Source organism: Pseudalkalibacillus sp. R45, assembly GCF_052246725.1.
In the GTDB taxonomy this organism is placed as follows: Bacteria; Bacillota; Bacilli; order Bacillales; family Fictibacillaceae; genus Pseudalkalibacillus.
Map to the genome: position 1 here is coordinate 1 of NZ_JBQQCL010000013.1, position 95,984 is coordinate 95,984.

Annotated in this window: 100 protein-coding genes, 21 tRNA genes, 3 rRNA genes, 2 pseudogenes and 1 other annotated feature; of the genes and pseudogenes, 102 read left to right on the forward strand and 24 right to left on the reverse strand. The window is 41.7% G+C overall.

Features of this window, described 5'->3' with window-relative positions; translation table 11 throughout:
- From ACTWQL_RS18205 to rocF, 12 genes are all read left to right on the forward strand, one after another.
- Positions 1-116 (forward strand): 23S ribosomal RNA (locus ACTWQL_RS18205); the annotation flags it as partial.
- Positions 117-376: 260 nt separating this feature from the next.
- Positions 377-492 (forward strand): 5S ribosomal RNA (rrf, locus tag ACTWQL_RS18210).
- A 26-nt stretch (positions 493-518) separates the two neighbouring features.
- Positions 519-593, forward strand: a tRNA-Asn gene (locus tag ACTWQL_RS18215).
- Between the two features lie 4 nt (positions 594-597).
- Positions 598-673, forward strand: a tRNA-Thr gene (locus tag ACTWQL_RS18220).
- A 14-nt stretch (positions 674-687) separates the two neighbouring features.
- A tRNA-Glu gene (locus ACTWQL_RS18225) sits at positions 688-762 on the forward strand.
- Between the two features lie 7 nt (positions 763-769).
- Positions 770-845 (forward strand) — tRNA-Val (locus ACTWQL_RS18230).
- A gap of 149 nt (positions 846-994) precedes the next feature.
- A tRNA-Thr gene (locus ACTWQL_RS18235) sits at positions 995-1,070 on the forward strand.
- A 40-nt stretch (positions 1,071-1,110) separates the two neighbouring features.
- Positions 1,111-1,195, forward strand: a tRNA-Tyr gene (locus ACTWQL_RS18240).
- 141 nt (positions 1,196-1,336) lie between these two features.
- A tRNA-Lys gene (locus tag ACTWQL_RS18245) sits at positions 1,337-1,412 on the forward strand.
- A 33-nt stretch (positions 1,413-1,445) separates the two neighbouring features.
- Positions 1,446-1,519: transfer RNA gene (locus tag ACTWQL_RS18250), tRNA-Gly, on the forward strand.
- A gap of 2 nt (positions 1,520-1,521) precedes the next feature.
- Positions 1,522-1,597: transfer RNA gene (locus tag ACTWQL_RS18255), tRNA-Ala, on the forward strand.
- Between the two features lie 368 nt (positions 1,598-1,965).
- The gene (rocF, locus tag ACTWQL_RS18260; protein ID WP_443143858.1) at positions 1,966-2,865 is read left to right on the forward strand and encodes an arginase; all 900 of its coding nucleotides are present in this window, start codon (positions 1,966-1,968) and stop codon (positions 2,863-2,865) included.
- Between the two features lie 92 nt (positions 2,866-2,957).
- On the opposite strand, the gene ACTWQL_RS18265 is transcribed toward rocF, so the two are convergent.
- Entirely contained in the window at positions 2,958-3,134 is a 177-nt protein-coding gene (locus ACTWQL_RS18265; protein WP_261134231.1) for an aspartyl-phosphate phosphatase Spo0E family protein, read from the reverse strand.
- Between the two features lie 181 nt (positions 3,135-3,315).
- Here ACTWQL_RS18265 and sigW point away from each other — a divergent pair, with 181 nt between their 5' ends.
- The 17 genes from sigW to ACTWQL_RS18350 all read left to right on the forward strand — a co-directional run bounded on the left by sigW (position 3,316) and on the right by ACTWQL_RS18350 (position 20,603).
- Entirely contained in the window at positions 3,316-3,885 is a 570-nt protein-coding gene (gene sigW / locus ACTWQL_RS18270) for an RNA polymerase sigma factor SigW (protein WP_443143859.1), read from the forward strand.
- A gap of 14 nt (positions 3,886-3,899) precedes the next feature.
- A complete protein-coding gene (locus ACTWQL_RS18275; RefSeq protein WP_443143860.1) occupies positions 3,900-4,532 on the forward strand; it encodes an anti-sigma factor in 633 nt (210 codons plus the stop codon).
- Between the two features lie 222 nt (positions 4,533-4,754).
- Positions 4,755-5,579, forward strand: a complete 825-nt coding sequence (gene cdaA, locus ACTWQL_RS18280; protein ID WP_443143861.1) for a diadenylate cyclase CdaA — start codon at positions 4,755-4,757, stop codon at positions 5,577-5,579.
- Positions 5,572-6,846 carry a CdaR family protein gene (locus ACTWQL_RS18285; protein WP_443143862.1) on the forward strand — a complete coding sequence of 425 codons (1,275 nt, stop codon included), beginning with the start codon at positions 5,572-5,574 and terminating at the stop codon, positions 6,844-6,846. The genes cdaA and ACTWQL_RS18285 overlap by 8 nt, the downstream gene beginning before the upstream one ends.
- A gap of 32 nt (positions 6,847-6,878) precedes the next feature.
- Positions 6,879-8,231, forward strand: a complete 1,353-nt coding sequence (glmM, locus tag ACTWQL_RS18290; protein WP_443143863.1) for a phosphoglucosamine mutase — start codon at positions 6,879-6,881, stop codon at positions 8,229-8,231.
- A gap of 480 nt (positions 8,232-8,711) precedes the next feature.
- Positions 8,712-10,514: a glutamine--fructose-6-phosphate transaminase (isomerizing) gene (glmS, locus tag ACTWQL_RS18295; protein WP_443143864.1), complete on the forward strand. Its 1,803-nt coding sequence runs from the start codon at positions 8,712-8,714 to the stop codon at positions 10,512-10,514.
- 164 nt (positions 10,515-10,678) lie between these two features.
- Positions 10,679-10,966, forward strand: coding sequence for a hypothetical protein (locus ACTWQL_RS18300; protein ID WP_443143865.1), 288 nt, complete (start codon positions 10,679-10,681; stop codon positions 10,964-10,966).
- 263 nt (positions 10,967-11,229) lie between these two features.
- Positions 11,230-12,621 carry a glycosyltransferase family 2 protein gene (locus ACTWQL_RS18305; protein ID WP_443143866.1) on the forward strand — a complete coding sequence of 464 codons (1,392 nt, stop codon included), beginning with the start codon at positions 11,230-11,232 and terminating at the stop codon, positions 12,619-12,621.
- A 116-nt stretch (positions 12,622-12,737) separates the two neighbouring features.
- Positions 12,738-13,667: an LCP family glycopolymer transferase gene (locus tag ACTWQL_RS18310; RefSeq protein ID WP_443143867.1), complete on the forward strand. Its 930-nt coding sequence runs from the start codon at positions 12,738-12,740 to the stop codon at positions 13,665-13,667.
- A gap of 165 nt (positions 13,668-13,832) precedes the next feature.
- Positions 13,833-14,735: a nuclease-related domain-containing protein gene (locus ACTWQL_RS18315; RefSeq protein WP_443143868.1), complete on the forward strand. Its 903-nt coding sequence runs from the start codon at positions 13,833-13,835 to the stop codon at positions 14,733-14,735.
- 252 nt (positions 14,736-14,987) lie between these two features.
- Positions 14,988-15,887, forward strand: coding sequence for a nuclease-related domain-containing protein (locus ACTWQL_RS18320; RefSeq protein ID WP_443143869.1), 900 nt, complete (start codon positions 14,988-14,990; stop codon positions 15,885-15,887).
- A 460-nt stretch (positions 15,888-16,347) separates the two neighbouring features.
- A complete protein-coding gene (locus tag ACTWQL_RS18325) occupies positions 16,348-16,569 on the forward strand; it encodes a hypothetical protein (RefSeq protein ID WP_443143870.1) in 222 nt (73 codons plus the stop codon).
- Between the two features lie 172 nt (positions 16,570-16,741).
- On the forward strand, positions 16,742-17,404 hold the full coding sequence (locus ACTWQL_RS18330) for a hypothetical protein (RefSeq protein WP_443143871.1): 663 nt from the start codon (positions 16,742-16,744) through the stop codon (positions 17,402-17,404).
- Positions 17,405-17,519: 115 nt separating this feature from the next.
- Complete coding sequence (locus ACTWQL_RS18335) at positions 17,520-18,230, forward strand: cytochrome c biogenesis CcdA family protein (protein ID WP_443143872.1); 711 nt, start codon at positions 17,520-17,522, stop codon at positions 18,228-18,230.
- A 17-nt stretch (positions 18,231-18,247) separates the two neighbouring features.
- Positions 18,248-18,859 (forward strand): peroxiredoxin family protein, encoded by a 612-nt coding sequence (locus ACTWQL_RS18340; RefSeq protein ID WP_443143873.1) that lies wholly within the window; start codon positions 18,248-18,250, stop codon positions 18,857-18,859.
- A 15-nt stretch (positions 18,860-18,874) separates the two neighbouring features.
- Positions 18,875-19,561 carry a response regulator transcription factor gene (locus ACTWQL_RS18345; RefSeq protein ID WP_443143874.1) on the forward strand — a complete coding sequence of 229 codons (687 nt, stop codon included), beginning with the start codon at positions 18,875-18,877 and terminating at the stop codon, positions 19,559-19,561.
- Positions 19,562-19,577: 16 nt separating this feature from the next.
- Positions 19,578-20,603 carry a sensor histidine kinase gene (locus tag ACTWQL_RS18350; RefSeq protein ID WP_443143875.1) on the forward strand — a complete coding sequence of 342 codons (1,026 nt, stop codon included), beginning with the start codon at positions 19,578-19,580 and terminating at the stop codon, positions 20,601-20,603.
- 105 nt (positions 20,604-20,708) lie between these two features.
- On the opposite strand, the gene ACTWQL_RS18355 is transcribed toward ACTWQL_RS18350, so the two are convergent.
- Complete coding sequence (locus tag ACTWQL_RS18355; RefSeq protein ID WP_443143876.1) at positions 20,709-21,047, reverse strand: DUF6944 family repetitive protein; 339 nt, start codon at positions 21,045-21,047, stop codon at positions 20,709-20,711.
- Positions 21,048-21,101: 54 nt separating this feature from the next.
- On the opposite strand from ACTWQL_RS18355, the pseudogene ACTWQL_RS18360 reads away from it, so the two are divergent.
- Positions 21,102-21,887, forward strand: a pseudogene (locus ACTWQL_RS18360) (transposase); the annotation flags it as partial.
- On the opposite strand, the gene ACTWQL_RS18365 reads toward ACTWQL_RS18360, so the two are convergent.
- A complete protein-coding gene (locus tag ACTWQL_RS18365; protein WP_443143877.1) occupies positions 21,859-22,059 on the reverse strand; it encodes a DUF6944 family repetitive protein in 201 nt (66 codons plus the stop codon). The pseudogene ACTWQL_RS18360 and the gene ACTWQL_RS18365 overlap by 29 nt on opposite strands.
- 139 nt (positions 22,060-22,198) lie before the next feature.
- Between ACTWQL_RS18365 and ACTWQL_RS18370 the strand changes: the two genes are divergently transcribed.
- The 4 genes from ACTWQL_RS18370 to ACTWQL_RS18385 all read left to right on the forward strand — a co-directional run bounded on the left by ACTWQL_RS18370 (position 22,199) and on the right by ACTWQL_RS18385 (position 24,141).
- Positions 22,199-22,687 carry a GyrI-like domain-containing protein gene (locus ACTWQL_RS18370; RefSeq protein ID WP_443143878.1) on the forward strand — a complete coding sequence of 163 codons (489 nt, stop codon included), beginning with the start codon at positions 22,199-22,201 and terminating at the stop codon, positions 22,685-22,687.
- Between the two features lie 141 nt (positions 22,688-22,828).
- The gene (locus tag ACTWQL_RS18375) at positions 22,829-23,236 is read left to right on the forward strand and encodes an SRPBCC family protein (RefSeq protein ID WP_221569063.1); all 408 of its coding nucleotides are present in this window, start codon (positions 22,829-22,831) and stop codon (positions 23,234-23,236) included.
- Between the two features lie 6 nt (positions 23,237-23,242).
- Positions 23,243-23,578: an ArsR/SmtB family transcription factor gene (locus ACTWQL_RS18380; protein ID WP_443143879.1), complete on the forward strand. Its 336-nt coding sequence runs from the start codon at positions 23,243-23,245 to the stop codon at positions 23,576-23,578.
- A gap of 23 nt (positions 23,579-23,601) precedes the next feature.
- A complete protein-coding gene (locus ACTWQL_RS18385; protein WP_443143880.1) occupies positions 23,602-24,141 on the forward strand; it encodes a GNAT family N-acetyltransferase in 540 nt (179 codons plus the stop codon).
- Between the two features lie 44 nt (positions 24,142-24,185).
- Here ACTWQL_RS18385 and ACTWQL_RS18390 read toward each other — a convergent pair whose 3' ends face one another.
- Entirely contained in the window at positions 24,186-25,319 is a 1,134-nt protein-coding gene (locus ACTWQL_RS18390; protein ID WP_443143881.1) for a zinc-dependent alcohol dehydrogenase, read from the reverse strand.
- Between the two features lie 212 nt (positions 25,320-25,531).
- Complete coding sequence (locus ACTWQL_RS18395) at positions 25,532-26,500, reverse strand: ABC transporter substrate-binding protein (protein ID WP_443143882.1); 969 nt, start codon at positions 26,498-26,500, stop codon at positions 25,532-25,534.
- 428 nt (positions 26,501-26,928) lie between these two features.
- Here ACTWQL_RS18395 and ACTWQL_RS18400 point away from each other — a divergent pair, with 428 nt between their 5' ends.
- Genes ACTWQL_RS18400 through ACTWQL_RS18410 form a run of 3 tightly spaced genes read left to right on the forward strand, consistent with a single transcriptional unit; the run spans position 26,929 to position 29,201 of the window.
- Positions 26,929-27,093, forward strand: a complete 165-nt coding sequence (locus ACTWQL_RS18400) for a hypothetical protein (RefSeq protein ID WP_443143883.1) — start codon at positions 26,929-26,931, stop codon at positions 27,091-27,093.
- 51 nt (positions 27,094-27,144) lie between these two features.
- Positions 27,145-28,155, forward strand: coding sequence for a FecCD family ABC transporter permease (locus ACTWQL_RS18405; protein WP_443143884.1), 1,011 nt, complete (start codon positions 27,145-27,147; stop codon positions 28,153-28,155).
- Entirely contained in the window at positions 28,152-29,201 is a 1,050-nt protein-coding gene (locus tag ACTWQL_RS18410; protein WP_443143885.1) for a FecCD family ABC transporter permease, read from the forward strand. Before ACTWQL_RS18405 ends, ACTWQL_RS18410 begins: the two co-directional genes overlap by 4 nt.
- Positions 29,202-29,305: 104 nt before the next feature.
- On the opposite strand, the gene ACTWQL_RS18415 is transcribed toward ACTWQL_RS18410, so the two are convergent.
- A complete protein-coding gene (locus ACTWQL_RS18415) occupies positions 29,306-30,061 on the reverse strand; it encodes a SurA N-terminal domain-containing protein (protein WP_443143886.1) in 756 nt (251 codons plus the stop codon).
- Positions 30,062-30,513: 452 nt separating this feature from the next.
- Between ACTWQL_RS18415 and ACTWQL_RS18420 the strand changes: the two genes are divergently transcribed.
- Entirely contained in the window at positions 30,514-31,749 is a 1,236-nt protein-coding gene (locus tag ACTWQL_RS18420) for an argininosuccinate synthase (protein ID WP_443143887.1), read from the forward strand.
- Positions 31,742-33,130 (forward strand): argininosuccinate lyase, encoded by a 1,389-nt coding sequence (gene argH / locus ACTWQL_RS18425; protein ID WP_443143888.1) that lies wholly within the window; start codon positions 31,742-31,744, stop codon positions 33,128-33,130. The genes ACTWQL_RS18420 and argH overlap by 8 nt, the downstream gene beginning before the upstream one ends.
- Before the next feature lie 108 nt (positions 33,131-33,238).
- Here the strand turns inward: argH and ACTWQL_RS18430 are convergent, their stop codons facing one another.
- A complete protein-coding gene (locus ACTWQL_RS18430) occupies positions 33,239-34,777 on the reverse strand; it encodes a hypothetical protein (RefSeq protein ID WP_443143889.1) in 1,539 nt (512 codons plus the stop codon).
- Positions 34,778-34,951: 174 nt separating this feature from the next.
- Between ACTWQL_RS18430 and ACTWQL_RS18435 the strand changes: the two genes are divergently transcribed.
- From ACTWQL_RS18435 to ACTWQL_RS18490, 12 genes are all read left to right on the forward strand, one after another.
- The gene (locus ACTWQL_RS18435; RefSeq protein WP_443143890.1) at positions 34,952-35,623 is read left to right on the forward strand and encodes a VC0807 family protein; all 672 of its coding nucleotides are present in this window, start codon (positions 34,952-34,954) and stop codon (positions 35,621-35,623) included.
- A gap of 12 nt (positions 35,624-35,635) precedes the next feature.
- The gene (locus ACTWQL_RS18440) at positions 35,636-36,280 is read left to right on the forward strand and encodes a Type 1 glutamine amidotransferase-like domain-containing protein (RefSeq protein ID WP_443143891.1); all 645 of its coding nucleotides are present in this window, start codon (positions 35,636-35,638) and stop codon (positions 36,278-36,280) included.
- 403 nt (positions 36,281-36,683) lie between these two features.
- Positions 36,684-37,058 (forward strand): ArsR/SmtB family transcription factor, encoded by a 375-nt coding sequence (locus tag ACTWQL_RS18445; RefSeq protein WP_443143892.1) that lies wholly within the window; start codon positions 36,684-36,686, stop codon positions 37,056-37,058.
- Entirely contained in the window at positions 37,045-39,171 is a 2,127-nt protein-coding gene (locus ACTWQL_RS18450) for a heavy metal translocating P-type ATPase (protein ID WP_443143893.1), read from the forward strand. The genes ACTWQL_RS18445 and ACTWQL_RS18450 overlap by 14 nt, the downstream gene beginning before the upstream one ends.
- Positions 39,172-39,549: 378 nt before the next feature.
- Positions 39,550-39,810, forward strand: a complete 261-nt coding sequence (locus ACTWQL_RS18455) for a metal-sensitive transcriptional regulator (RefSeq protein ID WP_443143894.1) — start codon at positions 39,550-39,552, stop codon at positions 39,808-39,810.
- 133 nt (positions 39,811-39,943) lie between these two features.
- The gene (locus tag ACTWQL_RS18460) at positions 39,944-40,429 is read left to right on the forward strand and encodes a DsrE/DsrF/DrsH-like family protein (RefSeq protein ID WP_443143895.1); all 486 of its coding nucleotides are present in this window, start codon (positions 39,944-39,946) and stop codon (positions 40,427-40,429) included.
- A 65-nt stretch (positions 40,430-40,494) separates the two neighbouring features.
- On the forward strand, positions 40,495-40,815 hold the full coding sequence (locus tag ACTWQL_RS18465) for a rhodanese-like domain-containing protein (protein WP_443143896.1): 321 nt from the start codon (positions 40,495-40,497) through the stop codon (positions 40,813-40,815).
- Positions 40,816-40,836: 21 nt separating this feature from the next.
- Positions 40,837-41,400, forward strand: coding sequence for a sulfurtransferase TusA family protein (locus tag ACTWQL_RS18470; protein WP_443143897.1), 564 nt, complete (start codon positions 40,837-40,839; stop codon positions 41,398-41,400).
- 15 nt (positions 41,401-41,415) lie between these two features.
- Positions 41,416-41,811, forward strand: coding sequence for a DsrE/DsrF/DrsH-like family protein (locus ACTWQL_RS18475; protein ID WP_443143898.1), 396 nt, complete (start codon positions 41,416-41,418; stop codon positions 41,809-41,811).
- Between the two features lie 19 nt (positions 41,812-41,830).
- On the forward strand, positions 41,831-42,964 hold the full coding sequence (locus ACTWQL_RS18480) for an MBL fold metallo-hydrolase (protein ID WP_443143899.1): 1,134 nt from the start codon (positions 41,831-41,833) through the stop codon (positions 42,962-42,964).
- 40 nt (positions 42,965-43,004) lie between these two features.
- On the forward strand, positions 43,005-43,232 hold the full coding sequence (locus tag ACTWQL_RS18485; protein WP_443143900.1) for a sulfurtransferase TusA family protein: 228 nt from the start codon (positions 43,005-43,007) through the stop codon (positions 43,230-43,232).
- Positions 43,233-43,396: 164 nt separating this feature from the next.
- Complete coding sequence (locus ACTWQL_RS18490; protein WP_443143901.1) at positions 43,397-44,176, forward strand: sulfite exporter TauE/SafE family protein; 780 nt, start codon at positions 43,397-43,399, stop codon at positions 44,174-44,176.
- Here the strand turns inward: ACTWQL_RS18490 and ACTWQL_RS18495 are convergent.
- Entirely contained in the window at positions 44,169-44,336 is a 168-nt protein-coding gene (locus ACTWQL_RS18495; protein WP_443143902.1) for a hypothetical protein, read from the reverse strand. The genes ACTWQL_RS18490 and ACTWQL_RS18495 overlap by 8 nt on opposite strands.
- A 93-nt stretch (positions 44,337-44,429) precedes the next feature.
- On the opposite strand from ACTWQL_RS18495, the gene ACTWQL_RS18500 reads away from it, so the two are divergent.
- Positions 44,430-44,999: a class I SAM-dependent methyltransferase gene (locus tag ACTWQL_RS18500; RefSeq protein ID WP_443143903.1), complete on the forward strand. Its 570-nt coding sequence runs from the start codon at positions 44,430-44,432 to the stop codon at positions 44,997-44,999.
- A 110-nt stretch (positions 45,000-45,109) separates the two neighbouring features.
- Positions 45,110-45,496: a DUF302 domain-containing protein gene (locus tag ACTWQL_RS18505; RefSeq protein WP_443143904.1), complete on the forward strand. Its 387-nt coding sequence runs from the start codon at positions 45,110-45,112 to the stop codon at positions 45,494-45,496.
- A gap of 252 nt (positions 45,497-45,748) precedes the next feature.
- Here ACTWQL_RS18505 and ACTWQL_RS18510 read toward each other — a convergent pair whose 3' ends face one another.
- Complete coding sequence (locus ACTWQL_RS18510) at positions 45,749-45,910, reverse strand: putative holin-like toxin (RefSeq protein WP_221569049.1); 162 nt, start codon at positions 45,908-45,910, stop codon at positions 45,749-45,751.
- A gap of 169 nt (positions 45,911-46,079) precedes the next feature.
- Here ACTWQL_RS18510 and nadE point away from each other — a divergent pair, with 169 nt between their 5' ends.
- The gene (gene nadE, locus ACTWQL_RS18515) at positions 46,080-46,904 is read left to right on the forward strand and encodes an ammonia-dependent NAD(+) synthetase (protein ID WP_443143905.1); all 825 of its coding nucleotides are present in this window, start codon (positions 46,080-46,082) and stop codon (positions 46,902-46,904) included.
- 572 nt (positions 46,905-47,476) lie between these two features.
- Here nadE and ACTWQL_RS18520 read toward each other — a convergent pair.
- A complete protein-coding gene (locus tag ACTWQL_RS18520) occupies positions 47,477-47,980 on the reverse strand; it encodes a hypothetical protein (RefSeq protein ID WP_443143906.1) in 504 nt (167 codons plus the stop codon).
- A gap of 221 nt (positions 47,981-48,201) precedes the next feature.
- Between ACTWQL_RS18520 and ACTWQL_RS18525 the strand changes: the two genes are divergently transcribed.
- From ACTWQL_RS18525 to ACTWQL_RS18535, 3 genes are all read left to right on the forward strand, one after another.
- A complete protein-coding gene (locus tag ACTWQL_RS18525) occupies positions 48,202-49,029 on the forward strand; it encodes a cyanophycinase (RefSeq protein WP_443143907.1) in 828 nt (275 codons plus the stop codon).
- Positions 49,026-51,662, forward strand: coding sequence for a cyanophycin synthetase (gene cphA, locus ACTWQL_RS18530; RefSeq protein ID WP_443143908.1), 2,637 nt, complete (start codon positions 49,026-49,028; stop codon positions 51,660-51,662). Before ACTWQL_RS18525 ends, cphA begins: the two co-directional genes overlap by 4 nt.
- Positions 51,663-51,790: 128 nt before the next feature.
- Positions 51,791-52,564, forward strand: a complete 774-nt coding sequence (locus ACTWQL_RS18535) for an SDR family NAD(P)-dependent oxidoreductase (protein ID WP_443143909.1) — start codon at positions 51,791-51,793, stop codon at positions 52,562-52,564.
- Between the two features lie 289 nt (positions 52,565-52,853).
- Here the strand turns inward: ACTWQL_RS18535 and ACTWQL_RS18540 are convergent, their stop codons facing one another.
- The 5 genes from ACTWQL_RS18540 to ACTWQL_RS18560 form a co-directional block, all read right to left on the reverse strand.
- On the reverse strand, positions 52,854-53,195 hold the full coding sequence (locus ACTWQL_RS18540) for a DUF3905 domain-containing protein (RefSeq protein WP_443143910.1): 342 nt from the start codon (positions 53,193-53,195) through the stop codon (positions 52,854-52,856).
- Between the two features lie 68 nt (positions 53,196-53,263).
- Positions 53,264-54,340 carry a Ger(x)C family spore germination protein gene (locus ACTWQL_RS18545; protein ID WP_443143911.1) on the reverse strand — a complete coding sequence of 359 codons (1,077 nt, stop codon included), beginning with the start codon at positions 54,338-54,340 and terminating at the stop codon, positions 53,264-53,266.
- Complete coding sequence (locus ACTWQL_RS18550; protein ID WP_443143912.1) at positions 54,337-55,428, reverse strand: GerAB/ArcD/ProY family transporter; 1,092 nt, start codon at positions 55,426-55,428, stop codon at positions 54,337-54,339. The genes ACTWQL_RS18545 and ACTWQL_RS18550 overlap by 4 nt, the downstream gene beginning before the upstream one ends.
- A 23-nt stretch (positions 55,429-55,451) precedes the next feature.
- On the reverse strand, positions 55,452-56,972 hold the full coding sequence (locus ACTWQL_RS18555) for a spore germination protein (RefSeq protein ID WP_443143913.1): 1,521 nt from the start codon (positions 56,970-56,972) through the stop codon (positions 55,452-55,454).
- Positions 56,973-57,144: 172 nt separating this feature from the next.
- Complete coding sequence (locus tag ACTWQL_RS18560; RefSeq protein WP_443143914.1) at positions 57,145-58,473, reverse strand: methyl-accepting chemotaxis protein; 1,329 nt, start codon at positions 58,471-58,473, stop codon at positions 57,145-57,147.
- A 162-nt stretch (positions 58,474-58,635) separates the two neighbouring features.
- Between ACTWQL_RS18560 and ACTWQL_RS18565 the strand changes: the two are divergent.
- Together ACTWQL_RS18565 and ACTWQL_RS18570 are read left to right on the forward strand one after the other, a co-directional pair.
- A pseudogene (locus tag ACTWQL_RS18565) lies at positions 58,636-59,187 on the forward strand (sigma-70 family RNA polymerase sigma factor); the annotation flags it as partial.
- Positions 59,174-60,424: a hypothetical protein gene (locus ACTWQL_RS18570; RefSeq protein ID WP_443143915.1), complete on the forward strand. Its 1,251-nt coding sequence runs from the start codon at positions 59,174-59,176 to the stop codon at positions 60,422-60,424. The pseudogene ACTWQL_RS18565 and the gene ACTWQL_RS18570, both read left to right, overlap by 14 nt.
- A 276-nt stretch (positions 60,425-60,700) precedes the next feature.
- Here ACTWQL_RS18570 and motB read toward each other — a convergent pair whose 3' ends face one another.
- Positions 60,701-61,486, reverse strand: a complete 786-nt coding sequence (gene motB / locus ACTWQL_RS18575) for a flagellar motor protein MotB (RefSeq protein WP_443143947.1) — start codon at positions 61,484-61,486, stop codon at positions 60,701-60,703.
- Entirely contained in the window at positions 61,452-62,252 is an 801-nt protein-coding gene (gene motA, locus ACTWQL_RS18580) for a flagellar motor stator protein MotA (RefSeq protein ID WP_221569036.1), read from the reverse strand. The genes motB and motA overlap by 35 nt, the downstream gene beginning before the upstream one ends.
- 333 nt (positions 62,253-62,585) lie before the next feature.
- On the opposite strand from motA, the gene ACTWQL_RS18585 reads away from it, so the two are divergent.
- Positions 62,586-63,884, forward strand: a complete 1,299-nt coding sequence (locus ACTWQL_RS18585; RefSeq protein WP_443143948.1) for a Glu/Leu/Phe/Val family dehydrogenase — start codon at positions 62,586-62,588, stop codon at positions 63,882-63,884.
- 187 nt (positions 63,885-64,071) lie between these two features.
- Here the strand turns inward: ACTWQL_RS18585 and ACTWQL_RS18590 are convergent, their stop codons facing one another.
- Positions 64,072-65,913, reverse strand: coding sequence for an LTA synthase family protein (locus ACTWQL_RS18590; protein WP_443143916.1), 1,842 nt, complete (start codon positions 65,911-65,913; stop codon positions 64,072-64,074).
- A 229-nt stretch (positions 65,914-66,142) separates the two neighbouring features.
- Positions 66,143-66,353: a binding site (T-box leader), on the forward strand.
- Positions 66,354-66,414: 61 nt separating this feature from the next.
- On the opposite strand from ACTWQL_RS18590, the gene argS reads away from it, so the two are divergent.
- Positions 66,415-68,106, forward strand: a complete 1,692-nt coding sequence (gene argS / locus ACTWQL_RS18595; protein WP_443143917.1) for an arginine--tRNA ligase — start codon at positions 66,415-66,417, stop codon at positions 68,104-68,106.
- 20 nt (positions 68,107-68,126) lie between these two features.
- Entirely contained in the window at positions 68,127-68,531 is a 405-nt protein-coding gene (locus ACTWQL_RS18600) for a VOC family protein (RefSeq protein ID WP_443143918.1), read from the forward strand.
- Between the two features lie 123 nt (positions 68,532-68,654).
- On the opposite strand, the gene ACTWQL_RS18605 is transcribed toward ACTWQL_RS18600, so the two are convergent.
- Positions 68,655-69,509 (reverse strand): hypothetical protein, encoded by an 855-nt coding sequence (locus ACTWQL_RS18605; protein WP_443143919.1) that lies wholly within the window; start codon positions 69,507-69,509, stop codon positions 68,655-68,657.
- Positions 69,493-70,083, reverse strand: coding sequence for a sigma-70 family RNA polymerase sigma factor (locus ACTWQL_RS18610; RefSeq protein WP_443143920.1), 591 nt, complete (start codon positions 70,081-70,083; stop codon positions 69,493-69,495). Before ACTWQL_RS18610 ends, ACTWQL_RS18605 begins: the two co-directional genes overlap by 17 nt.
- A gap of 171 nt (positions 70,084-70,254) precedes the next feature.
- Between ACTWQL_RS18610 and ACTWQL_RS18615 the strand changes: the two genes are divergently transcribed.
- Positions 70,255-70,767 carry a DNA-3-methyladenine glycosylase I gene (locus ACTWQL_RS18615; RefSeq protein ID WP_443143921.1) on the forward strand — a complete coding sequence of 171 codons (513 nt, stop codon included), beginning with the start codon at positions 70,255-70,257 and terminating at the stop codon, positions 70,765-70,767.
- A 176-nt stretch (positions 70,768-70,943) separates the two neighbouring features.
- Positions 70,944-71,099, forward strand: coding sequence for a hypothetical protein (locus ACTWQL_RS18620; protein WP_443143922.1), 156 nt, complete (start codon positions 70,944-70,946; stop codon positions 71,097-71,099).
- Between the two features lie 100 nt (positions 71,100-71,199).
- On the opposite strand, the gene ACTWQL_RS18625 is transcribed toward ACTWQL_RS18620, so the two are convergent.
- Positions 71,200-71,661: a hypothetical protein gene (locus ACTWQL_RS18625; protein ID WP_443143923.1), complete on the reverse strand. Its 462-nt coding sequence runs from the start codon at positions 71,659-71,661 to the stop codon at positions 71,200-71,202.
- Between the two features lie 13 nt (positions 71,662-71,674).
- Positions 71,675-72,931 (reverse strand): helix-turn-helix domain-containing protein, encoded by a 1,257-nt coding sequence (locus ACTWQL_RS18630; RefSeq protein ID WP_443143924.1) that lies wholly within the window; start codon positions 72,929-72,931, stop codon positions 71,675-71,677.
- A gap of 239 nt (positions 72,932-73,170) precedes the next feature.
- Between ACTWQL_RS18630 and ACTWQL_RS18635 the strand changes: the two genes are divergently transcribed.
- The 9 genes from ACTWQL_RS18635 (at position 73,171) to ACTWQL_RS18675 (ending at position 80,335) form a co-directional block, all read left to right on the forward strand.
- Positions 73,171-73,977 (forward strand): hypothetical protein, encoded by an 807-nt coding sequence (locus tag ACTWQL_RS18635; protein WP_443143925.1) that lies wholly within the window; start codon positions 73,171-73,173, stop codon positions 73,975-73,977.
- A gap of 244 nt (positions 73,978-74,221) precedes the next feature.
- Positions 74,222-74,611 carry an NUDIX hydrolase gene (locus ACTWQL_RS18640; RefSeq protein ID WP_443143926.1) on the forward strand — a complete coding sequence of 130 codons (390 nt, stop codon included), beginning with the start codon at positions 74,222-74,224 and terminating at the stop codon, positions 74,609-74,611.
- 169 nt (positions 74,612-74,780) lie between these two features.
- On the forward strand, positions 74,781-76,007 hold the full coding sequence (locus tag ACTWQL_RS18645; RefSeq protein ID WP_443143927.1) for a D-alanyl-D-alanine carboxypeptidase family protein: 1,227 nt from the start codon (positions 74,781-74,783) through the stop codon (positions 76,005-76,007).
- 165 nt (positions 76,008-76,172) lie between these two features.
- Positions 76,173-76,652, forward strand: coding sequence for a PH domain-containing protein (locus ACTWQL_RS18650; RefSeq protein WP_443143928.1), 480 nt, complete (start codon positions 76,173-76,175; stop codon positions 76,650-76,652).
- Positions 76,645-78,096, forward strand: a complete 1,452-nt coding sequence (locus ACTWQL_RS18655) for a PH domain-containing protein (protein WP_443143929.1) — start codon at positions 76,645-76,647, stop codon at positions 78,094-78,096. The genes ACTWQL_RS18650 and ACTWQL_RS18655 overlap by 8 nt, the downstream gene beginning before the upstream one ends.
- Positions 78,097-78,238: 142 nt before the next feature.
- Positions 78,239-78,544 (forward strand): antibiotic biosynthesis monooxygenase family protein, encoded by a 306-nt coding sequence (locus ACTWQL_RS18660; RefSeq protein WP_443143930.1) that lies wholly within the window; start codon positions 78,239-78,241, stop codon positions 78,542-78,544.
- Positions 78,541-78,891 carry a hypothetical protein gene (locus tag ACTWQL_RS18665; protein ID WP_443143931.1) on the forward strand — a complete coding sequence of 117 codons (351 nt, stop codon included), beginning with the start codon at positions 78,541-78,543 and terminating at the stop codon, positions 78,889-78,891. The genes ACTWQL_RS18660 and ACTWQL_RS18665 overlap by 4 nt, the downstream gene beginning before the upstream one ends.
- Positions 78,892-78,915: 24 nt before the next feature.
- Positions 78,916-79,608: a cobalamin B12-binding domain-containing protein gene (locus ACTWQL_RS18670; RefSeq protein ID WP_443143932.1), complete on the forward strand. Its 693-nt coding sequence runs from the start codon at positions 78,916-78,918 to the stop codon at positions 79,606-79,608.
- Positions 79,562-80,335 (forward strand): hypothetical protein, encoded by a 774-nt coding sequence (locus ACTWQL_RS18675; RefSeq protein ID WP_443143933.1) that lies wholly within the window; start codon positions 79,562-79,564, stop codon positions 80,333-80,335. Before ACTWQL_RS18670 ends, ACTWQL_RS18675 begins: the two co-directional genes overlap by 47 nt.
- Positions 80,336-80,373: 38 nt before the next feature.
- On the opposite strand, the gene ACTWQL_RS18680 is transcribed toward ACTWQL_RS18675, so the two are convergent.
- Complete coding sequence (locus ACTWQL_RS18680; protein WP_443143934.1) at positions 80,374-80,961, reverse strand: rhomboid family intramembrane serine protease; 588 nt, start codon at positions 80,959-80,961, stop codon at positions 80,374-80,376.
- A 314-nt stretch (positions 80,962-81,275) separates the two neighbouring features.
- Here ACTWQL_RS18680 and ACTWQL_RS18685 point away from each other — a divergent pair, with 314 nt between their 5' ends.
- From ACTWQL_RS18685 to ACTWQL_RS18755, 15 genes are all read left to right on the forward strand, one after another.
- Complete coding sequence (locus ACTWQL_RS18685; RefSeq protein ID WP_443143935.1) at positions 81,276-81,545, forward strand: hypothetical protein; 270 nt, start codon at positions 81,276-81,278, stop codon at positions 81,543-81,545.
- Between the two features lie 32 nt (positions 81,546-81,577).
- Positions 81,578-81,940, forward strand: coding sequence for a holo-ACP synthase (acpS, locus tag ACTWQL_RS18690; protein ID WP_443143936.1), 363 nt, complete (start codon positions 81,578-81,580; stop codon positions 81,938-81,940).
- Between the two features lie 282 nt (positions 81,941-82,222).
- Positions 82,223-83,230, forward strand: a complete 1,008-nt coding sequence (locus ACTWQL_RS18695; RefSeq protein ID WP_443143937.1) for a LolA family protein — start codon at positions 82,223-82,225, stop codon at positions 83,228-83,230.
- Between the two features lie 416 nt (positions 83,231-83,646).
- Positions 83,647-84,804: an alanine racemase gene (gene alr, locus ACTWQL_RS18700; protein WP_443143938.1), complete on the forward strand. Its 1,158-nt coding sequence runs from the start codon at positions 83,647-83,649 to the stop codon at positions 84,802-84,804.
- A gap of 132 nt (positions 84,805-84,936) precedes the next feature.
- The gene (locus tag ACTWQL_RS18705) at positions 84,937-85,215 is read left to right on the forward strand and encodes a CopG family ribbon-helix-helix protein (protein ID WP_225066439.1); all 279 of its coding nucleotides are present in this window, start codon (positions 84,937-84,939) and stop codon (positions 85,213-85,215) included.
- A gap of 4 nt (positions 85,216-85,219) precedes the next feature.
- The gene (locus tag ACTWQL_RS18710; RefSeq protein WP_221569017.1) at positions 85,220-85,570 is read left to right on the forward strand and encodes a type II toxin-antitoxin system PemK/MazF family toxin; all 351 of its coding nucleotides are present in this window, start codon (positions 85,220-85,222) and stop codon (positions 85,568-85,570) included.
- A 758-nt stretch (positions 85,571-86,328) separates the two neighbouring features.
- Positions 86,329-87,153, forward strand: a complete 825-nt coding sequence (locus ACTWQL_RS18715) for an STAS domain-containing protein (protein WP_443143939.1) — start codon at positions 86,329-86,331, stop codon at positions 87,151-87,153.
- 12 nt (positions 87,154-87,165) lie between these two features.
- Positions 87,166-87,522: an STAS domain-containing protein gene (locus ACTWQL_RS18720; protein ID WP_236315284.1), complete on the forward strand. Its 357-nt coding sequence runs from the start codon at positions 87,166-87,168 to the stop codon at positions 87,520-87,522.
- A gap of 2 nt (positions 87,523-87,524) precedes the next feature.
- Complete coding sequence (locus ACTWQL_RS18725; protein WP_443143940.1) at positions 87,525-87,926, forward strand: anti-sigma regulatory factor; 402 nt, start codon at positions 87,525-87,527, stop codon at positions 87,924-87,926.
- 13 nt (positions 87,927-87,939) lie between these two features.
- Positions 87,940-88,950 (forward strand): PP2C family protein-serine/threonine phosphatase, encoded by a 1,011-nt coding sequence (locus ACTWQL_RS18730; protein WP_443143949.1) that lies wholly within the window; start codon positions 87,940-87,942, stop codon positions 88,948-88,950.
- A gap of 62 nt (positions 88,951-89,012) precedes the next feature.
- Complete coding sequence (locus ACTWQL_RS18735) at positions 89,013-89,348, forward strand: STAS domain-containing protein (protein ID WP_443143941.1); 336 nt, start codon at positions 89,013-89,015, stop codon at positions 89,346-89,348.
- Positions 89,345-89,818: an anti-sigma B factor RsbW gene (rsbW, locus tag ACTWQL_RS18740; protein WP_443143942.1), complete on the forward strand. Its 474-nt coding sequence runs from the start codon at positions 89,345-89,347 to the stop codon at positions 89,816-89,818. Before ACTWQL_RS18735 ends, rsbW begins: the two co-directional genes overlap by 4 nt.
- The gene (gene sigB / locus ACTWQL_RS18745; protein ID WP_443143943.1) at positions 89,784-90,581 is read left to right on the forward strand and encodes an RNA polymerase sigma factor SigB; all 798 of its coding nucleotides are present in this window, start codon (positions 89,784-89,786) and stop codon (positions 90,579-90,581) included. Before rsbW ends, sigB begins: the two co-directional genes overlap by 35 nt.
- Positions 90,574-91,176 carry a PP2C family serine/threonine-protein phosphatase gene (locus tag ACTWQL_RS18750; protein WP_443143944.1) on the forward strand — a complete coding sequence of 201 codons (603 nt, stop codon included), beginning with the start codon at positions 90,574-90,576 and terminating at the stop codon, positions 91,174-91,176. Before sigB ends, ACTWQL_RS18750 begins: the two co-directional genes overlap by 8 nt.
- A 140-nt stretch (positions 91,177-91,316) precedes the next feature.
- On the forward strand, positions 91,317-93,470 hold the full coding sequence (locus tag ACTWQL_RS18755; RefSeq protein ID WP_443143945.1) for a Tex family protein: 2,154 nt from the start codon (positions 91,317-91,319) through the stop codon (positions 93,468-93,470).
- A gap of 24 nt (positions 93,471-93,494) precedes the next feature.
- Here ACTWQL_RS18755 and cmpA read toward each other — a convergent pair whose 3' ends face one another.
- Positions 93,495-93,608, reverse strand: a complete 114-nt coding sequence (gene cmpA, locus ACTWQL_RS18760; protein WP_221569009.1) for a cortex morphogenetic protein CmpA — start codon at positions 93,606-93,608, stop codon at positions 93,495-93,497.
- A gap of 141 nt (positions 93,609-93,749) precedes the next feature.
- Between cmpA and ACTWQL_RS18765 the strand changes: the two genes are divergently transcribed.
- The 14 genes from ACTWQL_RS18765 to ACTWQL_RS18830 form a co-directional block, all read left to right on the forward strand.
- Complete coding sequence (locus tag ACTWQL_RS18765; RefSeq protein WP_443143946.1) at positions 93,750-94,199, forward strand: SprT family protein; 450 nt, start codon at positions 93,750-93,752, stop codon at positions 94,197-94,199.
- 174 nt (positions 94,200-94,373) lie between these two features.
- A tRNA-Asn gene (locus tag ACTWQL_RS18770) sits at positions 94,374-94,448 on the forward strand.
- Between the two features lie 3 nt (positions 94,449-94,451).
- Positions 94,452-94,542, forward strand: a tRNA-Ser gene (locus tag ACTWQL_RS18775).
- A gap of 28 nt (positions 94,543-94,570) precedes the next feature.
- Positions 94,571-94,645 (forward strand) — tRNA-Glu (locus ACTWQL_RS18780).
- A gap of 62 nt (positions 94,646-94,707) precedes the next feature.
- Positions 94,708-94,783 (forward strand) — tRNA-Asp (locus ACTWQL_RS18785).
- A gap of 32 nt (positions 94,784-94,815) precedes the next feature.
- Positions 94,816-94,890: transfer RNA gene (locus ACTWQL_RS18790), tRNA-Gln, on the forward strand.
- Between the two features lie 4 nt (positions 94,891-94,894).
- Positions 94,895-94,970, forward strand: a tRNA-Lys gene (locus ACTWQL_RS18795).
- 8 nt (positions 94,971-94,978) lie between these two features.
- Positions 94,979-95,064 (forward strand) — tRNA-Leu (locus ACTWQL_RS18800).
- 65 nt (positions 95,065-95,129) lie between these two features.
- Positions 95,130-95,215, forward strand: a tRNA-Leu gene (locus tag ACTWQL_RS18805).
- 29 nt (positions 95,216-95,244) lie between these two features.
- A tRNA-Arg gene (locus tag ACTWQL_RS18810) sits at positions 95,245-95,321 on the forward strand.
- 4 nt (positions 95,322-95,325) lie between these two features.
- Positions 95,326-95,402 (forward strand) — tRNA-Pro (locus ACTWQL_RS18815).
- Between the two features lie 8 nt (positions 95,403-95,410).
- Positions 95,411-95,484: transfer RNA gene (locus tag ACTWQL_RS18820), tRNA-Gly, on the forward strand.
- Between the two features lie 10 nt (positions 95,485-95,494).
- Positions 95,495-95,571 (forward strand) — tRNA-Ile (locus ACTWQL_RS18825).
- Between the two features lie 283 nt (positions 95,572-95,854).
- Positions 95,855-95,984: ribosomal RNA gene (locus tag ACTWQL_RS18830) — 16S ribosomal RNA — on the forward strand; the annotation flags it as partial.

Genomic DNA, 95,984 nt, shown 5'->3' on the forward strand with positions numbered 1-95,984 from the left:
TTCCCATCGCGTCAAGCGAGTAAGATCCCTCAGAGATGATGAGGTTGATAGGTCTGGTGTGGAAGCGTGGCGACACGTGGAGCTGACAGATACTAATCGATCGAGGACTTAACCACAAAAGAAAAGCGAAGACGACTGTCCTGAAACGACAGGCACTGGAGTCATGACGAGGAGGCTGTGCCGCCACAGGAATGACGAAGTGATCCCGAGTTTCAAGGAGTCACAGCTGGACATCATTACATCGAAGATGTTTTCAAGAAACACATTATCTAGTTTTGAGGGAATATTTTTGGAAAAGCCCTTGAAAAAGTTTTTTAATTTTAGTAATATATATCTTGTCCTTACTAAGGATGATTGTGGATCAATTGAAACTTGGTCTGGTGACGATGGCGAAGAGGTCACACCCGTTCCCATGCCGAACACGGAAGTTAAGCTCTTCAGCGCCAATGGTAATTGGGGGCTTCCCCCTGTGAGAGTAGGACGTCGCCGGGCCAAACCTTTTTCATCTCATTGAATATTCCACAGTAGCTCAGTGGTAGAGCTATCGGCTGTTAACCGATCGGTCGCAGGTTCGAGTCCTGCCTGTGGAGCCATTTTGCTTCCATAGCTCAGCAGGTAGAGCACTTCCATGGTAAGGAAGAGGTCAGCGGTTCGAGCCCGCTTGGAAGCTCCATGACAAATTAATATGGCCCCTTGGTCAAGTGGTTAAGACACCGCCCTTTCACGGCGGTAACACGGGTTCGAATCCCGTAGGGGTCACCATCTAATTGGAGGATTAGCTCAGCTGGGAGAGCACCTGCCTTACAAGCAGGGGGTCGGCGGTTCGATCCCGTCATCCTCCACCATTTTCATTTTACTTCGCTGGCCTAGCTCAATTGGTAGAGCAAGGAGCAATACAACAATGAATAAGCTGCGACTTGTCTCGACGCAGCTGGCAACAGAGGATTCCTTGTTAGAGGAAGAGACACAAACTGAAGTAACATCATTTTACTTCGCTGGCCTAGCTCAATTGGTAGAGCAACTGACTTGTAATCAGTAGGTTGGGGGTTCAAGTCCTCTGGCCAGCACCATTTTCAATTTTGAAATCAGACTTCATAGTCTTTTTTTATTGGAGGGGTAGCGAAGTGGCTAAACGCGGCGGACTGTAAATCCGCTCCCTCCGGGTTCGGCGGTTCGAATCCGTCCCCCTCCACCATTTTTAAAAAAGACGAGTAAGCTGCTTGAGCCATTAGCTATGAACGATACAGCTAATGAGTAAACGATGAATTGTCCTGACGCAGCCTTGCGACTTAGGTTATGCAAGAAGAGGAAAGGACACAAGGTGAATATACTGCGCGAGCCATTAGCTCAGTCGGTAGAGCATCTGACTTTTAATCAGAGGGTCGAAGGTTCGAGTCCTTCATGGCTCACCATTTCGATAAATCTGATTGATCAAATTTAATCATGCGGGTGTAGTTTAGTGGTAAAACAAGAGCCTTCCAAGCTCTGGTCGTGAGTTCGATTCTCATCACCCGCTCCATCGGGGCCTTAGCTCAGCTGGGAGAGCGCCTGCCTTGCACGCAGGAGGTCAGCGGTTCGATCCCGCTAGGCTCCACCATATCATACATATTCAACTCTCTGACCGAATGTCAGAGAGTTTTTTTACATTTTGGCGTTGTTAAATAATACTGGTGATTTCTGATTAAGTTTGATTGCAGCGAAATTTGCGACACTACTGTGGGAAAAGCGATCCAGAGGAGACCCCACACTTTTTGAGTGAACTTCGCAAAATCAACATTAAAGTATAACAAAGCTTACATTAAGAAGAATAAGAATGATGCTAAAAATGAAAGCGTTTCATAATTATCCATTATCATGTCCTTAATGCTTGTTAAACCGCATAAGTATGCAGAATTTTGTCCAGTTGAACCAGTGGACATCAAAGTCCTACAATAGATGATAGAGTGATCATAGAGGAGGAAAATCATGAAGAAGAATATTGGTATTTTAGGTGTCCCGATGGATTTGGGTCAAATGCGCCGTGGTGTAGATATGGGACCGAGCGCGATGAGATATGCCGGATTAATTGAAAGGCTCGAAAACATTGGCTACGAAGTTGAAGACCATGGTGATATCCACATCCCTCAAAGAGAAAAAGTAGCAAGTAAGGACACCAATCTGAAAAATTTGGATGGGGTCATTGAAGCGAATACCCTTCTTGCAGAAGGCGTAAATAAAATCATTGAAGCAAACCATTTTCCATTAGTTCTTGGTGGCGACCATAGTATAGCGATCGGTACACTTGCAGGGGTCTCAAAGCATTATGAGAATTTAGGTGTGATCTGGTATGATGCTCATGGCGATTTAAACACCGGAGATACTTCTCCAAGTGGGAATATCCATGGTATGCCTTTAGCTGTAAGCCTTGGAATCGGTGATGAGAAGCTGAAAGAGATTGGCGGTTTCAGTCCAAAGATTAAGCCAGAGAATATTGTCATTATCGGTGCTCGTTCGCTTGATGAAGGAGAGCGGGAATTGATTCGTGAGAAGGGCATCAAAGTTTATACGATGCATGAAATCGATAAAATGGGCATGACAAAGGTTATGGAAGAGGCGATTGAGTATGTCTCAAATGGAACTGATGGTGTACATTTAAGCTTAGACCTTGATGGTCTGGACCCGGCTGAAGCACCTGGTGTAGGAACTCCAGTCCTAGGAGGTATCAGCTATCGTGAGAGCCATTTAGCTATGGAGATGTTAGAAGAGGCGGAAATCCTTACTTCAGCTGAATTTGTGGAGGTAAATCCGATACTGGATGAAAAGAACAAAACTGCAACTGTTGCTGTTGCATTGATCGGTTCATTATTTGGAGAAAAATTAATCTGATTATACTTAATGAAAGCCTTATCGATTCCTAGTCGATAAGGCTTTTTTAAGAGGTGAAAAAACAGCTCTCTACTCGAGAGCTGCTTCCTAAATCAAGAAACCTTTATAATTTCACTCTTAATTGTATCGTATCGATTAAGTAGATGATCGAGATATTGGCTGATTTCAACAACCTCTGCAGAAAACAAAGGTTTTTCTTTTGCCAGGGTCAACATTTTCTTTCTGGAATTTTCGATTTCATTTAATAGAAAGCGCTCTTCAGCCGACATGCAGCCCACCTGCTTTCACCGTAATAGATAGTTGTTACACATAATACCCGATATATGAGAAAATAAACCTATTTTTAACAAAAATATTCCTCACTAGGAAGTTGTCCCATGTTAGAATATAACAAGAAGCATTCTACTCCAAAAGTAGTATTTTTAATTACGGAGTATCGGAGGTTCCTATATGGATATAACGGTGAAGCGTTTGGTCCGATCGGTGAAAAAAGGGGATCAAAATGCGTTTGAAGAACTTGTGGAAATTTATAAGGATAAAGTATATCATATCGTCTACAGGATGTTGGGGAACGTACATGAGTCAGAGGACATCGCCCAGGAAGCGTTTGTACGTGCTTATATACATATTGAAAAATATAATGAAGCCCATAAATTCTCTACTTGGTTGTATCGGATTGCAACCAATTTGACCATCGATCGTATACGTAAGAAGAAGCCAGATTATTACCTAGATGCAGAATTAGCCGGAGGAGAAGGATTGACACTATATTCCCAAATAGCAGTCGCAGAACAATTACCTGAAGAAAAAGTTGAAACCTTTGAGCTCCAAGACCGTATACAGAAGGAGATCATGCATTTGCCTCCGAAATACCGTTCAGCAATCGCGCTGAAATACTTGGAGGAACTATCGCTGAAAGAAATCAGTGATATTTTGCAGATCCCAGTCTCAACGGTGAAAACTCGTATCCATCGTGGTCGGGAAGCTCTTCGGAAACGGTTGAAAGATCTGGATTGTTAGGAGGATAAATAAAAATGAAATGCGATGGTAAGTATTCATCTTATATGCATAAATGGGTTGATGAAACAATTGAACCTCTTGAAAAAATAGAATTGCTCCAACATATTAAAACATGTTCAAGCTGCAAGGGGAAATTTGAAGAAATCAAAAACGTCGATCAATTGCTGCATAGCCATCATGCTATAAAAACGCCAAATGGTTTTACTTCAAAAGTTATGGAGCGATTGCCTAAAGAAAAGTCTTCTTCCAAGATGAGAAGATGGTTCAAACATCACCCGATCCTGACTGCTGCGGTTCTTTTTCTCTTGTTGATGTCAAGCTCAATATATAGTGAATGGGGAAGTCATAGGAGTAACCCGATTTCTGTTTCAGCAAATGGTGCCCAGGTCAAAATAGACCAGGACAGCGGAAAAGTCTTTGTTCCTGAAGGCGAGATTGTAAAAGGCGACCTTATTGTAAAGAACGGCGATGTCGAAATTGCAGGGAAGGTTGAAGGGGATGTCACCGTTATCAACGGAAACCACTATCTTGCTTCTGCTGGACATATCGCTGGGGAAAGTGAAGAAATCCATAAGATAACAGAATGGGTCTGGTACCGTTTGAAAGAAGGGGCAAACACTGTAAAAGGGTGGTTTGGATCGGAATAATTCCCAAATTCGCGAAGTGGTTTTATGAACGCGTCGGACAAGTTGATGTGGACATAAGACCACTTTTCTCTTTTTTTAAGGTATGTACGGATTGTTATTGACGGAAACTTACGAAGAATAGATATAGTCTCAGTTTATGATATAATAGAGAAGTTACATATGGTAACAAACTGAGCATTGTTGGGCACAATGATATTGAGTTGATCAGTTTGGAGGATGCGTATGTTTCCTATAGGGGACTTTGACTTTAATATATTGAACTACTTGAATGATATAATTGATATCCTCTTGGTCACTTATGTGATCTATAAACTTATCATGCTGATAAAAGGCACAAAAGCAATCCAGCTGTTAAAAGGAATCACGGTCATCATAGCGGTTTGGTTTTTTAGTGGTATTTTCAAACTTAACACCTTATATTTCTTGATGAACCAGACGCTTTTATACGGTTTCCTTGCTATCATCATCATCTTCCAGCCGGAGTTGCGCCGTGCGCTTGAACAGTTAGGTCGAGGCAGATTTTTCTCACGCGGCATGATTGCAGAAGAAGAGGAGAAGAGAAATGCGATCGAGGCGATGCTTAAGGCAACGAATTATATGGCTAAGCGTCGTATTGGTGCTTTGATAACGATTGAAAGGGAAACAGGACTCGACGATTACGTTGAAACCGGTATTCCGATTAATGCGAATCTGAGTTCAGAACTCTTGATTAATATTTTCATTCCGAATACACCATTGCATGATGGTGCTGTCATCATCAACGATAATCAAATCCTTGCAGCTGCAAGTTATCTTCCACTATCGGAAAGTCCTTTCATTTCAAAAGAATTGGGGACAAGGCATAGAGCTGCACTGGGCATTTCAGAAGTGACAGATAGTCTGACCCTTGTCGTCTCTGAAGAAACAGGAAATGTTTCCCTCACAAAAAATGGGGAGCTCTACCGTAATTTAGATGAGGACATGTTACGAAAACTGTTAGAGGCTGAAATAATGACAAAATCAACTTCCTCAACAAAGTGGAATTGGAGGGGGAAGAAAGATGGATAGACTACTTAAATCTCCATGGTTTGTCAAGGTTGCGGCTTTTCTGATCGCTTTGATGATGTATACCACAGTCCACATTAATGACCAACAGGCGAATGAAGATGATCAAAGTTTGACAGAAAGCGGGGAACAAATATTCAAAAACGTTTCCCTTGATGTAGAATACGATAATAATAAATATGAGTTATTAGGCAACCCAGAAACCGTAGGGGTCAGGTTCCAGGGCTCAAAGTCTGATATCATGCGATTCGGCTTGCAGCGTACACCGAGAGCTTATATCGATCTCACAGATAAAGGACCAGGGCAATATGACGTACCGATCAAGTTTGAAAATGTACCGAACGGAATTGACGCAATTCCAAGAGAAAGTACAGTGAGTGTGACATTACATGAGAAGAAAACCGAATCATTCCCAGTGACAGTACAGCTTCTTGGTGAAGATGAATTACCTAAAGGCTATATTGCTGGTACACCTCAGGTCGATAAAGAGGAGATCGAAATCACCGGTGCAAAAGAAATGATCGATGAAATCGCCTATGTCCGGGTATTTGTCAACGTAGCAGACGAGAAAGAGACTTTCACAAGAGAGGCGAAAGTACAAGCGTTGAATAAAAACTTCGATCCAGTCGATATCAAAATCGAACCTAATACGATGAATGTGACAGTACCAATTGAAAATCCAAGTAAAGATGTACCGGTCACCATTGAAGAAAGAGGCTCTCTTCCAGATGGTTTTGAGCTAAAATCGATTACGCCATCAAAAGAAGAAGTAGCGATTCATGCACCTGAAAAGGTCCTAGAGAAACTGAATTCGATTTCTCTACCAGTGGACTTAAGCAACATTACCGAAGATGAAACGATTGATATGGAAGTCCCTTTACCAGAAGGCGCATTTTACGCGTCACCTGGTAAATTGAAAGTGAAAATCGATGTTGAAAAAACGGAAGAGGAAACATCAACAGAGCCTGCTGAAAACGAAACCGCAAGTTCCAAGACCTTCAACGATTTACCGATCAAAGTTGTCGGATTGGATGATAACGAGGAAGCAAGTTTCAATTCGCCAAACGAAGGGGTCATGGATGTAACAGTCAATGGGAACGCAGAAGATTTGAACAACTTGTCAGAAGAAAATATAACCGCTTTTGTTGATGCGAAAAATTTATCAGAGGGACAGCATGATGTTAAAATCAATGTCGATGTTCCCGAACGATTTACATTTGAGAGTCAGCTTGCAGAAGCGACCTTAACCATCAGCAAAAGAACGACGTAATGTGGAAAAGGGAAGAAGGAGCGATTTATTGAATGGGTAAATATTTTGGAACAGATGGAGTCAGAGGAGTAGCAAACACCGAATTAACACCAGAATTAGCGTTTAAATTAGGGCGCTTTGGCGGTTATGTTCTGACAAAAGAGACCCAAAAACCGAAAATCATCATTGGTAGGGATACCCGAATTTCCGGTCATATGCTGGAAGGTGCATTGGTTGCAGGGCTGCTCTCGATCGGAGCAGAGGTTATGCGATTAGGCGTCATCTCAACTCCAGGTGTGGCTTATTTGACAAAGGCGTTAGGGGCACAGGCCGGGGTCATGATCTCAGCTTCCCATAATCCTGTTGGGGATAATGGAATCAAATTTTTCGGATCCGATGGTTTTAAGCTATTAGATGAGCAAGAACGGGAAATCGAAGAATTATTGGACCTGGACAAGGACGACTTGCCAAGACCGACTGGAATGGATCTTGGTTTAGTGAGTGATTATTTCGAAGGCGGCCAAAAATACCTTCAGTTCTTAAAACAAACGGTTGATGAAGATTTCTCAGGACTTCGTATCGCATTGGATTGCGCACATGGAGCGGTTTCTTCACTTGCACCTCACCTTTTTGCAGACCTGGATGCGGATATTACGACCATCGGTTCATCACCGAACGGTTTGAATATAAACGACGGAGTAGGCTCTACTCATCCAGAGAAACTGGTTGAGCTTGTAAAAGAAAAAGAAGCTGATGTAGGCCTTGCATTCGATGGAGATGGGGATCGTTTGATTGCAGTAGATGAAAATGGAACGATTGTCGATGGTGATCAAATCATGTTCATCTGTGCCAAACATTTTGCAAGTGAAGGCAGATTGAAAAAAGATACGGTCGTTTCGACAGTGATGAGTAACCTCGGATTCTATAAAGGGCTTGAAGCTGCCAACATTGCATCTGAACAGACGGCTGTTGGTGATCGATATGTCATGGAACGTATGAGGGAAGGGGACTTCAATCTTGGTGGAGAGCAGTCCGGCCACATCATATTCCTTGATCATAGTACAACGGGTGATGGACTTCTATCTGCCCTACAGCTCGTCAACATCCTGAAGTTGACACAGAAACCTTTATCAGAGCTTGCAAGTGAAATGGAAAAGTTCCCGCAATGCCTGAAAAATGTAAAGGTTACAGATAAAACGAAAGTGATGGAAAACCCAGCTGTGAAAGAAGCAATTGCCAAAGTGGAAGCTGAAACGAGCGGAAACGGCCGCGTGCTTGTAAGACCATCAGGAACTGAACCTCTTGTAAGGGTGATGGTGGAAGCTCCGACTGAAGAACTGTGTGAAAAATATGTAGAGGAAATTGCACGTGTTGTCGACCAGGAATTAGGGTATGTTGAACAATAGGGACAGAAAACACACGTGAATACGAATACTATGCAGGGACAGCTCGCATACACGAAACGAGCTGTTTTTGCATAATTATTAAGTGTAGATCAACGCTCTAATAAAGTCGTTGACGTCATGAGATTTCTGGTGTATGATATTTCCATTCGATTATAGAAAGGAGCGTAGAAAAAACACTATAACGAAAAGCGCCTGGACTATTTCTTCGGCTGAGGCCGACACCGCGGCGGTGTATGAAATAGTTGACGAGGAAAGAGGTTTATCGAATCTGATCGGCGGATGCCTCTCGGTCTTACATCAAACCGGAAAATTCATACTGAAACCACTAAGGCGACTTAGTGAACAAAGGTATGGATATGATGTAAAACTAAAATTTTAAAATGTTGGGGGTAAAGAGACCCCTTATTTTCACTTGATTAAAATAAGAACAAGTCTGAATATAAGTGAATGGTGTTTCCCCCAACAGGGAGGTTTATTTCAATGTGTGGAATTGTTGGTTATGTTGGAAATGAAGATACGAAAGAAATTTTATTAAAAGGGCTGGAAAAGCTCGAATATCGTGGTTATGACTCGGCTGGTATCGCAGTAATGAACAAAAAAGGCGTCCATGTTTTCAAAGAAAAAGGACGCATTGCGACATTGCGTGAGAAGGTGGATAAGAAAGTACCTGCGACCATCGGGATCGGACATACACGTTGGGCGACACACGGTGCACCAAGTAAAGTCAACGCGCACCCTCATCAAAGCTCGACAGAACGTTTTACACTTGTCCACAACGGAGTGATCGAAAACTTTGCACAAGTTCGAAAAGAGTTTTTGAAAGACGTTGAATTAAAAAGTGAAACAGATACGGAAATCATCGTTCAGCTTATCGAACTTTTTGTAAAAGATGGCCTTGAAGTCGAAGGGGCTTTCCGTAAAACGTTAGCTCTTTTAAAGGGATCTTATGCAATTGCACTTTTAGATAACGAAAATAATGAAACGATCTATGTAGGTAAGAACAAGAGCCCGTTACTTGTTGGTGTAGGTAATGGTTACAATGTCGTAGCAAGTGATTCCATGGCAATGCTTCAAAAGACTGATCAATTCGTTGAGTTGATGGATGAAGAAATCGTAATCGTCACAAAAGAGGACATCACAATCAAGAATCTAGATGGAGAAGTGATGGAACGTGATCCATTCACTGCAGAGCTTGATGCTACTGACATCGAAAAAGGGACGTATCCGCACTACATGCTCAAAGAAATCGACGAGCAGCCAATTGTAATCCGTAACATCATCAACCAGTACCAGGTTAAAGATGGCAACTTGAAACTCGATGATGATATTCGGAAAGCGATGAAGAAAACAGACCGTATTTACATCATTGCATGTGGTACATCCTATCACGCTGGTCTTGTAGGAAAAGAGCTTATTGAAAAGATGGCTCAAGTACCTGTGGAAGTCCACATTGCCAGTGAGTTCTCATACAATATGCCGTTGCTATCTGAGAAGCCATTGTTCATCTTTATTTCTCAGAGCGGGGAAACAGCGGATAGCCGTGCTGTCCTCGTCAAAGTGAAAAAGCTTGGTCATAAAGCATTGACAATTACCAACGTACAAGGATCTACACTTTCTCGTGAAGCGGATTATACAATGCTTCTTCATGCGGGTCCTGAAATCGCTGTAGCGTCCACAAAAGCTTACACAGCACAGATTGCGGTCCTTTCCATATTGGCTAGCGATACAGCGAATGCGAAGGGTATAGAGTTGAGCTTCGATCTTATCAAGGAGTTAAGTGTCGTTTCTAACGCAATCGAAGCAATGTGTGACCAGAAAGAAGATTTCGAAAAAATCGCCCGTGAATACCTTGCAGTAACACGCAATTGCTTCTTCATCGGCCGCGGAATGGATTATCACGTTGTACTTGAAGGTGCGTTGAAGCTTAAAGAAATCTCTTACATCCAGGCAGAAGGATTTGCGGGAGGAGAGCTGAAACACGGTACGATCGCATTGATCGAAGAAGGTACACCGGTCATCGCGCTTGCTACACAAGAACACGTGAACTTGAGCATCCGTGGAAACGTGAAGGAAGTCGCTGCACGTGGTGCCTACACTTGCACGATCAGTTCAGAATCATTGCATGACGATGAAGATCGGATCGTTATTCCAGATGTCAATGAACTGCTGACACCGTTAGTAAGCGTCGTGCCGCTGCAATTGATCTCCTATTATGCAGCACTGCACCGTGACTGCGACGTCGACAAACCGCGTAACCTGGCTAAATCAGTAACGGTTGAATAATTAAAGCTTAAAATAATAAATTTTTATTTATAAGTGCGTGCTTGAGGATTGAGAAATCTTCGAGCACGTTTTTTGTTCAGAAAAATTGAAACTGAATATGTCTTGATTATATCGACCATCCTATAGACGAAACTATTTTTACGTCTAGTACAAGGTGATGTTGAATGATCTTATGTTTGGTTATCTATTATTGGTTGATGGGTACTCTCCTTCTTTCAGCTCCTTATTATTTGCCGCACTTGTTACATAGATGGAAAGAAAAGATTCAACTGCGTGCGCGAGCTTTGGATGAGGATTGCAATATTGAGAGCATCAAGAAGAACATTGTAGCAAATACGATTTTTTCAATTCCTGATTATGGCATCAAAATTTATTTTCCTATTTATGGTGCCATTAAGATTGTTCTGGGGTTTGTTGTTTTGGCTATAATCATCCATTATGATAAAATTTGAAAACCTCAATGTAAAAATCCCCAATCCAAGTGACGGATTGGGTTTTTTAATATCTAGTACGAACTTCTCTCCAAAGAACTTCTCGAAGATCATTTTTCAGTTTTTAACCTATTATTTAATACGTATTTACCATGGAAGTGTTAATTTGGGATAGGTGTTTCGTATTCTTTCGACAAATTACCCACGAAAATATGCATTCATTTAGGAATTATTATTAGGGTAGAATAGTTTCTATTTGTGTTTTGTCTTAAGGAGTGTCTTATTTGGAAATACTTATTGCATTATTTTTTTTATTAAGTGTCACCTTTCCAGTTTTACATTTATATCATTGTTTACCCTGGTTTCGTGAACCTAACGAAAGGGTCCGACGAGATCCTAAGCTGAAAAAATGGATGATCGATCATGGATATGAAGAGGAGAAGGGAATAAGCATATTGATTCCCTGTTATAACGAAACAAGAATTTTAAAGACTTCAATCGAGAGTATGAAAGAATTATCTTATTCTCTATTTGAAGTCATTTATATTAATGACGGTTCTACAGACGATACAATGACCTATATGAAGGAACTACTCAGGCTTACACCGTGCCCGATGTCTTCAATTAGTAAGCTCTCTCATGAGAGAGTCGAGGGGACCTATCAGTCCGAACTGTACCCTAATATCTATGTTATCGATAAGATGAATGGCGGAAAAGCTGATGCCTTGAATGCAGGAATAGAATATGCCAGTAACGATGTCATCATTACATTAGATGCAGATACGATTCTTGCAGATAATGCATTATCTGCTGTCAATGATGTGATGAAGGATGAGGATGTAGTTGCTGCAGGCGGGATGGTCCATGTTCTGCAGACAAAAACGAATAAACCATTGAACCGCTTGTCTTTACGTTTTGCAAATATGCTGGTACGTGTCCAGGTTTTGGATTTCTTAAAAGCATTCTATATCTCAAAACTTTCCCTTGTCCGTTTTAAAGCGTTGGCTGTCATATCAGGAGCGTTTGGTATTTTTAGAAAACAGGTTTTAGTAGATGTTGGCGGTTATCGAAAAACGATAGGTGAAGACATTGACATCACCCTGCGGATCCATCGATATATGGCGAAGTTTAAAAATAAGAGAATTGGTTTTATAGCAGATGCTGTCGGTTATACCGAATTACCGGAGACATGGAGAGATTTGACGAAGCAACGTTTACGGTGGCAAAAAGCATATATCGACTGCGTTATTCATTTCAGGTCTTTCTTTGGAAAAACGTTATTTACGAAAGCCGTATCTTTCTTTTATATTTTCGAAACGTTCCTGGTTGGAACCCTTGCGTCTTTCGTAATGACAGGCATAATGCTTATGAACATGTTACACGACCCTCAAAACTCTTATTTGAACTACGTGTTTTTTTATTTGTTTTGGCTTTTTGTCTTTGGTTTAGTATACGATCTGGTAGCCATTGCAATTGGAAGACATTACGGGTTTTCATTTGAATGGAAAGAAAGTTTCCGTTTAATATCGGCGCTTACTTTTGATATTTTTGTTTATCGTTTTGTAACGATGTATTTTGTGATGTATGGTAGTATATCTTATTTCTTTAACAGAAAGTGGAACAAAGTTAAGCGGACAGGGCGGAATTATCATACGGACTCTAGGCATGCAACATGAGTTTTTTACACTTAAAGAAAGTACAAACTACTCTCTTCAGTATAAGCGCAACTACTGGCTCAGCCCACGCCCAAGGCTTGGCTTTGCCAAGTTTTCTTTAGCGGGTGAGAGAATTGATGTTTAAGAAAATGATTCTATTTATATTAACGTTCAGTACTGTAGTGATTTTGGGAGCAGGAAGTTTTGCATGGCAATTCCTGACGTCTACTTCGTCAAGTATACATGAAGATATCGATATCGAAAGAAATTCCAAATTCGAAGAACACCATGAACAGATCAACCTCAAGAAAGGTGATCCGGTTTCCATACTCGTTATGGGGATTGATAAAGCAGCTGGTGAAAAGCGCGGGCGATCAGATTCGTTGATACTATTGACCATCAATCCTCAATCCAAATCAACGCACATGGTAAGTATCCCGCGTGATACCTACACCAAGGTAAAAGGTGCTGAAGATAAAATCAACTCCGCTTATCATGTTGGAGGGGCAGCGATGACGATTGCCTCTGTTGAAAATCTCTTAGATGTTCCGGTGGATTATTTTGTGAAGGTCAATATGAAAAGCTTTGTACAAATCGTCGATGCAGTTGGTGGCATCGAAGTTAATAATGACTTAGATTTCAATACTAATAATTCGACTTTCACTTATAAAAAGATGCACTTTCCAAATGGCCAATTAAGTTTGAACGGTGAAGAAGCGTTGATATATGCGCGGATGAGGAAACAAGATCCACGTGGGGATTTTGGCCGGCAAATCCGTCAACGTCAAGTGATTGAAGCAGTGATTGATAAAGGAGCGAATATATCTTCTATAACGAAGTTCGGTGAAATCGTAAAAGTTGTCGAACATAATGTCAAAACGAATATGACATTCAATGATATGTGGAAGGTCCAATCGAATTATAAAGGTGCTCGTGAAAATATAGAGCAGCACAAAATTGTCGGAGCAGACAAAAAAATAAAAGGTACCTATTTTTATGTGCCAGATCAAAAACAGCTTCGAAAAGTTACGAATGATCTGCAGAAGCATTTGGAGCTTGATTTATAACCCAATAAAGGGGGGACCATCCCCTCTTTTTATCTTCACTTCCTCAAGATCCATCTTTTATCAAAATGCTTCCATGTAAATACAAACCAATTTCCTTAAGACGAACCTATCAAACAGGGAGACTACGAAATCTATAAAAGAAATCAATAGGGGAAGGGTTTTGCTATGGATACGCTAATTTTTCTTGGAGTTATTCTAGTACTGATGTGTATGATCTTCGGACTGCTCGTATTTATTAAGAAAAAACATGTAGATTATGATGAAATGATTGAAGAGTTTCAAACAGAAGCAGTCGCAAGTTTGACTAAGGTGGAAAATGATCTTCTGCAAGAGAAAGACAAGGTGGCAGATAAGATCAAGGAAAGTTATGAAAGAAAAATAAAAGAATATAAAAAGTATGTACATACGGTAGAAAAGCTCTCTAGAACGACAAGTGAAGCGAATACTCATAATATATTGACCGAAATAAAGAAAGAATTGGTTGCTGATTATGCAATCAAATCGGCGCAAATGAAAATCTTGTCTAATGTTTTTTTGCCAAATAAGACAGCTAGCGGAGAAATTTACCCTGTAAAAATCGATCATATTGTAATAATGAGGACCGGAGTTTACATCATTGATACAAATGAATTTACTGGGGATGTATTGTATGGAGTAACAAAAGGAAAAGCAAAAGAATTATCACTCATTCTCGATCATCTTTTTCCAACAGAGGAAGTTAAGAGTGAAAAAACGATTGTTCTTAGGAAAGAAAGAGACAATATAAACGGATTGAATGTCACCCCAGTTGATGATCCGAAAAAGCATGTTATGACAGGAGCTGCTGCTCTCAATCATTTGCTTGAAAACCAACTAGGCCAGTTTTCAACCATACCTATCCTTTATTTTGATCATCATGAAAACAATTTTGTTAATTATTCACACTCTAAAACCCCTTTTGTGTTTGACGATAAACCAAAGCTTTATCAATTCTTTTTGAAACAATTAAAAGAAGGAAATAAGGTTCATTCAGAGTTTGAATTGGAAAAGATAAGAAATGTAATAGAAAGCCTTAGTATTGATTATTAAACGAACTCGACAGCAGGGGAATGAAAATCGCCATAAAATATGTCATTTTGACAAAGGACAAAGGTCTCAACCGTTTTCAGGGAGGGGCTTTTTTACATTTGGCTTTGTTAAATGATGATGTTGATTACTTCGAAATTCACTCCCTTGCCGGGGCACATGAATGCTATTTAAACCCATTAATATGATTGATACGAACTAAGCTTTAAAAGTTTTCTCGAAGTTTATAATAAAAAGACAAATGGAGAGGTTTAAATGGAGACTATTTTCTTTATTGCTATCATTCTCGTTTTGGTTTGTGTCGTAATTGGATTATTACTATTTGTGAAGAAGAAACATAAGGATTATGACGAAATGATGGAAGAATATCAAATGAAAGCGACTGCCAGCATTGCAGAAATCGAAAATAATTTTAAGAAAGAGAAGGAATCAGAGGTTGAGAACGTCAAGGAAAGTTATGAGTTAAAGATCAGTGACTATAAAGAGTATATCCATAGTGTCGAAAAATTCTCTCGAAGTTCGAGTGATATCCATACACATAAAATATTGACTGACCTTAAGAAAAAACTTGTTTCGAATGGAAAAATCGATTCATTGCAGATGTTGATGATGGCCAATGTGTTCATTCCATATAAAACAGCTGATGGAGAGCTGCAGTCAACGAAAATCGATCATCTGATTGTGATGAAGACAGGAATTTACCTTATCAATACGAAAAATTGGAAAGGGAAAATCCTATATGGAATTTCGAAAGAAAAAGCTAGGGAGTTCCCGTTTCTCCATGAAAATCTTTATTACTCAGAGGATAAGGAAACTGAAAAAACGATTATCTATTCGAATAGTGAGAGCCACCCTTCCGAGTTGAAGGTTCGTTCGGTCGATGAACCAACTAAACAGGTGATGATCGGTTATAAGACCATTAACGAGTTACTCGAAGAACATTATGGGACTATTCATATGACACCGATCCTCTACATCAACAATAATACTGATCTTATAAACTACTCATCAAATGTTGTTCCTCTTGTCTTTGATCAGATCGAACCGCTCTACGAATTTTTCGTTAAAGAAATAGATGGAAGAGCGGATTTATATTCTGTATCAGAAATAGAAGAAATTAAGAACCTCATTGAAAACGTTCATATCACAACTTAAAAGACGATCTTTTTTACAACAAATTTAGCGAGCCGACGCGATCATTGGCTTTCTAGCTTATTTAGCTGGTTTATGGAGAGTGAGTGTCGCGGATATCAACAATTAAAGAAAAAACAATAAAGTTTTTTATAAAAAGTCGAAAAAGAGGTTTTAATAGAATTAATAAAGGGTATGTACTATAAACCATGTCATTTTAGGGAGGGATAAAAATGCAAGTTGTAAAGTCGTTGGACCATAAGCCCAACAAAACAACCTATACATCCAATCCCAGAAAATCTAACAAAATTTTACTTAAACCAAACCATGGACCAAGAAAACCGGAATATAAACAAACATTTTTAAACCCACGATAGAAGAAGCGGCAACGAGCCTGCTTCTTTTTTTTGCCTTCTTAGGATTTTTGATACCATACAACCCTGTTAGTCATAAAATGGAACAATACGTCACAGGGGGCCGGAAAATGGATCAATATCGACAACTGCAATCCCAACAACCAAAATCAGTTCAAGAAGCGCAACAGCAGTTCTTGAAAAATGCAGCGCTAGCTGAGCATTATGAACGTCATAAGATGGCTTATGCAGGGAATTCCACAGCATACTATAAATACGCAGAGTTACAATATTTCCATAAATCACGGGCACTGTACTACAAAAGCTTCTTCTCCGCAACTTCATTACTATGATCTCGGTGCCAGGCACGACAATTTGGCCCTTCTGCCACAAGCGATCTCATTCGGTGCCTGGCACCGTTTGTAATCTCTTGCGGCTCAAGGGGTCTAAAACGGTGCCAGGCACCATCTTTATCATTTCTTTATAATGAGGTGGTAGGGTGTTTTTTTGAGAGGGGGTTTTCTAGTGGAAGATGTTTGGTTCATCGGTCCTTTGATGATCAAAGAGAAATGGATTTTGTATGTTGTAGCTGCGATTGTAAGCTACCTTGTGCTGAAAGTGTTGACGAAAGTGAAAGGAATAGACCCACGTGTCATAGAATCAGTTTGGAATGCTGCTATGGTGTTTCTAATTGTATGGAAAGGGAGCTATGCCGTTTTTTATCCACTCCAGACGGTGAAGAATCCAATTGCACTTCTTTATTTTACGGGTGGAGAGAAAGGGGTAGTACTCGGTTTCATCGCTGTATTGCTGTATTTATTTTTACGTTCAAAAAAAGAGGCATTGGCTTTTTCGCTCTATATTGATATGACGCTGCTCACTTTATTGACAGCGTTATGTACGTACACGCTTGGGAGACTAGTGCTCGACCAGCCGATTTCCATAGTATGGTGGTTCGAAATCATCTTGTACCTCATTCTGATAGCGTATTGGTTTATAAAATCCAATGCGGACAAGCTTTTATGGCCGGAGACCTTGATGTGGTTCAGTTTAGGGAATATAGCACTTTCATATTACAAACCGCAGATCCCCATTCTGCTTGGGTTATCATTCAGTCAATGGACATACATTGTTGTCAGCATCATAGCGATTATTATTTCTTATAAAGGCTTTTTAAAAGATAAATGATGAAGCGATATATGCATGATTCCTGCGGGTCAAAATAAATAAGTCCAACTTTATAAAATCTTAACACTTCCCGGATATGCTAAGGAAGACAAGGAGCGGAGGTGGCATAATATAGATGGAACAAGTGACAGTCCTCATCGCATTCACTGCAGGTGTAGTATCGTTCTTTTCCCCATGCGTTTTCCCATTGATTCCTGCCTATGTTGCATGTATCACTGGATCAACGATAGAGGATAATAAAATTTCAATCAATAAACGAGTCGTTTTTAGCCGATCGATTATGTTCATCATCGGTTTCAGTATCATTTTTGTACTGTTAGGGGCATCAGCCAGCCTCCTTGGCGAACTTTTCACCGATTTTCGTGATCTTTTCACAAAAATAGGCGGCCTGCTCATCATCGTCTTCGGTATGCAAATGGCGGGGATTTTAAAACTAAAGTTATTCATGAGTGAAAAGCGGATGCGCATGGATCATACAAAAGAAAAAAACAGCTGGCGTTCCCTGCTGATGGGGATGGTTTTCGCAGCAGGCTGGTCTCCTTGTATCGGACTCGCGTTATCGTCCATTCTTATTCTTGCAGGATCTTCCGGAACAATGATGACAGGTATTTTCATGCTGATCGTCTATTCACTCGGGATGGCAATTCCATTTTTACTGATTGCAATCATCATCACATACTCTCTGACGTTTACAAAAAGAATCAACAAATTGCTTCCAAAAATATCGCTGATCAGTGGTTGGATGTTGATGATATTAGGATTCCTGCTTTTCACAGGACAACTTCAAAAAATCAGTGCTTGGCTTACAGTCATATCAAGTACATAAAAGGGGGCATTTGAAAGATGGTAAAAAAGATCCTACCGATCGTGTTTTTGGCAGGGCTTGTCGCTTGGGGAATCTACGATCATTTCCAAACAAATGGCAGCGGTGCGCAGGAAAATGTCAGCAATGAGAATCAAAACACAGTATCATCCGATTCCGAAAACAAGGATGACAAGGATGATGCAAAAAAGGTAACCGGTATTAAACAAGGAAATATCGCTCCAGATTTCACTTTAGAAACAATGGATGGAGGATCTGTAAAGCTTTCAGACTTCAAAGGTAAAAATATCATCGTGAACTTCTGGGCTACATGGTGTCCACCGTGCCGTGCGGAAATGCCTGAGATGCAGGAGTATTATGAAGCTAATAAGGATAACAATTTTGTTATTTTAGCAGTCAATATGACAAAGACCGAAAAAAGCCAAATGGATGTCAAACAATTCGTAGAAGAAGATTTCGAGCTTACCTTTCCTGTTGTTATGGATTTGAAGCATGAAGTGACAAATACCTATGAAGTAACAGGTTATCCGACAAGCTACTTTATTGACAAAGAGGGTGTCATTCAATATAAAGTAGTAGGTGCAATGAACCAAGATGTCATAAAGAGGCAAATTGCTATGATGAATCAATGACAGGGTGGATCGTTTATGAATACAAAAGGGAAAACCATCTTAATAGTCGAAGATGATCCCAATATTCTTCAACTGATCAAACGTTATTTGGAAGTTGCGGGATATGAAGTATGGACTGCAGAAAATGGGGAGGAAGCTAGACGGATTTTTCAAGAGAGTGATCCGTGTTTCGTCCTGTTGGATTTGATGCTCCCTGGTGAGAGTGGGGAGTCCGTTTGCCGCTGGATCCGTGAAGACATGAAGAGTAACGCCCCGTTGATCATGGTCACGGCAAAGGTCAGCGAAACGGATAAGATCAACGGCTTAAGGATGGGAGCGGACGACTATATCACAAAGCCATTCAGTCCTAAAGAATTGGTTGCTAGAGTGGAAACAGTTCTCCGCCGGACTGAAAATCGATGCAGTAAACTCAGTTACCAGGGCATTACGTTAAAGCCTATCAAAATGGAAGTAAAAGTCGATGGAAAAGTGGTCGAGCTTACCCATCATGAATTTCAACTGCTCTATTATCTGATGAGACACCCCGGTCAGATTCTCTCTCGCAGCCAAATCATTGATGAATTGTATCCGAACCATGAAAAAATCGTTGGTGATCGGACGGTCGATGTGCATATCGGGAAACTGCGTGAGAAAATCGGTGTAGATAAGGAAGGTTTAATTGAAACGGTGAGAGGGGCGGGATATCAATTTGTGGCTTATTAATCGGATCAGCGGAAAAATGATTCACAAATGGGTCCTGCTGAATTTCTTCCTGACGTTGTTAGTGATCGTTCTGGTCGGATTTTCAATAAAAGAATTCGCCTGTTATCAATTCAATCAGTATGCAGAATCAGAAGCGCAGGCAAAACAATTCAGACAAACGATTGAAGCCTATCTGTTATACGCTGGGGTAGTAGCGCTGGTGCTGACGGTGGTCATACATCTCTTTTTTGCCAAAAAAATTCTTCAACCCTTGAAGTCATTATTCTTATCAGCCAAAAGAGGAGCGGAAAACAAAGGATCAATTGTCGTCGATTCAACGTCTCAAGATGAAATCAGCGAAATCTCGAATGAAGTGAACCGGATGTTGAAGAGGCTCCATCATTTACAGCAGCAACAAGACCAGATGGTCGGTGACCTCGCTCATGAATTAAGGACCCCTTTAACAACTCTGAAAGGATATTTAGAAGGGCTGGAAGAGGGTGTCTTTACAGAGGATGATTCCATGTATCGTTTGTTGAAGCAAGAATGTGGTCATATGATCAGTGTCGTTGAAAAATTGAATGAGCTTCAAAAGTGGGAAAGTGAACAAACAGAATTGAATCCAGAAAAAATCGAGATCAAAGAATGGATGCTTAATGAAATAAAAAAAATCGAAGTCATAGGGGAAGCTGGGATTGAAATGATGACAGACGTGGATCAAGCTGTTGTTGAAGTCGATGTACAAGCCCTTCGTACAATCATGAATCAGCTACTCGATAATGCCGCGAAATTCGACATCGGAGGGTTTATCCAACTAAAAGGGAAGGCTGACGATAATCAATACATCATCTCAATTTCCCATGATGGACAGCCAATCCCGGAAGATGAAGCTGATCGACTTTTCGAGCCTATGTATCGCCTGGACCAATCACGCCACCGATCAACAGGAGGCCCCGGACTTGGTCTCGCCATAGTGAAGCAAGTCGTACAAAAAATGAACGGCCAAGCCGGACTCCAAACCCATAACAACCACCACACATTCTGGATCACCATCCCACAATAACAACGGTGCCACTTCGGTGCCAGGCACGACAATTTGGCCCTTCTCCCCCAAGGGTTCCCAGCATGTGCCTGGCACCGTTTGTGAAGTCTTGCGGCTCAAGGGGTTTCAATCGGTGCCAGGCACCTGCAAGAGTGTTTCTTTTGTATACGCAATCGCTTCTAACGTTATCCCTGCTAGTTGTGCGTAACTACCGAAGGCTTGAATCTGTAATCCTTCTTCAGTCAAATCATTCAAAAGATACACTGCACCTATTGCCTCGATGATTGAACCGGTTGATTGTAAAGACGCACCCGAAGCAGCCAAGTCTGCATATTCCCGTTCGCTTTCGCTCAATGCGTATGCCTCTATTGATGCCCCGATCCCCTGGGTGGAATCACCTATTACAGCTTTAATAAGCGGGAAAGCCCACTCCTTTAGGGGTGGTATAATGGTGGATATAGGCACACAAAAAGAACCAAAACAACGGGAAGTCGAAGAACAAAAAACGAGGGGGGAAACATGTCACAGACGGTCACGGTCCAAGTGAAACTGTTGCCTAATCAAAATCAATGTGATTTAATGAGTCGCTCGAGCACCACGTATATTGCAACCATTAATGCGCTTGTAGCGGAAATGATACAAGCGAAAGAATCAACCCGTAAAACCTCCAAACATGTAAATGCTCCTCTCCCCAGTGCTGTCAAAAACCAGGCAATCCGGGATGCGAAAAGTGTCTTTCGGAAAGTAAAGAAAACCCGTTATAAAATTATCCCCATCTTAAAGAAACCCTGCATCCTATGGAACAATCAGAACTACACGTTTGATGAGGGATCCGTTTCAGTACCATTGATGGTAGACGGAAAATCCAAGCGTATCCGCATTAACGCTACCTTCACGCAAGACACCCTCACTAAACTTACTTCCTACAAACGCGGAACCCTCCGCATCACGAAAAAAGCACACAAATGGATCGCTCAGTTCTCGATAGAGATCCCGACCCAACAAAACACAGGCACCAGAACTATGGGTGTCGATCTCGGTCTGAAAGTCCCGGCTGTTACGGTCACTGAAGACGAGAAGACCCGGTTTTTTGGCAACGGAAGGCGAAACAAGTATGTTCGTCGGAGATTCAAATCCAACCGACAAAAGCTCGGAAGAAAGAAAAAGCTCACTGCCATCAAAAAGCTAAATAATAAAGAGCAACGCTGGATGAAGGACCAGGCCCATAAGGTGAGTCGGCAAATTGTCGATTTCGCAGTCAAACATAATGTGTCAATTATACGATTAGAAAAGTTGGCAAACATTCTGCTTGTAATGAGTTTCCTGCAGCTTCTATCGCATTTCCAATCATAACAAGACAATTCCCGTTGAAATCCTCTTCATCATTCTCCAAAACAAGGAGAGTCTCTCTTGATGCGGCAATAGCTGTTCCTATTACTTGTATCCATGCTCCAGTCACTTCAAGTAAATCGGGCATACATAGAATTGGCTCCCTGTCGTACAGTTCTTCTATACTATATCCGTTTTACGAAGCAGAGGTTCGAAATTTGAAGGAAATGGTAATGGTGCATCGAATTGTTATTTGAAGAAATGATTCGTTAAAGGAGTTGAAAAAAATGAATGAAGGCATCGAAACAAAAGCTTCAATGCCAAGTATTGTCGAAAAGGCTGAATTAAAGTTGGTCGGTATGTCATGTTCAACGACAATGGCGGAACGTCACGAGAAAATTCCTGTAATGGTAAGTGATTTCTATGAAAACCACATCCATAAGATTAAGAACCGCATCAATGAACCTGTCTCCTACGGAGTTTTTGTCGATCCTCCAAATTGGAATCCAGATACGGAAGAATTCACGTGGATAGCGGCGGTTGAAGTGAGCGACTTCGACACCATTCCCGAGGAAATGATTTCGAAAGTCATTCCAGCAAGGAAATACGCCACTCTTCGATTTGATCCAACAACTGACAACTTTGATCCTTATCCCTATCTGCATCAATGGATCCAGAACGAAGGTTTAAAGAAAATCGACAACTTCGGCTTTGAACTTTTCCTTCCTTTTAAAGGCGTGGATTCAGAGTTCACCCTGCATCTACCCGTGAAATAAGAAAGAAAACGCCTCTCTATAGGCGTTTTTTTGATTCGCTCAAAAAATAGTAGATAGGCAGTTTTGAATGCTTGACACGAAACCAAAAGGTTTCTTATAATCTATGTGACACCAAAAGGTTTCTTTTTAGGAGGTAATGAAATGACAGTAGAGACAATTAAGCAATCATCTGTATTCAATGCACCCATCCAAAAGGTTTGGGAAGCAGTAGCAACTTCCGAGGGAATAGCCGAGTGGTTCATGCCAAACGATTTTAAAGCTGAACTCGGACATGAATTTTCTTTGCATTCCCCGTATGGAATCTCACCTTGTAAAGTGACAGAACTCAATCCGCCGAATCGCCTTAGTTTCTCATGGGGAAAGGATTGGCATGTCACTTTCGAACTCAAAGATTTAGAAGGGAAAACCGAGTTCACTTTGATCCATGCCGGTTGGGACGAAACGAAAGTCACGGAAACTGGTGACACGCATGCTGATGTCAGAGAACGAATGGATCATGGTTGGAGAGAGGCGGTACTTCCGAGACTTAAAGAATATGTTGAGGTGTAAAGTGACATGGCAGCAGCTCCTAAACACGATGTCTTTCAAGCAGTAGCTGATCCGACAAGACGAGAGTTATTGAAGCTTCTTGCACAGAATGATCGGGCTCTCCACGAATTGACTGAGCACTTTGACATGACTCGTACAGCGGTTTCAAAGCATTTGCGGATTCTTTCGGAAGCAAACCTGGTAAGTGGAAGGAAATCGGGGAGGAATAAAATCTATCAATTACACCCCGAACCATTAAAAGAAGTGAAGGATTGGCTTGCTTATTATGAAAAGTTCTGGGAAAACAAACTCAGTATGCTCAAGCATTATGTTGAAAATGATGAATCAGATTCGAATTCTTAATGGAGTGGAAACGGGGGATAGGGATGCTTAAAGGGGATAAGATCTATCTTAAACCAATTCAATCAAATGAAGTCGAGGCACTACACGATTTAAACGTCAGGAACAGCGATTTCTTCCAACAATTTTCGATGAGCCGGAGTGAAGATTATTACACAGTAGATGGGCAAAAGGAGCGAATACGTCAATTCAATGAGAATAGGGAGAAGGACCTTGGCTATCATTTCGGAGTCTACAGGAATGATGAGGATGTTTTAATCGGAACCATTGATTTATTCCAAGTGTTACGGGGTTCTCTTCAAGGTGCTTTTGTTGGCTATTTCCTTGACAAGGAACATAATGGCATGGGATATATGACAGAAGCGGTGAAATTGATTGTCAAGTATGCATTTGACGAATTAAACCTGCATCGGATCGAAGCGGGAGTAATGCCGCACAACATCGGTTCAATCCGTGTACTCGAGAAATCCGGTTTCCATAAAGAAGGCATAGCCAGAAAAAATGTGAAAATCAATGGGAAGTGGGAAGATCATCAAGTATTGGCAATCATCAACCCCAACGATTAAAAGTGCAGCCTTATACATGGCTGCACTTTTTCCACATATCATGTTCACGGCTTCAACACGACTTTGATATTTCCATCCTCTTTTTTATCAAAAATGTCATAGCCTTTGGCCGCGTCTTCTAATGGAATCTTATGCGTGATGATATCCGTTGGATCGAAGGTTTTGTCTTCAATCATTTCATACAATTTCGGCATCAGATGGATGACAGGTGCTTGTCCCATCTTCAATGAAACATTTCTGCTGAAAAAGTCGCCTAGCGGGAAGTTGTTGGCTTCTGTACCGTATACACCTGTCAATTGCACAGTACCGAACTTTCTAACCGACTCAGAGGCTGTGACAATCGGGCTTATTGTTCCAAATTGATTATCCCGATCAGATCCGAATTCCTTGTTTGGTGGTACGGTGCCATCCATACCAACACAATCGATGACCACATCAGCTCCGCCTTCTGTTTTTTCGTGCAATAGAGAACCGATTTCCTCGTGTTCTTTGAAGTTATAGGTTTCGACTTGGTTGGTTTTTCGGGCATGTTCGAGTCGATGATCGACTTGATCGACCGCTATAACCCTTTTTGCGCCTTTCAACCAGGCGAATTTCTGAGTCATCAACCCGATTGGGCCGCTTCCCAGAACGACTACCGTGTCTCCCTTTTTTACCCCACTATGTTCGACACTCCAGTAGGAGGTTGGGATGACATCGGATAGAAATAAGACACTTTCATCATCCAGTTCACTTGATTCAGGAACTTTGAATGAAGTGAAGTCGGCATAGGGAACTCTCAAGTACTCAGCTTGACCGCCAGGAAAATTCCCGAACAGTTCAGTGAAACCGAATAGACCGCCTGGTTCCCCATGGGGATTCGAGTTGTCACATTGACTTTCCATCTGATTATTACAGAAGAAGCAATCTCCGCAACCGATATTGAAAGGGATGACAACTCGGTCTCCTTTTTTCAATCTGGTAACCTCAGATCCTACTTCTTCTACAATTCCCATCGGCTCGTGGCCGACAACATAGTCTTGTTCGGGCTCTATTCCACCTTTATAAAGATGAAGGTCGGATCCGCAAATTCCGCTTGCTGTTATTCTGACAATCATATCCGTATTTTCTTGGATAGTCGGATCTTCTACTTTTTTGACTTGCATCTTCTCTTTTCCTTGAAAAGTTACAGCCTGCATTTTTCCACCATCCTCTATTAAAAAGGTTAGTAATTCTATTTCCGTATAGTAGTAGGGATAAACTAGATATACTTCGAAGCCTTTATAACTCCTACATTTGTACCAGAAAGGGGGGCTAAGGCAAAGGTGAGGGAAATTCTCGAAAGATCAACATTAAATAGATCCAAACAAAAAAACGTGCAACCCCTAGGGCTGCACGTTCTGTTTTTCCATTACTCTTCAATTTTGAAGTATTTTTCAATGTCATCTAATGTGAGGTTCGCTGCTTTTACACCGCCGGCAGTGTTCCAAATTGCGTCGCTCACCCGGTGTGCGTTGCCTTCTTTTACAACATCAAGGTTCTTCCATAGCTTGTCATTTGTCCATTCTTCTTCTGTTTTTGAAGCTTCTTTATCACCGGTTTCATAAGTAAAGTAGAAGAGGATGTCACCTTCCATATCCGGAATACGTTCTTTCGTCACTTCTTCTGCAAAATCAGATTTGTTTTGTGACTCAGGACGTTTGAAACCGATTTGCTCCAGGATAACGCCAGAGAATGAATCCTTGAAATAAATACGTGAATTTCCTGCCAAGAAACGGACTACGGAAACCTCTTGATTGACCTTGTCGCCAAGCTTTGATTTGATATCTTCAATACGTTGGTCGAAATCAGCCAACACTTTTTTACCTTCTTCTTGTTTATTCAGTGCCTTTGCATAAAGCTTGAAATTGATTTTCCAGTCTCCACGTAATTGCTCGGAGAATACTGTTGGTGCAATATCGTTCAATTGATCATAAAACTTTTCCTGACGCATTTTGTTCCCGATGATTAGATCAGGATTCAATGATGCGATCTTTTCAAGGTTGATATCGCTTTCTGTACCGACGACTTCTACACCTTCCATGTCATCAGCAATGTGATCATACCAAGGATCACCAAGCCAGGACTGGACAGCACCTACTGGCTTCACGCCCATAGAAAGTAGTGCTTCTGTCCCTTCGTTTGTAAGGATGACGACTCTTTCAGGTTTTTCTGGGACTTTCGTTTTTCCCATAGCATGTTCTACGGTAATCGTAGACTTCGATTTATCTCCGTCTTTCTTTTCTTCAGATCCTTCTCCAGATCCGCCTCCGCATGCTGCTAGTGCAACAACGAATGTTAACATAAGTGCAAATAAGCTGAAACCTTTCCATTTTTGCATATGTAATATCCTCCCGAATGTTTTATTGATAATGAATCTCATTCACAATTAGTAGTTTATAACTGTTTTTCCTCCTTGTCAATAAGAAATTGATAATGATTATCATTGACAGTTAAGCCCAGCAAGAATAGACTTAAATAGGAAACGTTTAAAAAGAAGGCTGTTTCGCAAACTTTGTTGCTCTTGCACTTAAAGAAAGTATAAAATACTTTCTTCAGTATAAGGGCAACTAAGGCTCGACCTACAAAAGGCTTGGTCTCGCCAAGTTTTCTTTAAAAGTCGTTGATTTCCGCTTCAGGTGCTCGCTTTCCGCGGGGCGTGCGGTTAGCCCACTTGTCGCTTTGCGACCTCAGGAGTCTCCTTATCAATGAAGCATTTGTGCTCCTGCGTCTACAAGAAAGTCCTGTCGAAGCGAGCTTCCTCGTCGCATGCCTTGCGAGGAGATTATTCAGGTAGTAGGCACGCTGATCCCGCAGGACAAGGAAAGCTTCGGCAGCGTTCCATCGCACGAAAAAAATGCGATTTTCATTTTCGAGGAGTCTCGCACCTTACTCTCCAATCAACTTGCACAAGGTGGTTCATTACCAAAATGACCCAAAAGCAACTATCTTTAAGAAAAGAGTTAAAAAGAAAGGTTTATACATATGAGGGAACTTTTAAATACAAATGTGAAAAAGTTGATCGGTCTCCTTGCAGGGATCTTCTTAGTCGTCTTTTTCATCGGGTGCAGTGTCGTTTACGGTTATACTAGCGTTAATTGGGGGATGGTCATCCATTCCTTCACCCAGTTTGATGGCTCCAATGAACATATCATCATACAGGAAAGCCGTGTGCCGCGGGCGCTCATCGGCGCTGCAGTCGGTGCAAGTCTGGCGATAGCAGGGGCGTTGATGCAGGGGATTACAAGGAATCCCTTGGCATCACCGAGTATATTCGGTATCAATGCTGGAGCTGGTTTTTTCATCGTTGTTGCCGTCACATTCTTTTCCATATCATCAATCCATCAATTTGCGTGGATCGCTTTCTTTGGTGCGATGGTCACTTCTTTAATTGTTTATTTACTTGGCTCATTAGGAAGAGACGGACTTACACCTGTAAAATTGACGCTGGCTGGTGCGGCGATGGCAGCGATGTTCGCTTCCATGACACAGGGCATGCTTGCATTGGACGAAAAAGCGTTGGAGGAAGTTCTGTTTTGGCTGACCGGTTCCATTGAGGGACGTAAGCTCGGCATCCTGACGGCAATGCTGCCGTACCTTATCATTGGCTGGCTAGGATCCTTGTTGATTACTGGGCAGATGAATACACTTTCGATGGGGGACGATGTGGCAGCGGGACTTGGTCAAAATACGACCCTTATCAAGATCAGTGCAGCAGTTGTCATCGTATTGCTTGCGGGTTCTGCCGTCGCGATAGCAGGACCAATCGGCTTCATCGGCATCGTTATTCCCCATATTGCAAGAGGGCTTGTTGGCATCAATTACAAATGGATCATTCCTTACAGCGGATTGTTAGGGGCTATATTACTGTTGCTCGCTGATATTGCTGCACGGTATGTCATCATGCCGAAGGAAGTACCTGTCGGAGTTATGACTGCACTTATTGGTACGCCATTCTTCATCTACATCGCAAGAAGGGGGTTGAATAGACTGTGAGTAAATACCACCCCTTACGTACGAAATGGATGTCCTTTTTAATAGATAAAAAAGCAGTCTTATACATCATGTTGTTGACTGTCCTCACACTGGTGCTTTTGGTCATCAGTGTCGGCACAGGGCAGATGCAGATCCATCCAGTTGATGTAGTAAAGACGTTACTCGGGATGGGGGACTCGATGAATGAACTTGTCATCAAGTCTTTCCGGCTGCCGCGGATTTTATTGGCGCTGATTGCTGGAATGGCGTTAGCCGTATCTGGAGCGATTTTACAAGGGATTATCCGGAATCCGCTTGCTTCCCCCGATATCATAGGGATCACAGGGGGAGCTTCATTAGCTGCGGTCACGTTCTTAACAGTGTTCAGCGGGCGAGGCAACGCTTTGACCGTGAGTATCCACTGGATGCCGGTCGCTGCATTTATCGGGGCGACATTACTAGGTTTCCTTGTCTATATTTTTTCATGGAAAAATGGCGTCAATCCTGTACGCCTTGTACTGATTGGCATCGGTCTTGCAGCAGCGATGCAGGCACTTACGAACATGATGATCCTATTCGGACCGTTGTATTTGGCCACTCAGGCTCAAATCTGGATAACCGGTAGTGTGAATGGCGCAAACTGGAATCAGGTGAAGACATTAACACCGTGGATTCTCATCTTCCTGTTATTCGTTTGGATGTATGCACGTAGGTTGAACGTACAAGAGCTTGGGGAAGACCTTGCAAGAGGGTTTGGAAGTGTTGTACAAAAGGACCGCCTAATCCTATTGCTTTTCAGTACAGCGCTTGCTGGCGGTGCGGTGGCTTTCGTCGGGGGCGTCGGATTTGTCGGTTTGATGGCGCCACACATTGCGCGAAGACTTGTAGGATCTTCATTTGGAGCATTGATTCCAGCTTCCGCATTAGTAGGAGCACTGCTCGTGATGGGTGCGGATTTGATTGCACGAACCGCCTTCGCACCATTGGAAGTACCTGCCGGTGTTTTCACGGCGGCATTAGGTGCACCATATTTCATCTACTTGCTCTATCGTTCAAGGCATCAATAGCAAAAGGCTGCGGAAGGCGAGTATATTTCCAAAAACAGCATTAAGCGAAAAGTGCCACAAAAGAAAGAAGCAGCCAGCTGGCTGCTTCTTTACTTATATACTTCTTAGATTTTTACGTTGATGTCAGCATCTTTCTTCAGTTCTTTCACTTTTTGAGCTACCTTTTCTTGCTTCTGTTGCTGTTGCATTTGTTTTTTAAGTTGATCTTTTACATCTTCATACTTTGGAGCTTGTTCTCCCTGAGCCTCTTTCATTTGGTCGTAATATTTTTTTAATTCTTCCTCAGAGACCTCATCAGCCGGAATTTCTTTTTCAACATAAGTCTCATACTGGATTTGTGCTGCAATCTGTTCTTTCAATTGTTCTTCATTCAGTTTATTCGTCTTCAATGCTTCCTTGAATTTCTTCTCATCATCAAATTGACCTTTGATCTGATCGATCTGTTTGTTTACTTCGTCCTCTGATGCATTATAGCCTTTTGCTTCAGCCTCTTGGACGATCACTTCGAAATCCACAAGACCAGTGACAACTTGTTTTTTCAATTGGTCTGCAACTTTCTTAGATGTAGGATCTTGTCCCATTTGTTGATATTGCATTTGCATTTGGCCTAATGCTCGGTTGAAATCTGTTCCTTTGATTTCTTCATCATTGACAGTAGCAACCACTTTATTTTCATCAACCTGCTGCTTTTCCATCTTTTTCTGCATTTCTTCCATTTGTTCTGTTTTTTCTTTATTCTCTTTGTCCTTTTGTTGACCTTCTTTGTTTTCGTTATCACCTTTACTCTCTTCATTACCGCCACATGCTGCTAAAGCGAATGCAAACAGGGCGACTAAAGCTGTATACATGATTTTTTTCAAGGAAAGTTCCCCTTTCACATAAATGTTGTTATTCCTCAATTTAAAGCTGAGGTAACTTTTAAATCCCTCGTTCTACACTCTTCGAACAAGGTTAAGCATTTTGCTTCCATATGGTAGATTTTACAAAAAGAAATATCTTATACCAGATATTCGTCCATTTGGTCCCCTATGTTAGTACAGATTCCGAAAAAAGTAAAATGGAAGCTGTTTTCAATAAAGCTATCACTTATTGATTGCTAACAAAAAGTTGAATGAGAACTGAAAGAATGGGGGCAAATTACTGTCTACAGCCCCTGGAATCTGGTGACGAACAACTTGAAAAATTCTTCCGGATTTCTTTTTCAAAATGTGTTGACATTCGTATAGAAATAAAGTAATTTAGTATCAATTGATTAACTTTGAATAAACATACATTAAAATAAATAAAAATACACAACAAGGAGTGGAGCTTAATGAGCAAAGGGAAAGTGGTTTTAGCTTATTCAGGTGGGTTGGATACTTCTGTATCAATCAAATGGATACAAGAAAAATACGGTTATGATGTAATTGCACTTGGTTTAGACGTAGGAGAAGGGAAAGACTTAGAAACGATCAAAAACAAAGCGTTGAGCGTAGGAGCTGTAAAATCAATCGTAGTCGATGCGAAGGAACTTTTAGCAAAAGAATACTTATTGCCTGCATTGAAATCGAATTGCATGTATGAAGGAAAGTATCCGTTATCTTCTGCCTTATCCCGTCCTCTTATCTCGAAGCTTTTGGTAGAAGTTGCTGAACAGGAAGGTGCAGTAGCAGTTGCGCACGGCTGCACTGGAAAAGGGAATGATCAGGTACGATTTGAAGTATCCATCCAGGCATTGAATCCGGATCTTCAAGTGATTGCCCCTGTTCGTGAATGGGGAATGACACGTGATGAAGAAATTGCATATGCAGCAGAGAAAGGTATTCCGATCCCGGTCAATCTCGACAATCCTTTTTCGATCGATGCTAATATTTGGGGCCGTGCTTGTGAAGCGGGTGTCCTGGAGGATCCATGGGCAGAGGCGCCAGAGAATGCGTATGATTGGACGAATCCGATCGAGATGACCCCTAATGAGCCTGAATATCTCGAAATCGATTTTGAAGAGGGAGTACCTGTCGCTCTTAATGGTGAAAAAACGCCGATCGTCGAGTTGATCGAAACATTGAACGAAATCGGTGGAAAACATGGGTACGGTCGAATCGACCATATTGAAAATCGTCTTGTCGGAATCAAATCCCGAGAAGTGTATGAGAACCCTGCTGCCATGCTGTTGATCAATGCACATAAAGAGCTGGAATTCTTGACGTTGCCTCGTGAGGTCACTCAATTCAAGCCTCAGGTGGAGCAACAGATGGCGAAGCTTGTCTATGAAGGACTATGGTACTCACCATTACGTTCTGCATTGGAAGCATTCATCAATGAAACACAAAACGTTGTAAGCGGCACAATCAAAATCAAGCTGTTTAAAGGTAACGCAACAGTTGTGGCACGTAAATCAAGTCATAGCCTGTATAACGAGCAGTTAGCGACCTATTCAGAAGGAGATCTCTTTGATCACAATGCTGCTGTAGGCTTCATCAAACTATGGGGGCTCTCGACGAAAGTACATGCAGAAGTGAATAAGAAGCCGAATCTTAAAGCGGTCAGCAAGGAGAAATTGTATGGCTAAGCTTTGGGGCGGCCGTTTTACGAAAGAAACCAATGAGCTTGTTGAAGAGTTCACAGCCTCCATTGAATTCGATCAACAGCTTGCATTAGAGGATATAAAGGGAAGCCTTGCGCATGTCCAGATGCTTGCGGAATGTGAGATTATTTCAGTTGAAGAAGCTGACACGATCAAAAACGGTCTGGAAACATTAAAGAAAAAAATCGAGAATGAAGAGCTTGAATATGCGGTTGAACATGAAGACATCCATATGAATATCGAAAAGCACTTGATTGATGAAATCGGTACTGTAGGCGGGAAACTGCATACTGGACGGAGTCGGAATGATCAGGTAGCAACGGATATGCATTTATACTTGAAAACGAAGACGACTGAGATCATCCAGCTTGTCGAACAGGTCCAACACTCAATCTTGGTACAATCTAAAGCGAATGTTGATACGATTTTGCCTGGTTATACGCATTTACAGCGTGCACAGCCGATTTCTTTCGCCCATCATCTGATGGCTTACTTCTGGATGTTCGAGCGAGACAAGGAACGATTGGTCGATAGTCTGAAAAGAGTGAATGTCCTTCCGCTCGGGGCAGGTGCGCTTGCTGGTACGACGTTCTCGATCAATCGGGGAAGAGTGGCTGAAATCCTTGAGTTCGATTCGATTTACCCGAACAGCATGGATGCGGTAAGCGACAGAGACTTCATTTTAGAATTTCTCTCGATCGCTTCGATCATGATGACGCATATATCGCGTCTATCAGAAGAAATGGTGATCTGGTCGAGTCAGGAATTCGGTTTTATTGAATTGGACGATTCTTTCTGTACCGGTTCAAGCATCATGCCGCAAAAAAAGAACCCTGACGTCCCAGAGCTTTTACGCGCGAAAACTGGTCGTACGTATGGGAACCTTATGGGATTGTTAACTGTCTTAAAAGGTTTGCCGTTAGCGTATAATAAGGACATGCAGGAGGATAAGGAAGGGATGTTCGATACGGTCAAAACGTTGGATGGATCGTTGAAGCTTCTGGCGCCGATGATTGAAACGATGACGGTGAACACAGGTGCGATGCGAAAGGCTGTGACGGAAGACTATTCGAATGCCACTGATTTGGCTGACTACCTCGTTACGAAAGGGTTGCCTTTCCGTGAGGCTCATGCGATCATCGGCCAAATCGTTCTCCACGCGATCCAACAAAAGAAATATCTCTTAGACCTTAAGTTCGAGTTTTATCAGGAATTCAGTCCATTATTTGAAGAGGATATCTATGAGATCCTTGCACCCGAAAACGTCGTTGCTGCGAGAAACAGTACAGGCGGGACGGGACAAACAGAAGTCAAAAAGCAGATTGAACTCGCTGAAACAAAACTGAAAAGCGTAGAGAAGGTATAAAAGAAGGGTGACCCACGATAATGGACTAGGGGTCGCCCTTTTTAACTTGTGGCTTTGTTAATAACGACAAAACGTGAAACGATTGCGACAAACACTGATTCCTATCATTTAAATCGTATAGGGTGAGATCAGAAAGATGATCATCAACGTATGGAAGAGGGAGAAGTATCCGAACTCCTGATAAAGATTCCAATGACTTTTCCTTACCAGTCTTGTGAATAACAAACTTAGAAGGACAAGTACGATCGGAATGATAACCGAATGCATTTGAAACGATAAGTAAATTGGTGAAAAAGCTTCAAACATCGGTGTGAAAAATCGCTGTAACAAGAAATATTGAAAAATGGTGAATAAACCGATCGCACTGTATCGGACCCAGCTGCGGCATTGTTCGATCGCATCTTCATTCCAGAATGAAACACAGAATAGAAAAATGATTGCCGGTGCAAGCCACATGACGGCAACTAATAATAGAATCAGTCCATATGGCAGCTTCGCCATCCCTGTATAGAAGCCATTCACCCAATCAGAGGCTTGTAGGCTTTCACCTTTTTCGACAAGTTCAGGGTGATCCGATACTGCCATGATCTTCGCGTTTTTTCCTCTAGTATCCAACCAGAAAAGTTCACCTTCATCCACATAAACGTGATTTTTGGAAACAGATGTTGTGGTGCTGATGTGACTTGCAAGCCACTCCTCATCTTTGGGGACAGCTCGATAAACATTCCAGCTTTCGATTTTCGGTTTGATCATACCCCGGATTGAAAGTATCAATTCAGGTCCATTTTCAGTCATGACCAGGTCCAAATTGTCGAACACCCGTTGTTTGCTTCGGGTAAAAGTATCATAGATTTCGATATTTTTAAACGAAGATTCTGTATTTGGAGTTTTGAAAAGGGTGTACTCACCTCGTCTGATAATTGTTCCACCATGAGCTTGCCCCGTTTGATAGATAACATGAAGACCTTCCTCATTTTCAGCCAAGTCGATATCAGCCAACATTTCCCCGCTGATGGATTCAACTTCAAAAGATTGGACTTGTTTCACGTCATTCCGATTCGTTTTGAAGACAGCGACATGGGTGGTAAAATCATCTATTTTACTTGTTACTGCAAAAAGTCCTTTCTGATCACTTGCAAATACGTTAGAGATCGGATGATCGGTTATTGCCAGCTGCTCTGAAGTATTCGTTGTAGAATCAAGCTTAAAGATCTTATCTTTTTCCCAATAATAGAGGTTCGTATCAGAGGCTTCGAAACCATCTATCTTGTCAGCTATCGTTCGTTTCTCTTTCCCATCAAAGTAAGTCAACGCTTGATCTTCAACGAAATAGGCCGTATTGTTCTTTGCCCATATAGTAGCCGTTAGACCTACCTCAATCGGAAGCGTTTCTTTATTGATCATTTCCAATTTTTCATTGACATGGACGTTCGCAAGCTTGCCATTTTCATTAAAGTGAATATCATAACCGGAATCGACTTTTTTAGCTGTGAGGATCTTCCCGTTTACCCCATCGACAATTTCTGTATTGCGACTGAGGCCATCCGGAGTCAGATCCCGTTCCTTCATCGCATGGTGAAATGTCAACAAACCGATTAATAGGAAAAGAAGCATCATGGGTAAATAGATTGTGCGTTTTTTCTTCACATGCTGAACCACCAGCATCCCCCCTTTTTGGAACATTCCAAAATATGTATGTTTTATGTCACATCGTATCATACGGTTTAGAAGAAAAATAGTTTCATTTTTACTAATAGAAAAGGGATCAGGCTCATGAAGAAGAAAGTACAGACTAGGAAGCATAAAGGAGAAATTCATTTCATGAAAAAGTACATAGCACTCTTGGATATCATTTTTTATGTGATTTTCCCGTTGGTCGTCTGGCATTATGGCAGAGAGATCATAGGTGATTACTACGCGATGCTTGTATCTTCTGTACCAGGGATCCTCTATAGCATCTATCGGTTTTACGAGATAAAGAAATTGAATGTATTCGGCATTTTCATGCTAGGAAATCTTATCATCAGTACGTTGTTGGATGTATTAGCGGGCTCTGCTATCCAACTATTATGGAACAATGTCTTCTACGGATATGCACTAGCGGTCTTATTCGCTGGAACAATCGTTTTTAAAAAGCCGATCGCTCTTTATTTCGGGCTCGACCTTATGGAACTTCAGGGTATGGAAAAGGCGCGGCTGAAGCCTTTGTTTCATAAGAAGAAAATCTATCTAGTCTTTGTCTTGATCACGCTTGCCTTTGCGTTACGGGATGTCATCCAGGCAACATTTAAAATCTGGTTGATCAATGAGTATGGGGTAGAGGCTTTTGATAAAGGAATCATCGCAAGGCAGGTCATCAGCTGGGGCACTTCCATTTTAACGGTGATCGGATTTGTTTATATTTCAAAATTGCTGCAAGAGGAGAAAGTATTCAAAGAAATGATCCGAAATTTAAGAAACGAGCATTTCGATAAAGGAGTGCGCAATGAATAGAGAGGTTTAAATATGAGTCATTTGATCATGTTGAGTAATATCGATGAACATCTAGATAAAGGGTTGGAGAAGAAGATCAGGCAGATTGTCTCAGAGAAAGGTCCTACATTAGGCTATATCCCCTCACAGTACGATGCGCCAAAACATTACTTCAATCGTATGAAACCGCACTTGCAACGGTTTGGTTTTGATCAATATGTTTATTTTGATATCGATAAAGAATATGAACCTGAAAACCTGGATGCGTTATCGTCTTGCGATGCGATTTATTTATCTGGCGGAAATACATATTATTTTTTGAAGAATCTACGTTCGAGGAACATGCTGTCTTTTCTACAGGACTTTGTAAAAACCGGTGGAGTCTTGATCGGGGTAAGTGCAGGTGCGATGATGATGTCGCCGACAATTGAGGTTGCGCAATTTTTGGATCCCAATGATGTCCGACTTGCTGATTTAGAGGCACTCAACTTAGTCCAGTTGCATTTCTTAACTCATTTTATAGACCGGATTCGCATGACAGAAGAGATTGAAGCATTCCTGACCCGTTCATCAATACCTTTGTATTTATGTCAGGATCGAGCGGGCATTGTAATCGAACAAGGAAAACTGGAATGTTACGGGAAAGTTAGAAGAGCTTACTTCAGGGTAAGTCGATGAAAAATACTAGCTTAGTACATCAGCTTGGGACATAGGTGGAGAATAAAATCAATCTAGAGGCGGAGGAAAATCCAATCTGCTGACCGGTTAATAAACAAGGGGAATTCCGTAAACTAAGAGTAACAAAACAATCTCGAAAAGGGAGCGGATTCCATGTTTAACTTCTACGAAATCGAAAAGGTCATCATTGAAACGAAAAGGAAGAACAAAAGAAGATAAGGATTGCGAAAGAGGCTGACCCAAAAGTGACAGACACTTTTGGGTTTTTTTATGTGCAAACTGCTGTGTGGTCATGTGAAAACCCTTTTGATACCAACAACCGTAATGTTTGACGTCATTCCATCATACCTTATATACTAATATTCAAAAGAACGTTTGAATGATATGGTGAGAGGTGAACGAAATGGCGAAGGACGATGTTTGTAAAGTCAATTGTGTGCATGAAGATAAAGTGAATCGGATAAAAGCTGATATAGAAGGAAAAGATACCATGTCAGCGGCGAAAGTTTTCAAAGCCTTATCCGATGATACACGAATCAAAATCGCTTATGCATTGACGATAGAGGAAGAACTATGTGTATGCGACGTATCAAATATCGTGGAATGTACAGTTGCAACGGCTTCCCACCATCTGAGATTGCTTCGGAACATGGGACTTGCAAAGTATCGCAAAGTTGGAAAGCTCGTGTATTACTCATTGGATGATGATCACGTTAGGCAAATTATACAGACAGCATTCTCTCATTTAGAGGAGGGGAAGCATCTTGCAACAAGCTAAAGTGAATGAAACGAAACATCACGTCTATAGGATCTCAGGATTCACCTGAGCAAACTGTGCGAAAAAGTTCGAAACGAATGTAAAACGCCTGGATGGTGTTTTGGATGCAAAAGTGAACTTTACTGCCTCAAAGCTTACAATTAGAGGCGATGCCCATATAAAAGAAATCGAAAAAGCGGGGGCTTTTGAAAACCTGAAAGTCCGCCCTGACCATTTGAAAGAAGAAAAGAAAGAACCGTTTTTGAAACGACATTGGAATGTGTTCATTGCCGGAATTTTTTTAATGGTCGGCTGGACAATCAGTTTGATAAACGGGGAAGGCTCATTATTGGCTAACGGCTTTTATGCAGGATCCATACTTATAGGAGGGTATCGCTTATTCCTTACAGGATTTAAAAACCTGGTGCGTCTCGATTTTGATATGAGGACACTTATGACAATCGCGATCGTCGGAGCTGCTTTGATCGGAGAATGGGGTGAGGGCGCCATGGTTGTGATCCTGTTCGCAATCAGTGAGATCCTCGAAGCTTATTCGATGGAAAAAGCACGTCAGTCAATCCGCGGATTGATGGAAATAGCGCCAAAGGAAGCGACTGTCCTGCGATACAATCAGGAGATGACAATCCCTGTAGAGGACGTGCAGGTTGGAGATACGATGATTGTTTTACCAGGGCAAAAACTAGCCATGGATGGAGTCGTTTCGAAAGGCGGCTCGTTCGTGAACCAATCTGCGATTACTGGCGAATCTGTTCCAGTACACCTGTCTGTCGGCGCTGAAGCGTTTGCTGGAACATTGAATGAAGATGGCTACTTAGAAGTTGAAGTAACAAAACGGGTAGAGGATACGACGCTAGCGAAGATCATCCATCTCGTTGAAGAAGCACAAGAAGAGCGGGCTCCATCCCAATCGTTTGTAGATCGTTTCGCAAAATATTATACCCCCGCCATCATTTTAGTGGCGATAGGTGTAGCGGTAATACCGCCATTATTAGGTGGAAGCTGGGGAGAATGGATCTATCAAGGGCTGGCTGTCTTAGTCGTCGGGTGTCCTTGTGCCCTCGTGATTTCAACGCCTGTTTCCATCGTCACAGCAGTAGGGAATGCTGCACGGAACGGTGTATTAGTAAAAGGTGGAGTCTATTTAGAAGAAGCGGGGAAATTGAAATCAATCGCATTTGATAAAACCGGAACATTGACAAAGGGAATCCCTGAAGTCACCGATATTATCGCGCTGGCCGAATACAAGGAGTCTGAAATTATCCGGATTGCTGCTATTCTTGAAAGCAGATCACAGCATCCTTTAGCATCTGCAATACTGAAGAAAGCTGAAGAGATGGGAATTGAGAAGCCATCAGAGAATATAGAGAACTTCAAATCGATTACCGGTAAGGGTATAAAAGGTACGATCGATCAGGCTGTTTATTATGCTGGAAGTCTTGCGTTATTTACCGATGATATGCATGTACAGCTTGAAAGTGATACGAACATTATCATCGATCGTCTTCGTTCTGAAGGGAAAACCGTGTTGGCAGTCGGCACAGAAGAGCATCTGCTGGCACTCGTTGCAGTAGCGGATACAATAAGGGATGAAAGTGCCGAAGTCGTAAAAGCACTATATGATATGAATATCAAAAATACGATCATGCTGACTGGTGACCATCAGCTGACAGCAAACAGCATCGGGGAGCAAATTAACATTTCTACCATAAAAGCAGAACTGCTTCCTGAAGAAAAATTAAACTACATTAAAGAATATGAACAGCGGTTTGGGAAAGTCGCGATGGTCGGGGATGGTGTAAATGACGCACCTGCCCTTGCGTCCTCTACCGTCGGAATTGCCATGGGCGGTGCTGGTACCGATACAGCCATCGAAACAGCGGATATCGCTCTGATGGGAGATGACTTGCGCAAACTTCCATATACCATCAAGCTTAGCCGAAAAACTCTTGCAATCATCAAGCAGAACATTGCCTTTTCGATCGGAGTGAAACTGTTGGCGCTTTTACTTGTCGTGCCAGGCTGGTTGACCCTGTGGATTGCAATCTTTGCAGATATGGGCGCAACCCTCCTTGTTACCTTGAATGGATTGAGACTGCTAAGAGTTAAAGAATAGGTTCTTTTCAAAAGGCCTTTGGCTATCGAATGTCTTTTCTAGTTTGAAATCGTAACGGACACCAGAGCCGTTATTTATGAAAAAAGGAGCTGATTTTCTGCGATATTTGCGAAATAAGGTCCCTGGTGTCCGTTAAGTTTATAAATTTCCAATATATTGGCCAAATAAGGTCTCTTGTGTCCGTTAACGATTGTTCCTTCAACAAGGTGTCTTGATGTTACGCCAATCTTCAGCACTCATTGGACAACCTCTCGTTTTCTTTATGAAACATGTATTGTACAATAGAGGTGTTAACAAGGTGATTTGCATCTTTAGAAAAAATGTTGTAATATACCTATAGGGGTATTATTGAACATTTAAATAAAGGAGGTTAACCTCGTGGAATATAATGATCAAATGAAGAACCGCGTTAAACGTATTGAAGGACAATTACGCGGTGTTCTTAAAATGATGGAAGAAGAAAAAGATTGTAAAGATATAGTGACACAAATGTCTGCAATTAGAAGTGCGTTGGACCGTACAATCGGTCTTGTCGTTGGAACAAACCTCGAACAGTGTGTGAGAGAGCAACTGGATAAAGGTGAAAACACGGACGATCTTATTAAAGAAGCCGTTAATCTACTTGTAAAAAGCAGATGAAAATGCAGGTGTTGACATTCATTTGAATGCATAGTAGTATACCCTTAGGGGTATAAAACAACACCTTTTTATTTTTAAGAAAATAGATACCTATACGGGTATATGTATAAAACATTTCAAGGAGGAGTAAATGATGACAGAAGTAAAAAAAGACAAGACAACAATCGTATTATTCAGTGGAGATCTTGATAAGGCCATAGCGGCTTATATCATTGCGAATGGTGCAGCGGCGTATGATCATGAGGTGACAATTTTCCATACATTCTGGGGATTGAATGCACTTCGTAAAGATGAACAGGTGCCAGTGAAAAAAGGAATGCTTGAAAAGATGTTCGGTAAGATGATGCCTCGTGGGGCAAAGAAACTTGGCTTATCTAAAATGAACATGGCTGGTATGGGACCGAAAATGATCAAACATGTTATGAAAAAGCATAATGCCATGTCTCTTCCAGATCTTGTGGAAATGGCTCAAGAACAGGGCGTCAACCTTGTTGCATGTACAATGACAATGGATCTATTAGGTCTTCAAAAAGAAGAACTTTTAGATGATATCAATTATGGCGGCGTAGCAGCTTATCTTGGAGAAGCAAACGAAGGTAAAGTGAATTTGTTTATTTAATTTTGTTTAAAATAATACCCTATGAGGTATAAGGGACTACAAATCGCCCAAAAGGAGGTTAGCTCATGTTCGGATTCAACAATGTTAAAACGATCACTCCGGATGAAGTGGATAAGAAACGAAAAGAAAACAACGATATTAGTATCATCGATGTACGAGAAGATGAAGAAGTAGCAAACGGAATAATTCCAGGTGCGAAGCATATTCCTCTTGGTGACATTTCTGAACGTACAAATGAGATTCCTAAAGATAAGGAACACATCATGGTATGCCGTTCTGGGAACCGAAGCGGGAAGGCTGCAAAGTTTCTTGAGGGAGAAGGGTATTCCGTCTTGAATATGAAAGGCGGCATGATGAATTGGAATGGAGAACTATCAAATCACTAAACCTAGAAGGAGGCGCTACACATGATTAAAACAGACAAAGTATTGGATGCTAAAGGACTCGCATGTCCAATGCCGATTGTAAAAACGAAAAAGACGATTGGAGAAATTGAAGCAGGTCAGGTCCTGGAAGTCCAAGCGACAGATAAAGGATCAACTGCAGATATTGCAAGCTGGGCGAAATCGACAGGCCATCAATATCTTGGCACAAAGGAAGAAGGAGATGTCCTGAAGCACTATCTTCGCAAAGCAAGCCCAGAGGAGACAAAAGAAGACACCCAATATCCTCATGTCATCCAGAATGACGAGTTGAAAACACAACTTGAAGAAGGCGGTACTGTTTTAGATGTCCGTGAACCTGCAGAGTATGCATTCAGCCGTATTCCTGGAGCGAAATCCATTCCTTTAGGGGAATTGGAGAATCGTTTGGATGAGTTGAATAAAAACGATGACATCTATGTTGTCTGCAGAACAGGAAATCGTAGTGACCGTGCATCACAATTGTTGTCAGATAAAGGTTTTGCAAAAGTGAAAAACGTTGTTCCTGGAATGTCAGAGTGGGATGGTCCCACTGAAAAAGAAGATTAATCGGAGGGTTTCATAATGGCTAAAAAAGTAGCGATCATTGCAAGTAATGGAGAATTGTTTGATGCGTATAAAGTATTCAATATTGCAACTGCAGCAGCTGCGTCTGACGCAGAAGTCGGCATTTTCTTTACTTTCGATGGCCTTAATCTGATTCATAAAGAAGGGCACCGGCAATTGCCGATTCCTGAAGGGAAGGAACACTATCAGGAAGGTTTCGAAAATGCCAACGTCCCAAAAATCCCAGAACTATTAGAGATGGCGAAGGAACTTGGTGTGAAGCTGATTGCATGTCAAATGACTATGGATGTCATGAATCTTGAAAAAGATCATTTTGTTGATGGAATAGATGTCGGTGGGGCAGCAACATTTTTGAATTATGCAGAAGATGCCGACGTGACACTAACCTTTTAAGAGGAGGGGAATTAAAGAAATGGCTATTAAAGAAATGACTGCAAAAGAAATTACTCGAAAAGTATTGAATAACGAAAAGCTTTTTATACTTGATGTACGAAACGAAAATGATTTTAACGATTGGAAAATCGAAGGTGGAGCTGTAGAGATCATCAATATGCCATACTTCGAATTGTTAGAAGGCGTTGATGGTATTCTGGATCAGCTTCCAAAAGACCAAGAAATATTGGTTGTTTGCGCGAAAGAGGGTTCTTCAAAGTTCGTAGGGGAACAGCTAGTTGAAGCTGGCCTTGAGGATGTTTCTTACTTGCAAGGTGGAATGAAATCCTGGAGCGAGCACCTTGAACCTGTGAAAATCGGTGACTTGAAAGACGGCGGTGCGATCTATCAATTCGTCCGTATCGGCAAGGGCTGTCTATCTTACCTTATCGAGTCCGACGGTGAAGCGATGATCATCGACAGCAACCGTATGACAGAGCCTTATGAAACGTTTGTTAAAGAAAAAGGACTTAAGGTGAAGCATCTTACAGATACCCACCTTCATGCGGATCACATTTCCGGCGGGCGTAAACTTGCTGAAATCTTTGGCGCAGATTACTACCTGCCTCCAAAGGACGCGACAGAAGTAACATTTGACTACAACAAGCTTGAAGAAGGAAATGATCTGACAGTTGGAAACACGACAATAAAAGTCCAACCGATCTACTCACCTGGACACACGATCGGAAGTACGTCATTCATTGTAGATGATCAATATCTACTCACTGGTGATATCTTATTCGTGAAATCAATCGGTCGTCCGGACCTTGCAGGTAAAGCGGAAGACTGGGTGAGTGATTTGAGAGACACTTTGTATAGCAAATATAAAGAGCTTTCAGATGATCTGGTCGTCCTACCTGCTCACTTCTCAAAAGTGGAAGAGGTTGGTGAAGATGGGTCTGTGAAAGCGAACCTAGGAGATCTGTATAAGGAGAACTCTGGGTTGAATGTGGAAGACGAAGGGGAATTCCGTAAACTTGTAACGGAAAATCTACCACCTCAACCAAATGCTTATCAGGAAATCCGTGAAACGAATATGGGGAAGATCAACCCTGAAACAGATGAGCAACGTGAAATGGAAATCGGTCCAAACCGTTGCGCAGTTGAAGGTTAATATTTTCCGAACCACAATAAAAACTCAGGAGGTTTTATAAATGAATTCAGATAAAGTACTAGATGCAAAAGGATTGGCATGTCCAATGCCGATTGTCAAAACAAAAAAGGCGATTGATGAAATCGATTCTGGGCAAGTTCTTGAAATCCACGCAACTGATAAAGGGGCAAAAAGCGACCTATCTGCTTGGGTGAAATCAGGCGGACACGAACTTCTACAAGATACAGAAGAAGACGGAGTGTTCAAGTTCTGGGTCAAGAAAGCCTAAATAGAAATAGAAGGCTCAATAAAGGGGAAGATGGGTAAAATGCTGCCGATGCATTCCCCTTATTGAGCTTTTTTTAATAAGCTTTGTTAACCATTAATGTTGAATTTCGCGGAAATCAACATTAAGAAAAACAGAGTCTGGCTTTTAAAAGGAGGAGAGAAATCATGGATATAGCATTTATCATAACGATATTCTTAATCGGATTTGTCGGCTCATATGTGTCTGGAATGGTAGGAATCGGCGGATCCATCATCAAATATCCGATGCTCTTATATATCCCGCCATTATTGGGATTCGCAGCGTTCACTTCTCATGAAGTTTCAGGAATCAGTGCGGTACAGGTATTCTTTGCCACAATCGGTGGTGTTTGGGCATATCGGAAAGGAGGCTATCTGAATAAGATACTGATCATCTATATGGGTACCGCTGTATTGATCGGAAGCTTCATCGGTGCATACGGATCAAGGCTTCTTACTGAAAGTGGGATTAACATTACTTATGGGATCCTTGCAACGATTGCTGCTGTGATGATGTTTATTCCAAAAAAAGGGCTCGATGATCAGGCGTTAGATAATGTAACGTTTAATAAATGGCTTGCCGCGTTCCTAGCTTTGATTGTCGGAATTGGTGCGGGTATCGTAGGGGCTGCTGGAGCATTCATACTTGTTCCGATTATGCTCGTCGTGTTGAAAATACCGACAAGGATGACGATTGCCACCTCACTTGCAATCACATTCATTTCTTCTATCGGTTCCACAATCGGGAAAATATCAACCGGTCAAGTGCTTCTGGTTCCTGCCATCGTAATGGTTGTGGCCAGTCTGATTGCTTCACCATTAGGTGCAAAGACCGGTCAGAAGGTCAATACCAAAATCCTTCAATGGCTATTGGCTGCCTTGATCGTCGGAACTTCAATCAAAATCTGGCTTGATATATTCAGCTGATTTTACGAGTTTCAATAAAGGTTTCAAGGGCTGGGTGGAAGACTTTCTCGTAATGTCCTTCTGAACAGCTCTTGACAATTACCGTACTCATAAACCCTTCATTGAAACAATCCAGTCTTTTATCACATACAGGGCATTTTTCTTGAAGTAATGTATTCATTCGAGATTCACCCCTATCATTATATTGAAATCCTATGTGTTTACTTGGCATTATATGTGGTTTTGAAAAAATTTGCAACAGGGAGAGGGTCTTATGTCTGACAAGCGTTTTAAACCTGAAAAAGCGGGGAAGTTGTTTAGTCCTGAAAGACAAAAACTCTTGCCAGTGGAAAAAATCCTGGCGTACCTTAATTTGGAGCATACTGATATTGTCGCAGACTTGGGGGCTGGGAATGGGTATTTTACTGTTCCTATGGCCAAAAAGGTGACAACTGTACACGCGGTTGATATCGAACCTCAAATGCTTGATATGCTGAATGATTATGCAGTTGACGAAAATGTCTCCAATATTGAATTCATAACGAGTGATCTTGAAGCGATCGACATGGGAGACAACACTGTCAACAAGATTTTCAGTGCTTTTGTTATGCATGAAATCTCACATTTAAAGAAGGCTTTTGAAGAAATAAATCGAATTATGGTAAAGGGTGGACAGCTTTTTATCCTTGATTGGGAAATGGAAGAAAATCCTGAGATGGGCCCGCCACCGCATGAGCGTATTTCTTCAGAACGATTTCTTTCAGTCTTGCAAGAAAATGGCTTCGAAGCTGAAATACTATATCGAGATGGAAAGACATATGGCGTAAAAGCGACTGTGAATTGAAGAATAGGGAATGGAATCAATCGTTTAACTTTGACGTAAATAGGGAATTTCAATAATACGATGTAGGGTATAATGAACCCATAATCAATTAATAAAAGGAGATGTAGTGGATGTTTCATTATACGGTAACAACAAATCAATCAATTGATGAAGCGTGCGAAACATTGGAAAAGCAATTGAAGGAAGAACAATTCGGGGTACTATGGAACTTTGATCTGAAGAATACCTTGAACAACAAAGGACTGGAGTTCGACAGAGATTTCAGGATTCTAGAAGTGTGTAACCCGAAGGAAGCGCAACGTGTTTTGAATCAAAATGTAATGGTCGGCTATTTCCTGCCGTGTAAAATGGTTGTTTATGAGGATGATGGCGTGACGAAGATCGGAATGCCAAAACCGACATCCCTCGTAACGATGGTCGACGATGCACAAATCACTGAAATGGCAGAGGATATCGAGAAAAGACTAATCGCATGTATGGATAAATCCAGCGTCTAAATTCTGAATGAAGGCATATAATGTTTTTGTGTGATTCTTGATCGCTGGATTACAAGATAGTTACAATTTTCAGAAACTGTTGATTTTTGCGATGACAACCTGAGATAGTGGTGTTATAATAAAAAAAGGTTTTTAGAAAATGAAAACGCAGGTGCTGCGAACACCTGCGTATCATACGATAAGCTTTTCCCTCAAGGGGACCGGCTTAGACTAGAGTAGACCGTGACCTAAAGTGTGCAGCTCAAGGACGGTCTATTTTTTATACGGGAATGACAATACGCTGATAATCAACGTGGCAAACGAGATGGTAACCATCAACGTTTGAAAAACCGTCATTATTACACCACCCCTTTCGAGTGTAGTGCCGACCGTCCTTGAGTACCGAAACTTATCGTATTTATACAATTCTATCATTATTGGTAAAATTTCTCATGATACATATGGACCAGTTATGCGCTGTCCAAGCCTCCTGCTATTATATATGCAAACCATTTTATAGGCTGAAAGTCGCGGTTGCCGTGTACATAAAACAAAATAGGGTATGGTATCTGTAGACTTCAATAATCTTTATGGAGGGAAAAGTGTGAGTTTACAAAATGAAATCATTAAAGAATTACAAATAAAACCGAGCATTTTACCTGAACAAGAAATTGAACGGCGCGTAGACTTATTAAAGGAATATGCGAAAAAGACGGGAATGAAAGGCTATGTCCTCGGAATCAGCGGTGGACAAGACTCTACACTGGCTGGGAAGCTTGCTCAAGTCGCCGTTGAACAATTACGTGAAGAAACCGGAGAGAACTACACGTTCATTGCAATGCGGCTGCCTTATGGAGTGCAAAAAGATGAGGATGACGCGCAAAATGCCCTTGATTTCATTGGTCCGGATCAGACCGTAACCTTCAATATAAAAGAAGCAGTGGATGCTTCGTATCGTGCATTCAGGGAAGGAATAGGTGAAGAACTGAGTGACTTTTTGAAAGGGAATACGAAGGCTCGTGAACGTATGAAGGTCCAGTATGATCTTGCAGCCCATCACAACCTCCTGGTGATTGGAACTGATCATGGTGCAGAAGCAGTGACAGGTTTCTTCACGAAGCATGGAGATGGCGCATGTGATATAGCTCCTTTGTTCGGTCTGAACAAGAGGCAAGGAAAAATGCTGTTGAAACAGATGGGTTCTCCTGAAGCGCTATATACGAAAGTCCCTACTGCGGACCTTGAGGATGACCGCCCCGGACTTCCGGATGAAGAAGCGCTTGGTATCACCTATGAACAAATTGATGCCTATTTAGAGGGTAAGGAAATTGATCCAGAGGCGAGGAATACACTTGAAAACCATTATTTGAAAACTCGTCATAAGCGTGAAGGCGAAGTTACCCTATACGATGACTGGTGGAAAAGTTAAATCGATATTGAGCAGAGAAAACCACGGAGAATTTATATTCTATTCGTGGTTTTTAACATTTGGATTTGTTAAAGACTTCTTCAAATCTACTCTCTCTGCGCAGCCATTAGAAAAGCCGAAGCGGCCCGCTCAGTAACCTAGGTCACTGGAAAACTGACGAGGCGGCTCGAACCAAACCAAGACTTGGTTCTGCGTGGACTTATCACAAGGGTGTCAATCATTGTGACGACCACATCAGGAAGTTTGAAGTGATTCAAGTGACTGGCCGTTGAACCGGACATCCATTCCTGAAATAATTTAGTTGCGACCTCTATCCTCGATGAAACCGAGTTGTACTAGCCCGTTAACGGACACAGGAGACCTTATTTGGCCAATATATTGGAAATTTACAGACTTAACGGACACCAGGGACCTTATTTCGCAAATATCGTAGAAAATCAGCTGCTTTTTTCATAAATAACGGCTGTGGTGTCCGTTAACTGAAAACTTGATGGCTGTGCGTTGTGTTTATCATGCTCTAGTGTCGCGAATTTTGCTTAAAGAAACCGGATTATATTTTTTCGAAAAAATTTTCAGAGTACCATATGGATAAGTACGAAAAACAAAAAAAGATAAGCCGCATAGCGGTGGAATCTACGACGCTTGCCGGATGATTTCCGCTTCCGTAGATAACCTGTGAAAATAAGAACGACCAGACCTCCGATGGCTATCATTCCGGATAATCCTTCCCTTGACCCGATCAACCCGAATTGAACCATAATTAAAACATGCATCAGAAGCGATGTTACTCCCAGGAGTGCAGCTGCTACATGGAATCGTATGTATATCCGTGTGAAGATGACTAACTTTTTGCGGAAATTAGACCTTCCCGACCGGCTGATCCATTGTAAAAAGAGATAAAGTATGAATGAGAGGATAAAATAAATCAAAGCGGTATAAGCCCAATTAATGGCTGTAGAAATTGTCCTGGGCTGCAGCAATAAGTAGAAAAGCCACGGGATCGACAAAAGAGTAAGAATAATTGTGCTTTGATAAACATTCAATCGATACAAAAAACGCATAGCCTTGTTTGCCATAGTAAAGCTTCACCTCATCTGCCAACATTGTACCATTTTATATGCTCTAAAACCTTACGAACTCCCGTTAAAACGCTGTACCTAATGCATGTGTATAAGATTAGGAAAAATTGAATAAACTAGTAAAAATCACTCATTTTGAAAAGTGGGTGATTTTTCGGTTTTGCGCGCCCAAAATTTGGGTATAAGATATCACTTCATGTTAAAGGATGAGATGAAGCGTGACAATCAAAGGCAGCGGGGACTTATTTATTATCGGCGGGAATGAAGATAAGGAAGGCGATTTGGAAGTCCTATCGATCTTCGTTGAAGACACGAAAGCTAGCGGTGGCACAATTGGTGTTCTTACGACTCCAACTGGATATCCAGAAGAAGTAGGTGGAGAATACCGGGATATTTTTATGAAGCTAGGTGCCTCTAAGGTGGATCTATTACATATTGATAACCGTGAAAAAGCTGAAGACGAATCATTTATTAAGCAGGTCAATGGACTGTCAGCTCTTTTCATCACTGGTGGAGACCAGAATCGATTATCAAGCATCATTGGCGGTACCACTTTTTTCAAAGAAGTCCAAAAAGCCTGGCAAAATGGAATGATTATTGCAGGCACGAGTGCGGGAGCAGCGATCATGAGCAGACATATGATCGTATCCGGGAAGACCAAATTGAAACATGATAAGGTCCACGTTGAAATTGGTGTGGGGTTTGGATTCCTCGAAGATGTTGTCATCGACCAGCACTTCTCTCAGAGAGCCCGCTTTGGCCGTCTATTATATGCCATTGCGCAAAACCCTCAGGTAATAGGAGTCGGAATTGATGAAAACACAGCCATTTGGGTGAGGGATGGCGGCAGGTACTTTGAAGTGATTGGCGAACATTCTGTAACTGTAATAGATGGTTGCAAACTTTCATTTGTCGATATTGCAGACGAAGCCGAAAGTGATGAAGTAACAATTACAGGTGTGCAGCTGCATTCAATTGCAAAAGGCTATCAATTTGACTTGGAGAGCCGCAAGTTAATCAAGAAAGAGAAGGGATCTGCCCAATGAAAATCAATAAAGTGAAATTTCTTTCTGGGCCAAACTATTACAGCTATAAACCGACCATTTGGCTTGAGTTGGATATTGAAGAACTAGAAGACATGCCATCCAATAAAATTCCTGGATTCACAGATACGCTATTGGAAGTCATGCCTACCTTGAATACACATACATGCTCCCGAGGCTATGAAGGCGGGTTTGTCGAACGCTTACGTGAAGGTACCTGGATGGGACATATCCTTGAGCATATGGCAATCGAGCTGCAATCGCTTGCTGGTATTGGAGTGAAAAGAGGAAAAACGATCACGAGTGAGCGGGAAGGCATTTATTATGTGACCTACCGTTACGAGGAAAAAGAGTCAGGCTATTATGCTTTCGAAGCGGCAATGGATATCGTCAATCATATTCTTGAAAGACAACCTGTTTCCATCGAGCCCTATGTGAAAAAAGTCGAGCAGCTTTATTATGACCATAAGCTGGGTCCGAGTACAGAGGCGATCTTTAAAGCTGCCTATGAGCGTAAAATTCCGGTCGAACAACTCGCAAATGACAGTATTCTAAGACTCGGTACTGGTCGGAAACAAAAACGGATGGAAGCGACAATGTCCAGCCAAGCTTCCTTTCTGGCAGTTGAGTACGCTTGCGATAAAGTGATGACGAAATCGCTCTTAGATGACGTTTGTATTCCTGTTCCAGAAGGAAGCGTCATCTCATCAGAGTCGGAATTGCTTCAGGAAGCGGCACGCCTCGAATACCCACTCGTCATCAAACCGATCGACGGCCATCAAGGGCAGGGTGTTTTGACGAATATACGTACAGAAGAAGAGTTGATTGCTGCTTATAACTATCATAAAGATACTGATAGAGTGATCCTTGAGCGCTATTATACAGGGGACGATTATCGTTTTACAGTGGTTGATGGTCAACTTATCGCAGCAAGTTTACGCCTTCCCCCATATGTCGTTGGTAATGGAAGCGATTCAATAAGAACCTTGATTGAAAAAGAAAATGAAAATCCATTACGCGGGGTTGGACATGAAAAACCGATGACGAAAATTCCGATCAATGATTCTGTCGAAAATTATCTTCGTCAGGCACAATTGAATCTTGATTCGATTCTCGACAAGGGACGAATTATTAATGTCTTAGGAAATGCCAATCTATCAACAGGTGGTCTGGCGATTGATATAACGGATAAAGTGCATCGCTCTTACAAGGAGATTGCAGAAAGCTCCGCGCGTGCAATCGGATTGGATATTGCAGGGGTCGATATGATTGTCCAGGATATAACAGCTGAGTACCGTCCGGGATGTGCTGCAGTTCTCGAGGTTAACGCAGCACCTGGGATCCGGATGCATCATTACCCGAGTTCAGGGACTCCCAGGGATGTCGGCGGGGCGATTGTCGATTACCTTTTTAAAAGTAGGGAGGAAGCAGTCATCCCTGCCGTTGCTGTAACAGGAACAAATGGGAAGACTACAACAGTAAGGCTGATTTCACACTTTCTACAGCAAAAAGGAAAGACGATCGGAATGGCTCATTCGGACGGCGTCTATATTGGCAATCGTTGTATCGATAAAGGGGATTGCAGCGGTCCAGTCAGTGCCCGAAAAGTTCTTCATCACCCTGAAGTCGATGCGGCCATTCTTGAAACCGCTCGAGGCGGTATGCTTCGTGAAGGGACAGCCTTCCGTTTTTGCGATGTTGGAATCGTCACGAATGTTTCAGAAGACCACTTAGGATTAGATGGAATCGATACAATCGAAGAGCTTCGGAAGCTAAAACGATTGATACCAGAAGTCGTCCATCCGGATGGCTATTGCATTTTGAATGCTGACGATAAAGCCGTGGCAGAAATGAAGGATTATACCGGTGGTGCTGTCGTCTTCACTTCTTTGGATGAAAATAATGCTTATTTACGTAAACACCGTGAAAACAATCAGGAATGCTGGTATGTCCAGGGTGACTGGATATTCCACGAGAAAGACGGTAAGTCGGAGCGTTTTATGAAGTATGCTGAGATTCCAATTACTTTTAATGGCTACGCCAAGCATAATATAAGCAATCTATTGCAAGCATTGGCGTCTGCTCATTTACTGGGTGTCTCTCAGGAAATGCTGCGCAAAAAAGCGCTCACCTTCTTCCCGGACTTCCTGCAAAGCCCTGGTCGGTTCAATAAAATCGATCAGGATGGAAGGACAATTGTCGTCGATTATGCACATAATACGGCTGGTCTAAAGGCGATCTATAACACGATCAAAGCGATTCCTTATGAACGGCTGATTACCGCTGTATCAGCACCAGGCGACCGGTTGAATGAGGATATTCGAAATATGGCTGAAATCATCGGGAATGAAACCGATATTGTCGTGATAAAAGAAGATGGCAACTTGCGAGGTAGAAAACCGAAGGAAGTGGCGGCTATTCTGGATGAAGTGTTAGCGAAACGGCTGCCTTCAAGCCGCAGGATCATTGAGCTTGATGAAATTCGGGCGTTCCAAAAAGCATGGGAAACCTCAAAGCCGGGGGATCTGCTTTTGTTCCTTTACGATTCATTCAACGCGGTGGAAAGTTTCTTCAAGGAACATAAACGAAAACGTTCCGAATTCGCTGACAGATACCGAAAAACCTCTTCACTGTAAGGATTTAATAAAATCAAACAGAAGTCAGGCAAATCTGTACAAAAGTTTGCATCCAAAATAAGTTGGTGTAAGCTTGAAAGTATAGATAGGCCTGACTTTTATTTTTTGTACATAGGAGGATGATGGAGATGAGCGTATTACCCAATTTTCGATTGGATGAAAAGGTTGCAGTTGTAACGGGTGCTGGAAGGGGAATAGGAAAAGCGATTGCGATCGGGTACGCAGAAGCAGGTGCTGATGTAGTGCTTCTTTCCCGAACAGAGCAGGATCTTCAAGCTACTGCTGAAGCGATCCGTTCAATAGGACGGGAAGCATATGTGTATCCAACAGATTTGACAAACATAAATGAAGTAAATGATACGGTGGAAAAAGTGATGGATGAAGTCGGGAAGGTTGATATCCTCGTTAATAATGCGGGAATGAACATACGTACCCCAGCCTTAGAGGTAACAGAAGATGAGTGGCAGACGATCATGGATACAAATTTGCGTTCAGCATTCCAGCTTTCCCAAAAGTTTGCTCATCATATGAAAAATAACGGCACTGGAAGAATCATCAACATTTCTTCTGTTGCAGGAACGACCGCACTTCGCACAGGGGTGGTCTATGCTGCAACGAAAGCGGCGATGATCCAAATGACTAAAAATCTAGCATTGGAATGGGGAGAGCACGGTATACAGGTCAACTCGATCGGACCCTGGTATTTCAAAACCCCACTTACTGAAAAGCTCCTTCAGGACGAGGAATACTTAAACAGCATTTTGTCCCGCACGCCATTGAAGCGTGTCGGTGAGCTGCCGGAATTGGTTGGACCAGCGGTATTTCTAGCTTCAGACGCAGCCTCATATGTAACAGGACAAACCCTATTTGTCGATGGCGGGATGACAATCTATGGATTTTGAGAAAGTTCATTTTCATTTGGAAAGCTTGGTTAGCCAAGCTTTTTCCCTTAACCAGAAATTAGAGGACACCAGAGACGTTATTTACCGAAAAACACGATTAAACACATGAATTTTAGCTGAGTAGCGGAACAGTTGTCCTCTAATATTCGAGAACACTACATTTTGTCACAGATAACGGAAGATGTCTTCTAATTTTCCGCTGAGGGGCGAGACATCCTCAGCGAGATTATCGCAGTAAAAAATATAAAAGAGGCTGTCCAAAAAATCTGGTCAGCCTCTCTGACTCAATTCAGTCCCTTGCATAGCTTACATCTTTTGTCGGATGCATGAAAGGACTTCCTTTGGGTATACGGTTTTCCTCAGCTAGTTCCCTGTTTTCAGTTGAATTCCAACCGATGTCATTATACGGATGAATCCATTCATCACCGGACATGATTTCAGGATCGGTTTCATCACTCCAGTTTTCAAGCGGAGAGTTTTCCGATTCGTAATGACTGTCCCCAATCGTCACTCCGTAATAGTTGACAAAAGGTTTCCGTTTATCTTTATCAACATTTTCAAAAACAGGCGCGTTAGCTTGATGAGGCAACGTTCCGTCAATTGATGGATTTCTATCCTTTCCATTACCCATTCGGCTCACCTCCAAAAAGAGGATACCCTTATTGTTGACTAACAGATGTGCTTTTATGTCAATACACCTCAACGCATGACCCCAGACTGAAGGATATTGGTTTTGAAGTTCACCTTTACATTAAGATCTGGGTAAATCTCATCCCACTGCTTTTCGTTCCAATTACGGTAGTGTGCATTTGCACTTTTCCCGATGCCTAATGGATCCAAGTTTTGTTCTTGCAAAGACTTGATTAGATTCTCAGCTTTGTTTTTTAATTCTTTGTTGACTGACTTCTCAATGACTTTCACCTTTTTTTCAATTCCTTTAATATCACCTGAGTGTTCATTTATTAGTGCGTTCAATTTGATAGTATACGTAACTTGTGGTGAATCCACATCTCCCTTGAATTCGATTTTGGGTTCAGCATCGATATGCCCTAACGAAACTTCTCCATTCAGTTCTTTTACTTTTGCGATCAAGCTGCCACTATTGAAACCGTTATGAAGAAGGGTGAACATGTATAGATCGGAGGCAGGTAATTCCCCTACCATCTTTCCTTTCTTGAACAGACTGACCCCTTTCAAATAGACTTTCTTGTCTTTTATCCCTAATAAAGGTAAAAATGGGTCTTTACCTTCTGTAAAAAAAGATCTGAAAAAAAGGTGCATGTTCGTACGGGGAAACGTTTCTTGTTGTGAATTCTGTTCGATCAGTCTTGTCAAGGCTATCCCTAGATCCTGGTTAGGGAGTCTATGTTCCATTATGAAATCATGGACATTACCATCATAAACCGCCAGCTTTAAATTGGCACTGACACTCGGGTCTCTCCGAAATTCATCACCGGTTTTAATGACACCTCCTTGTGCAAACTCCTTTCCGAACAAAACAATCTCAATCTTTCCGTTGGCGAGAGGGCGTTGTGCTTGTAAATTTAATTTTTGTCTGATATCTTGGTTGATTTCACCGACAGCAGTAAAGTAATCATTGTTAACCGATCCATCAGGCTGGTATTGTGGGACAGCAGCTGTCCCTTGTGTTTGCCCATCGACCCTTTCGAAACCGACCAGTGTGACCAGGTTGATATCATCAAGTATTTCCTTTTCAGTCGTACAGCCTGTTAGAAGTAAGCTGATAATCATGATCAACGATATAAACTGTTTCATCGTTCGTGCCTCCTTCGTGATTGGAGATGAAAGACGATGAATAGGAACGGGATATAGAAATAAATCAAATAAAATCCTAATCGGGATATAGCAGTAATAAACATATCTGTCGTTTCACGATCAGATATCAAAAGCTGAAGAATATAAACGATAAGGAGCATGACTATCAATGAACTCCTTTGCCTTATACTGAATGTCCTTTTAAGGGTACGGCCTGCACACCATAGACTTATGCAGATGTTCGGAAATGTGATTAATGCCCATATCGTGATGGCGATATATTCAAACCGTTCGACAAATGGAAATTCGACAATCTTGAACATGCTTAACGTAGCCCAGATCGTCCTTCCAAGCTGTTCTTGGCTATAAAAAGAGAACGATACCACTGCTACGATGACATAGATGAAGGTTGAAAAAAGGATGCCGTAATGGCCCCATTTTTGTGATTTCTCAGCTTTTTTTAGAAAAGGATACAGGATCAGGATCACTTCAAACCCAATATACTCCAGGGTTGCAACCTTGGAAGATAATAAGATATCTTTGATGGAATGATTGAAAACCGGTTGAAGATAGTCCCAATCACTATATTGCAATGGAAAATATAAAAAGAAGATAAGGACTATTGGGAGTGTGACACCGAAAAATGCGATTCCCGCGACGATCCTGAAACCTGCTGATACTGTATAATAAATAAGAAATATGTAGACCAAAAGGAAGAAAGGCAGGTTCATATCAGGGAACATCCAGACTTGAACAACTTCGAGATAACTGCGCATGACAGTGACGCCCATCAACAAGAAATAAATCGCAAATAGGAAACTGAAAAATTTACCCAAACGTTCCCCGTACGCACGTGCATGGATTGCAATTATATCGCCCTTTTCCTTATTTAACATTGTATACATCATCCACAGAATCAGATGGATAGAAAGACCTGTAATGATGATGGAAATCCAGGAATCATATTCGGCGTCCATGGCTATATACCGTTCGTACCCTAGAATGCCAATACCGATTTGCATCGTATGAATCAAGAAAAAAGCCATGCTTGCCGAGACTTTGTATCGTTCTTTTATAGTAGAGCTCATCAAAGATCTTCCTCCTTTCTGTCCTATTCGTCTATATCCTTTTTTTTCTTTGCCTTTTGTTTTTTGAAGCGCTTTGTGTCTTCAGTTTGTAAATTGATCGGTCGTAAGGATTGTGCAGAGAACGGAAGGCGTACAATCGTATCTTTCAAATCTTGGATTCTTGGTGGGTATAGAGGTTCCATATAAGGCCGTCCAAGAGATTCAAGGCGTAGTAGATGCACAAGCAAGAAACAGAAACAAATCATGATTCCTAATAATCCCCAAAATTGTGCAAAAAACAAAAAAGGGAATCGGATCAATCTGATGGTGTTACCCATTTTATAAACTGGCGTCGTAAAAGAAGCTAATGCGGCAAGAGCGACAATGATGAGGAGGACATTACTCGTTAGTCCAGCTTCAACTGAGGCTGTTCCAATGACGATCCCCCCTACGATACCGATTGTCTGCCCAACTTTTGTCGGTAGCCGGGCTCCAGCCTCACGCAATAATTCAATTGCGAGTTCGAGTATGATTGCTTCTAATATAGGTGGAAACGGGATATTACTCCGTGAAGTAATCAGTATTCCCAACAAGTCTTTAGGTATCAATTCATAATGATAAGTCAATACCGCGACATAGAGCGGTGTAGCGAAAACAGAGAACATGACTGAAAACATCCTGATGACCCGGAAGGTGGTCGCTACGTGCCAGTTCAAAAAATAATCTTCAAACGATGAAAAAAACTCGATCAGTGTTGTCGGACCGATCAAAGCATGGGGAGAACCTTCCGTAAGTACTGCGATTTTGCCTTCTGCCAATGCTGCTGAAACACGATCGGGTCTCTCGGAGTCGATCAACTGAGGGAAGGGTGAATTTTGATTGTCTGCTATCAGTTGTGTGATGAAAGAACTGTCCAAAATCTGATCAAACTCGATCTCCTTGATTCGTTGTAATACAGTATTGATATTCTCCTCATTAGCAATGCCTTTTATATAAATTACACTCACTAATGTTTTCGAAGTCGTTCCTATTCTCATTTCATCAACAGTCAGGTGTAATGTGGGTAATCTTTTTCGGATCAGATGTAAATTTGTGTCGAGTGATTCGACAAATGCTTCTTTAGGTCCTAGAACGCTGAATTCAATTTCAGGTGCCGCAACTTCTCTAGTCGATACAGAAAGAGCCTTTACCAATAAACATTCATCAGAGTTACGATCAAATTGAAGAATGATATAACCAGCAAGGAGTTTTTCCTTTATTTCGGGTACCTTATCCGATTGAAGGATGTTATCAATTGGAATATCCCTTTTTAAATCTTCTAAATTCCGTTGTTTTTCATGTTGGATATAAGGAAGAATATCACGGTGTAGTGTGTCCATATCAATCAATGTCTTTATATAAGAAATATGGATTGTGCTGTTTTCATTCTTTAATTCAAATCGTTCGAAATCCTTGGAATTAGAAGCAAGTTCATAGAGATCAGAAAGGGTATGAGGTTCATTGCCGTCTTTTTCATTTTGTTTTTGGGAAGAGTCCGTCCACTTTTGAAGCAGTTTCTTTATCATCCGAAAATTCCTTTCCGAACCTAAGTTATCACTCCTTACGCTTTCCAATTGTTAGTACAAGTATGCGATACTGGAATAAACTCTTAACAGTTTTCAGGCATAAAAAGAAGGGGCTGTCCCAAAAGTGTCTGACACTTTTCTTTAGGACAGTCCCTTTCTAGAAAGGTCCTTTTTAATTAAACTTGAAGGATTTGATGGATTTCAATAAAGCTTGTGCTGTTGTCGTCAAAGAGTCTGCCTGGTTATTGACTTCTACCATTGTGGCAAGCTGACCATCTGTAGTGGCAGATACCTGTTGCGTACGTTCTGCTGATTCGCGTGCGATACGTGCCGTTTCCGTTGTAGAGGTGTGGACTTGCTCAGAGCTCGCAGAAATTTCTTCTACGGAAGCGGAAACGTCCTGGATTTGTCCGGCAACCTCTTCTATGATCGTTGCAATTATTTCAAAGGATTGTTCAGCGTCTCCGATCACCACTGTTCCAGTTTCGACTTCTTTTTTACCGCTGTTCATTACCGAAACGGTTTGTTGGGTATGTGTCTGGATGCGTTTGACAAGTTCAGAGATTTGTGAAGCGGATTGCTCGGATTGTTCAGCAAGCTTTTGGACCTCTTTCGCTACGACGGCAAATCCTTTTCCGTGTTCACCTGCACGTGCGGCTTCTATCGCTGCATTCAGTGCCAGCAGGTTCGTCTGATTAGCAATCTCGGTTATGACATTGACAATCTGATTGATTTCTTTTGATTGTATGCTGAGTTGTTGGATTTCTTCTGCTACATTGTCGGTGACTGAGTCGATCGCATCCATCTGCTGCCTTACTTTTACGATGAATGTCTTACCAGAGTCGACTTCAACTGTCGCTTTGTTGGACATTTCAGCAACCATTGAGGCGGATTCAGCAATCCGTTGTATTCCAGCGGTCATTTCATCCATGATCTGGGCTGTTTGTTCTGCTTCGCTCAACTGTGTGCCAGCCCCTGTTGCCACTTCTCGCAGCATCGTATTGATTTCCTGTGTGGAAGCACTTGTGAGCTGAACCTGATTGATGAATTGTTTTGATGTTTCCGCAACCTGATCACTATTGACCCGTACATCTTCAATAAGTGCCCGTAAGTTCCTGGTCATCTGATTGAATGCATTGGCAAGTTGTCCGAATTCATCCTTAGTTTGAAGATCAAGCTTCGTCCTTAAGTCGCCACTTGCAACTTTTTTCATGGTACGAACCGTTTCATATAAAGGATTCAAAATCAGGAATCGGACGGCAAGCATGATCAGGAATGAAGTAACAATAAGGCTGACAATCGTATTGATTACAAAAGCGACACTTGTAGAAAGATCATCAACCAGGCCTGAAATCAAGCCGTTGAGGACTGTAGATATAGGGATGCTGATGATCAAGCTGACGAGCAATACCAAAAATAGTTTAACGCCAACACTCTTCAACGACCGTAGAGAGTTGAAGGATGCATCCTTGTTCGTTATGGCTGAGCTTTTCGTGGACATTATATATGTTCCTCCATTCATATAGATAAGCCAAGTAATCTATATCTTATATCGGTAATTATCGGAAAACTTTGACTGTAAGCGCCATGTTTCCAAACAATTTATTTGAGATTGAAACTTTTTCAGGTAGAAATCGACTATTAATAGTAAGAGGGGGAGAAAGCCGTGGTGGAGCATATATTTAACCGGTTATATATGGACTATCACCAATCGCTGTTTCAATTTCTTGTTTATTTGTTACGAGATCGAGATGCAGCAGAAGAACTCGTCCAAGACGTTTATATAAAAGTTATAAACTCCTATGACAAGTTCAAAGGGGATAGCAGTGAAAAAACATGGTTATTTTCAATCGCACGAAATGTAGCGATCGATTATATAAGAAAACAAAAGAGACAGAGAAAAACGATCATAGGGTCATTTGACGTAGAAGAAAGAGAAAATCAACTGATCCATCCTGATAAATTACCAGATGAAATCCTTGAACAGAATGAATCTTTCAAACAAATGTATGAGGCTTTATCACAATGTAAAGAGGAGCATCGTCAGTTGATATTACTACGATATATCCATGGTTTTAGTATAAAAGAATCGGCAGCGATCATGGGTTGGTCTGAAGGAAAAGTCAAAACTGTACAGCACAGGACACTTAAAACGTTGAAAAGCATTCTTGAGGACAGCAAGAAGGAGGAAGAATTGTCAAATGGGACAGTCTAATTGGAACGAAGAAAAGATCATTCAAACACTTCGTGATTTTCCTGTAGTGGAGGATCGACAGACGAAAGAAGAGTTGTTTGAAAAGATCGAAAGTCGAATTGAAACAAAAAAAACGAAACGGAAGTCCTTTAAATTCATGCCGATACTTGCTGCTGCCTGTGTCCTGCTCATCGCTGCCATCATTTCACCTGCTGTACTGAAGGAAACCGTTTTTAAAACTCCAGGCAGTGAAATGAACCACAGTTCAAAGGGTTCTTCGGAAATAGAGAAGGCAACTCCTTTGATACAAAAGAAAACACCAGAAGAATCCATTCCACCAGCTGCTGACCCAGAAGAGGGGGAAGCACAGCCGGCAGAACAGCAGCCTGCAGAGAGTAAAATCGAACCGAAAGCGTATGAAAGTAATAACGTCACCTATCATTCAGCGGCAGTCGAAGTGCCTGAGGATAAACAGGCGATCACAGTCTATTATACGGATGAAGGGGCTGAGAACGTAGTGCCCGTCAGTTATATTGCGGATAAAGGATTGCCGAAAATCGAAGCGTTACGTGAGGCATTCCAAAAGATTGATACTGAGGAAATGGGTTTATTTGCAACAGAATTCCACAAGGGTGACAGAGTCAAAGTTTCAGATGATCCAGAAAAGAATGAGCTCATCCTTGATATCGAACCGGGGACCATCCAGGGAACAACAGGTGAACGAATGTTTATGGATACGGTTGACCATACCGCCTATAGTCTAGGGTATAAGCAGGTGATGTTCAGAACCAATGGAGAGCCAGGCTACGAGTTTTCCCACTTCGGGCCTATAGAAGAAGTTGATATCAAAGGTCCAGAAAAAGGATTCAGTACTTTGGTTACAAAAAAAGGAACCCTGGTGCTTGGTGAAAGGATCAAAGCGAATGACTCTCAAGAACCGACATCGTTAGAAGGAATTGTGAGATCAATGAAAATGGATACCAGTGGCTTTGGAGATGAAGAAGCGATACAACCTAACATTTTCATAAAACAAATTAGTGAAAAGGAAAAGATGGCAATAGTCGAACTTGTTGAAGGATCAAGGCTTGAAAATAACATAATGTACATGGCAATGATTGAATCCATTTTGTTAACAGCACATCAGTTTGGATATGAACAAGTCTATTTCTTTGGTTCAAACGTACAGGAGGTAGGACCGTATAATTTAACTGAGCCACTCCCTGTCCTGAAAGCTCCGAATGTCATATCGCATCAATAAAAAGCTGCCAACTGTGGCAGCTTTTTTCTCGCTGCGGGGTCTCGCCTGGCTCGCTTTTCCCACAGGAGTGTCGTAAATTTTGCTTAAAATCAACAAAGTTTTTTAACAAAGCATTGTCCGTTATCCCCCTAACCCTACATAATCAAAAAGAGTGACCCATCAGCGGTCACTCCTTTCATACTTAAAGAAAGTATAAAATACTTTCTTTAGTATAAGGGCAACTAAGGCTCGACCTACAAAAGGCTTGGCCTCGCCAAGTTTTCTTTATCTGAAACTCTATTCCTTGTACGGCAAGATCTTCACTTCTACTCGTCTGTTCTTCGCTCGTCCTTCAGGTGTGTCGTTTGAGGCGACAGGTTGAAACTCCCCATAACCCGTTTGACTGAACTTCGTAGGATCGAGGTTTTCGTTTTGAAGCAACAGTTGCATGAAATTGATGGAACGCTGTGCGCTTAACTCCCAATTCGAGCTGAATTCATTATTTTTTATCGGTACATTATCCGTGTGGCCCGCGATGACGATTTGTCTCGGGGGGTCTGTTACGAGCAACTGGGAGATCTCTTTTGCAAGTCCCACAGCTCCTTCTTTAATGTAAGCACTACCTGAATCAAATAGTGCATTATCCAATATTGTTATAATCAATCCGCTCTCCGTAAGCGTCGTTTTCAAACTTTTATTCAAGTTGTTATCGTCAATATAGCCATCGATTTTCTCTTTAATTTCTTTCAACTGTAATTGATCGAGATCGCCATCCTTTTTTTCGCGATCATCCGTAGGTACAAGAGCATTCTCACTTGTCGGTATCGATGTCTGTTCAACAATGCTTACAGGGCTTGTATAATCCAAGGGACCAGTTCCGCCATTCAGTGCAGACTTGAAAGAGTTCGCCATGTTCTCGAACTTTGCAGCATCAACAGTACTTACTGCAAACAGGACAATGAACAACGCCAGAAGCAGGGTCAGCATATCTGCATAAGGGATTAGCCAGGTTTCATCAATGTGCTCTTCCTTTTTCTTTTGGCGGGTTTTAAGCATTAAGCCCCTCTCCTTCCTGGACAACAGGAGTTTCTTGATTTCGCTGATTAGCAGGGACATAGATTTTCAGCTTTTCTTCTATGACACGAGGGGAAGCCCCGTCTTGAATTGATAAAATTCCTTCAACCATGACTTGTTTCACCATTACTTCTTGCTTTGATTTCCGTTTCAACTTGTTTGCGAAAGGGTGCCATAGCACGTATCCTGTGAAAATACCGAATAGCGTAGCAATGAACGCTGCAGCGATGGCTTTTCCTAATGCATCGATATCCTGCAGGTTCCCTAAAGCAGCAATAAGTCCGACTACTGCTCCAAGGACACCTAATGTAGGGGCATAAGTGCCAGCCTGTGTGAAGATGGCTGCTGAGCTTTCATGCCGCTCTTCCATAGCAGCAAGATCCTCGACCATGACATCACGAATGAATTCGGGCGTCTGACCGTCAATCACCATCTTCATGCCGTTTTTTAGAAATGGATCGTCAATGTCGTCTGCATGAGTCTCCAATGCAAGGAGTCCTTCCTTTCTTGCAATGGTAGCCCAATCCGCAAAGATCGGGACTAATTCTTCGACTGTCGTCATTTTTTTATCCGTAAACAAAATCTTCAAGAGCTTAGGAATTTTTTTTATTTCATTCAAAGGGAAGGCAATGAGTATCGAAGCGGCCGTTCCTGCAAAGATAATCAGTAGCGCAGCGGGATTGAAAAGAGCAACAGGGTTCACCCCTTTTAAAAACATCCCTACCCCGATGGCAATGACCCCAAGAATGATTCCGATCACTGAAGCTTTATCCATAAGAAGCTCATCCTCACTTTAAAATTTCTATCAAAATCCGCCCAATTGTCTAAGAGAAAAAACGATATTGTTATGGTTAATATCGTCAACTTTCCTATATTTGTTTAATAGGAATTTGGAATCAATAGAGCGTGGAAATTTAAAGAGACATCATCAATGTAAATCCAGAAGGATGAGTAGAAGTATTGTAAAACGGGACATACTAAGACCACAAATGGTAAAAAGAGGTCTGTATAAATGCGGGCAGTAATGGAGGTTGTATAAATGGGAGCAAACAATAAACAAGCCGAGGAGCACGTTGCAAAAGAACTAGCAGGAACAGTAAAGCCGGAAATGCCTGCAAAAGAGGAGAGGGACGGTGAGGAAATCACCAACCCTTATCATATTGTCCAACGCTTGATCGAACGTGCATGTGAAACCCTTGAGCTTCAAGAAGGGGTTTATGATATTTTAAAGAAACCGAAAAGAATCATGAAAGTGTCTATCCCTGTGAGGCGGGATGACGGAGACGTCGTCAATTATACGGGTATGCGCTCTCAGCATACCGATATCCTCGGACCAACTAAAGGAGGGGTCCGTTTTCACCCTAACGTAAATGAAGATGAGGTCATTGCGCTATCGATGTGGATGACCTTGAAAACAGCGATTGTCGGTATTCCCTTCGGCGGTGGAAAAGGAGGAATCATCGTTAATCCGGAAGACATGTCAGAACGTGAAATTGAAGAGCTGAGCCGCGGATTCATTCGCGAGCTTGAACCGATCATGGGTCCGGAGAAAGACATCCCAGCTCCCGATGTCAATACAAGTCCGCAAATCATGGGGTGGATGCTTGATGAATTCGATCGTTTAAGAGGGCATAATGTACCAGGATTTATCACAGGAAAACCTTTGATCATTGGTGGATCGGAAGGGCGGATTGAAGCGACAGGCCGAGGTGTCGTCATCACCATACAAGAGGCTGCAAAAAGGTTGAACCTGGACCTCTCTGGAATGAAGGCAGCTATACAAGGTTTTGGAAACGTCGGCTCGATCACCGCGAAATTTTTGGCTGAGGCAGGAGTGAAAGTTATTGCAGTGACTGATGCGAAAGGCGGGGCATTGAACGAAAATGGTCTTGATATCCCTGGATTGATCGCGTACATGGAAGACCATAAGACCGTCAAAGGCTTTTCAGACAGTAAAGACATTTCAAATCAAGATTTATTTGGTTTGGACTGCGACATTCTCATTCCTGCCGCATTAGAAAATCAAATCACTGGAGATAATGCAGGAGATATCAAAGCAAAAATCGTAGCAGAAGCTGCAAACGGGCCGACTACACCAGAAGGGACTCAAATTTTAGAGGACAATGGTGTTTTTATCATACCTGATATCTTGTGTAATTCCGGCGGCGTTACGGTATCATATTTTGAATGGGTACAGAATGCCATGCACTATGCTTGGAAAGAGGAAGAGGTATTGGAAAAGCTAGAAGAAAAAATGACAGCCGCATTTAAAGCCGTGTACGAGATAAAGGAAGCAAAACAGGTGAAGATGAGAGAAGCGGCTTATCTGGTGGGTGTCGGGCGATTGGCTCAAGCGATGAAAGCACGAGGCTGGATCAAGAATTGGGAGATGCCGGTCGATTGTTGACTTAAGATTTTTTTTACCGTCTAATATCTGTTGAAATAAAAGAAATCACGAGAAATACTGACAAGCTTCTCCATCCCTCAATAGACCTAATTCGGGCGGATGGCTACTATAGTCCGCTTACTTATTTCGATTATTTTCGTAGGATATATCAAAAAAAGAGTGACTTGGAAGCTCCAGCCTCACTAAGTCACTCTTTTGCATACTTTGTAAACCGCAGCAGGTCACCGTAGATCAAACCATCAGATAATTCAAGCTCAATCAGTTTTTCTCTCGCTTCTGAACAGGATTCACGTACCACTACTTTTCCGGACTTACGGTCGTAACACATATCCGAAGTATAGACGTACTTATCGGTTACAATGCTGCGGTCACGTAGAACTGCGAAGTTTTTATGGTCTTCTGATAAGAGATCTGTACCGAATTGGATTCCTTTATTTTCAATACCGAGCAGATTCAGGATCGTCGGTTTAAGATCAATCTGCCCAGAAACGTTCGAAATGGTTTTCCCCTCTTGACCAGGAATATGGATGATCAGAGGAACACGTTGTAACTGGACATTATCATAAGGTGTGATTTCTTTATTGAATACCTGGGCCATCGCATTGTTATGCTGTTCGGATATACCATAATGGTCCCCGTAAATGATAATGATCGAATCCTCATACAGACCCTCATTTTTCAATTGTTGCACGAAATTTTTAATCGCCTCATCCGTATAGCGGACAGTGACAGGGTAACGATCAACGATAGGATCTCCCGTATCGAAAGTGGGGATCATTTGATCTTCTTCACTGAATTTGAATGGATGATGGTTTGTCAATGTGATGAATTTAGCATAAAACGGCTGTGGAAGATCCTTTACATATTTCATCGATTGGTCGAAGAAAGGCTCATCCTTCAATCCGTAATTGATTTTGTTCGTTTCATCAATCGAATAATACTGTTCTGCATAGAATTGATCATAACCTAAGGACTGATACATGATGTCCCTATTCCAGAAGCTTTTATTGTTTCCATGAAAGACAGTGCTGAAATAGCCATGTTTCTTGATGATTTCAGGTGTTGCATAATATTCATTCAATGCATGTGTTTGGAAGACAGCTCCTCTTGGCAAAGGATACAAAGAGTTTTCAATCAGAAACTCAGAATCAGATGTTTTTCCTTGACCGGTTTGGTGATAAAAGTTGTTAAAGTAATAACTATCCTGGATGAATTCATTGAGGAAAGGTGTAATTTCCTTCCCGTTGATTTCTCTTCCAATCACAAACTGCTGGGTTGATTCCATTGAAATCATTATGATGTTCTTGCCTTCAGCAATCCCATGCAAATCTTCATTCGGCTCTACTGATTTATGCGCTGTATACTGATTGACCTCCACGATATCCACGTTATCCGCTAAAGCCTTCTGAGCAGATGTTTTAGACTGCAAAACGAGGTCGTACAGATGGTAATTGTAAGTACCAAGGTTTTTTACAAGCAGTTCCCGATCAAATGTCCGTGTCAGTAATTCCGGTCTTTCAGATTCTGCAAGACCAAGATTGACAGCTAGGATCACAACAGCGGTTATCAGTAATTTATACAGGGTGGCTTTCGGATAAGCTGTTTGCTTTAGGTGGCCGCGCTTGTATAAGAAGTGCAAGAGAATGAGGTCGGCAAAAAAGATAATGTCATACCAATAGGTTTGTGCAATGACACTGTTTCCGATGTCCCCGACGTTATTCGTCTGGAATAAAACAGGGACAGTGATGAAATCATTGAAAAACCGATAATACAATGTATTGGCATACAGGATGATTGAAAATGAAGCTGCAATGATCAAGGTGACTCGATTACGCAGGCGGGTTGGGAAGAGAAAGACAAGTGCTAAAGAAAAAAGCACAGAACTAAGAGGATTGATTACCAGGATCAATTCTTGTACCCAATTGCTCGTCTCTAGGTTGAAGCATATTTTATAAACGAAATAGGTTTTGATCCACAGCAGAAATGCTGTAATGATCACGCTATCGTAATTTTTGATTCGCTCTTTCATAATTGCAACCTCCTAGTTGACACAAGCGCACACTGTTGCATAATCCATACCTCTTTTATAGACGAGCAAATGAACAGAAAGTTCCGTATTTCTTTTAAATGGCGTTCATTCCGAATCTTCATAATAACAAATTTTGTTAATTTATTAAAGTTATAGGTCCCGCAAAACTCTTCCTCATTTACTATTGCCATTTATCGTGAAGATGACTATAATAAGAAAAAATTAACAACGAACTTTCTTGAAGAGGAGAGTAGATATCAGGTGATCCTGAAAGCGAACTGGAGTTGGTGGAAGTCCAGTATAGCCTGTTATTGAACCGCACCTCGGAAAAGCTTTTTTGAAAGCGAGTAGGAAAAGCCGCCGCCCTGCGTTATGGGGACAAAGTTGGTTCTTAATGTGGAACAAGCAGAGTGGTACCGCGGGATAATCTCGTCTCTCATTTAATGAGAGGCGTTTTTTTTATTGAATGAGCCTTAATTGAAAAAGAAGGAGTGAATGGCCATGACAATACAGCAATACACAGCCCAACATTTAGAGAAAGTGATCGATCTTCCGGCAAGCGATATCGAAAAAAACCTGGAAGTACCACCAGACCGATCTTTAGGAGACCTTGCCTTTCCATGTTTTATACTAGCAAAAACGTTTAAAAAATCACCGGTTCAAATTGCCCAAACATTAGCAGAAGATTTGAAGGGGTCAACCCACTTTGAACGAATAGAAGCTGCAGGACCCTACCTGAACGTTTTCTTGCCTAAAAAGCAACTGACACAAGCGGTCATTTCTAAGATTTTAAAAAATGGACAGTCATATGGAAGTGAAACGACGAATAAAGGTACTATTACCATCGATCTCTCATCACCGAACATTGCCAAGCCTTTTTCCATGGGGCATTTGCGCTCAACGGTGATTGGTAATGCAATTGCCAACATCGCTTCCAAAAAAGGATACCAGCCGTTCCGTATCAACCATCTAGGGGATTGGGGCACACAATTCGGAAAACTGATGACAGCCTACACCAAGTGGGGGGACGAAACGGCCGTCAAGAAAAGTCCGATTAAGGAATTGAACACTCTGTATGTTAAATACCACGAAGAAGTGAAGGATAACCCTGATCTTGACAATGAAGGAAGAGAATGGTTCAAAAGACTGGAAGACGGAGATGAAGAAGCGAGAAAATTGTGGACCTGGTTCAGAGAAGAATCCTTACAGGAGTTCCAAAAGATATATGATTTACTTGATGTGCAATTCGATTCGATGAATGGGGAAGCGTTCTACAATGATAAAATGAAACCCGTCGTAGAAGAGCTCAGCGAAAAGAAATTGTTAATTGAGTCAGAGGGGGCGATGGTGGTCGATCTTTCAGAGTTCAACCTTCCGCCTGCCCTGATCCAGAAAAAGGACGGTGCCTCTCTTTATGCGACAAGAGATCTGGCAGCGGCTAAATACAGAAAAACAACCTATCAATTTGTGAAATCTTTGTATGTCGTTGGTCACGAGCAATCCTTGCACTTTGAACAAGTGAAAAAAGTCCTTTCAAAAATGGGATATGCATGGGCAGATGACATGGATCATATTCCTTTTGGGATGATCCTGCAAGATGGAAAGAAAATGTCTACACGAAAAGGGAAGACGGTATTGCTTGAAGAAGTCCTTACTCAAACCATTCAGCAGGCAAAAGAAAATATCGAGAGTAAAAACCCGACGTTGGAAAATAAAGAAACGGTTGCAGAAATGGTGGGAGTCGGCGCAGTTATTTTCAATGATTTGAAACAATCACGATTGAACAGCGTCGAATTCGATATTACAAGCATGCTCCGTTTTGAAGGAGAAACTGGCCCTTATGTCCAATATTCACATGCACGTGCTTGTACGTTGTTAGCGAAGGGAGAATGGACGATTGAGGAACCAGCAGCTTCTTATGATATCGACGAACCGTATTTATGGGAGATCATCCTGACGCTTGAGAAGTTTCCTGGTACGCTGGACCGGGCTTTGAAGGAATATGAACCGTCGATCATCTCACGGTATTTGATCGAGTTGTCCCGATACTTCAATCAATATTATGGGAAAGTACGGATCCTGTCTGGAACGAAAGAGGAACAATTGGCCCGGTTGAATGTAGCAAAAGCTGTGACGGTTGTGTTGAAGGAAGGACTTCGGCTGCTTGGCATCAAGGCGCCGGAGAAGATGTAAGAAGGGGTGATCGATATAAAATGAGAAGGAAGAAGGGTCTCATCCATCACATTGAACTATATGTCTCTGATCTGGAGAAAACGATTGAGTTCTGGGGATGGCTTCTTCCGGAGCTCGGCTATTTCGAATATCAGAAATGGGGTAAGGGACGAAGCTGGAAGCTGAAAGATTCTTATATCGTATTCGTCCAAGCTGAAAAGAAATACCTTGACGTTCCGTACCACCGCTGTCGGGTCGGTCTCAACCATTTAGCCTTTTATGCGGAATCCATGGATCAAGTCGATCAGCTGACGGATGAATTGAAGAAAAGAGGCGTGACGGTTTTATATCCGGATCGTCATCCATATGCAGGTGGATCTGACCATTACGCCGTCTATTTCGAAGATCCCGATCGGATCAAAGTTGAACTCGTAGCACCATTTTGAGGAAAAAGCTGAAAACCTGAATGGAGGTACCTTTCCACTCAGGTTTTCTTGATTAACGCTTTAAGAAAGAAATAGGCAACTATAGCTCAGCCTTCGTAAGGGCTTAGCTTTGCCAAGTTTTCTTTATTGAGAGGCGAGCCATGAGACCGCCCAGATATCTTTTGTTTCATCTCGGACGAGCCTGAAGAACTTCATGTTTTCCCCGGTGCCGCCCCATGTGATATACGCTTCTTCTCGATCCATAGGTGTCTCTTTAACGACTTGATTGAATTTTTCCACTTCCTGGATCTCTTGCAGTTTCTTTTCGGTATTTTTGCGCAATACGGGGTCTTTTGCAATTTCATCAAGATAGTGCTGTTTGGATGGCATGGATCCAGCGGGATCTTGATAATACATGATATACACGGTTTCATAGTCATTTTGTTGGATCGCATGATAATGGATCTGCATGACCCCGAATGGATGCAGACCTTTGAGTGCATCCTGGCTCTGCTCAGCTTTCACCTGTTCATACACTGTTAAAAGACGATCGTCTATAGGTAACAAGGGTCCGGAGATCGTCTGTTGCTGGCCATCATCTTTTTCAGCTATCGAAAAATCGTCCTTCGATGCATCTAGTTTGGCATCTCCCTTATCTGATTCATCTAAAGCAGGCATCGTTCTTTCGGGGAGGGCAGCGCTTTCCGGGCTTGCGCTTTTATCGGCTGCTGAATTGATTCCAGCATCACTTGATTCACTAGAATGTTCGCTACTTGATGGGAAGTTATCCATTGCAACCTGAACGACTGCCATTACAAGAAAAAGACAAACTGCAGTACTGAGTATCGGTTTCCAATGCGAATACATGAACGAAAATCGTGATGATCGTTTCTTAGCAATGGCGTCCCGGATATTCTGTTTTTGTTTATCTGTGAAACGTTCTTCTGACGACATCATTCGATTCAATGATTTATTAAGATCTTTAAGATGATTTTCCATCACCGATACTCCTTTCTGATGAAATGACTTCTTTAAGAAGCTGACGGCCTCGATGAAGACGTGTTTTTATCGTTGATTCGTTTGTCAGGAGCATCATGCTGATCTCCTGGATCGATAACTCCTCGAAATAATACAAGAGGAGCACCTCTCGATATTTAAGAGGTAAGGTAAGCATTTGTTTGGCTAATGTTTCGCTTTCATCCTTTGCAATCAGATCAGCTTCAGGCGTCTGTGTTTCTCCCTTCATCCAACGGGAGATTTTATCGGTAAATTGGAGGTTCTTGAACGACCAGGTTCTATGATAATCATGGCACCGATTGATCGTAATCCGATAGATCCAGGTTTTCACAGATGATTCTCCACGGAACGTATCCAGCTTTGTATAACAAGCCACAAAGGCTTCTTGGACGATATCCTCTGCCTTTCCCCAATCTTTTACATAGGTGTATGCTAGACGCGTCAATTTTTCCCCATACTGGTCCATCATGTGCTCGAGGACCTCCTCTTTCGGGTACCGGCCGATCACGTTATCAAGCTGTATCTTAGACCGATTTCTCGGTTGATATTCTTCCAACCTGCTGACCTCCCTTATATGTCTTTAACCTATTGACGTAAACAACGACCAATCCGTTTCAGGTTTGCAAAAAAATTGTGAAGCAGTAATAGACGGCTCGCGAGATAACGAGTAAAGTAGGATATAAGATATATGTTTAGTATATATGAGTTTAGCTTGAGGAGTGGTTTAATGGATGGTACGAAAACAATTGTCAGGTGCGGTTGGTGTGAAAACGACCCATTATTGATCAGTTACCATGATGAAGAGTGGGGGAAACCTGTATCAGGGGATGATGAGCTCTTTGAAGCCCTGACATTAGAGATCTTTCAAGCAGGATTAAGCTGGAAAACAATTTGGCATAAACGTGAAAATTTCCGTAATGCCTTCGATAACTTTTCGATTGCCAAGGTAAAAAGCTATGAAATTGAAAAGGTAGAAGCACTCTTAGAGGATAAAGGCATCGTCCGTCACCGCCGGAAGATTGAAGCAACAATTCATAATGCTAATGTAGCTGAGCAATTGATTTCTAAATATGGAAGTCTAAAAAACTATTTCGATTCACTCCCAGAAGATCAGCTTGAAAGACAAAAGGCGATTAAAACCACATTCAAACACGTAGGACTGACAACAGCGGAAAGCTTCCTGATGGCAGCAGGCTTCATAGATCCAGACCACAGTGAAGAATGCTTTTTGAAGAAATAAGGCTGTTTTCCGAAACTTTGTGAAAGTCGTTGATTTCCGCTCCAGGATGCTCGCTTTCCGCGGGGCGTGCGGTGAGCCCACTCGTCGCTTTGCGACCTCAGGAGTCTCCTTTTCAAGGAAGCATTTGTGCTCCTGCGTCTACAAGAAAGTCCTGTCGAAGCGAGCTTCCTCGTCGCATGCCTTGCGAGGAGATTATTCAGGTAGTAGGCACGCTGATCCCGCAGGACAAGGAAAGCTTCGGCAGCGTTACATCGCACGAAGAAAATGCGATTTTCATTTTCGAGGAGTCTCGCACCTTGTTCTCCACTCAACTTGCACAAGGTGATTTTTAAAACTAACTCAAAAGCAATAATCTTTTAGAAAAGAGCCAAAAATAAAAAAGAAGGCACTTTTTAGATGCCTTCTACGATTATGTTCTTTTTCTGTGCCTCATTATAAAGTAAGAGACTTGAACATCGGCGGGTTTTCGTCATAAGCAACAGCTGAACTACTCATCGGCGGGTTTTCGTCATAAGCAACAGCTGAACTACTCATCGGCGGGTTTTCGTCATAAGCAACAGCTGAACTACTCATCGGCGGGTTTTCGTCATAAGCAACAGCCGAACTACTCATCGGCGGGTTTTCGTCATAAGCAACAGCTGAACTACTCATCGGCGGGTTTTCGTCATAAGCAATAGCCGAACTACTCATCGGCGGATTTTCATCATAAGCAATAATTGAACTGCTTTTTGGTGGAGGGTTTTCATCAAACGCCACCGTAGATTTATACATAGGTGGATTCTCATCATATACTTGAATGTCTTTGTTTAAATTATGCGGTGACAAGATAGACCCACTGACCATGATCAAACCAAATGAAAGAAGTAGTGTTACAGACTTTAAAAACCTTTTCATTTTACACACCCTTTTAAGTGAATTTTTTATTAGTAATTAAAGCTAATTTGTAATACTCGCTAGAACTCTTATATTGTGAATTATTATAATAATAATCAGCCAAGAGGGACGAGTACTCGCTAACATGTTCAAAAATATTTTTGTTTTGGAAGTATGGGATAGCTACCTTTTTAAGGTAAACTTCAAATTCCTTATTAAAATCATCTTCCAACCTATATTCTAATATCTTTGCATGTATTTCATATTCTTCATTGTTCTTTACTTTCAATTGTTTCTTGACTTTATCTAACCACTGTCTTGAAAGCTCTAACTCATCTAAATTTAAATGCTCTTTAGCGATCAGATAATAAGTAATATATACGTTTGAATTATCGTACTTATCTTTAATAGATAAGCTTTTCATGTAGTATTGAATAGCTGTTTCAGGCTGTCCTTTATTACTGTAGACAAACCCTATATTATGGTAAATCATTCCTAAGCTGCGATTATCATTAAACGATTCAGCAAACTTTAATGCTTGATTAAAATGATACTCTGCTTGAGAATAACTCTTTATTCGACGATTTGCTATACCAAGTAAGATTTGACAATCAGAACTCCTGCTGAAGTTATATTCTCTGTCAAATATTTCTAGCGCCTTGTAAGCGTAGGTCATTACAGAAGTACTGTGGAATAAATAACTATGAGATAAAGCAATACTGTAATAAAAGACTCCAACCTCAACCTGATTAAGTGGAGTTTGTTGTAAATTACCCTCGGCTTTTTCGAAATGGATAATAGCTTCAGAATATTCTTTTACATAATAGTAATAGAAGCCCTTTATAAAATAGTAATAGAAGTTTATGGAAGGGTCTTGATACGTTTCTTGCAGTTTACTAATTTTTCTAATCAGAGGTTTTGCCTCATCTAAGTTGTTTTTTATTAAGTAGAACCTTATTAAAAACAAATCGTATCTTGTAAGAAGTAGAGGATCTTCTATAAAAGGAAGATACTTTTTTATTTTTGAATGAAGTTCTTCGGCTTCTTCATACTTCCGAAGAATAATTAAGTAATTCCACTCATTTAGTAATCCAAGTATATTTACATCTAACTGCTCTTCAGTGGGGGAAATCCCAAGCCTTTCACAGAGCAGTTCAATGACGTCTTCACTAGATTTGGCGTCTCCATTTTCGATTTTACTAAGATACGATACGGAGCAAATTCCCCTAGCTAATTCTTCCTGAGTGAGGCCTTTTGTTTTCCTGTAATATCTTATTCGTTGTCCTATCAAAATATCCCCCCTCCCAAACTTGGGAAAATTGACCCGAAAAACCATCAAATATCGTCTATCAAAACTACCATTTTTCCCAATACAGGACCATATGTTCCTTTGATAAAATAAATATAACACAAAATATGTTTACTAGTTAGTCTTTCAAACTAGTTTTTCTGTATTTTGGAAAGATTATTACAATCATTGTAGTAAGAATGTTCTTATTTTAATTATGACATGAATGGGAGGATAGCATAATGGGAAAAATGAACAGTTTCATCCATGACAAACGTGAATCGAAAGACCCGTTTTATGCTTCTGATGACCTGGGGATTGGAAAAAGATCAAAAACTTTAAATAGAAAAACAGTAAAATTTACCCAAGATAATACGAAGGATTTACTTACTGATGATCACAAGAACAAGTGGTATTACAACCGTGTTGATAAAAAGGGCCATATTGCTCTTGTAGCTGTCAATCCGAACAATGATACAGTCATTAAAAAGAAACTTTACGGTACTCCGAATATTTATGAATTTCCTGATCATGTGGTGATCGCTTGTGAAGGAGATGGTGAAACAGGATCAGTGTACCAATTCTCCAAAGTAACTTTAGAGTTGGTGGAAGAATGGGAAATTGATGGATTCATTTGGGATGTGAATATGTACAACAGTTCTGTCTGTGTTTCGGCGTACGTAGTCGACCTTGATATGGCCAGGTTGTATATCCTAAATGGCAGATCAATTGATTTTGTCGAGCTCGGTACTCATTTTGCACCTGCAGATTTATTGGTTTTACAGAATGATCTGTTCATATCCGCATATCCATTGACAGAAAGAAGCCCGAAAAAGATTCTAAGGCTCGATGAAGAGTTTGATCTTGTTAAGGAATATGATGTATCCATCTGCCCTAGGTTTTTATTCAAGGATGGTGAAGAGATACTGATACAAGAGTTGGACGTGAAAACGGGTCGATCTGACCGCTATTCATCCTTGGATCTACAAACTGGAAAAGAAATCATCACGAAGCGGAGAAAACCAAGACGGCGCGTAAACTTCTATTAAATTGAACTGATTTCAAAGAGGCTAGGACAAATGAATTTTGTTAAAAAGAAAACCCGAACAATTTGTCCGGGTTTTCTTTAGTGAGCAATAAAGTATAAAATACTTTCTTCAGTATAAGCGCAACTAAGGCTAATCCTGCGCCAAAGGCTTGGTTTTGCCAAGTTTTCTTTAACGGATTTTTCAAATTACAACACAGGGTATATAAGATGCACAGCAAATTAGTGGTTGAGAGGAGTGGGTCAGAATGTGGAAAGGCTCAGCTGCTGTTTGTATAAAGGACCAAAAGCTTTTGATGGTACAACAAGGCGAAGAAAAGCTATGGACGGTTCCATCCGGAGAAAAGTTTGTTGAGGAGTGCTACGAAGCATGTTGTTTGCGTGAACTAGAAGAAGAAACGGGATACCTCGGTGATATTCAGCGGTCGTTATTCGTGAAAAAAGGACAAAGTTTCGGCATCGATATCACAGTCCATTACTTTCGTATCCAGATCATAGGTGGAGAGATGAAGATCCAGGATCCCGATGAATTGATTCATGACATTAAATGGGTGTCCTTAAAAGAACTGCAAACACTTGATTTGTCTTTCCCCGAAGATCTCGTTTTTCTTTCGGAATACATCAAACAATCTTCATGAAGAGAAAATATATTAAAAATTCTGTAAAATAAGCAAAAATGGGAAATATTGTTTTGCGAATGTCCCGAAATTAAAAGAAAATGGTAATTGGTGTGATGTCCTGTCAAAATCTCGATCTTATACGAATGCTATTGTTGGACCAAAAATCTTTTATAGGGGCACGCGAAAAATGAAAAAGATCACAGTATTATTTGTGTCTCTTCTTTTAAGTTTTGTTTGGATACTCCCAGAAAACATTCATGCAGAAGACGATGAACCAACAGATCTTTTAAGTGAGACCTCCATTTTAATCGATGCAAAAACTGGTGAAGTATTAGCAGAAGACAATCCTGATAAACGAATGTATCCGGCGAGTATTACGAAAATCGTAACCGCGATTATGGCGATCGAGTCTGGAAAAATGGATGATGTCGTGACGATCAGCGAGAATGCAGCTACCACCCCGGGTACTCAAGTCTACCTGGTAGAAGGGGAGCAGATGACATTACGCCAGCTCGTGCAGGGATTGATGATCAATTCCGGTAACGATGCAGCCGTCGCGATTGCCGAACATCTATCGGGAAGTGTGGACGCGTTCGCAGATGATATGAATGAATTTGCACAAGATGAGTTTGGATTAACAAACACCCATTTTGTCAATCCAAATGGACTGCCTGATGATGATCATTACTCAACGGCTGCGGATATGGCTGAATTCACACGATATGCGATGCAATTTGATGAGTTTAAAGAAATTGTCCGTACGAAAGAGTTGGATTGGAAGGGTGCTGGATGGGAGACCACCCTTTATAATCACCATAAGCTTTTATGGCGTTATGATGGGGCGAGCGGGGTGAAGAATGGGTACACAAGTAAATCTAAGCATACACTCGTAACAGCTGCTGAACGAAACGGTACCTCTTTAATCGTTGTTACGATGAAAAACGATTCATCCGAACAAGCCTATCAGGATACAATCGAACTGTTGAATTATGGATTCGAACATTATGAAACGAAAAAAATTGAAAAAGGCACGGTCTTCACAAATGTTGATGGGAAAGAAATTAAGCTGAACGAAGATAAATTGTTCACTCATAAAATCAATGAAGGCTTTGAAGCAAAAATCAATGAAGAAGGAAACCTGATCATCAAAAATGATACAGATGAAGAAATCGCTTCTTTCCCGCTTATTTCAAATACAAAGAAGAGCGGAGGAATTAAAGAAGCAATCGGAAGTGTGAAGGTTGAGGATGTTGAGGGCAATTCCTTGTTTTCTGTTTTATTGAAAGGAAGTTTACTCCTCTTTGTCGTGTTGTTCGTATGGAACATCATTAGAAAAAGGAGAAGACAGAAGAAGAAAAAGCTGCGGAAAAAGCGAATGATGGAAGAAATCAATCGGATAAAGGGTTCGACTTAAGGCTGTGAAAGCCTAAGTCGGTCCCTTTTTACGTTTCAGGACGAATTATCTGCAAAACAGGAAATCACCTTAAAAGTACAAATTGGGTGATATAGGAAATGTGGGCTAGTTAGGTTATAATCAGTTAAGAGTTCTTGAATACACGACAGGGGGCCACGATTCATCATGCGTTTGGAACCATCTAACCAGATCGCGCCGAAAGCTTTGACCGTATGGCGTATTTATGGTGTTTTCAATAGTCTTTTCTTTATTTTACTATCGATCGGAAGTATTGTTCTTGTGCTTCTGACTCCGGTTCCGGTTTGGGTATCGATCATTACCATATTAATTACTGCTCTTCTTACATACCTTTTTATCCAAGTACTGCCAGCGATCCGTCATCGTGTCTGGCGTTATGAAGTGCGGGAATATGAAATTGAATTGAAGTTCGGGCTTTTGATCATTCGCAGGGTGCTGATTCCTATGGTACGCGTTCAGCATGTTGACACAAAGCAAGGACCGATTCTCCGTCACTATGATTTATCGACTGTCACGATTTCTACAGCTGCCACAACTCATGAAATTCCGGCTTTAGATCGTGAAACAGCAGATCAGGTGCGGGACTACATCTCACAAATGGCCAGGGTGACAGAAGAAGATGTATGAGCCGACAAGACTTCATCCATTAGCTGCTGGATTGTCCTTTTTAAAAATGCTCAAGGAATGGATCATCCCAATCGTCATATTTTTCTTGTTCGGTCCTGGAAGTCCACCGGGAATGGCCTGGGTTTCGTTTGCGCCGTTCCTCTTCATCCTCTTGTTAGGAGGCTACGGTGTCCTGCATTGGTATCGGTTCACCTATCATATTGAAGGTGAAGAACTGAAAATCGAGTATGGGGTGTTTGTGAGGAAGAAACGCTATATCCCGAAAAGAAGGATCCAATCGATCGATTACACCCAGGGGATTTTCCACCGGATTTTTGATGTTGTGAAAATCAATATTGAAACAGCTGGAGGTCCTGGTGGGGCAGAGGCTTCGTTATCTGCAGTCAGTCTAGCGAATGCTGAGCAGTTGAAAGAAGCTTTACGTCGTGAAGAAAAAACGAAGATAGAAGAAGATGACATACAGGCAGAAGCTGAGAGGGAAGAACCTGCCTATAGCTATACGTTATCGTTGAAAGATTTGCTGCTGGCGGCTTCTACTTCAGGCGGAATTGGTGTCACACTGCCACTGATTGGAACCCTGAGCTCCCAGTTCGAAAATTTTATTCCGGATGAATTTTATGTAGAAGCTTTCAATTGGTTAAGCGGGTTTAGTTGGATCGTGATTGCTGGTATGGTTTTCTTTTCGTTATTTTTTGCATGGTTCATATCCTTTGTCGGTGTGATCTTAAAATATGCTAACTTCCAAATCAGACGCTTCGACGACCGGATCGTCATTAGCAGAGGATTGCTTGAAAAACGGGAGCTTACTCTTCCTTTGCACCGGATCCAGGGAATACGCGTAGTTGAAAGTGTCCTCCGACAGCCTTTTGGTTTTGCGACCGTACATGTAGAAAGTGCTGGTGGTGCTGGGCCGGAAATGGGCGTTTCTGCAATGTTGTTTCCGTTCATCAAGCGTTCAAAAATTAATGCGGAGTTGGCGGAAATTCTGCCAGACTACAACGTGCCTGCAAAAATGAAACCATTACCGAAACGGGCAATGAGGCGTTATATTCTACGAAATGTTGCTCCAGCAATTCTTGTGGTCCCATTGTTTTGGGTGGTTCCATCACACTTTTGGTTTTTGCTGTTTATGCCAGTCCCAATCCTCGTAATGTGGGGAATTCTTGATTTCAAGGATAGTAAATGGTTGATCGAGGGGCAGTCTTTTTATATGCAAACACGGACGCTTTCACGATCTATGCTTATCACGAAAAAGAGACGAATGCAGGATTTTGAGATCAAACAATCCATATTTCAACAACGTCATGATTTGATCACGTTGAAAACTGCAATTTTATCAGGTGGAGTCGGCAAGGTTTTTCAATTGAAGGACGTAGAAACCAGAAATTGGAACGAAGCGTTTGGTTGGTTTTCTCGAAAGTCTCAGGAAAGTAAGTTACAATGAATATAACAATAATTGAAGCTCCTGTTCTCAGGGGCTTCTTCTTTTATAGCCTTTTGTTTTTTAACATGTGATGTATAAAGGAAATATCGAGGATATGAAGAAATGTGTAGATAGATTTCATAAAGGGAAATGAGGTAACGAGATGTTCATCGTTCATTCAACAGTGGTTGTACCGAAAGAAAAATCAGAAGAAGTCGTAAAGATCTACCGGAATCGATCTAAATCAGTGGATAAAGCGCAAGGGTTTGTTTCGTTCGAATTGCTGCAGAATGACAAATCCCCTGAAGAGCTGACCGTTCAGATCAAATTCGAAGATAAAGAGAGCTATATGAGTTGGGTCCGAAGTGATGATTTCAAAAGAATCCATGAATTAGAAAAAAAGTATCCGGACAAGGAATTAGCAGGAATTGTTCCGAAAGTCCGTATGTATAGCGTGGTGGCCACATGATCGGTACAAAAGAACGGATGATCGATAATGTGGTAGAGCAAATTTATAGACAATACCCTGAGCTTAAAGAACGATACGGTGAGCAAGGGATACAAAAATGCCGTGAAGACAATGACCACCACTTCAAGCATTTAGAAACGGCATTTGAATTGAAAAATGACCAATTCTTTGTGGATTATGCTCTTTGGTTGAATGGTATCCTCCAAAAGCATGAGATGACTGCAGAGCACCTCTATATTAATTTTGAAATGATCCAGGGAGTTTTAGATGTTGAGCTTGGCATAGAACGTAAAGAAGCATACGAAAATGCATTGAACAAAGCGATCGTTGAATTGAAAAATACGTGAGAGGCGACAGAGGCGGGTGACGGAATGACAGTAAATGCAAAGAAATTCACGGGATATTTATTAAATGGGGATGAATTGAGCTGTGAGGAGTACCTGGAGTCACTGGCCGTTAAGGAAGACATTTTGAAAGTTTTGCAGCTTTTTACTGAAGCGATGCAGCATGTCGGTGAGCTATGGGAAAATAATGAGATTTCAGTCGCAGATGAACACCTTGCCACTGCTACCTGCGATTATGTCCTCTCTTATTATAAATTTCGATACATCACCCGCAAGACTCCGATCAAACATAATAAAAAAGCAATGTTTTTATGTTTAGAAAACGAACAGCATTATCTCGGAACGAAAATCATTGCAAGTGTATTCGAAAGTTTCGGCTGGAATGTAAGGCTTTTTGGGGCGAATTTACCGCTTGAGTATGCCTGTTCCCAAGCAGAAGAATGGAAGCCCGATATCATCGGGATTTCGGTTTCGATTTTGTACCACCTCCCCAAATTGAACCTTTTTATTGAGGGACTGAGCGCCACTTCTAGTGCTCCTGGAATTTTGGTTGGCGGACGGCTCAGTAGATTATACGATTTGATGCCTTATTGTACAGCACAGACTACAATTCTCAAAAACATTGATGAAGTGAGCCGATGGCTGGAGGAACAAAAGGTCGAGGAGAACGCTGATGATAAAAACAATCAACATACCAATCCTATACTTTCAACTAAATAGAGATTATGAAATCATCCGACGCTCGAAGGTTGCTGTTTCACAGTTTCCGGATGTGGAAGGATTCTTAGAACTTATTGATGGAGACAGTGTTGTCAAAGCGAAAAGATACCTGGATTCAAAGAACGGTGATATTGAAATTGAACTTGTGATGAAGACGTTCCAAAGTCCATATTCCTTATTCCAGGTACGCGTGTCATGGAACATGGATCATACTGCTGAGGTTGTCTGTCTTGAAAAGACCGGTGAAAACGATCGATTATTCACTCAAATTGATCGGCTGCGGAATAGACTTGAAGATACTAATTATGAATTGCTTGAAAAGAAAGATGATCTAGAGAAAGCTATGAAAAGAGTGAATGAGCTGTCTGGCCCCTTTATTTCACTGACCGATTCTTCAGCGTTGGTACCTTTATTCGGGGACTTGACAGCAGAGAAGGTCGAAACGATATCAGATAAAATCCTAACAAACGCTCACAACAAAAATCAGGATAGTTTATATTTCGATTTTACAGGGGTTGGTGAAATCAAGAAGGAAGGCTTTGAGGGACTTCAACGGTTATTCAAAACGTTATGGTATATGGGAGAAATCGAGGCTATCATCATAGGGATATCTCCTCAACAAGCGATTGTCATGAATCAATTGGATACAGAATATCATCTTACTTTTGTTTCTACATTAAAAGAAGCGCTCAAGTCACTCAATAACAAAACAAAGACAGGAGCCTGACCATGGATAAGTCGCTCCTGTTTTTTTGCTTCGCATATTCAATATCGTGTTCGTTTTCCCATCAGGATAATCGGACCTAACGCGGCTCCTCCTACTAAACCGAAGAGATGGCCGAGGATATTGATATTCGGTGTAACGAATGTCATGACCAAACTTAAGACAAGGATCGTCATGACGATTTGAGAATTTTGTTGATCAATAAGCTCTTTACGGGCATAAATGATATATACATACAAGCCAAACAAACCAAATATCGCACCAGATGCCCCGATGTGGCTATAACCTGGACCTTGAAGAATGAAGGTTGCAATATTTGCGATGACCCCAGCACCGATGTAACCGAGGATGAATTTCAACTTTCCTAGAATCCGTTCTAATCCAGGTCCGAATAGGAATAAGGAAAATGTATTGAACAGGACATGAGGGAAAGATTCATGTATGAAGATAGGTGTTACAAGCCTCCAATACTCACCCGAACCGATGTAGAAGTTTATACCGGCAGTTAAATGCAACAATGCCGGGAAAAGATTGACACCGATGAATAAAACGATATGAATGGCCATGATTATGGTGATAATAGGATACAATCGCCTGAACGATCGAAAATTTTCTGTTCGGATAAACACAAGAAAGACCTCCCTTTTCAACCAGGGTCTATTTTTATTTAAGGCTGTTTTCGCAAACGTTGTTGCACTTGCACTTAAAGAAAGTATAAAATACTTTCTTCAGTATAAGGGCAACTAAGGCTCGACCTACAAAAGGCTTGGTCTCGCCAAGTTTTCTTTAAAAGTCGTTGGTTTCCGCTCCAGGATGCTCGCTCTCCGCGGGGCGTGCGGTGAGCGCACTCGTCGCCTTGCGACCTCAGGAGTCTCCTTTTCAAGGAAGCATTTGTGCTCCTGCGTCATACAGGAAGTCCTGTCGAAGCGAGCTTCCTCGTCGCATGCCTTGCGAGGAGATTATTCAGGTAGTAGGCACGCTGATCTCGCAGGACAAGGAAAGCTTTGGCAGCGCTACTTCGCACGATGAAAATGCGATTTTCATTTTCGAGGAGTCTCGCACCTTGCTCTCCAATCAACTTGCACAAGGTGAGTTTTTAAAAATGGCTCAAACGCGGCAATCTTTTAAAAAAGAGCCATATTTAAAGTATGTAATTCTGAAATCATTACCTATACAGTTTATCATATTAGGTAATAAGAGTCTGAATGAATGATTCCAAATTTTGAATATAAGAGGTGTACATAGATGATCATTGGAATTGGAATAGATATCGTGGAAATCCAACGTATCAAACGTACCAATGAACGGCAAGCGAAGTTTGCTGAACGGATTTTGACTGAGGCGGAATTGATCTTCTTCCGTTCGTTGGAACAGCGGAATAGTATTGAATTTCTTGCTGGAAGGTTTGCTGCTAAAGAAGCCTATGCAAAAGCTACAGGTACAGGTATCGGAGGGCGATTGAGCTGGAAGGACGTACAGATCCTGGCTAATGAAGCAGGAAAACCGGTCATCGAGGATGGAAAAGCGGATTGGAACGCCCATGTTTCGATTTCCCATAGTAAAGAATACGCAGTTGCACAAGTAATCCTTGAAAGCTCGTCAAGCTAGTCTGCATATTGCTAGAAGTTGTCTCATATATTTGTAGTACGGTTAGGAGGGAACGCTGAAACATATGGCCAGATGGTCGAGTGAGTGCAGCCGCCAAAGGTTTTTAACAAGGGGGTGTAGATTCAAGAAAACTGCTTGCATTCACCATGCCGGAATTTTCTACCTCAATTCGTACTAATCTAACATTCAGGGTATTTGTGTATCCCCATGGCGGAGCATCAAAGATCATTCTGGATGTCATATGTGAGGTCCCTCTTTTGTCATCTATATGAGGCAAAGGAGATGAAAAATTTGAAAAGAATACTCTCGCTTCTTGTGATTGCACTCCTGGTTACTGCGCTTGCTGCTTGTGGGTCCAAAAGCCAGAAAGATGTTTTGTCAGATTTAGAAAAAACGATGGATAAGATGTCTGGTTATAAATCTGAGGCTACGATGACTCTTCAGACAGGGGAAAATCCACTTACGTACGAGATTGAGATCTGGCATAAAAAGCCGAGCTTTTACCGGGTCAGCTTGAAGAATGCTGAAAAGGATCAAAGTCAGATGATCCTAAGGAACAGTGAAGGTGTATTCGTACTGACACCAGCGCTTAACAAGAGTTTCCGTTTCCAAAGTGATTGGCCGGAAAACAGTAGTCAAGTGTATTTGATGGAGTCTCTGATCAGCGATATCCTTATGGATGAGGATCGTAATTTCAAGACTGGAGAAAAGGGATATGTCTTCAATACAAAGACGAACTATCAGAATAAGAATCTCTATCAGCAAGAAATTACGCTGGATAAATCCAATCTGCTTCCGAATAAAGTGAAAGTAATGGATAAAGATATGAAAGTTCTGGTAGATGTGAAATTCAAGAAAACGAAGTTGAACTCGAAGTTTGATGACGGGGCATTCGATATGGAGCGCAACATGGAAAGTGCTCAGCTTGAAGTTCCAACAATGGCACCCGGGGAGCGGGAATTCACACCGGTCTTTCCGGAGTTTGTCCCTGAAGGAACGACTTTACTGAACCAGGTGGCGAACAGCAGCGGTGATGAAGTGATCCTCACTTACGCTGGAGACAAATCTTTCACCATTATCCAAAGACAGGCGACGGTCGCGCCTGCTACGAAAATGTTGACCATGAACGAGGGCAACCTTGTGGATCTAGGCTTTGCGGTGGGTGTGCTGAATGGCACCACACTCAGCTGGTCAGTCGACGGAGTTGATTATTACCTTGCCTCAAATGATCTGACAGAAGAAGATATGGCATCAATCGCATCATCAATGGTGATGGCGCAAGGAAAATGACGAAATGACAGGCTGGAAGAATAGAACCGATATTCTTTTTAGCCTGTTTTTTGTTGAAGTCCCACGTGCCAGGCACCAAAATCAAACCCAGCAGCCCCAACGGTTCCCAAATGGTGCCTGGCACGGATCTGAACCTCAACGGAGACAAGGCATCTGAATCGGTGCCAGGCACACAATAGAAAGGGAAAGCCAAAGAAAGAGCTTCTGTTAAAGGACTTTGTTGATTTTAATACCTAAAGAAAGGATAAGTGCAATTACTGGCTCAGCCCACGCCTAAAGCTTGGCTTTGCTAAGTTTTCTTTAGTGAATTTCGTAGAAATCAACAATAATAACTAACAGAGCCAAGAAAGAAATTTACCGTGACCAAATGGTTATGTACAATAGAAGGAAAATAGTTTGGGCTAGGAGTCGTTTTCATGCAATTTTACAGACCTACTTGGGCAGAAATCAACTTGGATCATATCATAGATAACTACCTTCATATACAGAACCATTTAAAAGGCGGAACGAAAGTGATGGCGATTGTTAAGGCAGATGGATATGGCCATGGTGCTGTACAAGTCGCCAGGAACCTTGTTGAAAATGGCGTGGATTATATAGGCGTGGCTTTATTGGATGAAGCTATCGCACTTAGAGAAGCAGGGATCGGTATACCGATACATGTTCTAGGGTGGATCGCTCCGGAATATGCTTCTATAGCTGCTCGTTATAATGTTTCCGTAACGGTTTTCCAATCAGAATGGGTTGAGAAATTAGAAGATTTCAATCATCAATTGAAGATTCATATCAAGTTTGATACTGGTATGGGACGTTTAGGTATAAATGATGAGAATGAGGCAAAGCTAATAATTAATAAAATTCAACAAAATCCGAGTTTAAAGTTAGAAGGTGTTTTCTCACATTTTGCAACAGCTGATGAACTAGACTCAGAGCTAGTCGATCGTCAAGTGGATCGATTTTCCAGGTATCTCTCGCTATTGGAGGATGAAGGTGTCCGTCCGGAAGTCATTCATTTCGGTAACAGTGCTGGCGCCATCCGATTTCCTGAGTACAAACAACATTATGTGCGAGTTGGTATTTCGCTTTATGGTCTATCCCCTTCAGAGGAGATTAAAAGTGTGCTGCCATTTCCTCTTAAACAAGCTTTTTCTTTACACAGCAAATTGACTCACGTAAAAAGAATCAAACCTGGAGATACCCTAAGTTACGGAGCGACTTATCGTGCAGAGAAAGAAGAGTGGATTGGTACAGTGCCGATCGGCTATGCAGATGGGTGGTTGCGCCGATATGCGGAGAAAGGTTCAGTCCTCGTTAATGGTCATAAGGCGAAAATCGTCGGGCGCATCTGCATGGATCAGCTTATGGTAAGGTTACCTTACAAAGTTGATGTAGGTACTGAAGTCGTGCTGTTGGGAGACCAAGGGTCCAGCTCGATAACCATTGATGATGTTGCACACCAAAATGGAACGATCAACTATGAAATACCCTGCGCAATCTCTTCTCGAGTGCCGAGAATTTACAAAAAAAACAACAAAATCATTGAAACAATGAATCAAACTCTAAATAATTCGTAAATTATTAAAGGAATTCGGCTGAAATTGGCGAAAGGGTTATACTGAGATTGCTTTGCAAAATTACGTTTTGGATGGTACTATTAATAGGGGATTTTCAGAGTGAGCGTAGCAGTTAGCTGGAGGTGGATTTTTGTGTCCGATTTGAACACAAAGAGAATTGTCATAAGCTTACCGGAGCAACTGATAAAAGAGGTGGACGGAGCGATTATGAACGAAAACTTGAACAGAAGCGAGTTTATTCATCAGGCAACCAAAATGTACCTGCGAGAACGGGAAAGCAGCCATATCCGCGAATCCATGCGTCAAGGGTATAAGGAAATGGCCAAGATCAATTTGAATATTGCATCAGAAGCCTTTCTTGCTGAGGAGGAAGCTGATCTAACTTTGGACCGCTTAGTAAGCGGGGTGTAATGATTTGATAGTGAAGCGTGGCGACGTTTACTTTGCAGATCTTTCTCCTGTAGTAGGGTCGGAGCAAGGAGGTATCCGGCCGGTATTGATCATACAAAATGATATCGGTAACCGGTTTAGTCCAACAGTAATCGTCGCGGCCATTACAGCCCAGATTCAAAAGGCTAAACTACCTACTCACGTAGAAATCAGCGCTAAGAAATATAAGTTCGAACGAGACTCTGTCATTTTATTAGAACAAATCCGAACAATAGATAAACAAAGACTGACAGACAAAATAACACATTTAGACGATGAAATGATGAAAAAAGTTGATGATGCACTCCAGATCAGCCTGGGGCTCATTGATTTTTAGCACTCATGACAGAGTAAGCTGCTGATTATCCAGCGGCTTTTTTTATACTTAAAGAAAGTATAAATCCAACTATGGCTCAGCCTTCACTAAGCCTTCTCTTTATCAAATTTTCTTTACTTTTAGTCTTAAAACTTCGCGACTATTTTAGGGAAAAGCTCTGTTAAAGGAACTTTTTAATTTTAAACGAAAATTGCGAAACTCCTGCGGTGGGCTAATTCAGGGATGTGATGTCTGCTCAGCGACCAGTCATTTGGATCACTTCAATAAAAAGTAACAGAGCCAAAGGAAACAATATCATACGTCTAGGGCTGTCCCGAACGAAAGTGTCATGCACCATCTTTTTACTAAGTGTTGTAAAAACGGTTAGATTTCAGACACGAAGGGACAGCTTTCTTTATACTTTCTTCAGTATAAGCGCAACTAAAGCGCAGCCTGCGCCAAGGCTTGCTTTGCCAAGTTTTCTTTAAAAATTTCATATCACGATACTTTAAATGAGTCGAGTCTCCATAATAATGGGGAGCAGCTTGATGAGTTTTGAGGGCGCTTCCAACCGCTTCAATAAGCACATTTGACAGAAAATACAATTACGGACGAAAGATTATTTATAAATTGGCTAGCATAGTTCAACATAATAAAACGTATAGAAAGAAATATGAGCGAAAATGTAAAATTGTGGATGTAAGCTCAAAAGGATTGAAAGATTGCACCGATAATGAAATAATGTTTTTATGAACAATTTCTGAACGGAGGGTACATGGATGAACTCGACAATAAGCGAGGTTATGAAACAAAACCGTTCATCTATAGAAGAGGAATGGCAGTCACAAATGCTGCAATTCCGTGAAGATGAACGTGAATTAACCAGTGTTACAAAGGAAGTATTTCAAAACTCCAATATGGAATTTATAGATAATCTATTGAAACATGTCATTGGAGGGCAAGAAGACATAAGCTCTGACCTTCAAGACTTTTTCGAAAGAACTGTCCAAATTGGATGGCCGTTGAGTTATGTGACGAAGGGACTGCAGGCTTTTCGTCGAATTGGATTAAAAGCGATCGTTAATGAAAAAGAAAACATAGATGATGTAATGGATACATTCGAACTTTTTGATCGTTCGATAGACAAGCTTTATGAAAAGATCGTCACATACTCCACGCAAAACTGGAAAGATACAATTTCTGTTCAGAAGAAAGCTTTGCTTGAGCTGTCGGCACCTCTTATTCCTGTGTTTGAAAGCATTAGTGTGATGCCATTGATCGGTACGATTGACACCGAAAGGGCGAAGCTGATCATGGAAAACCTTTTGGATGGTGTCATAACAAACCGCTCAGAAGTGGTATTGATCGATATAACTGGTGTACCAGTCGTAGATACGATGGTTGCGCATCATATCATCCAAGCAGCAGAAGCCGTTCGGTTAATTGGATCGAAATGTATCCTCGTCGGAATCCGTCCGGAAATCGCACAGACAATCGTTAACCTTGGCATTGATTTAAGTGAATTCCCTACAAGAAGCACTCTTCTTAAAGGAATTGAAGCTGCATTAGAACTTACGAACAAAAAAATAGAATCGTTATCCTAGGGGGGACTATGGATGAGAGTGCCAATTCTCAAGTTACATGAGTATTTATTGATATCGATTCAGGTTGAACTTGATGATAAGACCGCTTTGCAATTTCAGGAAGACCTATTAAGTAAAATCCATGACACTGGAGCCAAGGGGATTGTTATAGACCTCACATCGGTCGATATGGTCGATTCCTTCATTGCAAAAGTACTTGGTGATGTCGTCAAAATGTCTAATTTGATGGGGGCGAGAGTCGTATTGACAGGTATACAACCACCTGTAGCAATTACACTGATCGACCTCGGTATCAATATGAGGGATGTACCGACAGCACTAGACCTAGAACAAGGATTAGATAAATTACAACAGGACTTGGAGGGATGAGTATGGCCGTCCAATCCTGTGTAGATGTACGAAACGAATGGGATATAGTCAGTGCACGTCAGTTAGGTAGGGACTTAGCGAAAGATCTAGGTTTTTCAAGTGTAGATCAAGCCAGAATTACGACAGCGATATCCGAATTAGCAAGAAATATATATCTATATGCAGGGAACGGAAAAATTTGTATCGAGCCGATTGAAGAAGGTAACCGCAGGGGTCTTCGGATTGTTGCGAATGATACCGGACCTGGTATTCAGGATATACGTAAAGTAATGGAAGATGGGTATACAACATCTGGAGGACTGGGAGCTGGTCTGCCAGGCGTGAAGAGACTGATGGATGAATTTGCAATCCAATCTACAGTAGATGTAGGAACAGAAATATATATTACCAAATGGCTCCGCTAGGAGGATCGCAATGTTGGGGGATAAAGGTTTATTAGTAGAAAGGTATGAGCAGTTCTTATCTGCTTATTTAAGTGGTAGAACAGAACAAGCCCTATATAAAGCACAACAATTCAGCCGGAAAATGATTGAACAGAACATCTCCCCTGAAGAAGTGATCAATATTCACTATACTGTGCTCGAATCTCTGAACGGGGATATTCCCGAACAGGTAAAGGATTCATTTGATTTCTTAATAGAAGTCATGATGGGATATGGCATGGCTTACCGAGAGCATCAAATACTCCGTGACAAACAATTAGCCCTTGAATCTGAAATAGAGGTAGCCGCGAGCATGCAGCAGACTCTTCTTCAAGGGGATGTTCCTAAGGTAGATGGACTTGATATAGGTGTAATTAGTAAAGCAGCTAAGAAAATGAGCGGAGATTACTATCACTTCGTACAAAACAGTCCAGAATCGATTAGCGTGGCTGTTGCAGACGTCATCGGCAAGGGAGTACCCGCTGCCCTTTGTATGTCGATGATCAAATATGCGATGGACAGTTTACCGGAACAACAGAACCACCCAAGTATCGTACTTGAAAACTTAAATCGTGTTGTGGAACAGAACGTTGATCCCACAATGTTTATTACGATGTTTTATGGTCATTATAATACAGACCTCCATCGCTTTTTTTATGCGGGTGCCGGTCATGAGCCAGGGTTTTATTATAATGCACTAACAGATGATTTCGAAGAATTCACCGCAAAAGGGCTTGTTCTAGGTATTTCACGGAATACAAAATACAAACAATATGAAAAGAAGATCGAAGCTGGTGATATGATCATCATGCTTTCGGATGGTGTAACAGAGTGTCGGACCAGCAGTGGTTTTATTTCTAGAGATGAAGTGGTTTCGTTGATTCGTTCCCACATGCATTTATCACCACAAGAAATCGTAGATAATGTCTATGCTGAACTTGAACAATTACAGGAATTTGAATTAAGGGATGATTTTACCTTAATTATTTTGAAAAGAACGGTTTAGCCTTAGTTAAGTTGTGGTATTGATAAAGTAATGCATTCCTATACACAAGGGGGAAGTCGAAGATGAATTTACAGATTAAGAAGAATGAAACGGATACTCATATAGATGAATTAGTATTAGTGGGTGAGGTAGATGCGTATACTGCACCTAAACTGAAAGAGACATTGTTGGAAGCTACACAAAAGCCAGACCAGCAAGTCGTCGTCGATCTCAGCGGAGTCCAATATATGGACAGTACGGGGCTAGGTGTTTTCGTAGGCGCGCTAAAATCCTCACAACAATATGGCAGTACTCTGACTCTCACTGGTATGACCGACCGAGTTGAAAGATTATTTGAAATCACAGGTCTTACAGAAGTGATGAACATCGAGAATAACCAGGAGGAGGAGGCGCGATGAGTGACGTTATCGAAATGGTGATTCCGGCCAAGCCCGATTATGTTGGTGTAGCAAGACTGACGGTTTCTGGCATAGCAAGTAGAATGGGTTATACATTTGACGAAATCGAAGACATTAAAATAGCGGTTTCTGAAGCAATTACAAATGCAGTGAATCATGCATACGGCTCAAAGGATGAGGGTGAAATCCGCCTTTCTTACGGTATGTTTGATGATAAACTCGAAATTACTGTCATGGATAAAGGAAAAAGTTTCGATTTAGAAGCGACAAAACTAAGTACCGGTCCAGTAAACGGTAAACCTGTCGAGCAAATTAACGAAGGAGGGTTGGGTCTTTTCTTGATTGAAACGCTAATGGATAAAGTTAATATTAGCGATGAAGCAGGAGTGGTAGTCATGATGACGAAATACCTAAACAGAGATGGGGTGGATGAAAGTGTCGACCAATACAAGTCAGCCCCGTCACAATAAGGACTTCGTCTATGAGTTATTAGAACAACTACGAGAAGACCCGGAGAACCAAGAAATCCAAACGACACTTGTCGAACATTATCAGGACCTGGTCCATTCGCTTGCGCGGAAATTTTCGAAAGGGAAAAGCATCCACGATGACTTAGTGCAGGTAGGCATGATCGGTCTACTGGCTGCTTTTCGACGTTATGACCCTGAATTCGGAAGAAGTTTCGAGTCATTCGCAGTTCCAACCATCATTGGTGAAATCAAGCGTTTCATCCGTGATAAGACCTGGAGTGTCCATGTCCCGAGAAGGATCAAGGAACTTAGTCCACGAATCAAACGAGCTGTTGAAGAGCTTACCAATGAACTTCAGCGTTCACCAAGAGTCGAGGAGATTGCGGAACACCTAGACTCTTCAGAAGAAGAAATCCTGGAAACGATGGAAATGGGCAAGAGTTATCAAGCCCTTTCAGTCGATAGCTCGATTGAAGCTGACCAGGAAGGAAGTACGGTCACTCTCCTGGATCTTGTAGGAAGTACCGAAAGCGGTTATGAACAAACAGATCAGCGTATGCTATTGCAAAAGGCTTTTCATGTATTGTCAGAACGAGAACAACAGATATTACAATGCACTTACTTTGAAAATTTAAGCCAAAAAGAAACAGGTAAACGCTTGGATATTTCACAGATGCATGTATCGAGATTACAGCGCAGAGCACTTGAAAAGTTGAAGGATGCTATACGTGTCGATCCTTCGGAGGCACTGAATCATGATTGAGAATAATGTCCACCATCATGTAGACTGGAGCACCTTCCAACGTTCCAAAGTGGAAGGACAATGTAACGGTGACAGCTATTTTGCAAAAGAAACCGATGAATACTTTGTCTGCGTTGTTGCGGACGGTTTGGGAAGCGGCCAGGCGGCACATGAGGCTTCCACTAAAACTGTTCTAATCGTTGAAGAGCATCATGACAAAGATATCCATACCTTGATGGAGCTTTGCAACGAATCTCTTCAATATACACGAGGAGCAGTATTGACGATTTTCAAAGTTCATTTTCAGAAAAACTTGCTTGAATATTGCGGCGTAGGCAATATCCGCCTCATTATCGGCTTGCCCTCCGGAAAACTGGTTCATGCGATTCCAAAATCTGGTTTTCTTTCAGGTAAACCTGTGAATTTTGATGTGAGAGAAATCCAATATCAAGCAGGATCCATGTTCATTGCCTATTCTGATGGTGTTGAACTATCCTCGCCAGATAAACGGAATGTCATGAAGTCAAGAAATCCAAGAGTGGCAGCCAGTTATTTACGCCAAAAATGCAGTACAGTAGCTGATGATATGACATTCGTAATAGGGAAAGTCACTTAAAAGAGTTTTCTCGTATATGGGAGAGCTCTTTTTTGTGTAGCGCAAACATTTGTGTGGTGTGAAGTATAGAGCTAAGATTACAAAGGTGCCACTTATTTGGTAAACTTGTACGTATATCAGTATTACAAGGAGGAGCAAGTTTGGAGACCAACACAGAACTTATTTTGCAAGTATCAAAAGAAACCCGATTATCTCAAAAGTATATTAAAAATATCATCGAACTTCTTGAAGAGGGAAATACGGTCCCATTCATCGCAAGATACCGAAAAGAATTGACAGGTGCAGCAGATGAAGTACAGATCCGCAATGTCTCGGAAAGCTGGGAATATAAACGGAATCTTGAAAAGCGAAAAGAAGAAGTACTTCGATTAATTGAAGAACAAGATAAATTGACAGATGAATTGAAATCGGAAATACATAAAGCCGCCAAACTCCAACAGGTTGAAGATCTATACCGCCCATATAAGCAAAAGAAACGCACGCGTGCTACAACAGCTAAAGAAAAAGGACTGGAACCACTAGCAGAACTGATTCTGGATCAAAAAAGCGGTGTGGATATTGAGGTAGAAGCTCAGTCTTTCATCTCTGAAGAAAAAGGTATCCTAAGCACAGAAGAAGCTATTCAAGGTGCGGAAGATATTATTGCTGAAAGGGTATCGGATGATTCCGATAACCGTGCATGGATCCGTTCGCTTACTTTTCAGGAAGGCATGGTGGAAACGAAGCTGAAAGGAAAAGAGGAACCTGAAGACAAGACCTATGAAATGTATTATGACTATCAGGAGCCTGTAAAGAAAATCGTTCCTCACCGAACGTTAGCCGTTAATCGCGGGGAAAAAGAAGACGTTTTGAAGGTGTCGATTGCTGCTCCTTCCGATAAAATTTTAAGAAAACTGAACAATAAGTATGTGAAAGGATCATCATCAGCTGAATACATCGAACGTTCAATAGCAGACAGCTATAAGCGGTTGATTGCTCCTTCAATCGAGCGTGATATACGGAACGAATTGACGGAAATTGCAGATGAACAGGCGATTCGTATTTTTTCTGAAAACCTCAGACACCTTTTATTACAGCCCCCATTGAAAGGTAAGGTAGCGTTAGGCGTCGATCCAGGTTATCGGACGGGTTGTAAGCTGGCTGTGGTCGATGAAACCGGTAAAACATTAGCGATTGATGTCATGTATCCCACTCCACCGCGTTCGGATATTGAAAAGGCGAAAGCGATTTTGAAAAAGATGATCGAACGCCATGATGTGGAAATTGTTGCGATCGGAAACGGAACAGGCTCCAGGGAAACGGAACAATTCGTCGCCGACCTGATCAAAGAGATGGAGCGTCCATTGGCATACCTGATCGTCAATGAAGCTGGAGCAAGCGTCTACTCTGCGTCAGACATCGCTCGTCAAGAATTCCCTGAACTGAAGGTCGAAGAGCGCAGTGCGGTATCCATCGCAAGAAGGTTGCAGGATCCATTGTCTGAGCTCGTAAAAATCGACCCCAAGTCAATCGGGGTAGGACAATATCAGCATGACGTTTCACAAAAGCGTTTGAATGAATCCCTTACATTCGTCGTGGAAACAGTGGTCAACCAGGTCGGAGTCAACGTAAACACAGCTTCTTCATCCTTGTTGCAATACGTCGCCGGCCTATCGAAGGTTGTCGCAAATAATGTTGTCCAAAAAAGAGAAGAAGAAGGAAAGTTCACAAGCAGGACTCAACTGAAAAAGATCCCTCGTCTAGGAGCTAAAACGTACGAACAGTGTATCGGTTTCTTAAGGATCATTGAAGGGAAGAATCCGCTGGACCAAACCCCGATCCACCCCGAAACCTACGACGATACCCGAAAGCTTTTGAGCTTATTGGATGTGACCGAACAAGAAATCGGTACGGATGAAATCAAGGAAAAGCTCCAGTCGATTGAGCTAAAAGAGTACGCAGAGAGATTGGATATTGGGGAACTGACGTTGAAGGATATTGTCGATGCACTTGTAAAACCGTCAAGAGACCCCCGTGATGAAGTGACTAAGCCTTTATTAAAGACGGATGTCTTGAAAATGGAAGACCTGAAGGAAGGAATGGAACTTGAAGGAACCGTCCGCAATGTCGTTGACTTCGGGGCTTTTGTGGACATTGGAGTCAAGCAAGACGGCCTGGTCCATATATCTAAACTTAGTAAAAATTATGTGAAGCACCCGATGAATGTCGTTCATGTCGGGCAAGTTGTAAAAGTCTGGGTGGAACAGGTGAACGTGGATAAACAACGGATCGCCTTGACGATGGTAACCAATTAAGGAATACACAAAAAGCACTGCTTGTTAAGAGCAGTGTTTTTTTCTGTAAAAAAACCAACATTGGTTCAATAATTTGATTTGATAACGGTCTTTGTTGAAATACGCATTCCTTAACTGCTTTTTAAACCAGTAAGGCACGATGAGCCCCTCCCCAAATTTCCTTAATGGTGGTTATTAGTCTATGTGAGAAGGCTTGCCTTTGTTCGTGTCAGACTGTTTACTTTTCATTTTGAAGAACCTTTGGCAAAATTGAGATAGCAACGAAAAGGATTGAACGAAATGGACACAAACGAATTGCAACAATTAGTGGAAAACATATCAAATGAATTTTTCGATCGGCCTTTCAAGCATAAAGCGAGGTTCAATAATCGACTCAAGACGACCGGCGGCCGCTATCTCTTGAAGAGCCACGATCTCGAATTCAACAGAAAGCAGCTTGATATTCATGGGCTCGACGAATTCATCGGCATTATCAAGCATGAACTTTGCCACTACCACCTCCATTTGATGAAAAAAGGTTATCGGCACCGTGATCAGGATTTTAAAGAGTTATTAAAACAAGTCGGCGGCAGTCGATATTGCCAGATCATCCCTGGTGAGCGAAGACAGGAACCGATCAAATACATCTATCTATGTGGAAAATGCGGCCAGCAATATCCGCGCAAACGAAGAGTCGATACACGCAAGTTCGTATGCGGAAAATGCAACGGAAAGTTAAATCTAAAATAGTATTGACTAACAAAAATGATTATGTTACTTTAATTAAGTCGCTATAGAGGCAAGCTCTTAAAATACGACAAAGTCACATAAATATAAGATGCTTTTTTGTGAAAAAAGTTATTGACTTCATCGTTCGTGTGTTGTACAATGTTTATTGTCGCTAAAAAACGAAACGCACATTATTCCACAGTAGCTCAGTGGTAGAGCTATCGGCTGTTAACCGATCGGTCGCAGGTTCGAGTCCTGCCTGTGGAGCCATACGGAGAAGTACCCAAGTGGCTGAAGGGGCGCCCCTGCTAAGGGTGTAGGTCGTGTAAGCGGCGCGAGGGTTCAAATCCCTCCTTCTCCGCCATTCAAGTTCAATTTAAAACTTTAAGCTCGGCCCCTTGGTCAAGTGGTTAAGACACCGCCCTTTCACGGCGGTAACACGGGTTCGAATCCCGTAGGGGTCACCATTTTATTTTTAACCCAATTTGATTGGTGAATGTAAGTTTCGCCACAAATTATTCAACTGAATGGACCCGTGGTGTAGGGGTTAACATGCCTGCCTGTCACGCAGGAGATCGCCGGTTCGAATCCGGTCGGGTCCGCCATTTATAAACTTAAAAAATGTATTGTTATGCGATGGGCTATAGCCAAGCGGTAAGGCAACGGACTTTGACTCCGTCATGCGTTGGTTCGAATCCAGCTAGCCCAGCCATAATGAGCCATTAGCTCAGTTGGTAGAGCATCTGACTTTTAATCAGAGGGTCGAAGGTTCGAGTCCTTCATGGCTCACCACTTTTTTTGCGGGTGTGGCGGAATTGGCAGACGCGCTAGACTTAGGATCTAGTGTCCTTGCGACGTGGGGGTTCAAGTCCCTCCACCCGCACCATACTTATAATTGGTGCAATGTCTACATTTGAAGGTGCATCACTAGTTTTGGAAATCAACAATTTAGCGGTCGTGGCGGAATGGCAGACGCGCTAGCTTGAGGGGCTAGTGGGTGTATACCCGTGGAGGTTCGAGTCCTCTCGACCGCACCATAAATTCTCAACTCCATATATTCATTTATGCGCCCGTAGCTCAATTGGATAGAGCGTCTGACTACGGATCAGAAGGTTAGGGGTTCGACTCCTCTCGGGCGCGCCATATACGGGAAGTGGCTCAGCTTGGTAGAGCACCTGGTTTGGGACCAGGGGGTCGCAGGTTCAAATCCTGTCTTCCCGACCATTATATTTGCGGGTGTAGTTTAGTGGTAAAACAAGAGCCTTCCAAGCTCTGGTCGTGAGTTCGATTCTCATCACCCGCTCCATTCTTTCAATGGGCCTATAGCTCAGCTGGTTAGAGCGCACGCCTGATAAGCGTGAGGTCGGTGGTTCGAGTCCACTTAGGCCCACCATTAACAACTCCTTCGAATAGAGTTTCTATCTAATCTGATTCTCAATACGAAGCAAACAATTTAGCTCTTTGAAAACTGAACAAAAGCCAAGCGTGAAACGGGTCTTTTTAAAAAGAACCCTGATCAATTTTTAAGTTTTACATTAATGAGCAATCAAACGATGCTCAAAAAATTTAGTAGCAAGAAGTTCGAGGAAGCAAGGAAGGTGAACACCGGATAGTACCAAGATGTACTTGAGGATGTGAACCGACGATGCTGACAACGAAATTCGATGCTAATCAATTTTTTGGAGAGTTTGATCCTGGCTCAGGACGAACGCTGGCGGCGTGCCTAATACATGCAAGTCGAGCGGACCAACGAGGAGCTTGCTCCTCAGAGGTCAGCGGCGGACGGGTGAGTAACACGTGGGCAAC

Bases quoted from the DNA above. Each gene is read 5' to 3' on its own strand.
- rocF (WP_443143858.1), top strand. From the start codon at position 1,966: ATGAAGAAGAATATTGGTATTTTAGGTGTCCCGATGGATTTGGGTCAA.
- ACTWQL_RS18265 (WP_261134231.1), bottom strand. From the start codon at position 3,134: ATGTCGGCTGAAGAGCGCTTTCTATTAAATGAAATCGAAAATTCCAGA.
- sigW (WP_443143859.1), top strand. From the start codon at position 3,316: ATGGATATAACGGTGAAGCGTTTGGTCCGATCGGTGAAAAAAGGGGAT.
- ACTWQL_RS18275 (WP_443143860.1), top strand. From the start codon at position 3,900: ATGAAATGCGATGGTAAGTATTCATCTTATATGCATAAATGGGTTGAT.
- cdaA (WP_443143861.1), top strand. From the start codon at position 4,755: ATGTTTCCTATAGGGGACTTTGACTTTAATATATTGAACTACTTGAAT.
- ACTWQL_RS18285 (WP_443143862.1), top strand. From the start codon at position 5,572: ATGGATAGACTACTTAAATCTCCATGGTTTGTCAAGGTTGCGGCTTTT.
- glmM (WP_443143863.1), top strand. From the start codon at position 6,879: ATGGGTAAATATTTTGGAACAGATGGAGTCAGAGGAGTAGCAAACACC.
- glmS (WP_443143864.1), top strand. From the start codon at position 8,712: ATGTGTGGAATTGTTGGTTATGTTGGAAATGAAGATACGAAAGAAATT.
- ACTWQL_RS18300 (WP_443143865.1), top strand. From the start codon at position 10,679: ATGATCTTATGTTTGGTTATCTATTATTGGTTGATGGGTACTCTCCTT.
- ACTWQL_RS18310 (WP_443143867.1), top strand. From the start codon at position 12,738: ATGTTTAAGAAAATGATTCTATTTATATTAACGTTCAGTACTGTAGTG.
- ACTWQL_RS18315 (WP_443143868.1), top strand. From the start codon at position 13,833: ATGGATACGCTAATTTTTCTTGGAGTTATTCTAGTACTGATGTGTATG.
- ACTWQL_RS18320 (WP_443143869.1), top strand. From the start codon at position 14,988: ATGGAGACTATTTTCTTTATTGCTATCATTCTCGTTTTGGTTTGTGTC.
- ACTWQL_RS18325 (WP_443143870.1), top strand. From the start codon at position 16,348: ATGGATCAATATCGACAACTGCAATCCCAACAACCAAAATCAGTTCAA.
- ACTWQL_RS18335 (WP_443143872.1), top strand. From the start codon at position 17,520: ATGGAACAAGTGACAGTCCTCATCGCATTCACTGCAGGTGTAGTATCG.
- ACTWQL_RS18340 (WP_443143873.1), top strand. From the start codon at position 18,248: ATGGTAAAAAAGATCCTACCGATCGTGTTTTTGGCAGGGCTTGTCGCT.
- ACTWQL_RS18345 (WP_443143874.1), top strand. From the start codon at position 18,875: ATGAATACAAAAGGGAAAACCATCTTAATAGTCGAAGATGATCCCAAT.
- ACTWQL_RS18350 (WP_443143875.1), top strand. From the start codon at position 19,578: ATGATTCACAAATGGGTCCTGCTGAATTTCTTCCTGACGTTGTTAGTG.
- ACTWQL_RS18365 (WP_443143877.1), bottom strand. From the start codon at position 22,059: ATGCCCGATTTACTTGAAGTGACTGGAGCATGGATACAAGTAATAGGA.
- ACTWQL_RS18370 (WP_443143878.1), top strand. From the start codon at position 22,199: ATGAATGAAGGCATCGAAACAAAAGCTTCAATGCCAAGTATTGTCGAA.
- ACTWQL_RS18375 (WP_221569063.1), top strand. From the start codon at position 22,829: ATGACAGTAGAGACAATTAAGCAATCATCTGTATTCAATGCACCCATC.
- ACTWQL_RS18380 (WP_443143879.1), top strand. From the start codon at position 23,243: ATGGCAGCAGCTCCTAAACACGATGTCTTTCAAGCAGTAGCTGATCCG.
- ACTWQL_RS18385 (WP_443143880.1), top strand. From the start codon at position 23,602: ATGCTTAAAGGGGATAAGATCTATCTTAAACCAATTCAATCAAATGAA.
- ACTWQL_RS18390 (WP_443143881.1), bottom strand. From the start codon at position 25,319: ATGCAGGCTGTAACTTTTCAAGGAAAAGAGAAGATGCAAGTCAAAAAA.
- ACTWQL_RS18395 (WP_443143882.1), bottom strand. From the start codon at position 26,500: ATGCAAAAATGGAAAGGTTTCAGCTTATTTGCACTTATGTTAACATTC.
- ACTWQL_RS18400 (WP_443143883.1), top strand. From the start codon at position 26,929: ATGCCTTGCGAGGAGATTATTCAGGTAGTAGGCACGCTGATCCCGCAG.
- ACTWQL_RS18405 (WP_443143884.1), top strand. From the start codon at position 27,145: ATGAGGGAACTTTTAAATACAAATGTGAAAAAGTTGATCGGTCTCCTT.
- ACTWQL_RS18420 (WP_443143887.1), top strand. From the start codon at position 30,514: ATGAGCAAAGGGAAAGTGGTTTTAGCTTATTCAGGTGGGTTGGATACT.
- argH (WP_443143888.1), top strand. From the start codon at position 31,742: ATGGCTAAGCTTTGGGGCGGCCGTTTTACGAAAGAAACCAATGAGCTT.
- ACTWQL_RS18435 (WP_443143890.1), top strand. From the start codon at position 34,952: ATGAAAAAGTACATAGCACTCTTGGATATCATTTTTTATGTGATTTTC.
- ACTWQL_RS18440 (WP_443143891.1), top strand. From the start codon at position 35,636: ATGAGTCATTTGATCATGTTGAGTAATATCGATGAACATCTAGATAAA.
- ACTWQL_RS18445 (WP_443143892.1), top strand. From the start codon at position 36,684: ATGGCGAAGGACGATGTTTGTAAAGTCAATTGTGTGCATGAAGATAAA.
- ACTWQL_RS18460 (WP_443143895.1), top strand. From the start codon at position 39,944: ATGACAGAAGTAAAAAAAGACAAGACAACAATCGTATTATTCAGTGGA.
- ACTWQL_RS18465 (WP_443143896.1), top strand. From the start codon at position 40,495: ATGTTCGGATTCAACAATGTTAAAACGATCACTCCGGATGAAGTGGAT.
- ACTWQL_RS18470 (WP_443143897.1), top strand. From the start codon at position 40,837: ATGATTAAAACAGACAAAGTATTGGATGCTAAAGGACTCGCATGTCCA.
- ACTWQL_RS18475 (WP_443143898.1), top strand. From the start codon at position 41,416: ATGGCTAAAAAAGTAGCGATCATTGCAAGTAATGGAGAATTGTTTGAT.
- ACTWQL_RS18480 (WP_443143899.1), top strand. From the start codon at position 41,831: ATGGCTATTAAAGAAATGACTGCAAAAGAAATTACTCGAAAAGTATTG.
- ACTWQL_RS18485 (WP_443143900.1), top strand. From the start codon at position 43,005: ATGAATTCAGATAAAGTACTAGATGCAAAAGGATTGGCATGTCCAATG.
- ACTWQL_RS18490 (WP_443143901.1), top strand. From the start codon at position 43,397: ATGGATATAGCATTTATCATAACGATATTCTTAATCGGATTTGTCGGC.
- ACTWQL_RS18495 (WP_443143902.1), bottom strand. From the start codon at position 44,336: ATGAATACATTACTTCAAGAAAAATGCCCTGTATGTGATAAAAGACTG.
- ACTWQL_RS18500 (WP_443143903.1), top strand. From the start codon at position 44,430: ATGTCTGACAAGCGTTTTAAACCTGAAAAAGCGGGGAAGTTGTTTAGT.
- ACTWQL_RS18505 (WP_443143904.1), top strand. From the start codon at position 45,110: ATGTTTCATTATACGGTAACAACAAATCAATCAATTGATGAAGCGTGC.
- ACTWQL_RS18510 (WP_221569049.1), bottom strand. From the start codon at position 45,910: ATGATAGAATTGTATAAATACGATAAGTTTCGGTACTCAAGGACGGTC.
- ACTWQL_RS18520 (WP_443143906.1), bottom strand. From the start codon at position 47,980: ATGGCAAACAAGGCTATGCGTTTTTTGTATCGATTGAATGTTTATCAA.
- cphA (WP_443143908.1), top strand. From the start codon at position 49,026: ATGAAAATCAATAAAGTGAAATTTCTTTCTGGGCCAAACTATTACAGC.
- ACTWQL_RS18535 (WP_443143909.1), top strand. From the start codon at position 51,791: ATGAGCGTATTACCCAATTTTCGATTGGATGAAAAGGTTGCAGTTGTA.
- ACTWQL_RS18540 (WP_443143910.1), bottom strand. From the start codon at position 53,195: ATGGGTAATGGAAAGGATAGAAATCCATCAATTGACGGAACGTTGCCT.
- ACTWQL_RS18545 (WP_443143911.1), bottom strand. From the start codon at position 54,340: ATGAAACAGTTTATATCGTTGATCATGATTATCAGCTTACTTCTAACA.
- ACTWQL_RS18550 (WP_443143912.1), bottom strand. From the start codon at position 55,428: ATGAGCTCTACTATAAAAGAACGATACAAAGTCTCGGCAAGCATGGCT.
- ACTWQL_RS18555 (WP_443143913.1), bottom strand. From the start codon at position 56,972: ATGATAAAGAAACTGCTTCAAAAGTGGACGGACTCTTCCCAAAAACAA.
- ACTWQL_RS18560 (WP_443143914.1), bottom strand. From the start codon at position 58,473: ATGTCCACGAAAAGCTCAGCCATAACGAACAAGGATGCATCCTTCAAC.
- ACTWQL_RS18570 (WP_443143915.1), top strand. From the start codon at position 59,174: ATGGGACAGTCTAATTGGAACGAAGAAAAGATCATTCAAACACTTCGT.
- motA (WP_221569036.1), bottom strand. From the start codon at position 62,252: ATGGATAAAGCTTCAGTGATCGGAATCATTCTTGGGGTCATTGCCATC.
- ACTWQL_RS18585 (WP_443143948.1), top strand. From the start codon at position 62,586: ATGCCTGCAAAAGAGGAGAGGGACGGTGAGGAAATCACCAACCCTTAT.
- ACTWQL_RS18590 (WP_443143916.1), bottom strand. From the start codon at position 65,913: ATGAAAGAGCGAATCAAAAATTACGATAGCGTGATCATTACAGCATTT.
- argS (WP_443143917.1), top strand. From the start codon at position 66,415: ATGACAATACAGCAATACACAGCCCAACATTTAGAGAAAGTGATCGAT.
- ACTWQL_RS18600 (WP_443143918.1), top strand. From the start codon at position 68,127: ATGAGAAGGAAGAAGGGTCTCATCCATCACATTGAACTATATGTCTCT.
- ACTWQL_RS18605 (WP_443143919.1), bottom strand. From the start codon at position 69,509: ATGGAAAATCATCTTAAAGATCTTAATAAATCATTGAATCGAATGATG.
- ACTWQL_RS18615 (WP_443143921.1), top strand. From the start codon at position 70,255: ATGGATGGTACGAAAACAATTGTCAGGTGCGGTTGGTGTGAAAACGAC.
- ACTWQL_RS18620 (WP_443143922.1), top strand. From the start codon at position 70,944: ATGCCTTGCGAGGAGATTATTCAGGTAGTAGGCACGCTGATCCCGCAG.
- ACTWQL_RS18625 (WP_443143923.1), bottom strand. From the start codon at position 71,661: ATGAAAAGGTTTTTAAAGTCTGTAACACTACTTCTTTCATTTGGTTTG.
- ACTWQL_RS18635 (WP_443143925.1), top strand. From the start codon at position 73,171: ATGGGAAAAATGAACAGTTTCATCCATGACAAACGTGAATCGAAAGAC.
- ACTWQL_RS18640 (WP_443143926.1), top strand. From the start codon at position 74,222: ATGTGGAAAGGCTCAGCTGCTGTTTGTATAAAGGACCAAAAGCTTTTG.
- ACTWQL_RS18645 (WP_443143927.1), top strand. From the start codon at position 74,781: ATGAAAAAGATCACAGTATTATTTGTGTCTCTTCTTTTAAGTTTTGTT.
- ACTWQL_RS18650 (WP_443143928.1), top strand. From the start codon at position 76,173: ATGCGTTTGGAACCATCTAACCAGATCGCGCCGAAAGCTTTGACCGTA.
- ACTWQL_RS18655 (WP_443143929.1), top strand. From the start codon at position 76,645: ATGTATGAGCCGACAAGACTTCATCCATTAGCTGCTGGATTGTCCTTT.
- ACTWQL_RS18660 (WP_443143930.1), top strand. From the start codon at position 78,239: ATGTTCATCGTTCATTCAACAGTGGTTGTACCGAAAGAAAAATCAGAA.
- ACTWQL_RS18665 (WP_443143931.1), top strand. From the start codon at position 78,541: ATGATCGGTACAAAAGAACGGATGATCGATAATGTGGTAGAGCAAATT.
- ACTWQL_RS18670 (WP_443143932.1), top strand. From the start codon at position 78,916: ATGACAGTAAATGCAAAGAAATTCACGGGATATTTATTAAATGGGGAT.
- ACTWQL_RS18675 (WP_443143933.1), top strand. From the start codon at position 79,562: ATGATAAAAACAATCAACATACCAATCCTATACTTTCAACTAAATAGA.
- ACTWQL_RS18685 (WP_443143935.1), top strand. From the start codon at position 81,276: ATGCCTTGCGAGGAGATTATTCAGGTAGTAGGCACGCTGATCTCGCAG.
- acpS (WP_443143936.1), top strand. From the start codon at position 81,578: ATGATCATTGGAATTGGAATAGATATCGTGGAAATCCAACGTATCAAA.
- ACTWQL_RS18695 (WP_443143937.1), top strand. From the start codon at position 82,223: ATGAAAAATTTGAAAAGAATACTCTCGCTTCTTGTGATTGCACTCCTG.
- alr (WP_443143938.1), top strand. From the start codon at position 83,647: ATGCAATTTTACAGACCTACTTGGGCAGAAATCAACTTGGATCATATC.
- ACTWQL_RS18715 (WP_443143939.1), top strand. From the start codon at position 86,329: ATGAACTCGACAATAAGCGAGGTTATGAAACAAAACCGTTCATCTATA.
- ACTWQL_RS18720 (WP_236315284.1), top strand. From the start codon at position 87,166: ATGAGAGTGCCAATTCTCAAGTTACATGAGTATTTATTGATATCGATT.
- ACTWQL_RS18725 (WP_443143940.1), top strand. From the start codon at position 87,525: ATGGCCGTCCAATCCTGTGTAGATGTACGAAACGAATGGGATATAGTC.
- ACTWQL_RS18735 (WP_443143941.1), top strand. From the start codon at position 89,013: ATGAATTTACAGATTAAGAAGAATGAAACGGATACTCATATAGATGAA.
- rsbW (WP_443143942.1), top strand. From the start codon at position 89,345: ATGAGTGACGTTATCGAAATGGTGATTCCGGCCAAGCCCGATTATGTT.
- ACTWQL_RS18750 (WP_443143944.1), top strand. From the start codon at position 90,574: ATGATTGAGAATAATGTCCACCATCATGTAGACTGGAGCACCTTCCAA.
- ACTWQL_RS18765 (WP_443143946.1), top strand. From the start codon at position 93,750: ATGGACACAAACGAATTGCAACAATTAGTGGAAAACATATCAAATGAA.